The 89,511-nt window shown below is 52.7% G+C and carries 80 protein-coding genes and 3 pseudogenes; 16 read left to right on the top strand and 67 right to left on the bottom strand.

The features are described from left to right. Nucleotides 1–736 precede the first annotated feature (736 nt). From FYJ45_RS14975 to FYJ45_RS14955, 5 genes and pseudogenes are all read left to right on the top strand, one after another. Entirely contained in the window at nucleotides 737–1,132 is a 396-nt protein-coding gene (locus FYJ45_RS14975; RefSeq protein WP_154465369.1) for a fimbrial protein, read from the top strand. Nucleotides 1,133–1,167: 35 nt separating this feature from the next. Next, nucleotides 1,168–1,611 carry a hypothetical protein gene (locus FYJ45_RS14970; protein WP_195841824.1) on the top strand — a complete coding sequence of 148 codons (444 nt, stop codon included), beginning with the start codon at nucleotides 1,168–1,170 and terminating at the stop codon, nucleotides 1,609–1,611. 152 nt (nucleotides 1,612–1,763) lie between these two features. Then, nucleotides 1,764–2,135 (top strand): hypothetical protein, encoded by a 372-nt coding sequence (locus tag FYJ45_RS14965; protein WP_154465368.1) that lies wholly within the window; start codon nucleotides 1,764–1,766, stop codon nucleotides 2,133–2,135. A gap of 19 nt (nucleotides 2,136–2,154) precedes the next feature. Continuing rightward, nucleotides 2,155–3,679: pseudogene (locus FYJ45_RS32710) on the top strand (VirB4 family type IV secretion system protein); the annotation flags it as partial. A gap of 111 nt (nucleotides 3,680–3,790) precedes the next feature. Further along, entirely contained in the window at nucleotides 3,791–4,039 is a 249-nt protein-coding gene (locus tag FYJ45_RS14955) for a hypothetical protein (protein WP_154465367.1), read from the top strand. Between the two features lie 87 nt (nucleotides 4,040–4,126). Here FYJ45_RS14955 and FYJ45_RS14950 read toward each other — a convergent pair whose 3' ends face one another. Beyond that, nucleotides 4,127–4,387, bottom strand: a complete 261-nt coding sequence (locus FYJ45_RS14950; protein WP_130433416.1) for a type II toxin-antitoxin system RelB/DinJ family antitoxin — start codon at nucleotides 4,385–4,387, stop codon at nucleotides 4,127–4,129. 185 nt (nucleotides 4,388–4,572) lie between these two features. After that, nucleotides 4,573–4,956 carry a type II toxin-antitoxin system death-on-curing family toxin gene (locus FYJ45_RS14945; protein ID WP_276892468.1) on the bottom strand — a complete coding sequence of 128 codons (384 nt, stop codon included), beginning with the start codon at nucleotides 4,954–4,956 and terminating at the stop codon, nucleotides 4,573–4,575. A gap of 51 nt (nucleotides 4,957–5,007) precedes the next feature. Here FYJ45_RS14945 and FYJ45_RS14940 point away from each other — a divergent pair. Beyond that, nucleotides 5,008–5,301 (top strand): annotated as a pseudogene (locus FYJ45_RS14940) (type IV toxin-antitoxin system AbiEi family antitoxin domain-containing protein); the annotation flags it as partial. A gap of 736 nt (nucleotides 5,302–6,037) precedes the next feature. On the opposite strand, the gene FYJ45_RS33180 reads toward FYJ45_RS14940, so the two are convergent. The 7 genes from FYJ45_RS33180 to FYJ45_RS14905 all read right to left on the bottom strand — a co-directional run bounded on the left by FYJ45_RS33180 (nucleotide 6,038) and on the right by FYJ45_RS14905 (nucleotide 15,057). Next, nucleotides 6,038–6,214, bottom strand: a complete 177-nt coding sequence (locus tag FYJ45_RS33180; RefSeq protein WP_408609501.1) for a glycosyl hydrolase 2 galactose-binding domain-containing protein — start codon at nucleotides 6,212–6,214, stop codon at nucleotides 6,038–6,040. Nucleotides 6,215–6,330: 116 nt separating this feature from the next. Then, nucleotides 6,331–8,814 carry an alpha-L-rhamnosidase-related protein gene (locus FYJ45_RS14930; RefSeq protein WP_154465365.1) on the bottom strand — a complete coding sequence of 828 codons (2,484 nt, stop codon included), beginning with the start codon at nucleotides 8,812–8,814 and terminating at the stop codon, nucleotides 6,331–6,333. A gap of 1 nt (nucleotide 8,815) precedes the next feature. Beyond that, a complete protein-coding gene (locus FYJ45_RS14925) occupies nucleotides 8,816–10,555 on the bottom strand; it encodes an alpha-L-rhamnosidase-related protein (protein ID WP_207708426.1) in 1,740 nt (579 codons plus the stop codon). Between the two features lie 153 nt (nucleotides 10,556–10,708). Further along, a complete protein-coding gene (locus tag FYJ45_RS14920; protein ID WP_154465364.1) occupies nucleotides 10,709–11,398 on the bottom strand; it encodes a family 43 glycosylhydrolase in 690 nt (229 codons plus the stop codon). 37 nt (nucleotides 11,399–11,435) lie between these two features. After that, on the bottom strand, nucleotides 11,436–12,350 hold the full coding sequence (locus tag FYJ45_RS14915) for a carbohydrate ABC transporter permease (protein ID WP_154465363.1): 915 nt from the start codon (nucleotides 12,348–12,350) through the stop codon (nucleotides 11,436–11,438). Nucleotides 12,351–12,364: 14 nt separating this feature from the next. Beyond that, on the bottom strand, nucleotides 12,365–13,348 hold the full coding sequence (locus FYJ45_RS14910; RefSeq protein WP_276892454.1) for an ABC transporter permease: 984 nt from the start codon (nucleotides 13,346–13,348) through the stop codon (nucleotides 12,365–12,367). 80 nt (nucleotides 13,349–13,428) lie between these two features. Further along, nucleotides 13,429–15,057 carry a type 2 periplasmic-binding domain-containing protein gene (locus tag FYJ45_RS14905; RefSeq protein ID WP_154465362.1) on the bottom strand — a complete coding sequence of 543 codons (1,629 nt, stop codon included), beginning with the start codon at nucleotides 15,055–15,057 and terminating at the stop codon, nucleotides 13,429–13,431. A 400-nt stretch (nucleotides 15,058–15,457) separates the two neighbouring features. On the opposite strand from FYJ45_RS14905, the gene FYJ45_RS14900 reads away from it, so the two are divergent. Continuing rightward, nucleotides 15,458–17,659, top strand: a complete 2,202-nt coding sequence (locus FYJ45_RS14900; RefSeq protein ID WP_154465361.1) for a helix-turn-helix domain-containing protein — start codon at nucleotides 15,458–15,460, stop codon at nucleotides 17,657–17,659. Nucleotides 17,660–17,697: 38 nt separating this feature from the next. On the opposite strand, the gene FYJ45_RS14895 is transcribed toward FYJ45_RS14900, so the two are convergent. The 3 genes from FYJ45_RS14895 to FYJ45_RS14885 are packed head-to-tail and all read right to left on the bottom strand — an operon-like array spanning nucleotide 17,698 to nucleotide 19,679. Further along, nucleotides 17,698–19,050, bottom strand: a complete 1,353-nt coding sequence (locus FYJ45_RS14895) for a GH1 family beta-glucosidase (RefSeq protein WP_154465360.1) — start codon at nucleotides 19,048–19,050, stop codon at nucleotides 17,698–17,700. After that, the gene (locus FYJ45_RS14890) at nucleotides 19,051–19,254 is read right to left on the bottom strand and encodes a hypothetical protein (protein ID WP_154465359.1); all 204 of its coding nucleotides are present in this window, start codon (nucleotides 19,252–19,254) and stop codon (nucleotides 19,051–19,053) included. It abuts the gene before it with no gap. Next, on the bottom strand, nucleotides 19,248–19,679 hold the full coding sequence (locus tag FYJ45_RS14885) for an MGH1-like glycoside hydrolase domain-containing protein (protein WP_207708425.1): 432 nt from the start codon (nucleotides 19,677–19,679) through the stop codon (nucleotides 19,248–19,250). Before FYJ45_RS14885 ends, FYJ45_RS14890 begins: the two co-directional genes overlap by 7 nt. 495 nt (nucleotides 19,680–20,174) lie before the next feature. Here FYJ45_RS14885 and FYJ45_RS14880 point away from each other — a divergent pair, with 495 nt between their 5' ends. Next, nucleotides 20,175–23,192: a hypothetical protein gene (locus FYJ45_RS14880; protein WP_154465357.1), complete on the top strand. Its 3,018-nt coding sequence runs from the start codon at nucleotides 20,175–20,177 to the stop codon at nucleotides 23,190–23,192. Nucleotides 23,193–23,782: 590 nt separating this feature from the next. Here the strand turns inward: FYJ45_RS14880 and FYJ45_RS14875 are convergent. The 4 genes from FYJ45_RS14875 to FYJ45_RS14860 all read right to left on the bottom strand — a co-directional run bounded on the left by FYJ45_RS14875 (nucleotide 23,783) and on the right by FYJ45_RS14860 (nucleotide 27,276). After that, complete coding sequence (locus FYJ45_RS14875; RefSeq protein ID WP_154465356.1) at nucleotides 23,783–24,022, bottom strand: hypothetical protein; 240 nt, start codon at nucleotides 24,020–24,022, stop codon at nucleotides 23,783–23,785. Nucleotides 24,023–24,240: 218 nt separating this feature from the next. Continuing rightward, entirely contained in the window at nucleotides 24,241–25,542 is a 1,302-nt protein-coding gene (locus FYJ45_RS14870) for an ATP-binding protein (protein WP_154465355.1), read from the bottom strand. 1,372 nt (nucleotides 25,543–26,914) lie between these two features. Next, nucleotides 26,915–27,133 carry a hypothetical protein gene (locus FYJ45_RS14865; protein WP_154465354.1) on the bottom strand — a complete coding sequence of 73 codons (219 nt, stop codon included), beginning with the start codon at nucleotides 27,131–27,133 and terminating at the stop codon, nucleotides 26,915–26,917. After that, nucleotides 27,091–27,276 (bottom strand): hypothetical protein, encoded by a 186-nt coding sequence (locus tag FYJ45_RS14860; protein ID WP_154465353.1) that lies wholly within the window; start codon nucleotides 27,274–27,276, stop codon nucleotides 27,091–27,093. Before FYJ45_RS14860 ends, FYJ45_RS14865 begins: the two co-directional genes overlap by 43 nt. 285 nt (nucleotides 27,277–27,561) lie before the next feature. Here FYJ45_RS14860 and FYJ45_RS14855 point away from each other — a divergent pair, with 285 nt between their 5' ends. After that, nucleotides 27,562–28,140, top strand: coding sequence for a tyrosine-type recombinase/integrase (locus tag FYJ45_RS14855; protein WP_235930821.1), 579 nt, complete (start codon nucleotides 27,562–27,564; stop codon nucleotides 28,138–28,140). On the opposite strand, the gene FYJ45_RS14850 is transcribed toward FYJ45_RS14855, so the two are convergent. The 11 genes from FYJ45_RS14850 to FYJ45_RS14800 all read right to left on the bottom strand — a co-directional run bounded on the left by FYJ45_RS14850 (nucleotide 28,113) and on the right by FYJ45_RS14800 (nucleotide 39,229). Continuing rightward, on the bottom strand, nucleotides 28,113–29,405 hold the full coding sequence (locus tag FYJ45_RS14850) for a recombinase family protein (RefSeq protein ID WP_235930820.1): 1,293 nt from the start codon (nucleotides 29,403–29,405) through the stop codon (nucleotides 28,113–28,115). The two genes, FYJ45_RS14855 and FYJ45_RS14850, sit on opposite strands and share 28 nt — an antisense overlap. Before the next feature lie 101 nt (nucleotides 29,406–29,506). Further along, nucleotides 29,507–29,929: a recombinase family protein gene (locus FYJ45_RS14845; protein ID WP_074661692.1), complete on the bottom strand. Its 423-nt coding sequence runs from the start codon at nucleotides 29,927–29,929 to the stop codon at nucleotides 29,507–29,509. Continuing rightward, on the bottom strand, nucleotides 29,922–31,538 hold the full coding sequence (locus FYJ45_RS14840) for a recombinase family protein (protein ID WP_074661689.1): 1,617 nt from the start codon (nucleotides 31,536–31,538) through the stop codon (nucleotides 29,922–29,924). The genes FYJ45_RS14845 and FYJ45_RS14840 overlap by 8 nt, the downstream gene beginning before the upstream one ends. Beyond that, nucleotides 31,531–33,243 carry a recombinase family protein gene (locus FYJ45_RS14835; RefSeq protein WP_074661687.1) on the bottom strand — a complete coding sequence of 571 codons (1,713 nt, stop codon included), beginning with the start codon at nucleotides 33,241–33,243 and terminating at the stop codon, nucleotides 31,531–31,533. The genes FYJ45_RS14840 and FYJ45_RS14835 overlap by 8 nt, the downstream gene beginning before the upstream one ends. Before the next feature lie 14 nt (nucleotides 33,244–33,257). Further along, entirely contained in the window at nucleotides 33,258–35,003 is a 1,746-nt protein-coding gene (locus FYJ45_RS14830; protein WP_235930819.1) for a recombinase family protein, read from the bottom strand. Between the two features lie 34 nt (nucleotides 35,004–35,037). Continuing rightward, nucleotides 35,038–35,277: a DUF6870 family protein gene (locus FYJ45_RS14825; RefSeq protein ID WP_074661684.1), complete on the bottom strand. Its 240-nt coding sequence runs from the start codon at nucleotides 35,275–35,277 to the stop codon at nucleotides 35,038–35,040. A gap of 106 nt (nucleotides 35,278–35,383) precedes the next feature. Beyond that, a complete protein-coding gene (locus tag FYJ45_RS14820; RefSeq protein WP_074661682.1) occupies nucleotides 35,384–36,289 on the bottom strand; it encodes a radical SAM protein in 906 nt (301 codons plus the stop codon). A 67-nt stretch (nucleotides 36,290–36,356) separates the two neighbouring features. Next, entirely contained in the window at nucleotides 36,357–37,136 is a 780-nt protein-coding gene (locus FYJ45_RS14815) for a DUF6551 family protein (RefSeq protein ID WP_074661679.1), read from the bottom strand. Beyond that, nucleotides 37,133–38,056, bottom strand: coding sequence for a ParB N-terminal domain-containing protein (locus FYJ45_RS14810; RefSeq protein WP_074661677.1), 924 nt, complete (start codon nucleotides 38,054–38,056; stop codon nucleotides 37,133–37,135). The genes FYJ45_RS14815 and FYJ45_RS14810 overlap by 4 nt, the downstream gene beginning before the upstream one ends. Continuing rightward, entirely contained in the window at nucleotides 38,056–38,448 is a 393-nt protein-coding gene (locus FYJ45_RS14805; protein WP_074661674.1) for a type II toxin-antitoxin system PemK/MazF family toxin, read from the bottom strand. The genes FYJ45_RS14810 and FYJ45_RS14805 overlap by 1 nt, the downstream gene beginning before the upstream one ends. A 496-nt stretch (nucleotides 38,449–38,944) precedes the next feature. Next, nucleotides 38,945–39,229: a helix-turn-helix domain-containing protein gene (locus tag FYJ45_RS14800; RefSeq protein WP_074661671.1), complete on the bottom strand. Its 285-nt coding sequence runs from the start codon at nucleotides 39,227–39,229 to the stop codon at nucleotides 38,945–38,947. A gap of 498 nt (nucleotides 39,230–39,727) precedes the next feature. On the opposite strand from FYJ45_RS14800, the gene FYJ45_RS14795 reads away from it, so the two are divergent. Beyond that, the gene (locus FYJ45_RS14795) at nucleotides 39,728–40,087 is read left to right on the top strand and encodes a helix-turn-helix domain-containing protein (protein WP_154465352.1); all 360 of its coding nucleotides are present in this window, start codon (nucleotides 39,728–39,730) and stop codon (nucleotides 40,085–40,087) included. A 64-nt stretch (nucleotides 40,088–40,151) separates the two neighbouring features. Here FYJ45_RS14795 and FYJ45_RS14790 read toward each other — a convergent pair whose 3' ends face one another. The 19 genes from FYJ45_RS14790 to FYJ45_RS31795 form a co-directional block, all read right to left on the bottom strand. Then, the gene (locus tag FYJ45_RS14790) at nucleotides 40,152–40,328 is read right to left on the bottom strand and encodes a cysteine-rich KTR domain-containing protein (RefSeq protein ID WP_154465351.1); all 177 of its coding nucleotides are present in this window, start codon (nucleotides 40,326–40,328) and stop codon (nucleotides 40,152–40,154) included. A gap of 80 nt (nucleotides 40,329–40,408) precedes the next feature. Next, a complete protein-coding gene (locus FYJ45_RS14785) occupies nucleotides 40,409–41,332 on the bottom strand; it encodes a hypothetical protein (RefSeq protein ID WP_074661661.1) in 924 nt (307 codons plus the stop codon). Nucleotides 41,333–41,336: 4 nt separating this feature from the next. Beyond that, nucleotides 41,337–41,825 carry a DUF6935 domain-containing protein gene (locus tag FYJ45_RS14780; protein ID WP_074661658.1) on the bottom strand — a complete coding sequence of 163 codons (489 nt, stop codon included), beginning with the start codon at nucleotides 41,823–41,825 and terminating at the stop codon, nucleotides 41,337–41,339. A gap of 18 nt (nucleotides 41,826–41,843) precedes the next feature. Beyond that, the gene (locus FYJ45_RS14775) at nucleotides 41,844–42,833 is read right to left on the bottom strand and encodes a hypothetical protein (RefSeq protein ID WP_154465350.1); all 990 of its coding nucleotides are present in this window, start codon (nucleotides 42,831–42,833) and stop codon (nucleotides 41,844–41,846) included. An 81-nt stretch (nucleotides 42,834–42,914) separates the two neighbouring features. Continuing rightward, entirely contained in the window at nucleotides 42,915–44,513 is a 1,599-nt protein-coding gene (locus FYJ45_RS14770) for a hypothetical protein (protein WP_074661653.1), read from the bottom strand. Between the two features lie 23 nt (nucleotides 44,514–44,536). Next, nucleotides 44,537–45,703 (bottom strand): hypothetical protein, encoded by a 1,167-nt coding sequence (locus FYJ45_RS14765; RefSeq protein WP_074661651.1) that lies wholly within the window; start codon nucleotides 45,701–45,703, stop codon nucleotides 44,537–44,539. Nucleotides 45,704–45,717: 14 nt separating this feature from the next. After that, nucleotides 45,718–47,055, bottom strand: coding sequence for a TPM domain-containing protein (locus FYJ45_RS14760; RefSeq protein WP_074661648.1), 1,338 nt, complete (start codon nucleotides 47,053–47,055; stop codon nucleotides 45,718–45,720). 16 nt (nucleotides 47,056–47,071) lie between these two features. Next, nucleotides 47,072–48,184, bottom strand: coding sequence for a Trm112 family protein (locus FYJ45_RS14755; RefSeq protein WP_074661645.1), 1,113 nt, complete (start codon nucleotides 48,182–48,184; stop codon nucleotides 47,072–47,074). A gap of 32 nt (nucleotides 48,185–48,216) precedes the next feature. After that, the gene (locus tag FYJ45_RS14750; RefSeq protein WP_074661642.1) at nucleotides 48,217–48,747 is read right to left on the bottom strand and encodes a hypothetical protein; all 531 of its coding nucleotides are present in this window, start codon (nucleotides 48,745–48,747) and stop codon (nucleotides 48,217–48,219) included. 24 nt (nucleotides 48,748–48,771) lie between these two features. Further along, entirely contained in the window at nucleotides 48,772–49,737 is a 966-nt protein-coding gene (locus FYJ45_RS14745) for a DHH family phosphoesterase (RefSeq protein WP_074661639.1), read from the bottom strand. Between the two features lie 83 nt (nucleotides 49,738–49,820). Then, entirely contained in the window at nucleotides 49,821–50,702 is an 882-nt protein-coding gene (locus FYJ45_RS14740; protein ID WP_074661635.1) for a hypothetical protein, read from the bottom strand. Further along, nucleotides 50,699–51,298 (bottom strand): hypothetical protein, encoded by a 600-nt coding sequence (locus FYJ45_RS14735; RefSeq protein WP_074661632.1) that lies wholly within the window; start codon nucleotides 51,296–51,298, stop codon nucleotides 50,699–50,701. The genes FYJ45_RS14740 and FYJ45_RS14735 overlap by 4 nt, the downstream gene beginning before the upstream one ends. Nucleotides 51,299–51,441: 143 nt before the next feature. Further along, nucleotides 51,442–53,298 carry a DUF5067 domain-containing protein gene (locus tag FYJ45_RS14730; RefSeq protein WP_074661630.1) on the bottom strand — a complete coding sequence of 619 codons (1,857 nt, stop codon included), beginning with the start codon at nucleotides 53,296–53,298 and terminating at the stop codon, nucleotides 51,442–51,444. Between the two features lie 33 nt (nucleotides 53,299–53,331). Next, nucleotides 53,332–53,673, bottom strand: a complete 342-nt coding sequence (locus FYJ45_RS14725) for a DUF5640 domain-containing protein (RefSeq protein WP_074661627.1) — start codon at nucleotides 53,671–53,673, stop codon at nucleotides 53,332–53,334. Nucleotides 53,674–53,703: 30 nt separating this feature from the next. Beyond that, nucleotides 53,704–54,603: a DUF4428 domain-containing protein gene (locus tag FYJ45_RS14720; RefSeq protein WP_074661624.1), complete on the bottom strand. Its 900-nt coding sequence runs from the start codon at nucleotides 54,601–54,603 to the stop codon at nucleotides 53,704–53,706. 46 nt (nucleotides 54,604–54,649) lie between these two features. Next, nucleotides 54,650–55,057: a hypothetical protein gene (locus FYJ45_RS14715; protein ID WP_074661621.1), complete on the bottom strand. Its 408-nt coding sequence runs from the start codon at nucleotides 55,055–55,057 to the stop codon at nucleotides 54,650–54,652. Nucleotides 55,058–55,156: 99 nt separating this feature from the next. Then, nucleotides 55,157–56,572: an SPFH domain-containing protein gene (locus FYJ45_RS14710; protein ID WP_154465349.1), complete on the bottom strand. Its 1,416-nt coding sequence runs from the start codon at nucleotides 56,570–56,572 to the stop codon at nucleotides 55,157–55,159. Between the two features lie 43 nt (nucleotides 56,573–56,615). Beyond that, the gene (locus tag FYJ45_RS14705) at nucleotides 56,616–56,915 is read right to left on the bottom strand and encodes a zinc ribbon domain-containing protein (RefSeq protein ID WP_074661616.1); all 300 of its coding nucleotides are present in this window, start codon (nucleotides 56,913–56,915) and stop codon (nucleotides 56,616–56,618) included. A 1-nt stretch (nucleotide 56,916) separates the two neighbouring features. Continuing rightward, entirely contained in the window at nucleotides 56,917–57,471 is a 555-nt protein-coding gene (locus tag FYJ45_RS31795; protein WP_081352012.1) for a zinc-ribbon domain-containing protein, read from the bottom strand. 185 nt (nucleotides 57,472–57,656) lie between these two features. Here FYJ45_RS31795 and FYJ45_RS14695 point away from each other — a divergent pair, with 185 nt between their 5' ends. The 6 genes from FYJ45_RS14695 to FYJ45_RS14670 all read left to right on the top strand — a co-directional run bounded on the left by FYJ45_RS14695 (nucleotide 57,657) and on the right by FYJ45_RS14670 (nucleotide 64,862). Further along, entirely contained in the window at nucleotides 57,657–59,291 is a 1,635-nt protein-coding gene (locus FYJ45_RS14695; RefSeq protein WP_139196737.1) for a histidine kinase N-terminal 7TM domain-containing protein, read from the top strand. Continuing rightward, the gene (locus FYJ45_RS14690) at nucleotides 59,288–60,580 is read left to right on the top strand and encodes a sensor histidine kinase (RefSeq protein WP_207708424.1); all 1,293 of its coding nucleotides are present in this window, start codon (nucleotides 59,288–59,290) and stop codon (nucleotides 60,578–60,580) included. Before FYJ45_RS14695 ends, FYJ45_RS14690 begins: the two co-directional genes overlap by 4 nt. Further along, nucleotides 60,577–61,230: a response regulator transcription factor gene (locus FYJ45_RS31790; protein WP_074661609.1), complete on the top strand. Its 654-nt coding sequence runs from the start codon at nucleotides 60,577–60,579 to the stop codon at nucleotides 61,228–61,230. The genes FYJ45_RS14690 and FYJ45_RS31790 overlap by 4 nt, the downstream gene beginning before the upstream one ends. A gap of 155 nt (nucleotides 61,231–61,385) precedes the next feature. Further along, nucleotides 61,386–61,769, top strand: a complete 384-nt coding sequence (locus FYJ45_RS14680; RefSeq protein ID WP_154465347.1) for a hypothetical protein — start codon at nucleotides 61,386–61,388, stop codon at nucleotides 61,767–61,769. 45 nt (nucleotides 61,770–61,814) lie between these two features. Further along, on the top strand, nucleotides 61,815–63,164 hold the full coding sequence (locus FYJ45_RS14675; RefSeq protein WP_074661605.1) for an ABC transporter substrate-binding protein: 1,350 nt from the start codon (nucleotides 61,815–61,817) through the stop codon (nucleotides 63,162–63,164). Between the two features lie 18 nt (nucleotides 63,165–63,182). After that, nucleotides 63,183–64,862: a helix-turn-helix transcriptional regulator gene (locus FYJ45_RS14670; protein ID WP_074661602.1), complete on the top strand. Its 1,680-nt coding sequence runs from the start codon at nucleotides 63,183–63,185 to the stop codon at nucleotides 64,860–64,862. Between the two features lie 306 nt (nucleotides 64,863–65,168). On the opposite strand, the gene FYJ45_RS14665 is transcribed toward FYJ45_RS14670, so the two are convergent. From FYJ45_RS14665 to FYJ45_RS14560, 21 genes and pseudogenes are all read right to left on the bottom strand, one after another. Continuing rightward, nucleotides 65,169–66,584, bottom strand: coding sequence for a relaxase/mobilization nuclease domain-containing protein (locus FYJ45_RS14665; RefSeq protein WP_074661600.1), 1,416 nt, complete (start codon nucleotides 66,582–66,584; stop codon nucleotides 65,169–65,171). 24 nt (nucleotides 66,585–66,608) lie between these two features. Then, a complete protein-coding gene (locus FYJ45_RS14660; RefSeq protein ID WP_074661598.1) occupies nucleotides 66,609–67,277 on the bottom strand; it encodes a CHC2 zinc finger domain-containing protein in 669 nt (222 codons plus the stop codon). 88 nt (nucleotides 67,278–67,365) lie between these two features. Next, complete coding sequence (locus tag FYJ45_RS14655) at nucleotides 67,366–67,542, bottom strand: hypothetical protein (RefSeq protein WP_154465346.1); 177 nt, start codon at nucleotides 67,540–67,542, stop codon at nucleotides 67,366–67,368. A 22-nt stretch (nucleotides 67,543–67,564) separates the two neighbouring features. Beyond that, nucleotides 67,565–67,858, bottom strand: coding sequence for a hypothetical protein (locus FYJ45_RS14650; protein WP_074661596.1), 294 nt, complete (start codon nucleotides 67,856–67,858; stop codon nucleotides 67,565–67,567). Nucleotides 67,859–67,991: 133 nt separating this feature from the next. Further along, complete coding sequence (locus FYJ45_RS14645) at nucleotides 67,992–68,321, bottom strand: plasmid mobilization protein (protein ID WP_074661594.1); 330 nt, start codon at nucleotides 68,319–68,321, stop codon at nucleotides 67,992–67,994. Then, on the bottom strand, nucleotides 68,318–75,649 hold the full coding sequence (locus FYJ45_RS32705; protein WP_334292736.1) for a DEAD/DEAH box helicase family protein: 7,332 nt from the start codon (nucleotides 75,647–75,649) through the stop codon (nucleotides 68,318–68,320). Before FYJ45_RS32705 ends, FYJ45_RS14645 begins: the two co-directional genes overlap by 4 nt. An 11-nt stretch (nucleotides 75,650–75,660) precedes the next feature. Beyond that, nucleotides 75,661–75,945: a TnpV protein gene (locus tag FYJ45_RS14635; protein ID WP_321170243.1), complete on the bottom strand. Its 285-nt coding sequence runs from the start codon at nucleotides 75,943–75,945 to the stop codon at nucleotides 75,661–75,663. 935 nt (nucleotides 75,946–76,880) lie between these two features. Further along, on the bottom strand, nucleotides 76,881–77,090 hold the full coding sequence (locus FYJ45_RS14630; protein WP_074661589.1) for a transposon-transfer assisting family protein: 210 nt from the start codon (nucleotides 77,088–77,090) through the stop codon (nucleotides 76,881–76,883). Continuing rightward, complete coding sequence (locus FYJ45_RS14625) at nucleotides 77,087–77,701, bottom strand: YodL domain-containing protein (protein WP_074661587.1); 615 nt, start codon at nucleotides 77,699–77,701, stop codon at nucleotides 77,087–77,089. The genes FYJ45_RS14630 and FYJ45_RS14625 overlap by 4 nt, the downstream gene beginning before the upstream one ends. Next, the gene (locus FYJ45_RS14620) at nucleotides 77,694–77,999 is read right to left on the bottom strand and encodes an immunoglobulin (RefSeq protein ID WP_074661585.1); all 306 of its coding nucleotides are present in this window, start codon (nucleotides 77,997–77,999) and stop codon (nucleotides 77,694–77,696) included. Before FYJ45_RS14620 ends, FYJ45_RS14625 begins: the two co-directional genes overlap by 8 nt. Next, nucleotides 77,996–79,261: a DUF3848 domain-containing protein gene (locus FYJ45_RS14615; RefSeq protein ID WP_081352010.1), complete on the bottom strand. Its 1,266-nt coding sequence runs from the start codon at nucleotides 79,259–79,261 to the stop codon at nucleotides 77,996–77,998. Before FYJ45_RS14615 ends, FYJ45_RS14620 begins: the two co-directional genes overlap by 4 nt. A gap of 4 nt (nucleotides 79,262–79,265) precedes the next feature. Further along, complete coding sequence (locus FYJ45_RS14610; protein WP_074661582.1) at nucleotides 79,266–79,721, bottom strand: XF1762 family protein; 456 nt, start codon at nucleotides 79,719–79,721, stop codon at nucleotides 79,266–79,268. Between the two features lies 1 nt (nucleotide 79,722). Then, the gene (locus FYJ45_RS30725) at nucleotides 79,723–81,801 is read right to left on the bottom strand and encodes a DNA cytosine methyltransferase (RefSeq protein ID WP_235919751.1); all 2,079 of its coding nucleotides are present in this window, start codon (nucleotides 81,799–81,801) and stop codon (nucleotides 79,723–79,725) included. Next, the gene (locus FYJ45_RS14595; RefSeq protein ID WP_074661580.1) at nucleotides 81,798–84,002 is read right to left on the bottom strand and encodes a DNA topoisomerase 3; all 2,205 of its coding nucleotides are present in this window, start codon (nucleotides 84,000–84,002) and stop codon (nucleotides 81,798–81,800) included. The genes FYJ45_RS30725 and FYJ45_RS14595 overlap by 4 nt, the downstream gene beginning before the upstream one ends. Nucleotides 84,003–84,128: 126 nt before the next feature. Next, nucleotides 84,129–84,944 (bottom strand): hypothetical protein, encoded by an 816-nt coding sequence (locus FYJ45_RS14590; RefSeq protein WP_074661577.1) that lies wholly within the window; start codon nucleotides 84,942–84,944, stop codon nucleotides 84,129–84,131. Nucleotides 84,945–84,955: 11 nt separating this feature from the next. Then, nucleotides 84,956–85,432 (bottom strand): hypothetical protein, encoded by a 477-nt coding sequence (locus FYJ45_RS30720; protein WP_235388155.1) that lies wholly within the window; start codon nucleotides 85,430–85,432, stop codon nucleotides 84,956–84,958. Nucleotides 85,433–85,450: 18 nt separating this feature from the next. Next, on the bottom strand, nucleotides 85,451–85,588 hold the full coding sequence (locus tag FYJ45_RS14580) for a hypothetical protein (protein WP_154465345.1): 138 nt from the start codon (nucleotides 85,586–85,588) through the stop codon (nucleotides 85,451–85,453). An 86-nt stretch (nucleotides 85,589–85,674) separates the two neighbouring features. Continuing rightward, the gene (locus FYJ45_RS33175; RefSeq protein ID WP_195841821.1) at nucleotides 85,675–86,931 is read right to left on the bottom strand and encodes a CD1107 family mobile element protein; all 1,257 of its coding nucleotides are present in this window, start codon (nucleotides 86,929–86,931) and stop codon (nucleotides 85,675–85,677) included. Next, on the bottom strand, nucleotides 86,921–87,238 hold the full coding sequence (locus FYJ45_RS14570) for a DUF4315 family protein (RefSeq protein ID WP_235388154.1): 318 nt from the start codon (nucleotides 87,236–87,238) through the stop codon (nucleotides 86,921–86,923). Before FYJ45_RS14570 ends, FYJ45_RS33175 begins: the two co-directional genes overlap by 11 nt. Next, entirely contained in the window at nucleotides 87,235–88,722 is a 1,488-nt protein-coding gene (locus tag FYJ45_RS31775; RefSeq protein WP_321170242.1) for a C40 family peptidase, read from the bottom strand. Before FYJ45_RS31775 ends, FYJ45_RS14570 begins: the two co-directional genes overlap by 4 nt. Before the next feature lie 418 nt (nucleotides 88,723–89,140). Beyond that, a pseudogene (locus tag FYJ45_RS14560) lies at nucleotides 89,141–89,383 on the bottom strand (conjugal transfer protein TraE); the annotation flags it as partial. Nucleotides 89,384–89,511: the final 128 nt, after the last annotated feature.

Here is an 89,511-nt window from a genome sequence, read left to right as displayed (position 1 = left end):
AAGCACTCATCCGTAGGGTTTTTCCTTTCATAAGGATAAGGCTATTGTAAAAGAAAAAGAGCACCGTGGCAACGGTGCAGAGAAAAGATAAGAAAGGCTATTGCACAGCATGTGCGATTTGGTTCAAGTAAAATAGGAAAAAAGAGTCCCTTTTTCCTATTTATACTGTCAACCGGCCTTGAACCGGTACAGGATTGTTTCTGAAGAATTTTAAATCCTTCCTATTGGACAAAAGCTTAAATTATGTATGCTTTCTGCCTTGCCCAAAGATTTTTTACCAGATCTTAATCCGGTCCACCAGCATGAAATACATGTCACCGCCAGGGTGGATACCGAAGGTGTCTAAGAACTCCTGAAATTTGGAGAGTACCCGATTGGTACGCAGATTACCGTGGCCGTGCTTATCATACTCTGCCAGCGAATGTCATCTGCCGCCCCTGTGACGGTCTGTTGTATTCGTTGTAGGCGTTTGTTCCGGTAGGAAAAACCGAATGATAGCAAAATGGCATGAAAAGTGAAATAACTGGCACTGTAATGCGATTTACAGGTCATTTTCCCTATGCTATAATGGTCATGCTTAAAGCTGTACCCACAAAAGAATCCCCTTTTACCATAACATCTGCCGTCTGCAGGTGTTATTTTTTTATCATTCCCCATATTTTCTGTAACAGCCGGTAGTCCTCCGTGATTACCGGCTTATTTTAAATCTTATTTCACAGTTCACAGGAGGTATACATTGAAACGAAGAACAAAAAGCAATAATCCACAGGAGGCCCGCTCCCACAGAAAAAAGCGTTCTATTCCCTATGCCCAGCTTATCATAGGCACCGCCGCAATCCTCTATTTCTTTGCCCTGCAAACCAACCAAATCCTTGCTGCCGATATGTGGACCAAGGCCGAAGATATTATGAAGGACATCTACGGAAAAATTGTAGGAATATCCACCATCGCCGCTATTGTCACAGCATCCGTGGCATTGCTCCTGATGAACTTCTCTAAAACCGGCAGGACCGTAGATGAGTCAAGGGCATGGCTCAAGCGTATCATCATTACCTGGGTGATTTTAAACGGCCTGGGATTCATCCTCGCTTACGTCACTCCCTTCTTCAATGATGGTAAATGGAATGGGTAATGATTCGCTGAAGCAAAGAAAAGAAGGTGTCATGCATGGGAATTCTTGACGGCATCGTGGAATGGATCGCCGAACAGATTATGAACGGGCTGGTTGCCCAGGGAAGCATTAATTATACGGGCACCATGCAGGGTTCCCAGGCTGCCTTCGCTTTAACCTCATATATGGGACAGGCCGGTGTCGCTGATGCCCCGGTCTTTAGCAGCGTGGAAATCGGCGGCGGACGGATTATGGGTACAGAAACTTCTGCCCGATACCCTAATGGAACGGCATTTGGCATGTATCATACTGAGCAGTATATGCCTCCGGATGGAAATTACGAAACCATCCAGACAGCCGATCAGGCGACCTGGTACCGGCGGTATGCTGCTGATACTGTAGAACGTACCCCTTATATGACCGGAGAAGGGAAAATTGCTTATCACGAAAATATCGTACAAAAGCTGCCCAATCCACCGAAAAGAATGGACCGCATATAAATGTCTGAAGAACAGGATAACAGACACAGTCCCCTTTCCCAGGCTGCATCAGCTGCAAATGCAGTAAAAGGGGCAGTAAAAACAGGAAGGACCATTGCCAATGCTGCACGAGGGGCATCGGCCGGACCATATGGTATGATTGTGGTTGGATTATGGGAAAAACGCAGGCTATTCTTATGATTGCTGTGTGCCTGTTTCTTTTTATTCTCCCTATCCTTTTACTTCCATCATTGATATTCAGTAATCAGGGACTCGATAATGCATCTTCAAAAGTAATGAATGACAATACCCTGATTACTGAAAACATAAAAGAAACAGAAATCGAAATAGAAACAATTCTGCGTAACAAACACGATGCGCTTATTGATGAAATTGAGCTGGAAGCGCAGAGACTTGGAGAAAATGAAGAATACAGTATTACAGACAGCTTCATAGATAAGATTATTATTGAAAGTACTCTGATCATCTCTCAGTTCTGCGCTTCTCGTTTATACCAGGGACCGCCGTTATGTAAAAATTATTGAGGTAATCCCGATTAACTTCCTGCTGCGCAGCGCCCGTGAACAAAGGAGCATTATCTATTCCTTTGTAAGCTACCTGAAAATCAGCCCGGTAAAGCTGCAGTTTAAGGTGCTGACCAGACGTGCTGATATTAACAGGCACCTGGAAACCATCCGAGAAGAAATGCGGTCGGAAAAAGACGAACGCTGTTTGGCCCTGCAGAAAGACTATGAAGACCTGATACGCCGTATTGGCTCAAAGGAAGCCATTACCAGGCGTTTTTTTATTATCTTTGAATACGACCCATTTAACCCTGCCAGGGGAAAGGAGGAAAAGGAAGCCCTCTCTGTGCTGACAACCGCAGTTCAGACCGCTAAGACCTATCTCCAGCAATGCGGAAATGAACTTGTAATTCCGGATAACGATAATGAGATGACGGTTGAAGTATTCTATACGATCCTAAATCGGAAAAGCAGTGCATTAAAGCCGTTAAGCATTCGCATTAATGAGGTGACCGGACAGTATCTCAATGCCGGCAGAAAAGAGGGCACGAATTCCATCGGGCCTGCAGCAATATCGGCGGAGAGTTTATTCAGATTTCTCCCGCTTCCAAAACTGTATCAATGTTATGGAAATCCGCAAGGCAGATTCCGCCGCCAATGACCTGTTAGACGGCCCCCAGACAGAAAAATCCGAGCTGGCAGCTAAAATACAGCGGCTGCACATCTTCTTTTCTCTCCTGATTCCGGATATGAACCATGAAGAAAGACAGCTTTTAGACGAGGCACTGATCCAAACCTATAACCAGAAGGGAATTACCCATAACAATGAAAGCCTCATTGATTCCAAACACCCTGACAGGTATCGGGAAATGCCTATCCTGGAGGATGTCTACCATATTTTAAAGGAAAATCCCGATACCCGCCGGCTTGCCAACATCATGAACCGGCTGGTGCATGGCTCCGCTTCCACCTTCAATCAGCAGACAAATGTAAACCTGGATAACAAATACACGGTTCTGGACATTTCGGAACTGACCGGTGACCTGCTGACCGTAGGGATGTTTGTTGCCCTGGATTATGTATGGGACAAAGCCAAAGAAGACCGTACCGTGGAAAAAGCGATATTTATTGATGAAACCTGGCAGCTAATCGGCGCTTCCTCCAACCGATTAGCCGCTGAGTTTGTGCTGGAAATATTCAAAATAATCCGCGGCTATGGAGGTTCCGCTATCTGCGCCACACAGGACCTCAATGATTTCTTCTCGCTGGAAGATGGGAAATACGGAAAAGGAATCATCAATAACTCCAAAACTAAGATAATCCTGAACCTGGAGGATGAAGAGGCCATGCGTGTGCAGTCCATCCTGCATCTGTCGGAAGCAGAAACCATGGCGATTACACATTTCGAACGGGGAAATGGTTTGATATCCACAAACAACAATAACGTAACCGTGGAATTTAAAGCCTCCGACCTGGAAAAAGAATTAATTACCACTGACCGCCTGGAATTAAAGAAAATCCTGGAACGGGAAAAACAGCGGCAGACGGCATCGGAGGTGGTTTAATACTTATAGAATACGCAGTATTACGTATTGGATTCTGTAAGAAAAAACGCTACGTAATCTTATGTATTTTTTATAAACAACATAGTTTCTTCTATTACAAAGGAGGTTTCCATGCAGTTAAAAAAACAGCAGCATAACCACCTGGCGGAAATCAACCGCATTATCTCTATGTATCAGGCACTCTCCTGCCGTCAGCTTTCCCGTCTTTTTCCGGAGCTTCCCTGCGAAAAAGTAATGGCTCTGCTTGAGCGGCTGCATAAGACGGGCCCTGGTTCTACTACGGGAGGAGTGACTGGTCCTTTTAACAAAGGATTGTTCTCCAAATCAGGATATCCTGTCAGCCTTCTGGGTATTGCTTGACTTTCTGCCGGAAATCACCTACCACACGGTAAGTGACACTTACAATATTCATTCCATGCTTTTTCTTCCCAAAGTAGTCTCATCCGCTCATTCCTCTATCAAATCGTGCTCTACCAGTTTGGCTTTCCCAGATTCAATATCAGCGACAATTGAACGCAAATAATTCATATTGCTCTCAGAATAGAACGGATCAACTGAAACCTCAAATGGTATTCTTTTTTCCCTGCTAACTTTGGTAGCAAACATGGTGAAGGCAGTTGTCATTGAAAGTCCCATTTCTTTACAAGCCTGTTCCATACCTTTTTTCAAATCTTCGTCCATGCGGAAATTGACCATTGTCTGTGCCATAAAGGTCACCGCCTTCTTTGTTCTTTTAGTTTATCATGTTGTAAAGCAAAAGTAAACGCATCGCTTTACAATAATATATGCACTTATTATTAAATCATGCACAATTCCTAATCTTCACCTTAGCAAATTATGCCAAATTAAATATTTTTGCAAATTTTATCATCTCGATACTTGACAACCTTATGTCAAGGCCACGACAAAATTATATACATCTGCTGTACTATTATCCACTTTAAAATCACCCCATATCCATTGCTTCTATCTGCTACTGATAAACCCAGACAAATCAATTCTTGTTGGGTATATTCTATTTCTATATGATTTAGTTTTAATGTCATAAGCATAACCGACATCCCTGTACGTTTATTTCCGTCCATAAATAGATGATTCGTTATAACATAATACGCTAATCTAGCAGCTCTTTCTATAGGGATTGGGTAAACCTCTTCATCACCAAAAGACTGCTTAGCACTATAAACTGCCGATTCTAACATTCCTATGTCCCTTATACCAGATATATCTCCAGTCTTTTGAATCAATTTTTCATGTAAATAAGTGATTTCATCTATCGTAAGATTTATTATTTTGCTAACTCCTGAAATGCTTCCAGATTTTCCTCAAGGACGGGATATAATCCATCCAAATTAAAAAAAGATGGGATTCAAGTTTATATTGTAAAACTGGAGTTGCATGGTATTGGAATTACTACCGCCCAGACTCCATTTGGACATTCTGTACCTGTTTATGATATGGAGCGTACAATTTGCGATCTCATCCGAAGCATAAACATCATTGAAATTCAAACATTCCAAAGTGCCCTTAAACAATATGTCCATCGTAAAGATAAGAATTTGAGGACATTGATGCAGTATGCAGCTATGTTTCATGTGGAAAAAATTTTAAGGCAACAGTAATGGAGTATGGTGACGGCTCACGGTCTGTCAAATCATGAAAATACAGAGCAGACTCATGAGAAAACACTGCCTGTTCACAACGAAGATGGATTAAAAACATCGCGTCTGTCCATGTATCCGCTGTAGCATAAACTTCGTGTGAAATTTTCTCCAAATTATTTTTTTTCGTCCATAATATAATCCCATTTTGCACCGAATATATTTGTATAAAAATCTGAGTACGAACTTTTTATTACTTCAGGCATTGTAAATGGAATGACGGACGAGCAATTTGAGATTATACGGCTATTGTATGACTAAATGACGGAGCGCGAAAGTTGTAAAGAGATGAATAATCGTGCGTTGCTTGTGTGTAGAAAATGAGCATTACGAGCACAATTCACCTTCAGATTCTAATATAGGTCATAAAATTGTATCGTGATAAATTATAAACATCCCAAAAACGCAGGTAGAAATTCTATCCTGCGTTTTTTTATTACCATTACGGAGGTGAAAAATCAAATGGAAAAATAAAACGGCTGCTTACGTCATTAAAAGGAGAATCCTCATATTGCCAAAACTTTATCTTTTCATACCTGTTGAAATTTGGGGTTTTGTGGCAGAGCAGAGCAAACTCTTCCATTTCTTAAGTCAGCTGTATCTTGTATATCATCTGCTCTTATTTTGGATTCCACCAGTAAATTTCATCGTCATTGATGCAAAACCCATTTCTGCATATATAATCTAACCTCCGTTCTTACTCAGAAGTGTGCTTCGAGCTGATCCAGTATCTCCCCTCTGCCGTTGGTATACTGCGCACTACAGATATCACTGGCCGCCAGCTTCCGGCTGTCACAAACCGATTACCCCAATCCCAGTAAAAGATACAGGTCATCCTCCGGATAAACAGCCGTTCCGGCTGGTCAAAGATTATTTCGTATTTCTTATAGGGCTTGGCACACTCCCCTTCAGGCTCAGACTTTTCCTATCCTCTCCTCCTGAAGTTTCTACCAGCCGTTTAAATCCATTTGTTTCCTCAATATATGCTCTCTACGAGGTATATCCAAGTTCCACCGACACGATATTCCCTTCCGTAAAGTACCTGCGGAGGCTCTCCGTCCTGCCATTCACCCGCATTTCTTCATAAAAACAGTATTCCTTCGGTATTTCCACCTCTATCCGGTATCCTTCCGGCGCGCTCATGCAAAGTCTAAGCTTGTCCTCTTCCCGGCTGAAGGAAGCGCATATGCGGCCATCCGCCGTTAAAATACTGCCCTTTGCCCATTTCAGGCTCCCAATTCCGGGCGCAAACCGGATTTTCCTTTCCGTACGGTCCGGGATACCTAATCCAAGAAAATCCCGTACCGCAAATACGCCATAATAAGAGCCAAAACCATGATTACGGCTATCCGTCCCGCTTAAGGTTTCCCAAAAGGTTCCTGGATCTCTATCCAGCATATAACTGCAAAGTTCCTTCAGCTCCTTTTCAAGCAGTCTTATTTCCCCATACCGGGCAAGCAGCTCAAACCGCATCATATAACCAAAGAACACACCGCAGCTGCCTATGCGCAAATGGGCCGTTCCCCGATATTTTTCAGGCACCGGGCCGAACTGTTCCTTCAGTATAGTAAAAAGTGCCTCCGCATCATTTTTTGTCAGCAGATTTGTCCAAAAATAATAATACTGGGCCGCTTCGCTGTAAACACCGTTTTTGCAAAGCTCTCCCTCCCTAAGTGACAAAGAATCCGCCAAAAAAGGATACATAGTAAAAAGCTCCTGCTTACTTCCCTTTACCTTTTCATATACACTGCGAAGCTGAACGCGTATCCGGATGCTGCTCTCAGAAAAATCCTTTCTGTCATACAGTTTCCCCAGTCGCTCCGCGGCCAAGGCATAAAGCGCATTTGCCGCCGTACAAATAGGCTGCGTATGGTCAGGGTCATTGGAAGAAGACCAATCAACAAACATGGAACCTGGTATATTTTCCAACAGCCCCAATTCATTTTTTAAAGCCTCGGAAGCCTCCATAAACAGGTTCACCCGCTCCCGATAGGCCTCCTTCATTTCCTCGTCGCAGGTTCTTCCATAATAATCCGTCAGCTCCAGAAGTACGAAAAGATTCCAGGAATACATCATCACCGGATCGTTTTTTGGTCCGCCGCTGCAGCAGGCGGGAAAGGAGCCTTCAAGCATGGGCGAATAATCCGCCGCAAGGAAATCTTTCAGCATGGCTTTTTCCAGTGTCGTATCCGATAGCAGCATAGCCGCTGCGCGGCCCGTCCAATAGCTGTCACCTGCCCAGCCTCCCCTCTCACGCTCCGGAGAATCCAGGAAAAAGGCCAGGGAATTGGTGAGCAAGGTCCTTTTCGCGCCTTCATAAATACGGTTGATGTCCATGTCGCTGCACACAAATTCCGCTTCTCCCATATCCGGGAAACGGTATACCCGTACATAAAGCTCCTCCAGTGCCACGCTTCCGCCGCCATGGAAAATCACCTTAATATATTTTATATAATGAGGCTCTATCGATTCAAAGGAAAAACTGCCTCCTTCCGTATGCAGACGGATCACCCTGTTCACGCTGTCTGCCTTTACCGGAAGCTGCCCCGATTCATCCAGATAGTCGTTCCACATAATGTCCACAGTTACCGGCTCTGTAGATGAAAAGGAAATTCCGATCAAACCGGTTTCAGCATCACGCATAACAAATTCCAAAGCTGCTGCTCCTGCAAATTCCGAAAGCTCATAGCAGTGTTTCCCGTCTTTTTTCCTTGTTTCCCGGATCCGGCCTTCATAGACCCCATCCTCCAGCAACGCACATTCATAGGCCGGACGGCACATCTTCTTCCCGCCGCTGCGCTCAATATAGGCCGGGGTTTCCCACCAGCTTTCCGGCCTGATATCCACTTTCTTTTCCTTCATGCCGAAAATCCCTGTCATTTTCAGATCCGTTATAAGGTCGAAGTCCGGCATCAGAACCTCCCGTTCCCGGATTAACCTTTTTTCACCGATCAACTCGCAGGGCAAAGCGTTCTCCAGCGTCCCCGTGCGCCATGCCGTATAATTCTCATCCAGGATATAGGATTCTACCGGTACACGCCGCCCGAAGGACAGTGTCTCCATCTGATTATTTTTATAAGAAAGTGCACCGCAGCTGAAGCTCCCGTCTCCGGTCGAGCACAGCACGCCGCCTTCACATACCACCTCAGCCAGCAAACAGGAATTTTCATGTGTCAGGAAATTGTTTTCTTCCGGGACATAGCCGATAATCTCTATGGCAATCCGGTTAATCCCTTCGGCAGTCTCAAGAAAATACCGATCGGCCTTCAGCTGTCCGAACGGCGCAGGTGCCGGACCAAATCCCAGGAAAGAACCATTCAGGAAAACCCGGTAAAAAGAATGCGCTGCCAGGATAAGCTGATAATGTTTTCCTTCCTCAGCAACAAAGTCACAACGGAAAGCTGCAAACGTATTCTTTCGGTCTGAAAGCCCCGGAACAAACACTGCTCTTGCCTTCTGGAAAATTTCTTCCATCTCACTTATCCTCCCCGGTGATTACAGCCACACCTGCAGGTGCTGTTACCTTGGTTTCAATGCTTCCATCCTTTTTTTTCTTATGAGAAATACGGACGATACCCAGCGGGGTGGGAAAAGTTCCCTTTGCCCAGGATAAGCTGCCCAGATGAGGTGTAATGCTCAGTTTCCGGCAGCCCGGCTCCAATATTTTCACGCCCAGCACATTTTCCGTCAGCCACGGCGTTACCCCGGAAGCCCAGCCATGGCACAGGCTATGCCGGTATCCCTGGTAACAGTAACCGCCGTAATTACCGTGGACATCAACCTCTCCTTCCCCTGCAAGCCTGTCAATAGGCGCTGCATTCTTCATCCAGTCAATGTCAAAATCCTCCCAGAAGGTGGTGGCTCCCAGCGCAAGCATTCCGCCCCAGTAATCCCTGATATCGGACAGGCAGCCTTCATAGTCCCCAGCCATGGCCTTTGCTGTCAGGATATAATACCCCATAAATGTGGACATTCCTTTCGCACCGCCTTTCCCAAGCAGCCTTTCATTGACCTCCCCAGCATCCTTCAGCCCTGCCAGCACCAAAAGAGCCGCCGCCTGTTTAGAGTCCTGATAATCCGTATCGTATTTTTCCAGGCGCTTCATATCTTCCTCACATTTTTCCGCAAGCAGCTCCTCCCCCAGCAGCCTGAAAATTTCCCGGAGACTTTTCACTGCAAGATAATGGATAGCCTGTACCCCCGCATCAATCACCACCGGCTTATCGTTGGACGGCCAATCCAGAAAACGGCCCTGCGTTACCGTATCCTTTCCATTTTCATCAATATGCTCAGAAAGCTGCACAAAAATCCCTTTCAGGTATGCCTTCTGCTTTTCCAGAAACTCTCTCTTTCCGGTATACAGGAACCAGTCGTACACAATAATGGCATACCACATGGAATAGCTTGCCATACCGTTAATCCATCCGGGAAGCGGGGTTTCCTTCCTAATAAAATCAAGGCTTTTTTCCACAGAAGAATCCTCTCCGAAAACAGTCCGGACTGTGGCTGTTTCAGGATGCATATCGCCAATCCAGACCAGTCGATCCCTCTTAATCCCATCCCAGAGATATTCCTGCATATTCAGATGGACCGTATAAGCGCCCACATCCCAAATCCGGCTAAGCAGCGCATCGCTGCACGAAAAACTGCCCAGATAAGGGACATCCTTATAAACTGCCGCCGCCATAACGGATTTTAAGGACAACTCCGCCTCCGGTTCCTCCAAATCAATCCGAACGAAGCGGAAGCCGGTTTCTCCGATCTGGTTCATGCTCATCATGCCGATTTCCGTCATGATATCCCGTCTGGCATGATCGTTGGTTGCATTCAGCATACCGCCCGGTTCACTCATCGCCTCCATAACGGATTCCCCGAATCTTATTCTTACTTTTGCGCCTCTTCCGGTACTGTCTCCCCATGCCAGAATCCGGATCCCTCCATGAAGCTCACAACCGAAATCCAGCAGTACAGCCGCCTTTTCCCTGCCGCTTCTCAAAATACAGGGCCTGGCTGCTTCCAGGGAAATCTGAAGTTCCCTCTCTTCAAGCAATACCTGCTCATTTTCCACATTTCCCTGCTTCCACACAATTCTCTGCGGAAGCAGATAGGCCCGGCTCCTGCAGTCCTTCCTAATCGACTCCGCCATTTCCGGAGACATAATACGGAAGATATCCTTACATACTGTCTGCTTTTTATCTGTCTTTTTTTTGTTCATCCTGAACGCCCCTCCTTTTCTGCCGCCGATTTTTATGAAAAGCTTATGTCTTTTACATCCATCACCCGACTCCCCGGAATATCCGATGCAAATACAAGAAACAGTGTCTTCACTCCCGTCACCGGTTTCACAGGACAGCTGAAGCTTCTGAATTCATCCCAGCCGGGAGCAGGTATCGGTCCCGTACATGCCTCCCTTTCTATAGGGGCCCAGCGGTCTGTCTGAAACCGCATAGGAAAGGCAAGTGGCTCTTCCTCTGGAGGTATCCGTATAAAGCAAATAGTATTTGCCCCGGCATTTCCTGATGCAGGCGCCTTCATGGAAGCCATGGTTCTTTTCATCCAGAACACAGGATCGGCAGGTTTCCATATCCAGGGTTCTCATATCTTTCTTCATCCTGGCTCCTCTCAGATGAAACTGTCCCCAGAAATAATAAACCTGCCCGTCGTCATCCACAAGCACCGCAGGATCAATGCTGTCACCGTTCGCATACATTACGGGAACCGGATCCTGAAAAGGCCCACAAGGCGTATCAGACACCGCTACCCCTTCCTGTGCGTTATTCATACAAAAATACAGATAATATTTTCCGTCTTTATACACACAGTCAGGTGCATACAACATACTTCCCTTTGCGGCCCACGGGATATCCTCAATACACAGCACCACCCCATGATCCTTCCATTCCATCATATCCCCGGTAGAAAATACGTGGAGCCTGTCACTGCAATAGGCCGTCTCTCCGCTGATATCATATGAGCCATACCGATACAGCCTGCCATCCGGCATCTGTCTCGCTTCCCCGTCCGGCACAAAATGCTTTAATGGTAAAATCGGATTCATTTTATATCCTCCCGTTTTCTAACAAATAAAAAAACGCTTAACCCTTTACAGATCCAATCATAACACCTTTTACGAAATATTTCTGAATAAAAGGATAAATACACAGCACCGGGACTGTTGATACAATAATTGCACTGTATTTTAAGGTCTGGGAAAGCTGCATCTTGGCTTCCGCCTGTGCCGCATCCAGTCCCTGCATGTTGGTCAGGCTCATTTTATTGGTCATCAGCAGATCCCGCAGAAAGGACTGCAGCGGCATCAGTTCCTTGTCATTCAGGTAAATCAGGGCATTAAAGAAGTCATTCCAGTGACCTACGGCGTAGTACAGTCCAATGACGGCCAGTATCGGCTTGGACAGAGGCAGCACAATTTTGACCAGGAACTGGAAGGTATTGGCCCCGTCCAACTCGGCGGCCTCCTGGAGACTGGAAGGGATGCTGTTTACAAAATAGGTTCTCATAATGATTACATTATATATAGAAACCGCACCCGGTATCATCATGGCCCAGGGCGTATTCAAAAGGTGCATTTTACCGACCACCAGGTAGGTGGGAATCAGTCCTCCGCTGAAATACATGGTGAGCATAAACGCAAACATAAAGAAGTTGCGTGGTACAAAATCCTTTCTTGACAGCGGATAGGCAGCGCATATTGTCATTATAAGATTGATAAGCGTACCTACAACTGTATATATTATAGTATTTTTATAGCCCGACCAGATCATTTTATATTCCGCTACGGCCTCATACGCCATCAGGGTAAAACCTTTCGGAAAAAGGATAACATTCCCGTTCCATACCTCATTGGGATTGCTAAGAGAGGCTATCACTACAAACCAAAGGGGCCATAGGAAAATTACAACAAGGACTATCATGACCAAAACGTTAACCAGATCAAAAATCTTATCCGAATAGGAACGTTTTTCTTTCACACTCTTTACTTTCTTTCCCATATCATTTTTCCTTTCTAAAACAGGCTTTCTTCGGTAACTTTTTTACAGATTTGATTGGCAGAGACAAGCAGAATCACATTGATTACAGAATTAAAAAGGTTAATCGCAGTAGAATAACCATAATCGCTGTTTATCAGGCCAACCTCATATACATAAGTAGAAATAACCGATGCGGCCTGCTTATTCAGGGTATTTTGCAGAAGGAACACCTTTTCAAAGCCTACACTCATCAGAGAGCCCATCTGGAGAATCAAAAGCATAATAATTGTCGGCTTAATGGATGGAAGATCCACATGAATGATTCTCTGCAGTTTGCTTGCCCCATCCACAATTGCGGCTTCATGAAGCTGATAATCAACACCAGACAGTGCCGATATATAGATGATGGAGCTCCAGCCCATCGACTGCCAGACACCAGTCCACACAAAAATTGTTTTAAACAATTCCGGTTTCCCCAGAAAATCTATACTTTCCAATCCGAAAAAGCTTCTGATCGTATTAAAAATTCCTGTATCGGGATTCAGAAAAATAACAATCATACCACACATAACAACGGTTGAAATAAAATAAGGCGCATAAGAAACCATCTGCACCGTTTTTTTCAGGTGTTTATTCTTCAGATAATTAAGCATCAAAGCAAAAACGATAGGAATAGGAAACCCTACCAGAATAGTGTAAATACTAATTCCAAGTGTATTTTTCATAAGCAGGCCAAAATTATAACTGCTGAAAAATCTCGTAAAATTCTCCATACCGATCCAGGGACTTCCCCAGATCCCTTTTTTAACCACATAATCCTTAAATGCCAGCTGAACACCGTAAATCGGCGTATATGCAAAAATAATATAGTATATAACCACAGGCAGTATCATGACATAGAGAATCCAGTTTTTCTTCATATCCTTCAGCAGACGTACGGGCAGGCTTTCTGTCTTTCTCAATGCCGTTCCCGTTTTTTTCTGACGTGCAGACACTTCTTTTTCTGTTTTTACCGCCACTTCAATTCCTCCTTCTCCTGTTATTTACAGGGCCGCTACAGCATCCCGCAGCGGCCCTCGCTTTTTCATATATGTTATATTTACTTACCGACAGCTTCGTTGTATGCGTTCTTATAAATTTCTGCCAGCTGAGCGCCGCCCATATTTTCAACGGTGGCAACAAATTCATCCCAGCTGTCTTCAAGCACCAGTTCACCGGTAGCTACCTGTGCCACATACTGATCTATATAAGCATCAATATCCGTTTTAAGAGTTGCTATTGTCTTTGCATCTGAATCACTGTAACGCATCATCGGCAGCGGTACGCTCCCCTTTGCCGCAACCTTGGCTCTTTCCCCATTCAGATAAACTTCATCGGGATCCACCTCTGCAGACATATTGTCAAACCAGAAATCCGGCTGGATGGAAGGATGATAAGCTGCTCCCTGAATGGTACTGCTCGAACGGACTGTTGCAATATCATCGCCGTAGCCTTGACCCACGATCCATTCCCAGTTCCCATCCGCACCCTTCTGCCAGGTCTTTCCTTCGATACCCAGCCATGTCAGGATACCGCCTTCCTCCGTATAGAACTGATCCGCCCAGGCAATCAGAATTTCCGGATTCGGGCATTTATCTGTAAGCACCATAGCACCTGGTATAATTCCTGTGGAAAGAGGATATTTGCCATCTTCAAAAGGGGTCAGCGCGATATAATCATCATCATTGTCTCTGCCTACCGTCAGGAATGCACCTGCATCAAAGAAGGTTCCCAGTACATCGGCGGACTGGCCGATAGCTCCTTGCTGCTCGTGTTTCTGGGTAAAGGCATTTTTGTCCAGCAGCCCTTCCTGATACAACTTGGCTATGTAGGCCACATATTCCTTAAAGATATCCGTTACCGGCACATAGGCCAATTCACCGTCAATCACCGCAGTTTTTGTGGTATAGTCATAATTAATACTAAAATAGGGCAGCAGCAGATCGGGCTTAACAACATCTGTTGCAGTTAAAGGAATCTCATCATTGGGATCCCCGTTGCCGTTAGCATCCTGTTCCTTAAAGGCTTTTAATACGTTATACAGTTCATCCAAACTCTTCGGTTCCTGAAGACCCAGATTATCCATCCACTTTTTATTAACCCAATAAGTAGTAACAGCGCCGTTCTGTCTTTCAATGCCCGGCAGGGAATAAATATGTCCGTCGCCGGAGGTAATATAGTCCCATCCGTTCATCTCATCCATCTTTGCGGTAAGATTCGGGGCATACTGCTTTATCAAATCTTCTAAAGGAAGAAAAAGTCCCTGTTTTCCATATTTGTCCAAATCAGTGGATGCAAAACCACATTTAAAAAACATATCCGGATATTCCCCGGAAGCCAAGACAAGATTTCTCTTTTCCTGCAGATCCGCTCCCATAACAGACTGGAAATCAAATTGCAGATTGGCATTCTCAAGTACGGTCTGCATTGTAATATTATCTTTTAAGTCATAATCCTGATTCATTATGGCAAATACACTATATTCCTTTGTCTCTGCCAGCGGGAAAGTAATCCTCTCACCGGAAGCTTCCGCGGAAGTCTGTGTCCCATCCCCCTCCACCGTTGTCTCATCTTTGCTGCTCCCTGATGTATCGGTGTTTGCCGCCGTATCCTTTGTTCCTCCGCATGCTGCAAGCGAAACCGTCATGGCTGCCACACACAGCAGCGCTGTAAGCTTTTTCATTTTCATACTGTAACCTCCTACTTTCAATTTTGATATACAAAATTACATACCGTCCTGTACCTCTCATCCTACTGCATATCTGATATCTGATGTGCATTTTTTATGTACAAATCACGGACTTACTAAAGAGGCGCCTCTCCTCCGTAAGCATGGCTTAATTATAAATATCTTCAATTGTATTCTACAAGAAACAAGATTCCTTTGCTGCCTTTTGAATTTTGCACGCAGGCCTTATTTCCAGAATTTCCACATTCACGGCTTTTTTATGGATAGAATACAATAATTAAATATCTTTTTTTGATATTTGTATCTCGCCATCCCCTCACAGATATGGCTAAACAGATTGCTTTCCCTGCTGATTTATTATACAATAGCCATATGTTTCCTGTTGAGTAAAGGAGAAATTATGAAAAGGTATACCAGGCTATATACAGATAAAAATATTACGCTCATCAAGTATTTTTTATCTTATTTTATTATTTTAAGTATGCTGTTCCTGGGTTTCTTTTTTGCTGTGCGCATTCAGCTGAACAATATTTACTTTAAGAATTTGAATGAGCAGACTGATAAGCGTCTCAATACTATAATGGAACAGCTTGAAAATAATCTGATTGGTGTCAATCAGGTTCAGTCTATGCTGACCAGGGATATCAATCTTGTTCTTTTCCGCTATAAAAATGAGGACTGGTACGGTTATCAAGCGGCGCAGCGAATGAGTGAATATACAGTGAGCAACAGCTTTATTGATACCATTGTTTATGCGGATTATAGAAGGGGATCTATTTTTTCTTCCGGAAAGCACGTTTATGAAAAGGAGGGAATTTATTATATCTACACAGGCACCCATTATCTTCCTTTCCCTATACATGAATACACCGACTCCAACAGCGGTCAGCTTGTCTATCTGTCCGACAAGACATCTGGTCTTCTGATTTATCTTCCTTATAACAGCAATAATGAAAACTACTCTATTTTTTACGTTATCAGCGCTAATGAGCTTATGTCCGTACTCGAATCCAGTGTCTTTACCGGAATTGAATCTATATGCCTTATGACACCGGAACATCAGCTTGTGTCCGGGATAAATAAAGAAGCGCTTCTTCCTTATCTGGATTCTATGGAAACAGAACCGGGACCCCACAAGCTAAACGGGGAAGAAACCATGTTCCTGTATTCCGGGATTCCCGGTGGGCTGAGTCTTGTAGCACTATCCTCAAACAAAGCTATACTGGCTCAGGTAAATCTTGCTTTCCGCAATACCTACCTGATTCTGGTGCTGCTCGCCTCCTTTGGGGTAATTCTTATACTGTTTTCCATGCGCCTGACCTACTGGCCGCTCCACCAGCTGCTGACACGGATGGTTGACAAGCCTCAGCCCGGCCGCAGCTATGTGGAACAAATTGATGATGCATTTAACACTGCAATATCTGAAAACAAGGTATTACAGAACAAACTGGACAAATACAGGGTTTCCATGCAGAAATCCATTCTGGATTCCATTGTGTCAGACAACAATAATGCGGAAATTAACAGGTTTTTAAATATTGACCAGTTTTTCAGCGACGAGCCTGATAATAAAATTTTTATACTTAAAATTACCTCCCCCCAGAAAAAAATATTCGTTCCCGAAGAGGTTATGGATTTTCTGGACAATTCGCTGCCGGATGAAAATTCCTGCGCACTTCTGGAGGCAGGCAGGGGATTTGGTGTATTTATGATTAATTACCCAGGTATCGAAAGGAACAAAGACGAGGTTGTCTGCCTTCTGATGTCCGATTACTGCCAGGATACAGGCTGCCGCGCCGCAGTCAGCAATGCAGCCTCCTCTCCTCTTGAGATACCATCTCTTTATGAAAATGTCATGCTGGCGGACAAATACAGCACAGATGATCCTGTCATTTATTACCCGGATATCGCCGATTCGATACCCTCAGGTCCCAGCATGGCTTATCCCTACAGAAATCTGGATGCTCTTGCGTTCTCCCTGAAAACCTGTGATTTCCTTACGGCCCACAAATTGAAGGAGGAGCTTTTCGAACAGATAAACGGAGCGGCTGATAACGGAAGCCTTTTTCCTGATTTTTTTATCCATTGTGTACTAATTGATATTCTTACCGTCATCATTAACTCTATGAACCGGATGAATATCCGCTTTAAGAACTACAATGAGCTATATTTTGAAACGCTTTACCTGTGCCGAAGCTGTCCTTATGAGGAAAAAAAGGAAGAAATATCACGGAATATGGATGAGTTACTGATAATTTTTGAATCAGAGTATGAAAATTCCGCCATACATGCTTGCCGGATACAGGAGATACTGCAAGAAGAGTTCGCCTCTCCTGATTTTTCCATCTCAACACTGGCGGACAAATTTCAGATCAGCATTGCTTATATGAGTTATCTTTTCAAGAAAAAATTTAACCGAAATTTTTCCGATTATCTTTGGGATATGCGCCTTAAAAAGGCAGAGGATCTGTTGCTTCACACGGATATGTCCATTGAGCAAATCAGCGCAAGTGTGGGATATATCAATGTATCCAGTTTCCGCAGGAAGTTCAAGCAGGAAATCGGAATGACTCCCTCTGCTTTCCGTGAGGGAAAAGAATAGGAAGGAGAGGGAGATTTTTAACTATCCCCCTCTCCTTCCTATTCGTTCCAGTCCATTTCCTTCGTACCTGCAACAGCCGCATACCATTTTGCACTGTCCTTGGGAATCCGTTTCTGTGTATCAAAATCCACGTGTACTAAGCCATATCGCATATTATGCCCGGCACACCATTCCCAGTTATCAAGCAGAGACCACACATAATAGCCTCTGATATCTGCGCCTTCCTGGATGGCCTTTGAAATCCAGTACAGAAAACCTCTGATATACTCCGTTCTCTGTGTATCGTGGATTCTGTTATCCGCAGTAACTGCCTCATTACAGTTATAGGTACCGTTCTCAGTAATATAAATCGGAATATCTACTTCATATTCCTTACGCAGCATTTCTATGGCTTCATAAACTGCTCTGGGATAATATTCGGTTCCATTCTCCATGAAATTACCGCCGTTCTGCTTTCTTTCCGGCATAACTCCCTGTTCTGAACAGTCCAGTACCCGGTTATAGCAGTTAAGTCCAAAAAAATCTATTGGCTGATGTATTTTCTCCATATCCCCGGACATTATAATTGGCATACAGTTACCCGCTTCCATATAAGATAGCAATTCACTTCGATAGCAGCCTTTAAATATGGGATTCAAATAAGAGTGGAAAGTTTTTTCATTTTCCATACATGCTTTTTCACAATCAGCCTGATTATCGGGCCGAAGTGGAAAATGCTGCCATATGTCAATTACAATTCCCACCATGCTATCCTTCAGATTTTCCTGCCGGAACCTGCTGACGCCTTCTCCATGCGCCAGAAGAATATGGTGATTGGCCTGTCTGCCATACTTCTCAAGCTTATAGCCAGGAGCAAAGCCGCCCTGTGCATAACCCACATATGTGGCAATGGGTTCATTTATGGTAGCCCAAAACGGTACCGAATCCCCAAATTCCCTAAACAACAATGTTGCATATTCCCCATACCAGTCCACTATCTCCCTGTTCAGCCAGCCGCCCTGACGCTCCAGCTCATAGGGTAAATCCCAATGATATATGGAAGCATTCGGTACAATATCTCTTTTCCACATAGCATCGATCAATCTTTTGTAATAATCAATCCCCTTCTGATTAACTTTACCTTTTCCCTCCGGCAGTATCCTTGACCAGGAAAAAGAAAAGCGAAAGGTATCCAGGTTCATCCGACGGGCCAGATCCAAATCTTCTTCGTATCTGTGATACATATCACAGGCGATCTCCGGCGTGGAGCCATCCCCGATATTTCCGGGAATTGTGGAGAACGCATCCCAGATTGATAAACCTCTACCATCTTCCCTTGCCGCGCCCTCCAGCTGTGCCGCACTGGTTGCGACACCAAACATAAAATCTTTTGGAAACCTGATTTTGCCCATTCATATACCTCCCTGTATAATTTCCTGAACCATGAAATAGGCCAGCAGCGTCCAGCCCCAGAATACCTTTTCGCCGCAGCCATCACCGCTTTCAGTCACATAATATTCTCTGTTGCCGGATTTTTCCACCAGCTTTGCGGAATTTTCCGCAATGGCAAGCCCTTCTTTTTTATAGCCATACCTTTCCATTCCCTGCATTACCACATAGGAAACCCTCTCCAAAATTCGGATGGATTCATGACATGCTCCTTCATAAGTCTTCGCACCTGATTAGTGGAGGCAATTCCCGCCCACATCGGCAGAAGTCCGCTCACTGACTTTACCCGAATAATACTATCATCTCGTTCATCCCGATCATAAAAGAAACCATCCTCCTGATCCCACATTGACAAAACTGCTTCTTTACGCATTTCCGCCATTTTTTTATATTCCTTTGCTCTTGCGGAATCTTTCCGATATTCACAGATTGTTGAATACGCCAGACATTCCTGATAAAGATAAGTATTAAGATCCATCCCTTCATCATAATCTGATCGCCAGACTAAGGTAGTATAAGAATAACCGGTAAAATATGGAATTCCTGTATGTTCATTTTTCTGAATTCCTTTCTGCATAAGTTCGTTTACCACTTTCCTTTTTCCCATGTTAAAGATGCCGCTGCAATCTGCTCCATTTTTAGTACCAACTTTGTTTTCTTTTCCATCTGATTTCCTTCCCTCTCAATTTATGCCGCAGCTCTTCATGTTCGGCTATTTGGTTCCTTTACAGTGACTGCTTTGCTCTGACTAAATAATTACACATCCCCCAGCCGTCAGGCATACAACAAATCACATTCACAACCATTATTTTAAATAGTTTCCCGAAAGTCCACAAGCAACAATTTTTTATATGTCCTGCGGAAAAACTGTACCCTGTCCATTCCCTTGATTTTTACCGTACATTTTTCATATTTTATTGCTGAGATTTGTTCCTTGTGTACTACCCTCATTATTTTTATAATAACAGTAACAAACGTTCTGACTTCAGCCAGGCTCCGATAAGCGTCAGAGCGAAATCTATATGGAGTAAAATTATCTGTACGTATAGAGTTTGCATTTTACTCTGCAAAATAAGGAGGAGACAGCATGAAGCTCGCACAACGACAAAAATTATTTCAAAAACCATCCCGGGAATTCCGTGGAAAACCATTCTGGTCCTGGAATGGGAAATTAGAAGAAAAAGAACTGAAACGTCAGATCGATATTATGAAGGAAATGGGCTTCGGCGGTTTTTTCATGCATTCCCGGACCGGACTGGAAACAGAATACCTGGGAGAGGACTGGTTTCATCTGATAAACAGCTGTGCGGAATACGGCAGCAAAAAAGGGATGGAAACCTGGCTTTACGACGAAGACCGCTGGCCCTCTGGAAGCGCCGGCGGTATGGTGACTAAGGAGCCGCAGTACCGGGCCATGTTCCTGGAAATGAATCAGTTTTCCTCCGGGGAATGGAATGATTTCCTACGCACCACCGATACGGCCGCCGTCTTCGCCTGCCGCATCAGAGACGGTATTTTTACCGGTAAACGGAGGCTTTATGAAGGAGATGTCCCACAGGAGGAAGAAACTGTACTGGAATTTCGCACCCGTTATTCCGCCTGCAATGACAATTATAATGGCTTCTGCTACGTGAATACCATGAACCGGGAAGCCATTGACAAATACATCGAAAGTACCCATGAAAAATATCGGAAAAACTGCGGTGACAGGCTGGGTACAGAAATTCAGGGAATTTTTACGGATGAACCCCACCGCGGAGGCGTTTTCACCAATTTTGCGGAAGGAGAGGAAAATGCAGTTCCCTATACCCCCGGCCTTTTTGAAGAGTTTGAAAAGCGCTTCGGCTACAGCCTGTCCGACAATCTCCCCGAACTATTCCTGCGCAGAAAAGAAAAGGAACTTTCCAAAGTCACAAGAGACTATTTCGAACTCACACAGCAGCTGTTTCTGGAATGCTTCGCCAAGCCGATTTCCGACTGGTGCAGAGAGAACCAATTTATTTTCACCGGTCACGTACTACATGAGGATTCCCTCTGCTGCCAGGCTATCATGCAGGGCTCACTTATGCGTTTCTATGAATATATGGACTATCCTGGTATGGATTTGCTTGCCGAGGGCAACAAATGCTACTGGATAGCCAAACAGGTGGATTCCGTTGCAAGACAACTGGATAAAACAAAGGTGCTTTCCGAGCTTTATGGCTGTACCGGCTGGCAGATGAATTTTGAGTCCTATAAAAATATTGGAGACTGGCAGGCGCTGTTCGGCGTTAATCTCCGCTGCCCTCATCTGTCCTGGTACACTATGAAGGGCGAGGGAAAACGGGATTATCCCGCCAGCATCCTGCATCAGTCAGCCTGGTATCCCGAATATCATTATGTGGAGGACTATTTTTCCAGAATCAATGCCGCTCTGTACGGAGCAAAAGCAGATGCTGAGCTCCTTGTAATCAGTCCTATTGAAAGCGTATGGGCACGAGCTTACAGCGGTGCTTTTGAAGGCCTGACCGGAACAGATCCTGAAATCCAGCGCCTGGAAGAGCAATACGCCGCGGTCTTCCATATGCTCACCGAAAATCACATTGACTTTGACTATGGTGAAGAGGATATTATGGCCCGTCATGGCCGGACGGATAACGGAACTCTCCTCATAGGAAGCTGTGCCTACAAAAAAGTACTGATAGCCGGTTTGGATACACTGCGAAGCAGCACACTGCAGCTTCTGCGCGATTTCAAAGCACAGGGCGGTACTGTGATATTTGCAGGCAGCCCCCCTGCCTGTTTGGACGTACTGCCCTCCCAAGACATTAAACGCTTCGCCCCCCTTTGCACAGCAATTCCACTGGAAGAAAAAGCCCTGGTCAAAGCCTGTGCAAACGGCCGGGAGATCCATATCGAAGCACAGGATGCCAATTTGATATTTGCCCGATCCTTTCAGTCAGAAGGAGAACGGATGGTCATGATCCTGAATACAGATCGGGAAAAAGGCTACAACAACGCCGCTATTTGCCTGGGACAGGGAAAATACCTGGAGCAATGGGATCCCCGGACCGGAGAAATAATGTCACCTGATTATCGTCTGGAAGATGGCAAAATACATCTTACCATTGACCTTGAAGCCGGCGGAGAACGTCTCTACCGCATCCCCTCCAGGAAACGGGTTCTTCCTAAACAGGAAGTTTTCCGGGAAACCAGAACCTTTTCTCTCCCTGATACCTTCCGTTATATCCTGTCCGAGCCAAACATCTGCGTCCTGGATATGGTAACGGTCTCTGACACAGGCGGTCTCCATCTGCCCGCCATGGAAGTCCTTAAAGCGGATCGGGCTCTGCGTGATCATCTGCAGCTTCCTTACCGCGGGGGAGAAATGCTCCAGCCCTGGTACCAGATAAAATACAAAGGAGGAAACTCCCGCCTTTGTGATACCATCACCCTGACCTATCAGTTTAGAATTTCAGCCCTGCCTGAAGGAATCTCCCTTGCCCTGGAGGATCTAGAGCATATCCGTCAAATCCTCATAAACGGCCGGGAAATTTCCCTTAAAAGCAACGGTAAATGGATAGATATCTGTTTTGACACCCTTGCCATACCGGATGAATACCTGATCCCCGGTGCCAACACTATCACCCTATCGATGGACTACTACAGCACCTGCGGAATAGAATCAGTCTACCTTCTGGGGACCTTCGGCGTACAGCTCCAAAACAGCGGTCCCGACCTCACTGCGCTGCCTGAGACCATCTCCATCGGTGACATCACCCCCCAAGGCTTTCCTTTCTACTCCGGCAGCCTTACCTACCGCTTAGAGGGCTTGGAAAACACCCCCTGCACCGTAACCGCTGCAGACTTTGGAGGCGCCCTTCTGAAGCTGACCGGAGACAAGGAGGCCATTATCGCCTTTCCGCCTCATAGAGCCTGCGTACCCGGCCTGTACGGCATTCAGGTTGTCCTCACCCGCCGCAATACCTTCGGCCCCCTGCACCAAACAGAAAAGTACGCCTATGCCTACTCACCAATGAACTTCCTCACGGAAGGAAATGATTGGAATCCCGGCTTCACATTATATGAACAGGGTCTACTTCAAAAACCCGAAATCCTTTTCTGAGACATTTTTGTTCCTTCTCCTTCTTACATAATACACCTGCCGCGTTTTCAGGGGAAAAAGTTTTCTATCTTAGTTTTTCTTGAAATTCGGCAGGTGGACACAGAAGCAAGAATATATAATAACCGCCGAATTTCAAGTGGAGTGTAAACCAATATTAGTCACCAGCCACCAGTCTAACTGGTGAATGGCTGGTCAATATAACCACTCGCCCATATGATAAAGTAAAATAACCTTTTCAGAGTTAAAAAATTGATATTTCCGTCAGGGCACAGATTATCTTCTGCGAGAATAAATAGTCCTTCGAAATAATAAAGATAGTGGTCATCAAACAATCTTTATTTTTAAAGATCTGCCATTGCTTCTAATATGTCATCCTCCATACGGGAAAAAAACTTTTTGTTTCTTCTATATACTGGAATGCCAACCCGATGATTGCCACCGGCTGTATAGTATACAAAAGCTTCGCATTCGTGTTCTTTTACATCTTTTTCATTCCTTTACCAACTCCTTTCCGGAGCCGGTTTCGCTCCTGCTCATAAACGCACAAACAGACACCCTCCTCCCGCAACGGAGAGGGCAATCGTCTGTTTTCATTGTTTTATTCTATGCACATAAAAAATGATCAGCATTGGAAATACAATTCTAAAAAAATTATGGTATAATCCTGCTCCATCAATATATGCCGCCATTGACGCAGTAACAAGAAGTCCCCCAACTACTACCACTACAATAACAGCCAAATTCATACCGGAACGAAAATAATTTATTTTACCAAAGGCTATGTTAAAATATTCGAATGTTAATTCTCTGAGCAGTCCAGAAAGATTCACTCCCATTTCCTTTTTTGTCTTTACGGAAGATAAAAATATTAAAAGTATGGGATATAAATAGTGTCTGCTGAACAGCTCTTAACCGCTGTTCAGCAGACACTATTTATTTGTTAAAGCACCATTATTTTAATCATTCCAGGCAGGAAGTGTGATTGACCTGATAATAACAGAAAAATCCTTTTCAACATGCATAAGTATACAAGAATAGCACCTTACTTTCAGCATTCCAGACTATTCGCATCCAACAGAAACTCCTTTACGCCCATCATGACATAACCATTCTCGTCTCTTCTCGGCTTCATACTCTTTTCAACAAGAATTATTTTTTTAAAAGAATCATTTACTTTATCAAAGGACTTCGTCTCCTGTTTATATTTATCTTTATCCGGAATTGCATAAGCTGACTGAATGTAATACTTTTTGCTCCCCATGGTGGCTATAAAATCAATTTCCAGCTGTTTCCTTACTTCCTTACCGTCCTCATTTCTTTCTCTGGATTCTACAACTCCCACATCTACCTTAAATCCGCGGAAACGCAACTCATTATATATAATATTTTCCATGATATGGGTGCTTTCAATTTGTCTAAAATTCAATCTTGCATTGCGAAGTCCCACATCTTCAAAATATATTTTATATGGAGTTCCGATATACTTTCTGCCCTTTACATCATACCGTTTTACGCGATTTATCATAAAAGCATCTTCCATATGCTCAATGTATTTATCTACCGTAACCTCACTGATGGTTGTTTGTTTCACTGATGCAAAGGTGGCAGATAGCTTTCTTGGATTTGTTAAAGTGGATATCCCTGATGAAATAACATCCAGCAACTCACCAATTGCACAATCATCCTGCAAATGATATCGATTGATAACATCCCGCAAATACAAATTCTGCATTTGTGTTGTAAGATAAGCAGCTTTCTGTTCTTCCGTTGCCATAAGTGCTGCCGCCGGAAGCCCTCCATATACGGAATAATCATCAAATGCCTCTTCCTTGCTTCCATCATACACACTGAAATACTCGGAAAAAGATAAAGGCAGCACATGTATCTCATCCCCACGTCCCTCAAACTCTGTCAAAATATCCTTTGACAGAAACTTGGAATTACTTCCGGTTACATACACATCCAAATTCTTTTTCCGCAGAAAACCATTTAGCACAGACTCAAATGCTCCAAGATTCTGCACCTCATCCAACAAAAGATAATACATCTCCTTATCTGTAATCTGCTGATTCAGATATTCTAAAAATCTCTTAGGATCTACCTTTCGTTCTGAATTCGCATTGTCCAATAATAGCGGATCCTCACCAATCTTTATCAAATCATCCGCTGAATCAAATGCAAATAGAATCACATGGTCTTCCGGTATTTCACAATCCATCAAATGATTATAGAATAATGTATTCAGCAAATATGATTTCCCGCATCTTCTAATTCCGGTAATCACTTTAACAAATCCATTATATTTTCGATTAATTAATCTCTCCAAATACACATCTCTTTTTATTTCCATATTTCTACCTCACTAAATATTTTTGACGCAAATGTCACTTTTATTAAGTGTATTATACTTCTTTTGTTTTTATAAGTAAACTAAGCACTAAATAATTTTGCCATTTACGGCAAAATTATATATGAAAAGTAGGAATAACTCGGTCAGCCTCATAATCCGTCATACTTTCAGATATTTTACGAAACTGGAGTGAGTACGAACTCTCTAAAATAGCAAATATCAGACAGTCTACCATATCCTTCTAGTCAACAAAAGATTCGATACCCAGTATTCCAAATCTCCAGAAAATATGTGACGCTTTCGGGATAACTCTTGCCCAGTTCTTTGCAGAAACGAATGAGTCCTATCCGATTACAGAAAAGCAGCATGAATTACTTCAATATTTTGACCGTTTGTCACCCCAGCAACAAAACAGCTTACTTAGTTTTCTTAAGTCATTGCAGAAGCTTGATCTAGGGTCAACGTAAACTTTTATCATAGTTTGTAGTATCACATAATATCTGTATTTCACTAAAAAACATTGAATAAAAATAACTCTGCACTTTTTTATTTATGCTGATAGAAAATAAATATTTTATACGACCGAAAAACCTATATTTTTAGGATTTCCGGTCTCTCTTTTACAATTTCAGTATTATAAAGCTGTATTTAACTTATAGTACCACCTTCCCTTTCTGTTGCTGTATTAGCTGTTCTCCATACAGCAATCATATCCTAAACTTCACTCCAGTTCCTTGTACCACCAAATGGATATCAGCGTGCTTCTGGATTTCGTTCTGGTTCATACTTCCGCGGTGAGGTCTGTAGTTTTCTCCAAGCAGTAGCCCATTATTGACTGAAGGAAAAGCTTCTAATAAAAAACCATTCTTTCCGGCTGCTTATTGCAAGCGATATAGAACAGTACGGCGGAACGGACAGGTACCCGGAGACGGAACAATATTTTGAGAAAAAACAGTGGAATTTGAATTATCCGCTTTTTCGGGCAGGCTGTATTTATTATCATAACTCCAACCCTAACCCGCCCGATGTCACTACATCCAAAGCCTGCACGCTCTGCCCTACGCCGGGGAATCAGGAAAATGATAAATTATTAAAAAAACTGCCATGCTGGAAATATAGGAAAACTTAATTTTCAGCGTGGCAGTTCTTTTCTCAAAGCACAATAAGCCGTTTATTTACAATTTATTTACGAATTCTTGGTCCAGAAATGTACGTCTATCATCCTTTTTTCATACCCAAGCTTCCTGACCAGTGCGATGAACTCCATCTTCTTATCCTCTTCTCTCTGCCATATATCGATTCTGGCCCAGGGAACCAAACCGGGTAAAACTGCAGATTCCGGGAGAAAAAGGATTTAGCAGGCACGTCCTTACTATATGGATCCCACAGGAGTTATTCCACAATCACCCGCACCCGGTCCAGATTTCTCAAACGGTATAAATTCACTGAAATCATCCGTTTTCTCATAATCCCATGCGGCCGCAGTCACCTTTCCGGCACCGGGCAGCGTCTCAATATCCGCGGTGAATACAACAGCCTCTCCCGCCTTTACGGTAACACATTTTTTTCCATTGGCATAAGCATCCGCCACAGGCTGCAGCCCGCTGCGCCTGCCGGGATCTCGATCTGTCCGTCGTTTACCCGGTAATTGGTGGAGGGCACGGGCGCAATCCCCTTTTCACACCAGTCGGCCATATCCAGCAGGGCCTGATGCCGGATGCCCAGATAATCCACCTGATGCTGCCTGTCATCCAGATATCCTGCCTGTCGTCATGGATACAGTGATTGTTATAATACAGACGGAACCAGTAAAAATCCCATATATATTCAGGAGTACTACACCTATGAGCTTAAAGAACGCAAGGTTTCCACAAATACAGTAATTCACAGACATGCAAATATACGCTCTGCTCTGGAGTACACTTTTCAGTAGGGTTAATTTTATCAAATCCGGCAGACAGAGTGATTCGTCCAAAGAAAAACAATTTCGTTTCAGCCATCTATCACTCAGAGGAATTGATGAATTTATTCAAGATATTCCATGGCGATCCGCTTGAACTTGCCGTTCTGCTCGGCAGCTATTATGGACTTCGCCGAAGTGAAATCGTAGGGCTGAAATGGGAAGCAATCGATTTTGTGCAGAAGACGATTACAATCAGACATACTGTAACCCAGGCCATGGTAGACGGCAAATACAAAATGATTTACAAAGACAGGCCTAAATCTAAAAAAAGCCTTCGAACGCTGCCCCTTTTAGGACCATTCGAGGCCATTTTGTCCAAGCTTTGGAAGCTGCAGGCCGAAAATCAAAAATTATGCAGCAGTTCCTACTGTATGGATTATCTGGATTATATTTATGTCGATCATATGGGAGTACTGATAAAACCGAATTACATAACACAGCACTTTCAGATTGTTCTCAGAAAAAACGGTTTAAAATCAGTCCGCTTCCATGATCTCAGACACCCGTATGTCAAGCACACGACAAAAAAATATAATTCTGAAAAGCAGAAAACCCAAGCTACCAAGATGGATTTGATAGCCTGGGTTTTCCGTTTTTGTATCTTCAATTATTCAAAGAGGTCATGGATTTTGTAAACAATCTCAATGCGGTTGTCGGGGAATACATACACCTTTTCAATCAGCAGATCGGTCAGTTCGGAGGTTAGCACATCTGCTTCCGCAATCGAGTGAGCAATCTCTTGTCGGCTGCTTTGGCGGGCCTGTTCTTCTTGCTTCAGCTTTACCTGGGCGGTGACAGCTGCATAGGTATTTTTGACTTTTAATATTTCTGCGTCATAAACAGCTTTCTCCGATTTATAAGTGTCCAGCTCGATCTGCCCCAGGAGATACCGCTCAAAGAGAGCTTGCTTCTGGTCCTTTAGAGCTTCCAACTGCTTCTCATACTCAGAGCATTTGGCAGCGGTGGACTCCAGGTGAATGGTGCCGTCCTCATGTACGGGCAACAGGATTTCCAGCTGCTTTTTCAAAGTGAGGAGGACTGCTTCTTCCAGACTGGCAGCATCTGCCCGGACATCGCGGCAACGGCTGCTCACCTCGGCAGTAGAATGGCGGCACATATAAAACGGTACCTTTTGAGCGATGCGGGAGAGTGCATGGTCGCAGCAGCCGCAATAGACCTTGCCTTTCAGTGGGTACTCCCTGGTTTTCCTGGTCGGCAAGGAAAACCGGCGCTGCACAGCCTGCACCTTTTCAAATAGTTCTTTATCAACGATTGCCGGATGATGGTCGGGAATAATGAACCATTTGTCCCGGTCCTTCCTGCGGCTCCGTGTGCCGCCTACTTCAATGACTGCACGACGCCCGATGACATAGGAGCCGATATAGCGTTCATCCTCCAGGATACGGAGAACCGTAGAACTGCTCCAGCGTCCACGGGAGCGTGAGACATCGTGGTACTGCTGCCCATGAGCTGCTTTGTATTCTCCTGGGGTCGGTATGCCTCGCTTAAACAGTTCCCTGGTAACGGCTGCCGCTCCAATTCCGGTTGCGGCAAGTTGGAAAATGAGCTGTACCACAGCAGCGGTTTCCGGGTTCGGTTCCATTCTGCCATCGGCGCTTTTGCGATACCCGTAAGGGCAAACTTTGCTCTGGTATTCACCGCGCTGCATTTTGGCGTACTTGGCGCTTTTGGTCTTGATGGACATATCCCGGCTGTAATACTCGCTGATTAGATACTTGAAAGCCACATCCATACCGCCGGTATCGCCCTTGTGCTGATCGCTGTCAAAATCATCGTTGATGGAAATGAACCGGGTGTGAAACAGCGGAAACACACGCTCAATGAAATAGCCAGTCTCAATGCTGTTTCGCCCAAACCGGGAAAAGTCTCCTTGTGTCAACTAAACACCAAATTTTTTACGGATGCCGGAGGTGATTGTTGGTCCTTCTTCTGAAAGACCGCCTCCGGCATCCGCTTCATGCGAAAGGGGAAACTCACTTGTCAAATTGCCCCGCCCTGCATAGCCTGCTTTGTCCGCAGGAGTCGCCCCACTTCCCGGTTGGAAAGCTCACCGTTCAGGCAGACGACCTCCACATTATGTTCTCCCAGCCAGCCAACATATTCGAGCGTTCTCCAGATGTCGCGCCCCAGCCTTGTGGCGTTCAGGACAAGCAGAATATCCATCTCACCCCGGAGGGCGGCATTGGTGATCTCCGCCAGCCCAGAGCGGACCATTGTTGTGCCGGTTTCCTGTTTGGCGGTGCAGCCCATGACCTCATAGTGATTTTCCTTGGCAAAGGCCATAAGTTCTTCCTGCTGGGTCCTCAGCGCAAAGGCGTCCGGCGCTGCCACCCGGCAGTATATCCACACCCTGGGCGCTCTTGCGACCCGCATATAGACCGCAACATTTCTCGGTTTATCCATTATGTCCTTCCTCCTCTTTGGTATCAGAATGGCCTCCAAACACATCCCGGAACTTCCAGACGATCTCGATCTCGGTGGGAGAGGATACCAGCACTTCCTTAATGAATGTCTGCGCCAGCTCCGCCGTCAGTTCCGTAGCCCCGGCAAAGGAAGTGAACACATCATCCTCCTGCGCCTTATCCTGAAAGGCCAGATGCTCCAGTTCAGACAAAAGCTGTTCCTGCGCCTCCTGTTCGGCTTTGGCGGCGGCGAGTTTGCCGTCAATGTCCGCCCGCTGTCTCAGGTAGGCGTCCTTTGCCAGCGCCCCGCCGCTGTAATCCTCGTAGGCCCGGAACTTCTCCTGCCTGTACCGTTCCTGCTGCTGTTCCAGCTTTTGAAGCTCCGCAACACAGGCGGCGATACGCTCCTTGCGGGTCAGCATCAGGGAGGACTTCTGCTTTTTCCGCTCCTGACACATCGCCAGCATCTGCATGACCGCCCGGAAGATGATGCCCTCGATCTCCTTCTCGGAGAACAGCTTTCCCTTCGGGCAATCGCTGTTCTCATCCGCCTTACTCTTTGTGCATCGGTAGTAGTATCCGGCAGAACTGTGGATACGGCTCAGTGTCCTATGGCAGTTGCCGCATTTGAGAAGCCCTTTCAGCGGATACTCCTGTGGTATCCCCTTTGCCCGCCTCGGCCTCTGCCGGATGATCTCCTGCACCCGGTCAAAGTCCGCCCTGCTGATGATGGCGTCATGCGCCCCCTCATAGATGATCCAGTCGGACTTATCCTGCGGGACGGTCCGCTTTTCATGGAGGCTGGCCTTGTACCGCTTGCGCCCCACCAGCGCCCCGGTGTACTCATACTGGTGGAGGATGTTCAGCACCGAGGCCGCCGTCCAGCCGTTCTTTTCGGAGGCTTTGCGGAACCGTCCGCTCCCCGGATTTTTCAGCCGGAAGTAGGCGCCGGGGGTCAGGACGCCCTCGCTGTTCAGCCTGCGGGCGATGGCGGTGCTGCCCATCCCCTGCAAGGTCATATCGAAGATACGCCGCACCACCGCCGCCGAGTCCCCGTCTATCACCAGCTTGTTCCGGACCGTGGGATGGAACTGAAAGCCATAGGGAGCGAAGCTGCCTATGTATTTGCCCTGCTTCATCATGATGATCTTCGCCGTGGTGGTCTTGACGGACAGGTCCTTGCTGTACGCCTCATAGATGATGTTCCGCAGGACCACATCCATGCCGGAGGTCATGCCCTTGTAATCATCGCTGTCATAGCTGTCATTGACGGAGAGATAGCGGACGCCGAGGAAGGGAAAGACGCACTCCAGATAGTTGCCCATCTGGGTATAGTCCCGGTGGCATCTGGAAAAATCCTTCGTCACCATCACATTGATGGCCCCGGCGCGAAGCTCCTTCATCAGCGCCTGGAACTGCGGGCGATCCGTGTTGGTCCCGGTGTACCCATCGTCCACGAACTCCGTCCGGGGCGCATTTTTCAGTTGGGGATGGCGGTCTAAAAACTGATGGATCAGCTCCCGCTGGTTGCCGATGCTGTCGCTCTCGGCCTTCCCGTCCCCGTCCGCCAGGGAAAGGCGGATATAAATGCCCACCCGGTAGTCAGTCATCGCCGCCCGCCTCCTTTATCTGCTCCACGCACTCCAGCATGGCGTAAAATACATCGTTGTAGTTGAACACGACCTCGATACGGCCCCCGCCGTAGACAAGCACCTTCTCGATTATCGCGTCCACAAGCTCCTGCGTCAATCCTGTCATCCCGGCAGCGCCCCGCATCATGGTGAGCCATTTGTTGTCTGGGGAGATGGACGCCAGGAACCGCTCCCGGCGCTCCACGGCCTCGTCCAAAAGCCGGTTCAGGGCTTCGTACTGCTCCTCATAGGTCTGTTTGGCAAAGGCGTATTCCTCCTCGTTCAGGATGCCCTCGACATAGCTCTCATACAGCCCCGCCCGTTTCTTTTTCAGGGCGTTCAGCCGGAGCTTTACGCTCGCCACCGCCGCCTTGTGCTTCTCCCGGACGCTGGCCTCGCCGGAGCCGCCCCGCATGGCAAGCAGGAGCTTCTCATAGTCCAGCGCCACCTGAAGCTGGTCCCGGATGGCGTTGAACACCTTTTCATTGAGTGCGTCCTGCCGCATGGCGTGTTTGAAGCAGGTCCCATGCCCCCGCCTCAAGTGGGTGCTGCAATCGTAGACCCCACGGAACACAACGCCCTTGCACTGGATACGCTGCCGCTTGTAGTACATCCGCTTTCCGCAGTCGGCGCAGAATATCTTCCCGGCAAAGAGGTCGATCATGCCCGCCCGGATGTCCGCCGACCACTCCATAGCGGTCTCCCGGTGGGCGCTGTCCTCCCGCATCTGCCGCTCCACCGCCTCAAAGTCCGAAATAGATACGATGGGCGGGTGTGCGTCAGGGACTACGATCCACTTGTCCGTTTCGGTGACGTGCTTTTTCAGCCCCTTGTAGAGCGCCGTCTCGGACTTCCCGCAGATCATCTCTCCGATATACGCCCGGTTTTGCAGGATGCCCCGGATGGTGGAGGGACACCAGCCTTCACCCTGGATGTTGTCGCCGTTCCGGGTGCCGGCCCTGCGCTTGTGGCGCTCCGGGCTTTCGATGTCCCCGGCTTTCAACCGCTCAACGATGGTGTAGACCGATACCTCCTGCCGTTTCCACTCAAATATCTGCCGGACAACAGCGGCGGCTTCTTCATCCACCACATAGGCGGTCTTATCCCCGTTCCAGAGGTAGCCGTAGGGGAGGTTGCGGTTGCGGAACCTCCCCGTCTCCATCTGCGCCCGGAGCGCCGTGGAGACCTTCTTGGAGATGTCCCGCGAGTACATGGCGTTCACCAGGTTTTGCAGGCTCACCGACAGGGACTCCATCGCGTTGCCGCAGGTGAAGTTGTCGAAGTTCTCCTTCACGGAGATGAACCGTGTCCCCAGCGCCGGGAAAATCTTCTCCAGATAACTGCCGGTCTCCACATAGTCGCGCCCGAACCTGCTGAGATCGCGGACCACGATGCACTGTATCTTCCCCGTCCGCACATCGTCCATCAGGCGGTTCCACGCCGGACGGTCGAACACGGTCCCCGTCCTGCCGTTGTCCGAGTAGACCTCCGTGAGCCGGAGGTGGGGGCATCCGTCCAGATAGTCCTCGCAGACGGCGATCTGGTTTTGCAGGGAGTTCCCGTCATCGTCCTTGCCGCTGTTCTCCACCGACAGGCGGGCATAGATGGCGGTGGGGAGCGCCGCTGCCTCCTTTTTGACTTCTGCCACAGGCTGGGCCTGTGCTTTTCTGCTCTTTCGTGCCATTTTCTCTCTCCCTCTCAGCCCACTGCCGGAAGCGGACAGTCCTTGTAGTTTTTCGCTGCCTCCATCGCCCTGGCGAACTCATCCCGATACCGAAAGACAATCTCCACCTTTTTGTCCTCATAGATGAGTATCCTGTCCACCAGAGCCAGCAGGAGGCGGCGGTCAAGCTCCTGCACGTTCTCATACTGTGCAAAGACCTGTACCCATGCCCGGTTCTGGCTGCCCATCGCGGCGGCGTCCTCCTGTTCCCGTTTCAGCCGCTTCAAAGCCTCCTGCTTCTCCTCGATCAGCCCCCGGTAGTTCTCCCGGAAGTCGGTGTACTCCGCCTTGTTGATGATGCCCTCCACGAAGTTCTCATAGAGGCCCAGCTCCAGCTTTTTGTACCGCTGTATCTCCTCCTCCAGACGGGTCATCTGCGCCTCATAGCTGAACACCCTGCGGTCCCGCTGGGGGAGGCTGTCGATGAAGCACAGCACCTTATCCAGGTGAAGCACTACCTCAATCTGGTCGTGGATGGCGTGGAACACGATGTCCGCCAGCTTCGCCTCGCTGAAGGAGTGGGGGCTGCACTGGTGGGTGCGCTTGTTGTTGCCGCAGTTGTAGTAGACATACGCCTTGCCCTTTGCCTTATGGGTCTTGCGGATCATGGCCCCCTCGCAGTCCCCGCAGAACAGGTAGCCGGAGAACAGGTCGTGCTTGTCGCTGTCCCCGGCACAGCGCATATCCCGGCGCATCAGCTCCGCCACCGCCTCGAAGTCGGTGCAGGAGATGATCGGCTCATGGGCGTTCTCTATCCGCACCCAGTCCGCCTCATCCTTGGGGCGCGTCACCCGTACCTTGTGGTTCGGCGTCCCCCGCCGCCCCTGGATGAGTACCCCGGTGTAGACGATGTTGGAGAGTATCCGCTTCACGGTCACATACTCCCACTCCGGCCGTTCCTTTGTGCGGAAAGCTGTCTCAAAGCGGACGCCCTGCATCCGTTTGTACTCCATCGGCGTGGGGATGCCGCTGGTGTTGAGCCTCCGGGCAATTTTCAGGATGGGGAAACCGTCCTTATACATCCCGAAGATCATGGACACGACCTCTGCGGCGTCATCGTCCACCAGCAGGCGGTTCTTGTCCTGCGGGGCTTTCCGATACCCGAAGGGGACGAAGCTGCCCACATACTCGCCCTTCTTGCGCTTGACCTCCAGGCTGGTGCGTATCTTGATGGATATGTCCCGGCAGTAGATGTCATTTGCCAGGTTCTTGAAAGGAAGGGTGATGACATCGGTGCTGCTCCCGGGCGCCATGCTGTCGTAGTTGTCGTTGATGGCGATATAGCGGATGCCCATCGCCGGGAATATCTTCTCCAGGTAGTTCCCGGCATCGATATAGTTCCGTGAGAACCTGCTCAGGTCCTTGCTGACGGCGCAGTCGATGCGCCCGGAACGCATATCCTGGATCATCCTCTGAAAGCCGGGACGGTCCGTGTTGCTGCCGGTCTCACCATCGTCGATGTAGGTGTCCACCAGCTCAAGGTCGTCGTGGCCCTCTATGTAAGCCAGACAGATGGCCCGCTGGCTTTGGATGCTGTTGGACTCCAGCCGGTCAGCATCCTCTCTGGATAACCGGGCATAGATGCCGGTCTTATAGATTTTGTTGGACATTTTGAACCTCCTTGTCGTCTGTGTTTCAGAAAACCGAAGGCCCTGTCCCGTATGGGAACGGAATACAAAGCCGCTGGCCTTGTGATGCTGTCCCTTTTTTGACCCAGGCATATTGTAGCGCCGGGCCGCCTGTTTGTTAAGGATGTCAGGCCCCGGCAAGGTAGAGGGAGTTGATACGCTCCTCAATGGTCTCGCCCCTGTCCGCGAAGCTCAGCTTCACCACCACCCCGCCGTCCAGATAGACATAGGGATTGCCGAGCTGCTCGATCCACGCCCGGATGCGCTCCTCGGTGGGAGCCTCCGGGTCGATATGGACCGTACTGCGGTCGCGGAGCGCCGCCTTATCCACCTTGCGGAGGTCGATATTCTTCATCGCCTCTGTCATGGCAACACCTCCAGTTCCCTGAAAGAACTTTTCAGCCTTTCAACATCTTATGGGAGGGACAGGCCCGAAAATGACAACGATCTGCCCCGATATGGAGCAGGCCGCCCTATCTGTCACCACCCAGCTTCTTCACCGGCTCATAGTCCGCGAAACGCTCCACGGTGCGGAATATCCGCTTGTTGTTCACCCACCGCTGGAGATGCCTTGTGACGGGCGGCGCCGTTGGCCGCTCATAGACCATCACATAGGGGTCGTACCCCATGCGGCGCAGGGTGTCCACCCGGTAAAGGTCCTGCTCGTGGGTGCTGTTGTAGTTCGTCAGCACATAGACCCGCTTGCGGCGGAAGTCCCTGATCTTGGACAATTCGGAGAACCGCTGGAAACAGCCGGTCAGGTCAACATTGGGGTTATCCCATGCGAAATGGATGGTTTTCGTGCGGACCCTGTTCAGGAGCGCCGCGTTGTCCGGCGTGATGAGGCGGATGTCCAGCCCCTGGGAGAAGTCCACCAGGGCGCGGCTTTCGGCAAGCTGCCCGATCAGCCGCTCATGGTCGGGGCAGGCCAGCAGGTTGGCGTCCATCAGTTTGATCTCCTTCTGCCCGTCCCAGAACTCGGAGAGGTCGGCCACATGGACGCTCTCTGCGCCCTCCTTCCCGGACACCACGCAGAAGCCGCAGCGGTTCGGGCAGCCCCTTGTCAAAAAACCGTAGGCCGTATCCGGGAACTGCGGATAGAGGCCGTAGTCAGGGCGGGTATGCTCCACGGCGTCCGGCAGGTTCGGCCCCGGACCGTAGCCGGTGCCACCGCAGACCAGCTTGTCGGCGTTGGTGACGGTGATCCTGTCCTTGGAGTAGGTGTCCGTGAACACCCGGCTCTTGTAAACGAGGTCGTACCGTCCCTCCGGCATCCACCACTCCACATCGTCCCCCTGGGCCTTGTGGCAGGCGGACAGCTTCATCAGGCACAGGTTCGGCCACCGATGGCTGTCCACATCAATAAGCCCGATCTTCAAAAGTCCACCTCCTTGTGGAATAGCAGAGAGCGCCCGCCCCGGAGGGCAGACGCTCCCGTCAACTGTCTCAGAACTTCATGGGCAGGGCGGTCTTTGCGCTGGAGCCGTTGTAGATGCGGTACACCTGGTAGAGATACCGCTTGTACCCCGGCAGGCTCGTCATGGCCCGGCCCTCCCGGAAGATCACCACCGGGTCCATCTGGCGCAGTCGCGTCACCAGCCGTTTGCGGCTGTACTCCCCACGGTAGAGGTCCACGAACTCCACCACGCCCTGCACCGTCTCCGCCCGGAGAGAGTCCGGGTCGCCCTTCCAGGCGTCCACGATGGCCTGCATCGCCTCCCGGTACACCCCATCCCCGACCTTCTGGAACAGGCCGAAAGCGGTACTGATGCAGGCCAGCCGCTTCGCGCCCCTGGTCTGTTTATAGTCCACGCAGAGGCCCACGGCCTCCGTTGCTTTCAGGAACGCCATAGCGTCCTCATCCCCGCCGAAAATGAGCGCCCGGAACCTCGCCCCGGCGGTCAGGCTGGCGGAGGCTCCCGTCTGCTGGGCGAACAGCAGCGCCTCATCGCTCTCGGTCAGGCCGTAGAACACCTTGCAGCGGATGGGCAGGTCCTTCCCGCCGTTCAGGAACTTCCGGGCGGCGATGGTATGCTGGCCGTCAAAGACATAGTAGCGCCCGCCCCGGCTGCTGACCTTCGGCTCGTTGGCGATGCGCTCATCGAACTCGGCGGCGATCCTGCGGACCCGGTCCTCGTTCAAGGTGCGCTGGTAAGTAGTGCGGGGGATCACCAGCTCCCGGCTGTCCAGCACGATTTCCCGGCAAAAGAGATTTTTCGTGTTCATTCTGTGTATCCTCCCTCGATCTTTGAGATATACTGTTTCATTGTCTGCATGATACGGATGACCTCCTGCTTATAGCGGCCATCCGATAAGAGCCTTGGGTACTCTTGGAAGAAGTGGTCACATAGCTCGGTGAACGAGACAATCTCCGCTTCGATAGAGCGGAGTATGGAATCCTCTGCGACCAGCTCCTTGGGGTGTTCCATTTCTGCCGATATTTCCCGTATCTGCTTCAGCGTGGATTGCCTGGGGCTTGCCGGTGCGGATTTGTGATAAATGGGCTGGGGCTTCTCGGATGCGGACTTTCCGCTTTCCCTAGGCTTTTTCAGTGCGGCGGCAAGTTTGGGGCGCTCCTCCGGACCAGCCCTGGCAACAGCGGCTACCGCTGTCTCTGTGGGCTTAATCGCGCCTGTGAGTATCTCCTGTTTGATGCCGGGAAGGGCTTCTTCGGCGGCATCCACACCCTGGGCATACCAGCCAGCCCGCATGACATAACTCTCGCTGGTGCTGGTATCATTCGCTATCTGAGCGCGGGTTTTGTGGGAGGAGGGCAACGGTTCATTTTGAACCGTTGCTACCCGTTCACCGCCATGCGCCATCTTCTCCGCTTCATACCTCTGCCCGATCAGGTATTTCTTCTGCTGGGGCGTCAGGTTTCGCCTGCCGAGTTGGTTCTTGCATATCCACGAAAGTGCTTCATAGCGGTTGGCGAAAGACAGCCTGTGGACTGCGTAGGTCAGCTCCGGGTGCTTCTGGATGATCTCATAGCGGTTGTGGCCGTCCAGGATCGTGCCGTCCCAGACGATGAGCGGTGAAAAGACCGCCCCGTCAGACAGGATATTCTCCTCCAAAAGGGAGAACTCGTCCTCCGTCAGCGGCGGTATCTTGTCCCGGAACTCCGGGTCGATGATGAGCCTGTCCATCAGGACACCTCCGTTCCCGTAATGGGCGCGTAGTCCTTATCAAGCCCGACACTCACCAAGAGGGCGGCGTTGACCCGCCTCATCTGCTCTTTGGTGAGTCTGCCCACATAACTCTGCACCCGCCGCTTGTCGATGGTGCGGACGACCTCCGACATAAACAGGGACGGCGCAAGCCCCTGGGCATCATCCAGCACCACATGGGTCGGCTGCTTGGGTTTCTTAAAGGTCCTTCTGGTCACGGCGATCACAATGATGGTCGGAGAGTGGTAATTGCCCGTGTCGTTCTGGATGACCAGCACTGGGCGGATGCCGCCCTGCTCGTGGCCGATTACTGGGTCCAGGTCGGCGTAGTAGACCTCGCCGCGGTGGAAATCGTGAAAATTACGGTCCATATGGATACCTCCTTCTACTGGTATGTAAAGGAGCGACCCAGCGCGGCAAATGCCGTCTCCAGACCGCCCCTCAAATTTCATAAAGCGTGTTTTTGATCCCTATTTGTCCCCGACACCCCGGAATCACGGGAATCATCAGGCTCGTCAGCTTGCGAAGCTGCTCTCATAGGCGTCTAACCTCCCCGCCTTCTTTGTGGCCGGGCCGCGAGTTACGGAAGTATCATGATCGCTGTCCGTTGTCATCGCCAAACCAAGAGCAACTTGGCATTTTCAGTCGGATGGATCGCTCCTCCCGGAACCGGGGATCGTGGCGCTCCGCTGTGCAGGCTATTCCAGACAGTAACGTGGTCTTGTCTCCAAGACTTCCTGATGACTGCATATTCAGTTTTCAAAGTCCACATCAGCGGGTCGCCCCGGCTGATGGTTTAAGTTTAGTGGAAAACGGGCGGTATTCTTATGGCGCAGGAGTACCACTCGCTGATACTCTTTGTATCAGTTAAAGACTATCCCGTAGGCTCTCCAGAGTGTGGATAGCAACTTCAAGCTCTCCCCGCAGTTCTTTTTCCGTGATTTTTCCAAGTACCAGATAATCCAAGCTGGCGTTAAAAAACATCGCAAACTCGGTCAGGACATCCAAAGAGCAACTGCGCTGTCCAGTCTCAATCTTGGCCATATGGACTGTGCTGAGGTTCAGCCTTTCAGCTAACTGTTCCTGTGTAAGTCCTTTATCCTTACGGAGTTTCTGAATCCTTTTCCCGGTATTAAGCGCGTTGTAATGCATAGCATAAATCTCCATTTCATTTGTGAGTTTCAGAACGGATAGCCGTTTCAAATTGTCTGATTTCCAAGATTTGGAGATTATGGAAAGCGGGCATAATACCAGCAGTGCTTGCCCACAAAAACACCTCCATTCGTTTCGGAGAATGGAGGTGTTTTCTGAGAACAGCTAAAAATGGCAGTATACTCCACCCCGCAGTCCTGGAAAATTGGTCTCCATTCCAGATTGCAACTGTCCTGCTCATTGGAAAGCTGTTCGATATTCAATTAGCTGTCATAAGGGATGAGCCACCGTGATCAAATGGTGCGCCAAACAACAGCAGGAATGAGTTAGTATTTATAAGTCAAATTTGTTGCAATAAAATTCTGATATATCTGCGTGGTTCATTCTAATGAACCACCACACTTCAAGAATGGTGCTTTGTAATGTATCATTTAATGGCTATACAATGAATTTCACTCAAAGATGGTATATTGTAAAATACCTTTGAGGTGACATACAATGTATGAATTTTCCCGCCCTCTTGGCGATACCATTAAGAAAGCCCGAAAAAGCAAGGGGCTTTCCCAACGCAAAGTAGCTGATATGGCAGATATTGAAGTCCGAACGGTTATGCATATCGAAAACCATGAAGACAACCCCAAAATGGTGGCGCTCTATGCGTTGATCCGTGCCCTTGAAATTGACCCGCGGGAGACTTTTTACCCAGAGCAAAACTGTGATGCGCCCACTGTGGAGCAACTGGGTTTGCTGATCGCCCAGTGCAGTGAGCAGGAAGCTCAAATCCTTCTTCCCGCAGTCAGAGCCATCTTATCGGCCATTCGGAATCAAAGTGATCTTCTGGTCGGTGCGATTACATAAAATAAAAACGGAGAGACTGCGCCCCTATAAAGAGGAAGCAGGCTCTCCGCTTAAAGCGTCTGGCTCATTTGCTCATAACCATTTTCAATTGTACAATATCAACACGAAATTCTTTTTTGCACTGCGGACAATAAAGAGGAAATCTGATAAGGATCGTATCCTCATTTACCTTGGTTTTTGTTTTAGCCCCGCAGATTGGACAATGCACCCAATGGGAGCTTTGTTGTTCCTGCTCTTTCATGGACAACACCGCCTATTCATAGGAATGCTTTCGATATGTTTTTTTGCTGCCATCCCAATTTTTTAGACATCAGGGCGGTCTCATATCCGCCTGTAGTAAGCAAGAGAAGCCCCTGAATTGCCGTTCTTTTCAAAAGAGAAGTATAATTCCAGCGTATCAGGATCGGTGATGGCAACGAAATACGAGACCCCTTCCTCCTCACATAGTAGCTGAACAGACCAGGCCTCGTTGGGACAGCCGTAGTACAACAGTTCATCCAAGAATTTGACCTCCATATTCCGCTCATGCGCCTCGTTTCCATTTTCATCCATTCTGTCAAAATCCGCAGTGAGATCCGTGGTTGGAATATTGCTGTCGTAGATGCGGGTAAAGCACAGCGTCGAGACAATGCCCTCATCCGCCGCACTGTACCGCCACCCCTCGACTTCTCCCTCGACCATCTGCCAGCTGCCCTCCAGATCGGACATGGCAAATTCCGCGCCCGGAATGGAAGGCTCACTACCCAACTCCAGCCATTCATCGTTGATCTGGTCATAGGTATAGATTGTGTCGCAGCTGACAGCGTAGTAAATTTCCTGCACAAAATGAGTTTCATGGTCAGTACCCAGGGAGATGATCCGGCAGTTCTGCCCGTTGACAGTCTCCTGAAGCCCTGTGTCCAGCATAACCATGCCAAGTTCGAGGTAATACCGGACAATCTCGGTTTCCCGCAGACGCTCAAATGCCTGCTCGGAGGCCGGATACTCCGCGCCCGAACCACTAACGGAAACTGCGGCAGCTTCCTTGTCAGATGGAGGAATCATATCTGGCTTACCATCCGGAACCGCACTGCTTTCGGAACTGTCTCGGTTCATATCACCCGTCTCCGTCTTGGATATTTCCGGCAGCTTCCCGCCGCTTCCGGCTGTTGGAAGCGGCTGTGCGGCATTATTTGCATCTTTGCAGGCAGTCAGACTAAAAATCAGGAGAAGCGCCAGCAGGATGCCTATCCAGCATTGTTTCATATTCTCACCCCCAAGGATCGCATTCCGCGAGGGACCGTATCCCGCTGAGGATGCTGGAATACTCCCAGAGATACCACAGGCTGCCCTTTTGCCGGAGCTTGACCGGCCTGGGAGAATCCGCCCCCGCTGTTTTCAGGAATACCCGGATATACCCGGCTTCTATGTCCTGGGGACGTGGATCCGGAAGCACATTCAGTACATAGGGCTGTGCCGGGGTATAGTTGTTTTTAGGCGCCGCTCCCTCAAAGTAGGCCAGGGGCAGATAAGGCTTATCCCGCAGGCGGTCCCGGAGAAACTGGCTGTCGTAGGGAGTCATGGGTCTGGGACCCCGCAGCATATTCATTGCCTTCACCCCGGCATCCCTGTCCTTTATGTATAGCTGTAATGCACACAGGAACATGGCGCAGGTGTTTTCCGGCTTGGAAAGATCCATCTGCGGACACGTTTGGAATTCCTGCAAAGTAGCGGGGATCATGTTTAATGTGACTGGCATTTTTCTGTCTCCTTTCTTTCAAAAACGGCTAAAAATCTGCGTACTGGTGGTGTGGACTCCGTCTGTATCTTTGAGACGCACTTGAAGCAGCAGGGTATCCGCATCCAATACTGTGACGTAAAATTCTTCTTCTGCGTAATTCTGGTATATCGTCTCAACGCTGAACAGCTGGAGACGCCATGCCTCGTTCCCGCATCCCTCATAAATTGGGGTCTCCTGGTATTCCACCGCCATGGCCTGTGCCTCCCTGAGATAACCGGGATGCCACTCGTCATAATAGTCCACACCGTCCGGCTCAGTCTCGTCCCAAGAACTGTGAAAAGTCAATCTGCGGTCAATCTCCATTTCGCTGGCCGTGAAATTCCAGACCTCCGGATCCCCTTCTGTGACAGTCTCGCCGGAAACCATGCGCCATTGGCCGAACAGGTCCGCCATGCAGTATTCCCCGCCCTTGGCCGGCATGGGCTGCCGCTCCATCCAGAACTGGTCGCCCAAGAAATCCAGCATCAACTGGCCATCCGCCATATGGCCTTGGGCAAAAACCGTGTCTTCGTTTGTCCCGTCAGCTTCCGTACTCAGAAAAAAGCCACCGCTGCCATCCGAATACCAGAAGCAGTCCGGGCCGATTCCGAGCAGAAGGTGGTACACACCGATATAGTCAAAGCTCCGGGGCTTCCATTCCCGATACCGGGCACCGCCGCCCTCCAACAGGTACAGTTCTATAACCCAATCATCCTCCGGCAAAGTCCCTTCCATCGTCTGGCCTTCCTTTGCCATTATGTACCGTACAGCCTGCCAGCAGGTATTCGTCCACGGATCTTCAGTATCTTCCGGTTCCGAAGTGTTTTCGGGCAAGGCATCCGAATATGTGCTGCTCTCTTTATTGATAGGCGGCAGCGCACTGGATGGGCCGTTCTCACCCATTTTTCTCCCGTTTCTCCCACACGATGCCAGTACCAGCGGCAACAGCAGACAAAGCAACGCTGCCGCAAATCTACTGCTTCTCATATCTATCCTCCACGTCTTTTCATCCACTCGTTATACATTTAAGTTGCAAATGTTTTCGTTCGTGCGTATAACATCGGGCGGTTACATCTCAAGGAAGAACAGCTGTCCGAAAACATCATCTATGACATCCTCCATATCTGCGTAGACCTCGTGCCACACGTCAAAGGCATAGAGATAGGTATAGCCATCCGCCTCCGTCATAAAGATTTTCCAGTGAAATGTGTGATCATTTTCACTTGTCGTATACGTCAAAATATAGACGGGGTGTCCCAATGCCTCACTGTAGCCGCTGTTCTTTTCGACAGAGAGATCTTCTGCCTCATACATCGTCAGATGCTCGATACTTTTTACTGCGTATTCTTCCATGGACACTCCATTCCTGCGGCCGCCTGGATAAGCGCAGTTTATGATCAATATGGAACCGTCCTGTGTCATATCCTCATAGTAATAGCCCCCATCAGGATAGTTTTCCGTTTGAAGGACAGTCATGTGGGTAAATGCGGGTCCTCCTGTGGTAAGCACATGAGGGTTGACGTTTGCTCCCTGTTCCATACCTCCATTGTTTCCGCCCTGGTCTTCGCCCTCAAATACAATGGCCCATCCTCCACATCCATCAATAAAAGGATCCCCTTGAACATGGGTCAATCTGAGTGAGGATGTGCCTGGCCCGTCCCCCCGCTCACAGATCCAAACGCCGCATATCTCATCATGGAGTTCTCCCGGACCATATTGTCCCCACAGATCGTTATCCTCAATGCCCTCTACAAGGCACAGCTCGAAAACCACGCACTCCGGCCCGAACTGGACCATCGCCTCATCCGGCCTGCTCCAGGTGCCTTCGTACAGAGCAATCGGTTCGCTGTTACCGCGGCCATAGCTGTAGGTAAGATTTCCCCCGCGCCCGATATTCAGGTTCAGGGAGATACCGCCTCCTAATTCCGCCGGAATCACGGCGGACCATATACCAATAAGGTCAGGATTATGATACATGGTAAAATCAAAAATTTCAGACGGGCCTGACAGCGAACCATCGTAGAGCCACAGAGAGGGCTGGTAACTCAGGCTTCTCCCTGTACTGTCCACAATCTCCACATCCAGGCTGGGCATAATATCGCTGAGGTTGCCCAAAAGGAGGATAGGATCCCCGCAGTCGCTGCGGTAGAGTACCTGGTCGCTTTCGCCAAGAAAATCGTTGTCCTCGTTGATGTCCCATGTATTGACCGCTGTGGAAGCTTTTGGGTCTGTAGGAACGATACAGTAGACCTCATATCCACCCTCCGGGTGGGCAATCCACCGTTCAGGCGGTATCTCCTTGATGAATGGATACGCATCCAGATATTGCTCCGCCTCCTCTGATGCCAGAAAGGCCGCAATATCTTCCCCAGGCTCTAGGGCGGCGCCCAAAAAAGCTACGGAACAGATACAGCCGTCCGCCTGCGCCCCTTCACGCAGGTCATCCAATACTTTCCCTCCTTCGACAGAAAGCCAGGCGGCTGCCCCTTCACTGGCGGCGGAACCGGATGCTCCGCCATCCTCTGTGGGGGTATTGATAGCTCCTTTACCGGGTATTTTCTTGTCCTGATCCAGGGGGCCGTTCCCTGGCGGAACCTGCTCCCTGCCGCAGGCGGTAAGGGACAGAATCAAAACGAATAAAAGTGCAAATATGCGTCTATATTTCATGCCATTGTTCCTTTCCGGTTTATTTATCCATAGGAGCGTATCAGCTCCATGGAACTCATGTCATTATCAAAGAAAGGCGGACGCATTCCGTTGTCCCTGTCCTGCTGGATATGCAGGTAGTCCCCGGACGGGTCAATCAGGACAGGAAAGACGCCGCTGGCATCGCTGGGAAGATTTCCTGCTCCCGTGGAGACAATTAGCTGTAGACAGTCATCCACCATCCGCCAGACGCCGGAATAGAGCAGTTGATATTCCTGCCCATCCTCGAACTGGCAATACAGTTCGGCAATGCCCGCGCAGTTCGGATCACCGCCTCCACCAAGCAGGTTCAGAGACCATCCATCGCACACCCAGCAGGTATCCGCCAGTCCTTCCTCCGTGGGCGGCACCCACCAGTCATCCCCTGTCGGTTCCCAGCTGTCCGGATCGCCCCAATAATCCAGACCCGTGATATCGCCAAAGAGGGTGAAGTCCATGACCAGGGGGGCATAGTCCTCGCCTGTGGGAACGATCATATCACCCCCAACCTCTACGTCCCATACCGGATACCATGTTACCAGACCTCCTGCGCCACCGCTGTCACTGGCAATGATCTCTATATCCGGCTCATCGCGAAATTCCTCATAACCTACAAATACCAGCACCGGCTGGGCATACTCTTCCCGGTAGAGGACTTCATCCGGCTCGGGCCAGACTCCGTTGCCTGTGGATTTCCATGTGACATGATTCACTGAAAGGGTGGTCCTGTCATCTCTTGGCACGATGCAGTAAAGGTCCCCATAGCCGGGACCCAGAATACGCACGGGCGGGATCGTCCGGATAAAAGGCATCTCATCCATCAATCCGGGCGAGTTGTCCCACAGCCATTCTGTCAGAGAAGTGGTGTCATCCGCCCCCCTACAGCCAAGGTATGCTGCAGCTATGGCTGCCTGCGGTGCGTATTCCGCCATAAATTCCCGCAGCCAGGCCAGTGCCTCTTGCTCCGTTCCCTCGTCTGGTGCAGCAGACATATCCTTATCCGGCTGTCTGCCGTCAGCCAGCACTCCTTTGCCGGTACTTCCATCGGCTGGTATGGACGCTGCATCGCCGCTGCCGGTGCCGTCCTGCGACTTACTGCCGCAGGCGGCGAGGCCAAACAGGAGCAGAAACGCCAGAAGGGCGGACGCGGTCCGCATTATCATTCTCCTCATGAATTTGTTCCTCCTTAGAATTTCCCGCTACGGCCCGAACCGCCGCCACCGCTGCAGCTGCTACTGCTGCTACTGCTGCTACTGCTGCTCGAACTCTTCTGTTCGATCTTGGTACGGGTTTTGGTGGTGTGCGTGTAGCGGTCATAACTGTCTGCTAGGCGCAGCCCGCCAGGAACAATGTATTCGTTGGCCTGCGCGTTCTGCCGGACATTGTTCATCTTCCGTTTCAGCACCATGCAGACCGCCAGCGCCGCCAGACAGGACAAAAACGTCATCAATCCAATTCCCCACAAGGGGTTGGCCCGCACCGGATGCCCCGCATCCGCTTTGGCAAGATACTCATCGCAGGAGTCCAGGTAATGGGAAATGCCGCCATACCAGTCATCATTGCCAAAGTCGCCTAAAAAGCTCTCTTCCAGCTGTTCCTGTCCGTATTCGTTAAAGGCGTATCCGGCACTTTTACCGTAGACAAACATGGCGTAATCACGTTCCGCCATGCTCAGAAGGATCATGATGCCATCCCGCCCATCGCCCATTCCGAAGCCGTTTTGTTCGGAGTGATAGATCTGTGTGGTCACATCATAGACATCCCCGGAGCCAAAATCCTCATAGTCGTCCACAAGAACCACATAGACGCCACAGCCGTGCCGCCGGGAAATGTCCCCGGCCCACTGCTCCAGTTCCTCCCACTGGTCAAAAGGGAGCAGGTCGCTGATGTCAAAAATATAGTACATCGAGGTGCTGTCCGGTTCCTCCGCATCCTGACCGGACGGCCCTCCAGTCATTTCATAGCCGCTGTCTCCCGGTGCGAAAAAGTCCGCCACGAATTCCGCCATAGCGCCCACCGCCTGGGAAAGCGCCACGGCGCTCATATCCATATTGCCGGACCATGCCCCAGACTCCATGCCGGATTCCACTGACAAATAAGGCTCCACTGCCTTGGTAAGATCGTAAAGCCAATCCCCATAAAGCAGATTTTCATCCGTACCGCCCAGATAGACACACCAGTCATCCGCGGCCATTGTATAGGCGTCTTCGCAGGGCGTAAGCAGCAGGGTCAGCGTAATACCGGAGTGGTATTTTCCATAGCCATATTCATACTCTTCGTAAATACCTTCCGCTGCGTCAAGCACGGTATCATAATCACTTTCCGTCAGAATATCTACCCGCAGGTCAACACCATACCGCTCTGTGAGCGCGGGAAGCGTGACCTCTCCTGCATACCGCAGCGGTTCCGACCCTAACTGCCCTGTCTCATCGTAGATCACGCCGTAATCTTCCGCTGCCGCAGCCGGGATACAGAAGGTCAGTGCCAGTAGCACCGACAGCACAAAACTCGCAAATTTCTTCATATCCGATCCCCCTTATCTACAAAAGCGTGAACAAGACTGAGCTCAGCACCGACAGCGGCACAGCGATGGCGGCGAACAGCGCCCAGAATCTGCCGCGGCTCACGGGCAGCTCACCCACCAGCCTGCCAGTCTGGCCGTTCATGGCAAACAGAAAATCTTTTCCGTTCCACTTGGTATTAAGCATCCAGACCGGCATGAGCGCATAGTGGACTTTGCCGCGCTTGAGGGAAGTACTGCCCCCCTTGGACGTGCAGGTATTGTAGCCCTTCACGGTATCCCGCAGTGCGGCGGCCAGCGTGTTCTCGCAGCGTTTGTCAGCCCGCTCCCGGCTCTGTTCTACCGTCACATCAAACTTGTCAGCGAGAAAACCGGGCAGATATGCCGTGGAAAAGGGTTTCAGTTCTGTATAGTCATAGGGTTCAATGGAATCCATGTAGTCGTCCGGCATCTTGCTGGACGCATCCACCGGAACCTTTTCAAACGCGACGGAACCGGAACGGAAAACGTCATAATGTTCTGTCTCGGTGACCTCATAATCGCCGGAGCGGTAGGTACGGGAACGTGTGGCTGCATACCGGGCATCGCCCTCCGCCTCGCCGTCAAACATCCAGAAAGGGACGTAAACCCCCTTGATCTCCTGGATGTGGTTCCCGGCGGTAAAGGATTTTGGCAGAAAAACCTTGCCCTTATAGTGCTTTTTAAGGGCCGCGACCGCATCCTCCTTGCTCAGCTTGAATGGAAGCACAAAATCGGGCCGCAGTGTACCGCCGAACTGCCCTGGCACTACGGTGGGGTTCCCGCAATAAGGACAGGATGTGGCGGCGGTACTTTCATCACAGATCAGCTCCGCTCCGCAGGAAGGGCAGTTATAGGCTTTCATCCCTGCGGCATCCGCGCCCCAGTCACCGCTCAGGCCGGAGGTGTCCCAGCCGTCATCTTCCGCGCCTTTGGTCTGAGCGTCCTCGTGGGCTTTCACGGCCTGTTCTTCTTTCTGCTGGTACAGCGCCTCTATCTCGGAGATCTCGTAGGCGCTCCCGCAGTAATCGCACTCCAGTTTCCCGGAGTCCCCGGCAAAGTGCAGCGGGCCTGTGCAGGCCGGACACTGGTAATTTGTTACTTGTGAAGGCATCTTTTATCTCTCCTCCTACTGGTTTATCTTCTTCAGATCAGCTTGGATCCGCAGTATTGGCAGGACGAAGCCCATCCGGGCCGTATGACGTTCTCTCCGCCGCAATGGGGGCAGGTAACCGTTTCGTACTGCTCTTTCTGGGCAACTTTGTTAAAGGCTGTCAGCATGATACGCTTGTTAGGCGTATCAAGACTGATGTTTTCTAAGTATCCTTTTTGGATCATATGGCGTACCTTACGTTCCACGTTCTTTCCGCCAATGGCTCTGGAAAGCTGGTCAAAGGAAATCTCTGGCTCAGGGCTGGCGAAGAAGCATTCCGCAAGCCGATGGGCAAGCCGGCTGGCGCTCTGGCGGCGGACCGGGCCAAGCGTACCCTTCCAGATACATAGGACACCCATTGAAAGCATGAACAGCTCCGCAAGCACACTGCCCAGGTCAAACTCCAGATCCACCTCGAAAACCGATGCCGCAATAATCACGCCCAAAAGTGCGAATGCCGCCATACGGATAAGTTCCCCCGTCCTGTAGCCCAGCCGAACTTTTTCAGTCAGGTAAAGCTCCATATCAAACCTCCTCAATCAAACTGTTCACGACAGGACCCGTAAAAACGAGTCCCGGATGGTGTCTTTTGGATACCGCCCCAGCAGACACTCCTTTTCTTTCCGGATCATCCCGCCAGCCATCTCCGCATGGCCGCCGCCATCTCCATAACCGTGGAGCGCATCACGGACTAAATGCCCCGCATGGACAGCCGGATCCTCCGAGCGGACAGAAAACTTGATCCCATCCTCCCGTTTGGAGAATACCACGGCGACCTCCACCTCCTGCAGCGCCAGGATGAAATCGGAGAGGATCGCAATCAAAGCGTCCGGGCAGGGAAAGGGGACATTGGATATGCCTACCTTGTCGTAGACCTCAATGCTCTCGATGGCCGCGCCATATGCTTTCAGATCGTTGAACTCCATATTGTTGCGCTCCAGCCGCGCCAGCATTTCCTGGTCACACAGAGGGAACAGGAATGCGAACATTTCAATATCCAGTTCCGTCACGCCCCGCGTAAACTGCAGCGTGTCCATTTTCAGGCCATAGAGCAGGGCAGTCGCCGTGTGCCTGTCCGGCAGGCACGGAAGCTGTTTATAATACTGGGCGATGATCGTGGCGCAGGCCCCAGTGGGGCGGATGTCCTGGTAGCGGTATTCAATTGGCACAAAAATGGGGTGGTGGTCGATGCAGGCCACCTCATCCCCAACAAAATCCGTGATATTCCCACTGTGCTTCTGCGCGTCCACACAGATCACATAGTCTTCCTCGGCCATGTCCGGACGCAGCTGCTCATAGGGGAACATCTGGATCTGGAACGCCTCCAGCATCTTGGACGCGCTCAACTTGTCGATCCTTCCATCGTAGCAGAGGGTAGAGGGGATTTCATGCTGGGCCAGAAGGCGCTGTAAGCCGAAGGCGGAGGCAATGGCGTCCGGGTCTGGGAAATTATGGGTCTGTATGTAGATATGCTTGCCGTGGCATAACGCCGCAAGCTGGTTAAAGTCGTTCATTTTCGTATTCACTCCTATCTATTCAACGGTTGCCGCCGGCCTGTCAGCCCTGACCGTTTTTCCTTTCGTGCGGCAGTGTCAGCTTATCTTTGATAGATTCTCACTCCCGCAAGACGATAGAACGCATCAATCAGTTCATTACCCGCATTGATCGGGGCATATATAGAGTTGCCGTCCGCGAACTCAAATGACGTCTGGTATGTGGTTTCATCAAGGGCGAATATGTCATTGTCCGGCGGCTCTTCATACTCTTTCACTCTTGTAACGAGCTGCTGCTCCTTTACGATGCGGAGTATCTCCTCCGCATCGCTCTCTCCAATCCGCTGGTTTTCCACTTCCGTGTGAGCGCCACTGCGGTTGAGTGCAGCATCAAATGAAAAGAACCAATCATCTCCTTCTTTTTCGATGGTAAACGAATAGGAAGAGGAATGATCCATACAGCTGCTGTGGACGGAAACAGCCCTGATCTCAATTTTCTCAGCTGCCTCATAGTGCCTGTCGGCAAGCGCATAGAGATAATCGAGCGTCTTATCACCGAACGCGGTTTCTTTGTCTATACTGCTTCCATCAGTGAATGTCATTCCAGAGATGCGCATCGGCGCATCGGATATGTGAAAAAAGTGTATCGGCTCACGGTATTTTCTGAGCCGTTTTATCTCGCCTTCCTCAAGAATGATCTCAAGGAATCCTTCTGCATCTTCAGGCGGGATCTGGACGGAACTGAACGATGCGTAATGCTCCTTCCGGCTTCCCACATAGCAGCTTGCAGAAAAGAGCCAGTTCTCGTCTTCCTTTCGCAGTGCAAAAGAATACACTGGGTATCTTTCCATGCCAGAATAAGAGGTATAGAACGAAACAACCTCATCGGCAGTATATTTTTTGCTTCCGCTACATCCGAAAAGTCCGGAGAACATCGAGAGGGCTGACACGATAATCATCACTTTACATACATTTTTCTTTTTCATAGTTCACCCCTGAGAGATTGAAACGGTCTGCCGCACTCGGTGCAGAACTTTCCCCTGTTCTCCGCTCCGCAGGAGCAGGTCCAGCTTTCACGAGCGGATTTCGGAGCGGGAACAGGCTGCTGTCCCACCTCCAATTCCTCCTCGCTATAATACCGCTCTACATCGCCCAGTTCCATCCAGCCATAGTCATACCAAAATGTATCCGCCAGCCACGCAAACTGGGAGGAATCCAGATAGCGCAAACAGTAAATCGTATCGTCGCCTCTTCTGTCACCGATCGTCAGGCCGCTGACCTTCTCCGCAAAATCCGCCTTTATGGTCAGAACGCCGTCTTCGAACATATGCTCAAATTCGCCACTCAGCTTCGTGAAATCCGCATCGTAGCACTCGATCTGACACCCGTCCAGATTCATGCCGCGGTAATAGAGTTTCATTTCGCCCGAGGTGTATACAGTTTTCAGGATATGAAAATTATCAAACAGGACTGCGGTTTCCGGATATTGATACACGACCTGATTGCTGTTCTGTCCGCAGGCAGCAAGCCCCAGCATACCCATCAGAATACTTATCGCGGCAAAACCCGGGGTTAATTTCACGGTAGTACCTCCTCATCTAAAATAGCCATACGGCTCCCGCCCCAATTGGGACGGGAGCCGATCCCATACGATTGTTACCCGCTTTTTCCTGCCGCTTTTTGGAGTGACGCAGGACACATACCGCCGTCCGCCGAAGACCCGCGCTACTGGAACTTCATGTTGGTGAGAATGATGTCGGGCATCGTTCCCTGGACGCAGTCCATATTCCGCAGGCCGATGGAAAGGGCGCGGGTGTCGTCAATCTGCGCGATATACTCAATCCATTCGTAGCCGATGTACTTATAGGTGCGGCCGTGGAAGGTGATGCCGCCGATCACGCGGTCTTCTATATCCTGATAGTTTTCGAACTTCTCCTTGTAGAAGTCGAAGTCCTCCAGCTTTTTCCTGACCTCAAACCGGATGCTGCCTGCGCCGAACGCGGTGGGATCGTCGTTTTCCACCAGACAGCACTTCCCCTCGTCATACGACCACCCGCTATCCGGAACGGTCGTCTTGATTGTTATGTTGATCTCATCGTGGGCAAACATGGCAACCTTCGCGGAGAAGTCCTTCATCGCAGCGTTCGCAGAGGCGGCCTTGTTCTCTTCGGCGGCCTCTGCCTTCACGATGTCGAGATACTTCGCGATGGCTTCCTTGCCGGAGAAGCCGCTGGTGTTGAAACCGCTTACCTCATAAACGCCCGTCTCCTCTTCCTTGAAATTGACGTAGATGAAATGCGAGTCATTGTCCGCAGAGATCCACTTATAGTAGCGGTAGTTTGCCTTCATGTGGTCGCTGTACTCTTCCTTGACAAACTCACCTTCCACGCCGAAGTAAGCGACAACCTCCTCGTAGGTGGTGTCGAAAATATTTTTATTGACATCGTTCATCCAGACATAGCCCTTTTGCACCTGTTCTTCTGTCACGATGCCGTCCCCTCCGGCTGTGTTTCCACCCAAATTCGATTCCGGAGCGTCTGAATCAAGGCTGTCCGGCATTGGCTTGCCCGCCTCAATCAGAGGCAGATACCAGGTATCATAAAGATCAGGCAAATCCTCCTCGTCCACATCGACCCAATAGGTTCCCCATGGGCGCAGATAGATATCATAGTGGAATTCATCCCCGCTGTTTTCATAATCACCGTCAATGTGGATCATGTCTCCGTAGTCCGCCAGCCCCGGATCAACAATCCAGTCCGCGTGCTCAAGCGCAATATCCGTGAAGGAGCCGCCCTCGGACATCATAGTGCCATATATACTGGTCCCATTGCCACTGAGGCTGACCGATGCGGAAACCATAGGCTCCGATTTTGTGTAGTCCCCATCCCAGAGGATGACGGTGCCCATGCCGTCTGCACCGATGTCAACGGCGCCACAGATATCCCACCAAGCGCCCTCCATACCCTTATCCTCGTAGTAGCCCGAACAGCCCGTCATAATCCACCAGCCGTACCAGTCGCCATTCCACCAGTCGAGCAGCGCGTCTCCGGTCCCGGCAGACTGTGCCGTACCGCTCCCAGCTGATTCCCGGCTGAGTGTGGACGGATCGATGGTGATTTTACCGTTTTTGTCGCCGAACGCCTCCTCAAATGTCACTTCGACCTTGCTGGTCGTATTCGCCAGCACAAAGGCTGTGCGGATCTCAAGGGTCACACCCGGCGCGACATCCGTAAATTGATCTTCGATCACCGTAGCATCATAGGAGTCCGGATTGGAATAGACGATGGCAACCGCCAGCTCCACACCGTTCTGCATGGCTGTTTCGGAGATCGACCAGAGATAAGAATGACTGTCCTCGCCGTTGTTCGTAAAATCCAGCGTCAGAACGACCGCGTCGTTTCCATCCGAATCCTCCATGATGCACGCGCCCTTATAGAGCAGCTCATAATCGCCGAGCTTGAGCAAATTGGAGTCTGCCAATGCCTTATCTGTCGATTCCTTATTTTTACCACAGGCGGTGAGACTGAGCAGCATCAGCGCCGCAAGCAGCAGGCACAAAAGTTTGGTCTTTGTTTTTTTCATAGTTCCCTCCAAAATTTACGGAACACAAAGCTGCTATTTTTTTGCGAAAGTTCCGCTGATACCGTAACCGGAATTTTCGTTCATGGTAAGGCTGCTGCCATCCACAGAGAACGTGTAGGTAGACGGATCGCTCCAGCTTTCCAGCGTTACCGTAAGCTGGTCTTCGTCAATGGTATAGGTGCCCTTTTGTTTCATGTAGGAATTCTCCATGGTGCATTTGCCTTTCCCATCGAACGTCCATGTGATAACGCCGTCATCACCCAGGTCGGCCGACCATGTGCCGGAGAGGGCGTCCTTGCTGCCTCCACAGGCGGCCAAACACAGAACCATCGTGAGCGCTAAAAGAAGCGCCAAAGTCTTGCTTAATTTTTTCATTATCATGCTCCTTTGTGTTGTGTATTTGTTCTATCCATTGACAGCGCCGCCGCAAAATTCACAGCAGCCGCTGGCATCTGGTGTGGTGGTGGCTCCACAGAACGGACAGGTCAGCGCCGTCTTAGGAGCTGCGGCTGCGACCGCTTCATTCCTTACCTGCTCCCGAACCTGGAGCAATGCATCCCGGATCTCGCGTCCCATCTCCTCATACTGCCGGTACTCCATACTGGAACGGACCTCATCCGCATTGGATGTCCGGGAACCGCCCATGAAGGGCCGTGCGCCAGGGCGGGAGCCTCCAGGCATACCGGGGCGGATTGGCCCCGCGCCTCCGGTGCGGAGACCGCCGCCCTTGACGCTGGGCTGTGCATCCGGCCCGTCCAAAAGGGTTTCCTCATCATTGTCAACAGAAGAACCGTTCAGCTTGAAGCGAATTTCATTAAAGTATGGGTTGTTGACATTGATTACAATGTAGAAATCATAAGAAAAGGCGTAGCGTCTGGGGGAAAAGCTCTGCCGTTTCCCCTCCGCATCCTTATACTGGATCTCTGTCTTGCTCTCGTCAATGTCCAGCTTGCAGCCAGTCACATCGGAGAAGGACAGTACATCCGGATTGGCCTCCTGCCAGTTCCGGGCGGATGTGACCATGAATCTCCCGTCATCCTCGTCCAGCAGGACTTTCATGCCCTCGCCCAATGTGCGGGTCACCCGGAACGCTGCCACTTTCTCCTGGTTGGTTTCCCGGTAAGCCAGCTGCTCTTTGATCTCCTCCACGGTGCTCTGCCTCCGGTCACTGAACCAGGGGGAGAGCTTTGCCGCGCAGTTCTTACAGCAGTTCCCATCCTCCAGCTTCCGATTGCCCAACAGCCCGATCTCGCCGCCGCAGATGGCGCATTCCTTTTTCTCAAACAGTTTTCCGAACAGTGCCATAATAATCTACCTCCTCGGTGTACGCCACCTCTTTCCTTTATGGTGTTTACTCCAGGGGGCCATTCTTCGTCTGGATGGCGCCATAGATATACAGGCCGGGCACAAGCAAATTCAGGATCAGGCTGGTAAAGCTGAACTCTCCCCCTGCGACAAGACCGATGATCATAGAGATGATGCTCAAAACGGCAATGATGATGCCCCACTTGATGCAGGCTGCCGCTTTCTGCGGCGCATTGCAGGCACCGATGCCCTTAATGCCCGCGATAAACTGAATGACAGATGCCAGCGTTACAATAATGGAACTGGCATAGAGCAGGCCGGTACCTTCGCCAGTCTCCATAAGCGCCGCCAAGGCGCTGATGCCGAGAATGGCGATGATGCCCGCGATGACACCGATGACGCCGCCGATAATCATGAGAATGGAAGTGACCTTCAAAAATTTTTGACCTTTCATGTGTATAATCCTCCTGTTTTATGTTTTGTTAATCGTTTTAGGTGTTATGTCTGTTCGTCCAGCAATCGTAGGGTCAGACTATAGCTTTTCGGCCTCGTTTCATCCCTGGATGTCTCCGTCATCAAAGGGATCTCCGCACTCCGGGCAGAACTTGGGCGGATGGGCGGGGTCGTCCGGCTCCCAGCCGCACTTGTCGCACTTGTACTGCGGTACGCCGGCAGGCTTAGGCTTGCCACACTCGGCACAGAACTTTCCTTTGTTCACCGCTCCGCAGGAACAGGTCCAGCCGTTTGTATCCGCAGGCTTGGGCTTCCCGCACTCCGGGCAGAATTTTCCGGTGGCTGTGGCCCCGCAGGAGCAGGTCCAGCTATCCCCTGCGGGTTTAGGGACGGGCTTGGGTGCGCCGCATCCCGCACAGAACTTGCCGGTATTTCCGGTCTGCCCGCAGGAACACGCCCATCCCTCCATGGCAGGAGCCGCCGGAACGGGTTGCTGTACCGATTGCTGCTGACCCATCTGGAAGAGGCTTTGGGCGTTCATGCCGCCGGCCTGACCGGCCATCCCCATGCCCATGAAAGCCATAGCGGGACCGGCATTGGGGTTGGCGGCTGCCGCCTGCATGGCGCCGGCCTGTGCGCCGACAAGATGCGCCGCCGCGCGGGTGGGGTCCATAAAGGCCGTATTGCGCTGCAGCTCCTTGATCATCTTTTCGTCTTCCTCGTTGGCCTTGACGCTGGAAACGCCGAAGGATACGATCTCAAGACCCCGAAGATCCCGCCACTTTGCGGACAGTTCCTGGTTCAAAGCATCTGCCAGCTCTGTGGTGTGGCCTGGAAGGGCAGAGTATCGAATGCCCATATCGCTGATCTTTGCGAAGGCGGGCTGCAGCGCGGTCAGCAACTCGGTTTTCAGCTGGCCGTCAATGGCTCTGCGGTCAAAATCCGCTTCCACATTGCCGCAGACATTGGTATAGAACAGCAGAGGGTTTGCCACCCGATAGGAATACTCCCCAAAACAGCGGATGGCGATATCAATGTCGATCCCCGCCCGCTGGTCCACGACACGGAAGGGGACGGGAGAGGGCGTGCCGTACTTGTTGCCGATCAGTTCCTTGGTGTTGAAGTAGTAGACGCGCTGATCCTTGGGCGCTTCGCCGCCGAAGGTGAACCGCTTGCCGATGTTCTGGAACACCTGCCCGATACTCTCCCCCAGGTCGCCCGAAAAGATGCTGGGTTCCGTGGAGGCGTCGAAGGTGAATTCGCCGGGTTCAGCGCATACCTCCACCACCTTGCCCTGCTCCACGATCATCATGCACTGGCCGTCGGCCACGGCGATCACGGAGCCGCTGGTGATAATGTTGTCGCTGCCTTTGGTGTTGCTGGAGCGCCCAGAGGCCCGTTTCCGCCCCTTGACCGCCAGCACGGTAGCGGGGATTGCCTCACAGTAGAAATACTCCTTCCACTGATCGGCCATCACGCCGCCTGCAGAGCCTAATGCCGCTTTAATAAGTCCCATAGTTACATCCTTCCTTTCGTGATTTATTTCTCTTTACTGACGATTAAAATCCTTCATTTCTTTCTTTGCGCTTTGCTGTGAGCATTGCCCCACAATTAGGACAAAAGATTGCGTTGTCCGAAAGCGCTGTTTCACATACTGGACAGCGATGGTGTAAATTAAGGTAGAACTGATAAAGAGTTTCCTGGGGAAGTCCACTGCCGCATTCTCCACAAGTTTGCTGCTCCGCAGAGACGGTTGCACCGCAATTAGCGCAGACTTTAAGCAGCTTCATAGCTTCTGGCCCAAATCCATATTGCTTCATGCTTTCCAGACGGATCTGCTCAATTTGCTGCCGTGTCATCTTATAACCCTTCTCCTCCATATTGAAGCCGTTTGCCGCAGCGTGGACAAAATATTTCTGCGGAGGTAATCTCTTTGCCGCAGTGGGAGCAGTAACGAGGCGGATCTTCCCACGGCGCACATTCCACACATTCCGCCACATCAGCGTTATACATGGCATTCGATACCCATTTGCCGCACTTGTGACATCGGTTAAAATATTTCCGTGCGTCTTCCCATGCGGTCTCCAATTCCTGCTCCTGTGTCTCTGCTTGGATAGGATCGGTCGTATGTAACAAAGCACCTGTGATGTCACAAAAGAAGCTGTACCGATTTCCTCCCGAGTCGGCGATCACCTTGTAGCGTGCTGTTTTATGGGTAAGCGCCATCAAATCCCTCCTTTCTTTTCTTTGACCCTCGATTAAGTCATGGTTATATGGTATAATAGGAATCAAAGGAGAGCGGCCTCTGTTTGTTGGCAACGTAGTCAGAGGCTTTTCATTGGAGACAAAGCCCATACCCTCCTTCGGCATTGCCTGCACCCATAATTTAAGCGATTTCCACACTTTTGTCCCCACCCCAAACCCCCGAAAGGGTAGGGTTGAAAAGAAAAAATCTGATTTTCTTGCCACCCCGAACCGAAAAATGGGTAGGGGAAACAAAAAATCAGGTTTCTTTCAAGGCTAAGACTGGAAATGCTGTAAATGAGATACCAAGGAAGATACGGTGATGAGAGTTGTATTTCGCGGGGAGGTGTCCACGCATGACTAAGCAGAATCAAAGAACGGGAGTCCTGGTAGCTGTGCTGATCGTCTGTGCTATCTCTGCCCGCGTTTTGGGAAAGTTTGATGTTTTTCCCGTACCGCTGGGTTTGGTCCGCACGATCCTTTATATCAGTCTGTACATTGGCTGGGGTCTCTCTGTCAGCCATCGCATTTTACAAACACAGGTGCGCCGCTATATGGTCGGCGTTTCATGTCTGACCGTCTTCTGGTTTGTTATACGGTCAATAAAATATTTTTTTGTGGTCGCTCCTGATGCGATCCGGCATCTATGGTACTGGTACTATTGTCCTATGCTGTTCATACCTCTGCTTTCCGTGTTTGTTTCCATGTCGCTGGGTAAGCCGGAAAGCTACCATCTGCCGAAATGGACAAGACTGCTCTATCTTCCCACCCTGTTCTTTCTGCTGCTGGTACTGACAAACGATCTCCATCAGCTTGTTTTCTCCTTCCCGACCGGAACGGTTTGGAGCGATACGGATAACGGATACGAGTACGGATATTATTTTGTTATCGGGTGGGAGATCATCTGTGCGCTGGCCGCCTTTGTGATCATGCTCATCAAATGCCGTTTGGCGCAAAGGAGAAAATACTTACCGGCGCTTCTGCTGTCCTGCTCCATTCTATATGCCTTTATCTACGCCAGCGGAGCCAGGTGGATGCAAGTGATAGGCGGAGATATTACAGCGGTGCAGTGCCTGATGTTTACCGCCATACTGGAAAGCTGTATCCAGTGCGGATTGATTCAGACCAATACTGGCTATGATGAGCTGTTTAAGGCCGGGACCTTCGGCGCCCAGATTGCTGATCACGACCATAAGGTCCGCTACGCCTCCGCAAATTCGCCTGTGCTTTCTGAACAGATCATGTGTACGGCAGAGGCGGGCGCTGTTAACCTTGATAAACATACCCTGCTAAAAAGTTACCCTATCGAAGGCGGTCATGTGTATTGGCAGGAAGATATAACAGATATTACCATACTGCTCAAAAAGTTAGAAGAGAACAAGGAAACCATTGCAGAAAGCAACCATCTGGAACAGGAAAATTATCGTATCAAGCTGGAGATCCACACCTTGCGGGAAAAGAATCGGCTCTATGACCTTTTACAGGAAGAAACCGCTCATCAGATCGATTTATTGAATGACCTGTTTTATCTATATGACGAAGAAGAAAATCCGGAAAAGCGCCGCAGTCTGCTTGCGAAGATCACTGTAATCGGCGCTTACATAAAACGCAGAGGCAACCTGATCTTTATCCGTGAAAAAACGGAAACCATCGATACCACAGAACTGGCCCTTTGCATGGAGGAATCCTTTTCAAATTTGAAACTGATGGGGGTCGAATGTGAAGCAGACATTCCGAAGGGCAGCAAAATCTTTACCCAGGACACAATCCTGGTCTACGACTTTTTTGAGAAGGTGATGGAGACCGCTATAGATGATATGAGCTTTGTTTGGTTGAAAGCGCGTATTCTTGCAGATTCGATCATCCTCCGTCTGGAGGTGGAATGCGAAAGCTCCCTTGCAGATTTTCGGGATACCTGTGAAAGCTGCTCCTTTGAGGATGGCGTATGGCGCTTTATCCTCCGCATCGGAAAGGCAGGTGGACAAACGTGACAACATTCTATTTATCCTCCGAAATGGAACAGTCCGTATGGATGATTTGCCTGTTCTTTTCTTTGATATTGGATGTGTTTCTTTTTCTTGCATCCCCTGACCGAGGTGGGAGCAGACGGTGCAGGCTTCTGAACGCCGGGGTATTTATCGCTTTGCTGATCCTGCTGTGCATTGCCGGGGATGCCTTTGACAAAAAGGCCGATGGACTTCCTATCAATCCTTTGCTGCCATTTCCAATGTGGTCGCTGTGGTGCATCGCTGACATGGTGGGTACTTTGCTCCTTGGTCAAACCGCTGTGTTGATCCATCGGAAAGGCCGGACACTTAGCCACAATTCCGTGAAGCAGACAATCGATATGTTGCCCAACGCGATCTGCTATTTCACCCCATCGGGTGAGTTCAAACTGTGCAATCTACAAATGCACCGCTTGTTCCACATACTGGCGCAAAGCGATCTCCAGCACTTCGATGAATTGCGGCAGGCACTTACAGAGTGTGATAAGAAAAGCGGTGTTGTAAGGCTACCGGATGAAGAGCAAACCTATCTGTTCCCCGATGGTAAGGCTTGGCGCTACTCCCAGACGGAGATAACGGTACCAGACGGCACAGTTTACACAGAGGCGATCTTCTCAGATGTGACTGAACTTTACGAAAAGGGACTGAGACTCAAGGAACAGACTGAGCAGCTCAAAAAATTCTCCCGTGACTTAAAGATTCTTTCGGATAATGTACTGACATTGACAAAGGAAACGGAAGTCCTGTCGGCAAAAACCAAACTGCATGACCAGATGGGGGCGGGGATCATTGCTATGCGGCAGATTTTGCAGCAAGAGCAGGTATCCCAGGAGGCCGCAGACAGCCTTCTATTGTTTCAAAAAGCAATCAGGACCATTAAAAATGACAATGAATACCCCCAGGAGCGCGGGGAGCTTGCGGAATTTTTGCGGGATGCCAGTACCATCGGCGTAAAGGTAGAAATGGCTGGCGAATTACCAAAGCAGGAGGAAATATATCGCATATTTGTGATCGCCATGCGGGAATGTCTCACCAACGGCGTCCGCCATGCGGATGCAACGGCCCTTTATGTCACCGCCCGGCAGGACGGAAACAACATTTCCCTGCGTATCACAAATAACGGAAAGCCCCCTGAAAGCGTCATTGTGCCGAGAGGCGGGTTACTCAACCTTCACCGCCATGTTACGAACTTAGGAGGTACGATGGAAATACAGTGGTCACCAGCCTCTACGCTGATAATCGTCATGCCCGTAGAAAAGGAGGCGGCAGAGTGAAACAGGTGTTAATTGTAGAGGATCAGCGGATGCCCCGCAAATATATGGAGAGAATGATCTCCGACAGTGAAAAATATGCCCTGGCAGCCAGTATAAGCGGCGCGGATGTTGCACTTGCCTATTGCAAGCGTCAGATGATCGACCTGATCTTGATGGATGTCTGTACTGCTGGAAACAAGGATGGCATCGAAGCTGCCGCCGAGATCAAAGTGGCGTTCCCAAACATAAAGATCATCGTTGTCACATCAATGGTCGAGGTCGGTTTTTTAGAAAGAGCCAAAGCCGCAAAGGTAGACAGCTTTTGGTACAAAGATTTAAGTCCCGAAGACCTGATCGATGTCATTGATCGCACAATGGCAGGAGAACATCTCTTTCCCCATGAAACGCCACAAGTGAAATTAGGTCTTGTAAGCAGCACCGATCTGACTGCAAAAGAAATCCAGGTACTGCGCCTTGTATGTGATGGTCTGGAATACAGCGAGATCGCCCAGACTCTTTCTATCACAGAGAGGACCGTGAAATATCATGTTTCCAACATCCTGCAAAAAACAGGCTATGCCAACAAGACCCGCCTTGCCATAGCAGTTACAGGCAAAAAATTTATTATTCCGAGCCTCCCGGAGGATCTGGACTTTGACATAACCAAATAACAGAGCACACAGCTTTATTTCCCGGTTTCAATGAAGCCGGGAAATTTTTTTGAGAAAACTTCAAAAAACTGTACTCAGGGACAGTGCGAGAAAATGGCTTCTTCGCTATACTGGTATCATCAAAGGATTCAAAATGATTGATAGGAGGCCGCCTTATGCGAAGAATCGTGATTGATATGCAGAATGTCCTGTTTGCGGACGCAGTAGCCGAAGCCTTACGCAACTTTGATTCCAATCTGGAACCAGTCATGAGCGAGAGCCCGGACAAAACTCTGTCGCTATGTGATGCTGTGCTTGCAAATGTTCTGATTATGGAAGTTACCGTATACACATCCTGGACACTGGAGGAGCGGCTAAAAATCCGAAACGCTCTGAAAAAGGCTCAGCCAGATTGCAAGATCGTGCTGGTGGTGGATGAAAACACAGAGAAAAAGCTGGCGGACAGGGTGCGGCAGGCCAAGAAGGATGGTCTGGTAGACAATTTTATTTACGGTTCCGTTTCTTCCAGCTATCTCTCCGCTGTCATTGACGCACTTTAGGACAGAGGCTGGTGAGGACCATGCAGGGTATAGGAGGACACCAAAATGAAAAAATTATGTATTTTCTTTCTCACCATCATACTGCTGGTGGGCATGACCGGCTGTGGAAATAAGGTTACAAACGATCCCATCACATTGACGATGTGGCACGTCTATGGAAGTCAGACAGAATCGCCGCTCAATGTAATGATCGATGAGTTTAACCAAACGAAGGGGAAAGAAAGCGGTATTGTTATTTCTGTTGTCTCCGTCACAAATTCTACCGCTATTGACGATGCGCTGATTGCCTCTGCCAATAACGAACCGGGGGCGGTTCCCATGCCGGATCTGTTCACGGCCTATCCGAGGGTGGCGGAAGAGATTGGGCTTGACCGGCTCTTGGATTGGAGTGGTTATCTTTCAGAGGAAGAACGCTCTGCTTATGTGGATGAGTTTCTGGCAGAAGGCGTTATAGATGGACGGCTGGTTATGCTGCCCATCGCCAAATCAACAGAACTGTTATTCTTAAACAAGACGATATTTGACCGCTTTGCCGCTGACACAGGAGTATCGGAAGAAGAGCTTCTCCATTTTGAATCTCTCTTTGCTCTGTGCTGCCAATACTACGATTGGTCAGGCGGCGCAGAGATGTTCCAAATTAACGACTTCTATCACTACTTCCTGGTCAATGTCTCCGGGCTGGGCGGACAGTTCATTCGGAATGGAAAGCCGGACCTGTGCAGTGCAGAATTTGAACAAGCCTATCTGCCAATGGCCCGTGCGGCGATCCATGGAGGACTTTGTACTGGTGACGGTTATGCTTCCGACCGCTGGAAAACAGCCGAGGTTATCAGCAATATCGGTTCCACAGCAGGGATGTTGTATCTGAGGGACTATGTAACCTACCAGGACAATACCACCGAAGAAATTGAAACAGCGGTATATCCCTACCCCACCTTTTCTGATGCCTCGCCAGTGGTTATACAAAGGGGAACTGGTTTGTTTTCCATGAAAAGTGAGGACGAGCGAAAAAATAGAGCCGCCGCCATTTTTGGAAAATGGATCACACAGAAAGAACACAATCTGGACTTTGTGATTGCTTCCGGCTATTTGCCGGTTACGGAAAATGCCTTTTCTGCTCTGTTTTCAAATATAGATATGATTGAGAATGAGAAATCCCATATGCTCTATGGTGCGGTGGACCAAATGTATGGCTCCTACTCCTTTTGCCCTTTGCCGCTGTATGACGCTTCCGGCGAAGCGCAATCCAGGTTTGAGGAGACCGCAAAGAGCATATTGTCTGCTGCCCACCGGGACTATATCAGCCGCATAGAGCGCGGGGATGACCCGGAGACAGTGATGTCAGAACTCCTTGACTCTTCGCTTTCGGAAATTCAGGAGGCCGTAGAGCGGTGACACAAAAGGGGGAAAACCATGATACTACGCCTAAAAGAAATCAGATCCGTACTGGAGGCGGCTCAGACGCAGAGCGTTTCCATGCGCCGCCGCCTGATGTTCTATCTTTTTACCATAATGCTCTTTTTTGCGTTCTTGATTGCTATGCTATTGTTCCTTTTCGGTGCAATCGATCCTATTGGATATGAAATTGAGCGGGCTTTAAGCAATCAACTTGAGAACTCTGTAAACTCCATAGAGCATCAAAGCAATGATCAGGCAGCCTATGTGCTTGCCTTTTCCCAACAGATAACAGCGGCAGTCAAAGACGAACTTTCAGATGCTGGGATTACCTTCAACGAACTTCGCAATACTCCTGACGCACTGGAGTCCATGCAAAACAGGCTCTTTGATATCGTCAGCAGCAATATGAAACTTGCACCTTGCAGCGGAGCATTTTGCTTTTTGAAAACAACGGTCAACGATGCACTGCCTGATAAAAGCTATAATGGGCTGTATCTAAAGTTTGCAAATCTTTATGCGGAAAACACAATCCATAATGATGTTTGTCTTTTTCGTGGATTTTCTACTGTCGCACGAGAAAAAAACATCAATCTCCATAGTACATGGCAGTTGGAAACACAAGAGGGGTTATTCCCGGAAATCGACGGAGAGATGTCCGGCAAAAGCGAGAACATCTCCGGCGCCTTCTTTCTTACATCCGTTTATAAACTGCCTGACACATGGGAAAGTGTGCGCTTTCTCTGTATACCTGTTTTAGATTCTGGTGGCAACACGATTGGTGTGTGCGGCTTTGAGATCAGCAGTCTGTATTTTTCGCTTTCCCATAAGACGATGGGAAGCAGCCAAGCACATATCTTTTGCGCTTTGCTGACGGAAGATTCGGATTGTTATGTAGGGCAGATCGCCGGGAATCAATCTGGTTATTTCCCACCAATTGAAAATTCTTTTTCTGTTGAGAACGGATCAAGCCTGACTACCTTCCATAGCGGAGACACTGAATTTGTTGGTAAGACCCAGGAACTAACAATAGGGACTACTGCCCATATGGTTGCTGCCATGCTCCCTGCCACAGAATATCAGGCGCTTGTGCAGACGGTGCGGCTCAAAATTGCCGCATTCTTGTTTATCGCTTCTTTTGCCATTTTGGCCTCCATTCTTTGGGGCAGCAAAAAATATGTTGCACCCATAATAAAAGACTTGGAACAGATTAAAACTAACACAGACCGGACGCAGAGCGAGTCTCATGTTTTGGAGATTGAGGACCTCTTTGCTTTCCTCGCAGAACAGGACCGAGAACACGAGGCAGCTTTATCCGCTTTGAACCAGGAGCGACTGGAAGCTGAGAGCAGACAAGAACGGCTACAAAGCAAACTGGAACAGACCAGCAGTGATCTTGGGTCCGCGCAGGCAGAAATTGCCCGACTTGCCTATTCCAGAAAACAAGAGATCGATCCCGACGATTTTCAATATTTTTTGGAAGGGATTAGTCAACTTACTCCAACAGAAAGAAAGGTCTTTGATCTGTATCTTGAGGGAAAAAACGCAAAAGAGATCATTGCGATCTTAGGAGTTACAGAAAATACATTAAAGTTTCACAACAAGAATATCTACAACAAACTGGGAGTTTCGTCCCGGAAACAACTCCTTCGTTATGCCACTTTGATGAAACAGCAGGAGGAAAATGATCAGCAATAACGCTTGAGAATCAGCAGTTGCGCTACTTGGCGAGCAGTGCATTTGTTCCCACAAATGCTCAAAATGGACTTCCAGCGTGACCGCTGGAAGTCCATTTTTGCTCGTTGGGGCCGTACCCCAAACCCCGTGAACAGCCCCGTAGCCGGGGCTGGCTACGCGTTCGGTTCCCGAACGCTGTTGTCCCTGCTTTGCAGGGACAGGCGGGGCTTGCGCCCCGCGTGGAGCCGGAAACGACCGCCTCGGTGTTTCCGGGAAAAAGAAAAAAGCGGGGCTGGCCTACATTCCTGTAAGCCAGCCCCGCCAAGATCATCTGTGCGGATCGGTGCGCTGTTCCTCCTTGCGCCGCTCCTCCATAGCCGCCTGTTCCTTCTCCTTTTCCAGAAGGACAGCCACCACTTTCTGCGCCACAAGGTACTCCTGCATCTCCGTCCTTGCCTTTCGGTACGCCGGGTACGCCGCCCGTTTCTGTTCCAGAAGCTGGGCATACTCGGCGTTCAATTCCTTGACACGGGGGAGCTTTTTCAAGCCAAGCTGTTCAAAAGCCTCCTTCGCCGCCTTGTGGAGCGTGATGGCCTCCCGATGCCCTTCAAGGAATTTTTTACTGTACCCTGCCTTGCGGTAGGCCACATAGACCTCCCTGGTCTTGGAGTAGTTTATGATGTGTTTTTTCAATGCGGCGATCTCCTGCATCCGCTGTTCCGCCGCCTTGATGGAGTCCCCCAGACCATTGAATTGGGTGACTGCCGCATCCGCCCTCGCCGCCAGTTCGTCAAAGCTGTCGATCTCGTTCTCCTGCAAAAAGCACATGACCTGTGCCATCTGTTTCAGGTTAAAGAGGGTCGCCCACCGCTGGTATCCGGCGCCCTTTCCCTCGTTCAGCTTCGCTTGAATGTCAATGAGAAGGGAGAACTTCTTGTCGTGGACCTGCTGGCTTTTCCCCGCAGACCGCTCTCTGCGTTTTCCGGCAATAGCGTCTTTCAGATCGTCCACCGTATAGCCATCACCCAACGAACTGAACCGGGCAAAACGGTCCTGCCCCCTGCATCGGATAGATGGCCGCTTGCCCGGTTTATACTCGCACCCGGCCTCCTTCAGGAAAGAGATCAGTTCTTCAAAGTCCTTTGGTTTTCTCTGTAATGCCGCATCAATGATGGCCCGCAGGTCATCACGGTTGGAAGGCCGCTTGGGGTACTCGGTGCGCTTTTTCCGTTCCCGGTAGGGGCGCGGCTCTATGACAGAAAGCCCATGCTCCAAACACAGACGGTCACTGACCCGTTGTAGGGCCAGCCCGGACAAAAAGAAATCCCTGAACTTCCGGGTGCAGTCCAGGGCGGTGGAATTGAAGATGATGTGGTTGTGGATGTGCGCCCGGTCGGTGTGGGTGGCAACGATAAAAGCGTGTTTCCCCTTGGTGAAGCGCATCCCCAGCTCATAGCCGATACGGTTGGCCTCCTCCGGCGTGACCTCGCCCGGTTTGAAGGACTGCCGTATCTGATAGGCGATGACATCATGCTCCTGGCGGCGGCCCGTCATGTGTTCGTACTGCCGCTTTGACAGAAGGAACTGCTCATCCGCTGTGCGGGCGTCGCACTCATAACTGGAGATATATTTTCCGCCCTCGGTCTTTTCCTCATTTTTGGAATAGTCCGTCCTGTCCGCCAGCGTCTGGGCGATAGTCTTGCCCTTATTGATGTGGAGCGCGATCAGCCGTGTCGCCGCCATAGCCCACCTCCCTCGTTCAAAAACTTACATTGCCAGTTCCTCCGGGAACCGTGTACTCCTCATCTTTCCGGGGAAGCTGTCCCTCTGCGGGTCGGCTGTCTCCCTGCGGTCGAAAGCGGCGATCTTCTTTTCAAGGCCGGACAGTTCCTTCTCCTTTTCCTTCACGATGGCGGTGCGCTCCTCCAGAGTGCCGGAAATCAGCTCGTCCAGCAGATACTCCACATAGTCCATTTTCTGCAAGGCTTCACAGAACAGGGGATGCCAGTCCTCGTCCTCCGGCTGCGGCGCGTATTGCTCCTTCCAGTCACGGAGCAGATGGAGGTACTCGCACAGCACACGGTAACAGCGGTTCTCCTTTTTGCGGTACTCCTGCGCCGCCGCCAGCTTGGAAATGACGGACGGCCTCCTCTGGGGCTGCCATGTTTGCAGGCCCTCATACCGCACCCCGAAATCCGCCGCCAGCTTCTCGGCGGCCCTCTTGGGGGAGAGGTCGAACAGCTTGCCCACAAAGTCGATCACATCCCCGTCCTCCTGACAGCCGAAGCAGTGGAACCGCTTATCCACCTTCATGCTGGGCGTTCGGTCATCGTGGAACGGACAGCAGGCCATGCCGTTGCGCTTGACCTCGATCCCGTAATGCTCCGCCGCTGTCCTTGTTGGTATGGCGTCCTTGACCGCTTCAAATAAATTCATTGTCATGCCCCCTTTCCTCGGTATGTAAAGGGGCAAAAAAGAAGGAGCGGCAAGCCGTTCCTTCCTGCGCGTTGGTTATGGAATTGTCTTATTCGTAAATCTCTGTATCGCCGCCCTCCCGTGAAAGCAGACCGCCCAGAAAATCCGCCGCTCCGCTCATGCGGTCATGCTCGTTCCCATAGGTCCACTCGGTCACGGTATCGCCGTACATCTGCTCCCTCATCCAGTCAAGCAAGGTTTGAGCCTCGTTCTTCGGAAAATCCATCTTCGCACATCCTTTCAAAGATTTATGAGTGGAGGAAAGCCCCAAGGCTGCCGGCCCACTCGCCGGCCAGTTCCACCAGGAGCATGGCGGAAAACTGGAGTGCCACACAGACCGCCTCCACGCCGAACAGGATCGCCACATTCAGCCAGTCCCGGACGCACACCTGATAGATGCCGCAGGCCAGGATCACCAGCATGAACAGCCCGACAACATAGGCGGAGAGGTTGGATGCCAGCCTGCCTACAACATGGAATGTATAGAGTACCAGCATCAAGGGGAGCGCCAGCAGTTTCAAAGGGAGTTTCAGAAGCCTCATATTTTGTCCCGTCCTTTCCTGTTTCCTGAGTACAGTTTACCGCGCTGGCCCGCTGTCCGGCAAGGATGCCGTCTATGTAAAGGACGCGGAACCGCTCCGCGCCCTTTTGCAAAACTTTTTAAGCCCCCAGCCGCTATCGGATATTGGCAAGGCGGGCAAGGGACTGTCTGGAAAGCTCCCATATCTCGTCCAGCCGGGAGCGCAGGTCCTCGATGTCCGCCGCATAGACGCTCCCAGTCTCGTTCGCCCGTTTTGCGTACTGGTTCAGGTTGGTGCTGCACCGCTGGAGCAGGACAATGAGCTGGCGCACATCTACCAGGTCCAGCCTCACGCAGATACCGTCCAGAGCCATCTTGCGGACATAGGCGCTCATGTTCAGGATGCCGGCCTCCTCCATCTTGGAGCGGATGCGCTCCTTATCTTCGGGGGAGATACGCACCTTCAGTTCTTCCTCTTTCTTCATTCGCGCTCCAGCTCCTTTCCGGGCTTTTTGTCCGGGGGTATCTCCGCCGCCCGTTTTTTCAGGTCCTCCAGAACAGAGGGCCGTTCGCCCTCACCGACCTCCTCACTGACCTCCGCCTCATCCTGGGAGATGCTCTCGTCCATACTGAGGGCGGCGTCCAGCTCCGCAAGTCTCGCACTCTTTTCGGCAAGCTCCGCCTCCTGGGGGAAGGGCTTTGTCAATTCCACCTGTGCGGCGGCCTGCTGGTTCCGCAGGTTCTCCAACTGCTCCTGTCCCCGCTCCAGCCGTCCGGGGATACCGGCGAGGGCGTTGTCCAGCCGGGTCAGGTTGCCCCTTGCGTCCGTACCCAGGCTGACGTGGTGGCTCATTTCACCCTTCATCGTGATCTGGAACTGCTTCTCAAAGGTGTTGTAGGAAAGCTCCATCTGAAAGCCCCGGTAGCTGCCGATGGGGATGCCCTCGGTGCTTTTGATCTCCTTGCACAGGGCAAGGATGGCGTCCCCGGCGTCCGCCTTTTCCGTGTAGTGTTTGCCGCCGACCTCCATCCCCACAAAGCCCTCCTCCGGGAGCGGGTGGGCCTCCACCGTTTTCATATCCGCCTCAAAGCCCCGGTTGCGGCTCTGCTGGGCCTCGATCTCGGCGGGGAAGTATTTCAGGAGCTGGTCCTCCAGCCGGAAGTGCTTGCTCTGGTAGTCGGCCCGGAGGACTTTCAGCTTCGCCACATCCACGTCAAGGTCCATCTTTTCCCGGATCAGCGGATTGCCGGCGCACAGGGCCTTGATCTCCGCATAGGAGAGCGCCTGCTCGTCCACATCGTCACAGCTTCGGACGGGCGATTTGCTCGTCATGATCTGCGAGATGAATTTCTGTTTGTTTTCCAGCGTCTGATAGAGGTAGGCGTCAAAGGTCCCCTCGGTCACATACTGGAAAATCTGCACCTGTTTGTTGCGGTTGCCCTGCCGGATAATGCGCCCGTTGCGCTGGGTCATGTCAGCGGGACGCCAGCCCACATCCAGGTGGTGGACCGCCACAAGACGGTCCTGCACATTGGTCCCGGCGCCCATCTTCTGGGTGGAGCCGAGCAGGACGCGCACCTCCCCGGTCCGCACCTTGCCGAACAGCTCCTTCTTCTTCGCCTCGGTGTCGGCGTCATGGATAAAGGCGATCTCCTCACGGGGGACGCCAGCCGCTACCAGTTTGTCCCGGATGTCCTCATAGACATTGAACGTGCCGTCCCCCTTGGGCGTGGAGAGGTCGCAGAACAATAACTGGGTCAGCTTGTCCGCCTGCCCCTCCTCCCAGATGCGGAGGACATTCTGGACGCAGGCGTTCAGCTTGCTGCTGGGGTCATCGGGCAGGAGCGGGTTCATCAGCCGCTGGTCGAGGCCGATCTTACGTCCGTCCGAGGTGATCTTGAGCATATTGTCAACCGAGGGGTCTATATTCCCACTGTGGACAGCGGCGGCCCGTTCGGACAGGTCCGCCACCATCTCCTTCTGTATCTCCGAGGGCTGCACCACTACGGTCTCAAACTTTGCCTCCGGCACAGGGAGGCGGAGCTGGTCGGCGGTCTTGATGTCGGCCACCTCTTTGAACATATTCATCAGCTCCGGGAGGTTGAAGAACTTGGCAAACCTTGTCCGGGCGCGGTAGCCGGTCCCCTCCGGGGCCAGCTCAATGGCCGTAGTGGTCTCGCCAAAGGTGGAGGCCCACTGGTCGAAATGGGTCAGCCCCTTCTGCCGGAGCGTACCATGCTGCAGATAGCGCATCATGGTATAAAGCTCTGTCATACTGTTCGACACGGGCGTTCCCGTGGCAAAGACCGTACCCTTCCCGCCGGTCAGCTCGTCCATATACTGGCACTTCATGAACATATCCGAGGACTTCTGCGCCTCGGAGGTGGAAAGCCCCGCCACATTCCGCATTTTCGTGTAAAGGAACAAATTCTTAAAAGCGTGTGCCTCGTCCACAAAGAGCCGATCCACGCCAAGCTGCTCAAAGGTTATCACATCGTCCTTGCGTTCGGCGGCTTGCAGCTTCTCCATCCTCGCCTCCAGAGAGCGGCGGGTCTTTTCCAACTGCTTGATGGTGAAGCTCTCGCCCCGCATGGCCTTCATCTCGGAAATGGCGTCGGTGATCTCGTCTATCTGCTCCTGCAAGATGCGCTCCTGCCGCTCGGCGGATATGGGTATCTTCTCGAACTGGCTGTGGCCGATGATAACGCCGTCATAGTCCCCGGTCGCTATCCTCGCACAGAATTTCTTGCGGTTGGCCGTCTCAAAATCCTTTTTAGTAGCCACCAGTATCTTCGCGCTGGGATAGAGCCGCAGGAACTCGCTGGCCCACTGGAGGGTCAGGTGGTTCGGCACAACAAAGAGGGACTTCTGGCACAGCCCCAGCCGCTTCGCCTCCATAGCGGAGGCCGCCATCTCAAAGGTCTTGCCCGCGCCCACTTCGTGCGCCAGCAGGGTGTTCCCGCCGTAAAGCACATGGGCGATGGCCCCCCGCTGGTGTTCCCGCAGGGTGATGTCCGGGTTCATGCCGCCCAGGACGATGTGGCTGCCGTCATACTCACGGGGGCGGGTGCTATTAAACAGCTCGTTGTAGGTCCTGACTAAATCTTCCCGCCGCCTGGGGTCACGCCACACCCAATCCCGGAAAGCGTCCTTGATGGCCTGCTGCTTCTGCTGGGCGAGGGTGGTCTCCTTCTTGTTCAGCACCCGCTTCTGTTTCCCGTCCGCGTCCTCAATGGTGTCGTAGATGCGGACATCCCGGAGGTTCAGGGTGTCCTCCAAAATGCGGTAGGCGCTGGCCCGGTCTGTGCCGTAGGTCATATACGCCATGACATCGTGCCGCCCTGTGGCGTTCTTGCCCGTGACCTGCCACTCCGCGGTGGAGGGTGAATATTTCACCTGTACCGCGTTCCGAAGCCGCCACGGGGTATCAAAGGTCTCCTCCATGAACTGCTGGATATAGTCCTTGTCGATCCAGGTGGCGCCCAGACGCACATCGATCTCAGAAGCATCCAGGTCTTTGGGCTGCGCCTGTTCCAGCGCCGCCACATTGACTGCGTAGGCTGGATCGGTGGCCGCCGCCATCCTCGCCACCATCAGCTTGTCCCGGACATTGCCGGAGAGGTAATCGTCCGCGGTATGCCAGCCCCGGAGGGGGTCGTCCGCCACAGCCTCACGGGGGTCACGGAAGATCACGCCTTGCAGCTCCTCGGCGATGCGCCCGTACTCACCGGGCGTCCCCAGCAGCTCGGACATGAACCGCAGATCGACCCTGCCCCGTTCCCCGATGGAGACCGCCAGCGCCTCGCTGGGCGTGTCCACGCTGGTGATATGGCGTTCCGGGCGGATGGTCCTTTTTGTGAACATATCCGCCTTGCTCTCCAGCCGCCCGTCCTCGTCGATGTTCTCCAGGGAGCAGAGCAGATAGTAGGAGGAGTCCTCGTCAAAGACCCTCGCGTTGGCGCTGGAATTGATGGTCCCGAACTTTGCGTAAAAGGCGTCATAGGCGGCGTTCAGCTCCGCCTGCTTCGCCTGGATGTCCCCGTCCGGGTAGTCCTCAAGCTGGTACTGGATCAGGTCGTTCACGAGCTGCCGCAGGCCGATCATCCCGGCCACGCGCCCCTTTGCCGTGTCGCTCAGCTCCACAGGCTTCATGACGCTGTTCTCCCGGAAATAGACCTCCCCGTCCACCAGGGCATAGGAGAAGTTCTTCACATCCGGGTCGGCAGGGATAGCGCCCCGTTCGGCGGCCTCGTCCGCGATGTCCGCCTCGTCCCGCTCCACCGCCTGATAGCTGCCGTGGATATGGGAGACAGCCTCCCGGAGCTGTTCCGCAAGGTCGGCGCCGGGGGTGGGGGCAACGGTACATTCCTCCCGCCCGTACTGTGTGCTTTCGGTGGTCAGCTCGCCCAGCACCATCTCAGGATGGTATACAAAATAGCTGTTGAGGGTAAGGCCCTCCGGGGTCTGCCCCAGGTGTACCCAGTCCGGCTCGATGTCGATGGGGCGGTCCCGCTTTTGCAGGAACAGGATGTCCGAGACTACCTCCGTCCCGGCATTGGCCTTGAATGCGTTGTTGGGCAGGCGCACCGCCCCCAGCAACTCCGCCCGCTGTGCGATATACTTCCGGGCATCAGGGCTTTTGGCGTCCATCGTGTAGCGGCTGGTGACAAGGGCCACCACGCCGCCCGGACGCACCTGGTCGATGGCCTTGGCAAAGAAATAGTTGTGGATGGAGAAGCCCAGCCTGTTGTAGGGCTTGTCGTTCACTTTATAGTCACCAAAGGGGACATTCCCGACACAGAGGTCGAAGAAGTCCCGCCTGTCGGTGGTCTGGAAACCGGCCACCTTGATGTCCGCCTCCGGGTACAGCTTCTGGGCGATGCGCCCGGTGATGGAGTCCAGTTCCACACCGTAGAGGCGGCTGCCCTGCATGGACTCCGGGAGCAGTCCGAAGAAATTGCCCACGCCCATCGAAGGTTCCAAGATGTTGCCCGTCTGGAAGCCCATCCGCTCCACAGCGTCATAGATGGACTTGATGACGGTGGGGCTGGTGTAGTGGGCGTTGAGGGTGGACGCTCTGGCGGCAGCGTATTCCTCCGGGGAGAGGGCGGCATACAGTTCCCTGAACTCGCCTGCCCAGCTATCTTTTTTCTCGTCAAAGGCATCCGCCAGACCGCCCCAGCCCACATAGCGGGATAGGACCTCCTGCTCCTCTGGCGTGGCGTCCCTGCCGTCGAACTCCAGCTCATGCAGGAGGTTGATGGCGTCCATGTTGGCCCGGAACTTCGCTTTGGGTCCGCCCTCGCCCAGATGGTCGTCCGTAATGCGGAAATTGCGGGCGGCGGGCTGTTGGGTCTGCTCCGGCTGTCCGTGTTCCGGCTCCCCGAAATGCAGCCGTTCAACGACCACATCAAAGGGCAGGCCGTTCTTATCGCCGGGATAGATGGTCTCGGCGGTGGCGGTGACTTCCGGCTTCGGGCCAACCTGGTCTGAAGCTGGCCTTACATCTAACTTGTGCGCGTTTTGCGCCCAAGTTGGGTCTGGGTGGAGAACTGATTGGACCTGTTCCCGCAGTCCGGGGGTATCTTTCAGTTCGGCCCCGTCAATGAACGCATACGCCTCGTCCCATGTCTTGAAGGAGGTAGGATACCCGCCTGTCAGGTCTCCAGCGCGGAAGATAAGGGGGTCCAGGGCGGTATTGGAAAGCGGGTCATAGAAAAATCCTGCCGTCTGCATGGCATCCACGATACGCCGCTGTCCAGGCTCCAATGCGGCAATGGCCGTTTGCGTCTGACGCTGGTAGTCCGCCGCCCATTTTTCAACATCCGCAAAAGAATCTTCTTCCCTCTGTGCGGAAAGGATATGCTCGACCGCATCCCGGTCGGCCTCCGCAAAGCTGAATGTGACATCGCCGTTCTCATGGACGAACCGCGCCGTGGAGATGCCGGCCTCGCCCATCTGCTCCTCCAGGACGGGGGCCTCCTCCGCCGTGATCTTCACCCGGTAATTGGGGGTCGTGACCTCGATCTTCGCACCGGGCAGGAATGCGTTGTTCCTGACATCCGCCCAGAGCATCCGCTCCAGCCTCTCCTTGCTCTCAGCGCGGAGGACGGGATAGGCCAGCGTCGGGTCACGGAGCTGGACATCGAACAGGCCGATCTCCTCCACGATATAAGCCGTGTCCTCCAGATAGACGGTATCGCCCACCTGATAGGTCGGCTCCTGCGGTGCGGCAGTGCTTTTTGCATCGGTCCCAGGTGCGGCAGGGGTAATATCCTTCCCGGCTCCTTCATGGGCCATGCCCTCCGGCGTTTGCCCCGCTTCTGTGCCGGGAATAGGCTCCTCCATGACCCTCTCGGCCTTGGGGCGGTGTGAGCGGAGCGCCGTCTCCGCCTCCTCAAAGGTAGCGAAACCGCCAGCCGTAGCTATAGCAAAACGGCGCTGTTCATCGTAGCCGTAGTGGTTGTAGAACTGCCCGTTGGGGTACTGCTGGATGACGATAGCCTCATCGCCGCTGCGGTAGCTGGCGGCAGTCTGCACTGCTTCTTTCGGCTGGGCGTCCCGGATGTGTCCAGTCCGCAGGCTATGCTCGAACATCTCCCGGTCCATGAACACCTGGTCCCGCCCCGGCTCGTCAGGGTAGACATAGAACACATCCCCATCCGTGATGCTCGTCAGGACGATCTCCTTTGTACCGTCCTCGGAATAGATGGTGAACGGGTCCCCGATGCCATATTTCAGGGGCGGCAGCTTTGCCTCCTCCGTTTTGAGCCAGTCGGCGGCCTCCCGCCTTGCGACATCCTCCTTGACCTGGAGCAGATAGTCCTCGGCCTGCCACTCGCTGGTGAACTCCTCGGAGACGCCCTCCGGGTCAACATATATCTCATCCCGGATGTCATCCCAGACGGCATAGCCGCCCTCGGTCTCGATCAGGAAGAACCGCTCCGGGGCGGCATAGTTGCTGCCGTCCGCCATCCGCGCCGCCTGTGTCAGCATCTCGCTTGTGCGGTCGGGCGGGTCCGGCAGTTCCGGGGCGGCGGTCATGGCCTCATAGGTCTCGTCCAGCAGGGACTGGTGGAGACGACTGCGGTACTCCGGCACATCGAAATACAGCCGCATGAAGCCCGTGTCCTGGATGGTGAGCGCCGCCTGTTCGATGGCCTTGCCGCCCTCCACATAGGCGGTCTCTTTGTCGTTGTTGTCACAAGCGTTCCGATACGCCGTGTCCCGCAGGAGGGCGTCCCGGATGACAGGGTAATACCGCTCATAGATGTCTGCCGGGGTAGGGGGAAAACCGTGTCCGGGAGCAGGGAGAGGGACGGCGCCGAACTCGGCGTAATTCTTCTCAAGGGCGGCATACCGCTGTTTGTCCGGGCCGCTCAGATACTGGCCGTTCTGGATGAGCGCGCCGAGCCGCTTCTCGACCTCGGACCAGCGCAGGCGCACCTCTGCGTTGTGGCTGGCGTCACGGATCACCAGTCCCTGAGGGCGGGTCTGCACACCGCCCCGGCTGCCATCGGAAAATTGCCAGCTCTGCCCACTGTTGGTCCCATACTCGCCTTTCAGATACTCCACACGCTCATCTGGCGTGTTCTCCTGCGAATAAAGGGCAGCGATACGCAGTTTGCCGCCGTCATAGGGGGAACCGTGGCGGAGGATGCGCTCGATCTCCGCGTCAGGAATAGAAAAAGCGGGGGCGGGAGCCTCTGCCGGGGCCTGTTCCTCTTTTTTGGGCATAGCAAAGGCGGAGGGCTTTTCGCTCTCCGCCTGTCGGTCTATCATTGAGATCTGTTCCATCTCGGAGGGGAACAGCCCCTCCAGCGTCAGTTGTTGATAAGTTCCGCCATCACGATCTCCTCCGCCTGCGCTTTCAGTGCGTTCATGTGCCGCACCCAGTCCATCTGCCGGGTCTTTTTGTCCGGCGCCGGGTCCGCCGCCAGCAGTTCCTCCATCAACTGCTTCATCCGGGCGGTGGCCGTCTCCTGCACCTCCCACAGGTGCGGGAACAGCTTCCCGGTCAGCGTCAGGTGGTTGTAGAGGAGCTTGTTGTTCTCCTCCAGGTACGCCCTCCGCATCCTGCCGTACTTGCCCAGCAGACGGTCCTCCATTTCCTCCAACTGGATGTCCGGGATCAGGTAATCCCCGGCCTTCGTGTAAGTCAGTTCTGTCATTTTTCCGGCTCCTTTCCTCCGCTTGTTCGATCTGTTTCGTCCTCTCGTAGGTTCGGATGGCCCGTTCCACTTCACGGAAAACCTGGGAGGATGCCTCGCTGACCGCCGCACCCAGCACATTGGACGCCGCCTGGGTATTGAAGTCGAACACGTCCATGAAATCTTCCGGCTCAAAACAGCTCTCCGGGTCCTCCACACAGCGGGAGCAGAGCATATACTTGATGCTGGTCTCCGCCGCCCTCCGAAAGGACACCCCTACGTTGAACTCATCATACCCGTAGAGGAAGGAATCGTCAACGATGCCGAGGATGCTGTCCTTGTTCTCCTCCCAATATTCAGCGGCGAGGCGGGAGGCGATGCCCCCGATCTGCTCCTCCAGCCCCGCGCCGGCCCCCACGCCGTAGGCCCGTTCCAGCACATCCTGCACAGCGGGGACATATTCCTCACGCATGGACCAGAGGTTGACCGGGCGGGAGTTCTCCCTCTCCCCGGTGTCCGACACATCGAACACATAGCGCAGCTTCGGGCGGCTGCCCGTGTTGTCCACCAGGGCGATGCCCTTGGAGCCGCGGCGCACATAGCGGCGCATGGTCTTGTTCCAGAGGTCATACTCGGCGCAGGCCGTGGCGTCCGGGCGCTGCTTGTAGATCATGAGCTGCTCATTGTAGGGGTATTTGTAGAGCCGGGCCGCAGTGGTAAGGAAGGCTGTCCACTGCTCCCGGCTCCCGGTCACTTGTCTGGCGGCTTCTTCCGCCATCTGGGTGTAGTAGGCGGCTTTCGAGGGGAACGGTACGACCGCCGCCCCGTCCGCCTGTAAGGGTTCATTCAATGCCATAGGTTGCCTCCGTTTCTTTCAGATTTGTGTGCTTGGGTCAGATGTCCGGGTACAGGTCCAGGCTGTCAAATTCCGTGTCCGTCATGCCCTCTAGCTTTTCCAGGACACTTTTGGAGAGACGGCCCAGCCGCCGCTCCGAGGGCGTAAGCTGGAGGCGCATGGCCTCCAGCTCCGCCACCAGCCCCGCCCGCGTGCCGGGGTTGTAGAGCATCATCATAATACGCTCATCCCGTGTAAAGTCCTTCATCTCTCGTCCCGTCCGGCCTGCTTCTGGGGCGGCCTGCGCTTTGTCTGCTCCGCGCCGGAAAGGGCTTTCAGCGCGTCCAGGACAGAGTGCCGCTCCGTTTCAGGCTCATCCTTTCTCCCGTTGTTGATGATCCCATCAATGGAGTTGTAGTCGTCCTCCATCGCCATCTCAGCGTTCTTCAGGTAGTTCTCCCGCAGGGCGAAGTTTTCCAGCTCCTTAAAGCCGATGGAATCCACATAGTGGCAGGATACCACGCCGCCCACCTTCAAGGCCACGATGTCGCTGACCGACAGGCTGTGTCCCCGGAAATCCTCCGGGCGGGCGGTGTTGAACTGCACATAGAACGCCTCCAGCTGCGCCATCACCGCCTCCGGCGTATCGGGCACCTTGGGCAGCTCCCCGTGGTAGACCACCTCGTAGTGGTCGATGTCCGGCTCCTTGCCCTGTCGCTGGAGGCTGGCATAGGACTCGAACCGCTCATAGAGGGTGTCGTCTGTCCGCCGCAGCTGTAAGATGGCGTAGGAGTCGGTGGCGCTCTCCAGAAACGCCGCCAGGTGGCCGGGGGCCTCGTCCACGCCGTTCACCTCGTCCCATTTCCTGATGTCAGACATTCTGTTCCTCCTTCCTCAAAAAAGGCAGGCCGTTCTCCTTTGCGTCCTGCCTCTGCCGCTGTCTGCGTTCCTCGCTGTACGGTGGGCGGATGCCCACGCACCGCTTGGGGACCTGATAGGTCACGGACCGCCCCGGCCCGGAACGCTCCAGAACATAGTCCTCCGGGAATCGCTGGGAAAGCTCCCGGAGCTTATTGATGAGCCTTGCGTCATGGGTGTAGACCTCCGCCGTGTCCAGCTCATTGTCCCACAGGATGATGGTCTCCTGCTCCGCAAGGGTCAGCTTCTGGCGGCTCATAAGCTGGCCTCGTCCCGCTTCTTCGCCGGGGCGGGGGCGGGGTGTTCCTTTGCGCTGGACTTCAGGGCGGAAAGCTGGCCCAGGACGGACTCCCGCTTCTCGTCCTGCGCCTCCTGTTCCTGCATAGCCGCCTTGTCCATGAGCATCCCGTAATCGGTGGGCGTCATGGAGCGGCGCTCCAGTTTGTTATCAAAAAGGACCATATCCCGCACCTCGTTGATGGAGCAGCCCACGACCTCCAGTTCGCCGCTCTTGGTCTCGTTGAATTTCTCATCGTACAGATGGTAGTCCCAATGGCCCGCCCCACACTCCACGGCGAGATAGGCGTTCCAGCCGATCTTCCACGCCGCCTGCTCCGCATCCAGCTCTGGCTCCGGGCGGCAGACGCCCCCGCCACGCTCCAGCACCTCGGCGAACTGGCAGATATGGTAGACCTCGCTCCCGACATAGGTGTGGTAGTCGTCGATATACTCGCACTTGGCGGAGAAGGTCCTGTCCGGGTACTCCACCTGGATCGTACCGCCGTCCGGGATGCGGAACTGCTCCTCATAGCCGCTGTTGATGAAGCGGATGTCATCCTTCGGCAGTGTCTCCGGCTCCCAGACGGAGCGGCGGCGGATGTCCGAATCGCGGAAATCTTTCAGGGAGGTCAGGCCCACCTGCGCCACATCGCTGCCACCCAGCGGCCCGCTTTGCAGCCCCGCCTCTCCGATAGCGGCTGCCCGCGCCGCCGCAAGATGGTCGTGGGTGGGGTCGATACCGTCCAGCACATCGTCCAGGCTGATCTTGCCCTCGGCGGTCTTTTCTTTGGTCTGCTTGTCGAACACAGTGTACTCAAAGTCCCCGCCCTGGACCTCTTTCAGGTGGAGCAGGGAGGAACGGTCAACAAGGTACACGCCTTCCTGTTTTCCCTGCGACTCCATTTCCATCTGGACAGCCTCCTGCACAGCCTGTTCCATACTTAAAGTGGCCGCCCGGTCCTCGATGCTCTCCCGGACTACATCCATATGCCCGGTATCGACCATCTTGGAGAAGGTCTTGTAGATGTCCGCCATCGTGTCCGGGGAGGCCAGCAGCGCCCTCGCCTGATCGTCAGGCAGTTCCAGCGCCCCGATCTCCATCAGGATGTCCTCCCGCACCGCATACTCGACAGCGTGGTTCAAGATATCGGCGGGCGGCTGGTCCACCAGCCATGCCCTGAACTTGTCCTGCTCCGCCGACGCTTTCTCATACAGTTTGCTGCTCAGTTCCGTATCAGCCATTCTATCAGTCCTCCTGTCTCAAAATTTTGACCCATCTTGTTTTCATCTGGCGGGGATACTGCCCGCTGTCCCTGGGCCTACGCCTGCCCGTCCACTCCAAGCCCCCGGCAGGCCCCTCACACACGAAGCCGGAGGCTTTCAGGGACGCGCCGCACTCGCTGTCCAGGATATAGGTGATGATCCTCTTGTAGCCCATCGCCCGCGCCGCCCGGACCGCTGCGCCATAGAGCATACTGCAAGCGTTCCTCGCCCCATCGGTGCAGAGGCGGTTGACCTCCAGCGTGTAGCCATCGTCCAGGAAACGGCTCACCGGGCGGCCGCAGATGGCAACGCCGGCGAGCCGCCCGTCCTCCTGGACGCCGATGGAGAACTTGTGTCCCACCGTGGGCTTGTGGTGGCGGTGGTGCCGGCGCGCGAACTCGTTCGCCTCCCGCAGGGAGACGGGGACCAGCGACAGCATATCACTCACCGCCCACGGCGTCACGGATGCCCTGCATGATATACGCCACACAGGGTACGGCCACGCTGTTGCCGAGCATCTGGTAACGCTTCGTGTCGCTGATGGCCCTGCCGTCCGCGCCGGCCTCCGTCCAGCCGTCCGGGTAGCCCTGCAAACGCTCCGCCTCGGTGGGGGTGAGCCTCCTCACGCAAAGCCCGGTGCGGACGGGGTTCTGGTAGTTCAGCGAGTAGCCGCCTGATGCCGCCTTTGCCAGCAGTGTGCCGCTGACCTCATCCGTCTCCCGGAGGTTGCGGCAGTCCACGGCGGCGGCCTCCGGCCCGTCAGCGCCCTCCACCACGGCCATGCCGCCCTGATTGCAGCAGGGGTTCCCGCCGTTCAGGTCCAGCGTCCGGGAGGTATCTGCCTCATAGAAGCCACTTTGGGGATTGTCCGAGAGCATCCCGCCAGAGTGGTAGGCGCCGATGACATAGGCTTTCATCACGGCGCTCTGCTGGCCCGCCAGAAGGGTGGGGGCGGTCTCCTCCTGGAAGCCGATGCTCCCGGACTGGCTGCCGGCCTTGTGCTTGAAGCCCGCGCTCACCACGCAGAAGTCCAGCTCGTTCCCCTGTCCGGCAGGGCGGGAAAGCCCCGCGCCGGAGGCACAGAGCGTCCCGGCGATCTGGGGGTGGGTCACAATGGGCTGTTCATGCCCCGCCACCAGCGTGGGCGACTTCTCCTCCATAATCTCGGCGTTAGACTGCCCGGTCGCCATGCACAGCGGAGCCGTGACAACATGGGGGCTGCCCGCCCCGCAGAGGGTGGGCTGGACGGGCTTCAGGGTGGAGCGGTTCGTCTTGCTGGTGATCTGCTGGAGGTCGAAGCCAGCGGCCACAGTGGGCGGCTGCTCATCCTGCCCGGTCGCCATGCAGACGGCGTGGCGGTCGATGGTGTTGAGGGTGAAGGACACATTCTCGTTGATACCATCCCCCTGCGGCCCGTTCCCGTCCGCCCTGCCGATCATGGAGCCTTGGATGGCGTATGCGGTGATGGGCAGATTGCCGTGGGTCTGGCTGCGGAGGGTGGGCGATACGCCGCCCTTCTCCACACTGAGGGAATCTCCGCCCTGGTCGTTCAGTATCTCCACCGCATTTTTCGGCGCAAAGAGGTATTGGTCGTTCCCGGTCGCCAGAGTGCCGCTCTTTTCTATCTGGAGCAGAGGCCCCTTGCCGCCGCCCTCACAGCCGCAGCGGATACGCATGGAGATGGCGGGGACCGCCGCTCCCATGCCATCCGGCATCTCGATCACGCCGTTGCGCCCGGTGGACATCCCGCAGTTCGTCCCCAGCGTGGCCGCCACATGGCCGGTCATCTGGGCATTGTAGCCGTCTATCCCCGCGCCTGCTGTTCCAGCGCCGCTTTGAGCATAGGCGGCAGGTCCTTGCCGCGGCGTTCCGCCCGCCGCAAAATACCCTGACAGGCTTTTGGGGACAAAGAGTATTTCTCCGCTGCGTTCGCCTCTAAAATCTGCGACAAGAAAGATACGCCTGCGCCGCTGTGCTGTTCCGAAATATTGGGCGTCGTACACGCACCAAGCGAGGTCAACGCCTCGGCCTCGTACCATCCCGGCGTTCGCCCACTGTCCAGAACGAGGCATTGGAACTTCGGTTTCTGCGAACGCTTCAAGCACAGCCTTAAAGTCACGCCGTCCAGAGGACGACAGAGCGCCGGGGACGTTTTCCCACAGCGCGAATCTCGGGTATTCTCCATTGGTAGCCTCCTGCATCTCTCTGATGATCCTGATGGCCTCCAGAAAGAGGCCGCTCCGCTCCCCCGCAAGTCCGAGCCGCTTGCCCGATGCCACGCTCAGGTCCTGGCAGGGGGAGCCGAAGGTGATGATGTCCACGGGCGGCAGCTTGCCGCCGTCGAGTTTCGTGATGTCCCCCATGTGTTCCATCTCCGGGAAGTGCTTCTTCGTCACGGAGACGCACTCAGGGACGATCTCGCTGGCCCAGAGGGCGCGAATCCCATAAAAAGAGGCGGCATAGGGGAAACCTCCTATGCCGTCGAACAGGGAACCGAGTGTAAGCTGCCCTCTATTCAATTCTTCTTTCCTCCGCTTTTCTTCCCGCTGTTGTCGAACTCCATCTGGAACTTCGCCCGGCCGTCCTCCTCGGTGGTGAGCAGGACATCGGCGTTGTAGGTCTTGCCCGTCCGCTGGCTCTTGCAGTCCTTCAGCTTGATGCGCCCCTCCTTCACCAGCTTCTCGGCCATGCCAGCGGTCAGGTGCTTGCCGATCTTCTTGAAGTAGGCGTTGTCCTTCCAGAGGACGAAGCGGCACTGCGTCGTCACAAACTCCACTCCGCTGCGCCCGCCTTGCGGCGAGCATCCGCTCCGTTCCGTTGCTCCTCCTTCTCCCACAAAATCTGACGATTTTGTGGGAACCCTATGAGTGCAAAACCAGCCCTTGTCACGCTCCGCCACGTCCGCCCCGCAGTGGGGGCAGCTCCCGATCACCTTGCTGTTACCCGGCATCTTGATCTCCACTCCTTTCACTGTCTCATAGTTCTTCACGAGGTCCGTCACCATCCCGGCGATCTCCCGCATGAAATCGTCAGGCGCATAGCCGCCCTTCTCAATGCCCAGCAGCTTCTCCTCCCACTCCGCCGTCATGGAGGGGGACTGTATCTGTTCCGGCACTACGGCGGCCAGGGCGCGGCCCTTGTCCGTAGGGACCAGCGCCTTGGCCTTCTTGTCCCCCTTGCGCTCCACAAAGCCCTTCTGCACCAGCTTCTCGATGATGGCGGCGCGGGTAGCAGGGGTTCCGATGCCCTTGCGCTCCACATCTTCGGGCATCTCCTCGGCCCCGGCTGTCTCCATGCTCTGGAGGAGGGTGTCCTCCGTGAACCGTTTGGGGGGCGTTGTCTTGCCCTCTTTCAACTCCACCCTGGCGAGGGGCAGCTCCGCATTCTCCGAAAGGGCGGGGATGGGCGGCGCATCGTCCCCGTCCTTCTCCCCGTCAGCGGCGGAGACATACGCCCGCCAGCCGGGGTCCGCGACCGTCTTGCCCTTGGACTTGAACTGGTGTCCGGCGCACTCCAGTGTGACGGTGGTCTCCGAGTAGCGGCAGGGGTCGCCCACGGCGCAGACGAGGCGCAGGGCGATCAGGTCCAGCACCGCCAGCTCCCCGGAGGGCAGGGCGGCGAGGTCGGCGGACTCCAGCGTTTTCGTGGGGATGATGGCGTGGTGGTCGCTGACCTTTTTCCCGTTGATGACCTGAGCGGCGTTCACGGGGACGGGGGCGTCCGGGGAGATGTCCCGCTTTTTCTGCACCATTTCCACCAGCCCCGGCAGCATCCCCGCCATGTCCTCCGTGAGGTAGCGGCTGTCCGTCCGGGGGTAGGTGACGAGTTTCTTCTCATAGAGGCTCTGGGTGTAGTCCAGGGTCTGCTGCGCCGTATATCCCAACTGGCGGTTGGCGTCCCGCTGAAGGGAGGTCAGGTCATAAAGCGCCGGGGGCTTCTCCGTCCGGTCCTTACGCTCCGACTTTACCACGGTGGCTGTACCAGCCCTGCGGCACTCCTCCGCCACCTTCTCCGCCTCGGTCTTTTCCTTCATACGCTCTCCGTTCGCCGCAAAGCCCTCCGGCACAAGCTGGACCGTGTAGAACGGCTCGGACTGAAAGCCGCTGATCGCCGCCTCCCGTCCGCAGACCATCGCCAGCGTGGGCGTCATCACCCGGCCCACATTGAGGGTGGGGCCGTACTTGCATGAGAAAAGCCGGGTGGCGTTGATGCCGACGATCCAGTCGGCGCGCTCCCGGCACAGGGCAGCCTCATACAAGGCGTCGTATTCCGTTCCCGGTCTCAGGCGGGCGAAGCCCTCCCGGATGGCAGCGTCCTCCATAGAGGAGATCCAGAGCCGCTCAAAGGGCTTTTTGCACTTGCACTGGTGGTAGACCAGCCGAAAGATCAGCTCGCCCTCCCGTCCGGCGTCGGTGGCCTCCACGATGGAGGCGACATCCTCCCGGCCCATCAGCCCCTTCAAAATCTGGAACTGCTTCTTGGTGGACGGGGACACCTGGTACCGCCACTTCTCCGGCAGGATGGGCAGGTCCTCCAGCCGCCACTTGGCGTAGGTCTCACCGTAAGCCTCCGGCTGGGCCAGCTCCACCAGATGGCCCACGCACCAGCTCACGATATACCCGCCGCCCTCCAGATAGCCGTCACACCGCTTCGAGGCGCCCAGCACCTTGCCGATGCTCTGCGCCACTGAGGGCTTCTCGCAGATCACTAACTTGCTCATAGGCAGTTGCTCCTTTCTGAAAAAATCAACTGTTTTCGCCCGATTTTGGGCATCAAAAAAAGCGGGCAAAGATGTGTGATCCTTGTCCGCTTTACGGTTTTTATAAAGTTTTGCCCGCCGCCTGTTTCAGGAAAGGTTCTCCCGGAGGAATTTGTGCGACAGGAGGGAGAGGTAGGCTTCGCCCAGTTCCATGATAAAGTCCGGGGTGATGGACCAGAACGGGGAGCGGTGCAGATTGTCAAAGGCCATCTTGAGGACGGCATACAATGCCGGGTCTTCCAGCCCAAGACGCTGTTTCAGCCCCGCCTCCGCATCGGCCCACTCCGTCACGCCGCCGACCTCCCTTGTAGCCATGACATACACGAGGATCAGCGACATACATTTCTTCGAGTCCGGGTCTGCCGGGGACAGCATACGGTAGAGCCGCCCGACCTCCTCCCGGACATCCGCCAGCGTCAGGGACGTGTACTCGCTCAGGATGGAATCGGCCATGATGTCAGCCACAGCCTCCCGCCAGACCGCGTACCCGGCGTTCATCATGCCATCCTCCGCCCCGCTGCCCATGCAGTAGCGGTCAAAAAAGCCGCCGCCCTCGATCTCGTTCTCACAGCAGAACAGGTGGGATATTTCATGGAGGAAAACACGGTGCAGCTCCGGCAGGGGGAAGTCGATGTCTGCGCGTATCATCACGCCGTACTGCCCCTTGCCCCAAAAAGCCTGTGCCGCAAAGGTCTGGAAATAGCCCTCCGCCTTGTAGTCCTCGTCCAGGTTCTTCGGAAAATGCTCCCGGCAGAACTGCTCATAGACATCCAGCCCGTTTTCCGGGGTGAAGAACGCAAGGACGGTGTTGTCCCTTGTGATGCCGGAGTCAAGGGCTTCGTTGAAGAAGTCCAGGGCGTCATAAAAGATGTCCCTCAGTTCCTGCTCCGTGTAGCGGCCCATATCCGCACCTCCTACTCCAGTTCTTCCCAGGGTTCCAGTCCCATCTCCTCCCAGGTGACGCCATAGGGGGCGCCCCCGGAGGTGTACCCGGCGATATAAAAGAAGCGGCCGTCCTGCTCCGGCAAGCTCTGCTGCTCCTGCGCCGCCAGCCTCGCCTTTTTCCGTTTCCGGGCGGCCCGCTTGATCGCCAGCTTCTCCGCCTCGGTTTTCTTCACCCTGGGCTTCGGCGGCTCCGGGAGGCCGTTCTTCTCGATCCGCTCCGTAAATCTGGCCTGTTTTTTCAGGAAAACATCATGGACGGTCTCATAGGACAGCCCCAGCCCACGGCCTTGTATCTTGGTAAAGGCCGCCTTTGCCAGCTTCTCCAGTTCCGCACCGGCGGGCATCTGCCCATGCTCCTTGTAATGGGCGCAGACCACGCCGAACATGACCTCGGATAATTTCTGTTTCTGTTTTGCTTTCAGGTCTTTCCATTCCCTTGCGCCCACGCCATCACCTCCCGGACATTACTGCACCCATTGTAACATGGATGCGGCATATCCGCCATAGGCATTTGGGAAGCCGGCCAGATAAATGACCATCAGCCACAGGCAGATCATCAGGAGGACCAGAAGTTCAAGAAACCTTCGGGGGTCAATACGCATAGCCGCACCTCCTGTTCTACAAAAGGGTTTGCGGCTGGTCTCAGCCGCCAGCCGCAGACTGTTCCATCAGATACAGATGGCTCCGCTTAGACCGGCTCATCGTCCGACCCGTCAAAGCCATCCTCGTCCTCATCGTCAAGCCCAATGTCCTCCGGGAGGCCGTAGTCCTCGTCATCATCCAGATAATCCGCGTCCGGGTCGGGCTTTGCCTGTTCCTTCTTCCCGCCGCCCTTGAAGAACTTCGTGTAGGCGAAGAAGCCGCCTCCGCCCAGCAGTGCCAGCACAAGAAGCAGGGCGGGCAGGGGGTTCGCTTTGGGCGCGGGCTTTTCCTCGTCCGGCTTGTCCTCCCCATCCTCCGGCTCCTGGGTCTCGGCGGGCGGCTGGACCTCCGGCTCAGGCTTGGTGTACTTTGCCGCTTCCTCCTCGTCCATCAGGGCCAGCAGGTCCGCCTCGTCCACCAGGTTCAGGAAGTGGACGGTCTGCTCCCCCTCGTCATCCCGGTCGATGATGAGGTAGAAGGTATTCCCGGCCTTTGTCACCAGCGTGATGAACTGCTTGCCGGAGCCGTCCGCATGGGCCTCGTCATAATCGTCCACCAGCTTCAGGTTGCCGTCCGGGGTGAGGGCGGTGGAGGGAGGCTCTGCCGTGTCGGTATTGCCCATGCTCATCATCAGCAGGAGCATCATCAGGGTGTCCTCGTCAAAGCCGCTGCCGGGGTCAGGCGCATCCTGCCCGTCCTCCTCAGACGGGGCGGCGGGGGCCTCCTGTTCCGTCACATCCAGATAGTCCTTGTAGACATACCCGGTGGCCTCCGGGATCACGACCTGATACCAGTCGCCGTCCTCGCCAACGACTTCCACCTCGGTCCCCCGGAGCAGATGCCCGATCACGGAATGCTCCAGGCCGGAGCCGGAGCGGAGGTTCAGGTAGGTGTCGCTGCGGACATTAACTGTGCCAACGGTGACGGCCTCCGGCTCAGTCTCCGGCTCGGTATCGGGGGCGGTATCGGTGTCCCCACCGGCCTCGCCGCCCATCAGGGCGGCCATGATCTGCTCCATGCCCTGGGCGGAAAAGGTGATCTTCCCATCCTCACCGATGCTCACGCCCTCCGGCAGGACGACCTTTGTGCCAAGGGTAACGCCGTCAGGCAGGGCGGGGCTGCCGTCCTCCGAAGCGACCCCGGCAGTCTCATCCGTTTCAGCGGGGGCAGTCTCCACGGCCTCCGTCTCTGTGGCCCCGCTGGTGGGGGCCGGGGCGCCCTCCGTCGCAAAGCAGACGGCGGAGAGGTTCCCCATCATCAGAACGCCAGCCAGAAGGCCGGCGATCATGCTCTTAAATTTCATCCTGTTCATCCTCCTTGATCTCAGAAGTGTTGTTGTCACGGCCAGCCTGCATCCCCGGCGCGCCCGCACCCGGCATGGCAGCCGGGGCGGGGAACAGCCCGCCTTGCAGGGCTTTCAGGACCTCCGCAAGCTGGTCCGGGGTCAGGTTCTGCGCCCGCACCATCTCATGGATCTCCGTGTTCTCCTGCTGGATATACTTCTGGCAAAGTTCCTTGTAGCGGGCGTCCCACTGGTCGCGCTTCTCCTTTGCGCGGTCCCGGTCGGCCCCGATCCTGTCCAGTTTCTCGCTCATTTTTGCTCCTTTCACCTGATGCGCCCGAAGCATAGGAAGTGGTTCTGCCAATAGTTACTCTCGGTGCTGGCGTAGGAGATGGGATTTCCGCAGTGGATCATCATCCCATCGCCCACATAGATGCCCACATGGGTGGCGTCGCTGGGGTCCGGGGCGTCGTAGGTGTGGTGGAAGAAGATCAGGTCTCCCGGTTTCGCCTGGTCGGGCGGGATGATGTCGCATATCCCTTTCAGTCCCTTGGCCCCCAGCCTCCCCACGCTCCAGCCGTTGCCGCTGTGGTTGATGACCCACGACACGAAGCCGGAACAGTCAAAGGAAGTGGACGGGTTGGAACCACCCCACACATAGGGGTAGCCCAGATACTTCTCCGCCTCGGTTATCATCCTGCGGAATCTCTCATCGGTCAGCGCCTCGCCGGGGATGTCATAGTCCGTGTACTCACCCCCGGACACGCCGTACACATCCTCCCCGAACAGCTCCGAACGGTTGCCGCTGGTGGTCATCAGCACATCATAGCGGTCAGCCTGCTCCGTCGTCAGCCCGGAGGCCCGGATCACCGCCCCCAGCCCCTTGTTGGTCAGCTTCACATTGAGGATATGATAGTTGTACGGCACTTCCACGTCGTAGTCGTTGCCCTCGCTGTCCGTCCGGGTCTCTGTGCGGTAGCGCACCTCCACCTCCGGCGTGAGGGTGAGGGTGTACTGCTGGGCGAACAGGCTTTGCAGGGTGCTTTGGACCTCCGCCCTGGTGTAGTCCTCGAACAGGACGGTCAGGTAGGAGGCCAGCTCATAGGGGTTGTGGCCGATCTCCGCCAGGTCGTAGCGGTACTCGTCATAGCCGGGGTGGGTGCTTTCGATATTGCTTATCTGGTGATTGAGGGCAGTCTCCAGAGCGGAATAGTCCGCATCTGCTCCGATGATGTCAGCGTCCTCTGCCGTGTAGGAGGTCCCCAGCACCGCGTTCCCGCTCCCGGCGAACATGGCGGTGCAGGATGAGAACATCCCGGCGATGAGCATGATGAGCAGCCCCAGGACACCAGCGATAAGGATGGCTTTGGGATGCTCCTTTACAAACTCAATCCCTTTATCCACCAGTGACTTCGTTCCCTCGGTGGCCTTTTTTCCGCCCTTCGCCGCCCCGGAAGCCCCGGCTTTGCCGCTGGCCTTGGCCTCCATATACCGCTTTTTCAGTTCCTGCTTCTGCCGCCACTTGGAGATGGGATTGGAGGAATGGTTGGGGGAATTGTGGCGCTCCCGCTGGTACAGGGCCTCCACATTGGCGCTGTCCGACTTCCGCTCCAGCCTCGCCGCCTTGTCGTACTGTTTCAGCTTGTGGCTGTAATGGCGGTTGTTCACGACGTTCCCGGCGTTCCGCACCGTGGACTCCCCGCTTTGCAGGGCGTCCGCGCCGGAGTTGCCCTCACCGTCATCGTCCGACCGGCCCACGGCATCCCGGACGGTGTTCCTTGCCGCGTAGAGGGCAGCGGCGGGGGCGTTCACCGCCGCCCGGCCACCCGCCCCCGGCTTCTGGGCGGTGACTTCTGTCACCTCGATACGGAGCTTGCCCCTTGCGGCTATGGTGGACTGCGGCGACCGGCGCAGCTTGTCCGAGAGCCGCTCCGCGGTGGCCTCCACCTTGCCGCTTCTGGCGGTGGTGCGGGGTTTCCTTTTGGATGGGGCTTTCTCCTTTTCCCGGTCCGCCTTGGAGGACTGCCGGGACTGGTGGAGCTTATCCGAGAGCCGCTCGTCCACGGCCTCCGCCCTGCCACTGTCACGGATGATACGCACACGCCTCTTGGTCGGGAGCTTCTCATTCGCCCGGTCCGCTTTATCGGCGGCCTTGTCCGCCTTTTTCGCCGCCCTGCGGATGTCCCGGTCAGAAAGCTCATCCTCCGTAAAATGGAGGCGGCGCGCCTTATCAGCCATTGTCCACCTCCCGCTTCCTGACCTCCGTCAGCTTGGTCGTCATGATCTTGTAGAGTTCCAGGTCGGTGGGGAAACGGTCCACGAAGGGCAGGATGACATTGCCGAAAAACAGCAGCCCCTCACCCTCGCCGGAGTGGGTCACATAGGAGAGCTGGTGGGGCGAAATGTTGAGCTGCTTCGCCAGGATGGCGCGGTCCCCCGCCGCCTGGTTGAGCATGATGATGAAGTCGCTGTTCTATAGTGATAGGTAAGCCCCTGATATCATCTCAGGCTTTTCCCCCACTTCACACCGTGCATGCGACTTTCACCGCACACGGCGTTCCATCGGTTAGTAGATTTCGTTGTCTAAACAATCAAACCTGT

The sequence above is a fragment of the Eisenbergiella porci genome (assembly GCF_009696275.1).
GTDB lineage: Bacteria > Bacillota > Clostridia > Lachnospirales > Lachnospiraceae > Eisenbergiella > Eisenbergiella porci.
Note: the sequence above shows the minus strand (reverse complement) of the source record. Positions and strands in the feature narration are given on the sequence as shown.

Excerpts from the sequence above, each read along its gene's own strand:
- FYJ45_RS14970 (WP_195841824.1), top strand. The coding sequence starts at position 1,168 with ATGGGAATTCTTGACGGCATCGTGGAATGGATCGCCGAACAGATTATG.
- FYJ45_RS14965 (WP_154465368.1), top strand. The coding sequence starts at position 1,764 with ATGGGAAAAACGCAGGCTATTCTTATGATTGCTGTGTGCCTGTTTCTT.
- FYJ45_RS14955 (WP_154465367.1), top strand. The coding sequence starts at position 3,791 with ATGCAGTTAAAAAAACAGCAGCATAACCACCTGGCGGAAATCAACCGC.
- FYJ45_RS14950 (WP_130433416.1), bottom strand. The coding sequence starts at position 4,387 with ATGGCACAGACAATGGTCAATTTCCGCATGGACGAAGATTTGAAAAAA.
- FYJ45_RS14930 (WP_154465365.1), bottom strand. The coding sequence starts at position 8,814 with ATGGAAGAAATTTTCCAGAAGGCAAGAGCAGTGTTTGTTCCGGGGCTT.
- FYJ45_RS14925 (WP_207708426.1), bottom strand. The coding sequence starts at position 10,555 with ATGAACAAAAAAAAGACAGATAAAAAGCAGACAGTATGTAAGGATATC.
- FYJ45_RS14920 (WP_154465364.1), bottom strand. The coding sequence starts at position 11,398 with ATGAATCCGATTTTACCATTAAAGCATTTTGTGCCGGACGGGGAAGCG.
- FYJ45_RS14915 (WP_154465363.1), bottom strand. The coding sequence starts at position 12,350 with ATGGGAAAGAAAGTAAAGAGTGTGAAAGAAAAACGTTCCTATTCGGAT.
- FYJ45_RS14905 (WP_154465362.1), bottom strand. The coding sequence starts at position 15,057 with ATGAAAATGAAAAAGCTTACAGCGCTGCTGTGTGTGGCAGCCATGACG.
- FYJ45_RS14900 (WP_154465361.1), top strand. The coding sequence starts at position 15,458 with ATGAAAAGGTATACCAGGCTATATACAGATAAAAATATTACGCTCATC.
- FYJ45_RS14895 (WP_154465360.1), bottom strand. The coding sequence starts at position 19,050 with ATGGGCAAAATCAGGTTTCCAAAAGATTTTATGTTTGGTGTCGCAACC.
- FYJ45_RS14880 (WP_154465357.1), top strand. The coding sequence starts at position 20,175 with ATGAAGCTCGCACAACGACAAAAATTATTTCAAAAACCATCCCGGGAA.
- FYJ45_RS14870 (WP_154465355.1), bottom strand. The coding sequence starts at position 25,542 with ATGGAAATAAAAAGAGATGTGTATTTGGAGAGATTAATTAATCGAAAA.
- FYJ45_RS14855 (WP_235930821.1), top strand. The coding sequence starts at position 27,562 with ATGAATTTATTCAAGATATTCCATGGCGATCCGCTTGAACTTGCCGTT.
- FYJ45_RS14845 (WP_074661692.1), bottom strand. The coding sequence starts at position 29,929 with ATGGATAAACCGAGAAATGTTGCGGTCTATATGCGGGTCGCAAGAGCG.
- FYJ45_RS14840 (WP_074661689.1), bottom strand. The coding sequence starts at position 31,538 with ATGACTGACTACCGGGTGGGCATTTATATCCGCCTTTCCCTGGCGGAC.
- FYJ45_RS14835 (WP_074661687.1), bottom strand. The coding sequence starts at position 33,243 with ATGGCACGAAAGAGCAGAAAAGCACAGGCCCAGCCTGTGGCAGAAGTC.
- FYJ45_RS14830 (WP_235930819.1), bottom strand. The coding sequence starts at position 35,003 with ATGCCTGGGTCAAAAAAGGGACAGCATCACAAGGCCAGCGGCTTTGTA.
- FYJ45_RS14825 (WP_074661684.1), bottom strand. The coding sequence starts at position 35,277 with ATGACAGAGGCGATGAAGAATATCGACCTCCGCAAGGTGGATAAGGCG.
- FYJ45_RS14815 (WP_074661679.1), bottom strand. The coding sequence starts at position 37,136 with ATGAACACGAAAAATCTCTTTTGCCGGGAAATCGTGCTGGACAGCCGG.
- FYJ45_RS14810 (WP_074661677.1), bottom strand. The coding sequence starts at position 38,056 with ATGGACAGGCTCATCATCGACCCGGAGTTCCGGGACAAGATACCGCCG.
- FYJ45_RS14805 (WP_074661674.1), bottom strand. The coding sequence starts at position 38,448 with ATGGACCGTAATTTTCACGATTTCCACCGCGGCGAGGTCTACTACGCC.
- FYJ45_RS14800 (WP_074661671.1), bottom strand. The coding sequence starts at position 39,229 with ATGCATTACAACGCGCTTAATACCGGGAAAAGGATTCAGAAACTCCGT.
- FYJ45_RS14795 (WP_154465352.1), top strand. The coding sequence starts at position 39,728 with ATGTATGAATTTTCCCGCCCTCTTGGCGATACCATTAAGAAAGCCCGA.
- FYJ45_RS14790 (WP_154465351.1), bottom strand. The coding sequence starts at position 40,328 with ATGAAAGAGCAGGAACAACAAAGCTCCCATTGGGTGCATTGTCCAATC.
- FYJ45_RS14785 (WP_074661661.1), bottom strand. The coding sequence starts at position 41,332 with ATGAAACAATGCTGGATAGGCATCCTGCTGGCGCTTCTCCTGATTTTT.
- FYJ45_RS14780 (WP_074661658.1), bottom strand. The coding sequence starts at position 41,825 with ATGCCAGTCACATTAAACATGATCCCCGCTACTTTGCAGGAATTCCAA.
- FYJ45_RS14775 (WP_154465350.1), bottom strand. The coding sequence starts at position 42,833 with ATGAGAAGCAGTAGATTTGCGGCAGCGTTGCTTTGTCTGCTGTTGCCG.
- FYJ45_RS14770 (WP_074661653.1), bottom strand. The coding sequence starts at position 44,513 with ATGAAATATAGACGCATATTTGCACTTTTATTCGTTTTGATTCTGTCC.
- FYJ45_RS14765 (WP_074661651.1), bottom strand. The coding sequence starts at position 45,703 with ATGAGGAGAATGATAATGCGGACCGCGTCCGCCCTTCTGGCGTTTCTG.
- FYJ45_RS14760 (WP_074661648.1), bottom strand. The coding sequence starts at position 47,055 with ATGAAGAAATTTGCGAGTTTTGTGCTGTCGGTGCTACTGGCACTGACC.
- FYJ45_RS14755 (WP_074661645.1), bottom strand. The coding sequence starts at position 48,184 with ATGCCTTCACAAGTAACAAATTACCAGTGTCCGGCCTGCACAGGCCCG.
- FYJ45_RS14750 (WP_074661642.1), bottom strand. The coding sequence starts at position 48,747 with ATGGAGCTTTACCTGACTGAAAAAGTTCGGCTGGGCTACAGGACGGGG.
- FYJ45_RS14745 (WP_074661639.1), bottom strand. The coding sequence starts at position 49,737 with ATGAACGACTTTAACCAGCTTGCGGCGTTATGCCACGGCAAGCATATC.
- FYJ45_RS14740 (WP_074661635.1), bottom strand. The coding sequence starts at position 50,702 with ATGAAAAAGAAAAATGTATGTAAAGTGATGATTATCGTGTCAGCCCTC.
- FYJ45_RS14730 (WP_074661630.1), bottom strand. The coding sequence starts at position 53,298 with ATGAAAAAAACAAAGACCAAACTTTTGTGCCTGCTGCTTGCGGCGCTG.
- FYJ45_RS14725 (WP_074661627.1), bottom strand. The coding sequence starts at position 53,673 with ATGAAAAAATTAAGCAAGACTTTGGCGCTTCTTTTAGCGCTCACGATG.
- FYJ45_RS14720 (WP_074661624.1), bottom strand. The coding sequence starts at position 54,603 with ATGGCACTGTTCGGAAAACTGTTTGAGAAAAAGGAATGCGCCATCTGC.
- FYJ45_RS14715 (WP_074661621.1), bottom strand. The coding sequence starts at position 55,057 with ATGAAAGGTCAAAAATTTTTGAAGGTCACTTCCATTCTCATGATTATC.
- FYJ45_RS14710 (WP_154465349.1), bottom strand. The coding sequence starts at position 56,572 with ATGGGACTTATTAAAGCGGCATTAGGCTCTGCAGGCGGCGTGATGGCC.
- FYJ45_RS14705 (WP_074661616.1), bottom strand. The coding sequence starts at position 56,915 with ATGACACGGCAGCAAATTGAGCAGATCCGTCTGGAAAGCATGAAGCAA.
- FYJ45_RS14695 (WP_139196737.1), top strand. The coding sequence starts at position 57,657 with ATGACTAAGCAGAATCAAAGAACGGGAGTCCTGGTAGCTGTGCTGATC.
- FYJ45_RS14680 (WP_154465347.1), top strand. The coding sequence starts at position 61,386 with ATGCGAAGAATCGTGATTGATATGCAGAATGTCCTGTTTGCGGACGCA.
- FYJ45_RS14675 (WP_074661605.1), top strand. The coding sequence starts at position 61,815 with ATGAAAAAATTATGTATTTTCTTTCTCACCATCATACTGCTGGTGGGC.
- FYJ45_RS14670 (WP_074661602.1), top strand. The coding sequence starts at position 63,183 with ATGATACTACGCCTAAAAGAAATCAGATCCGTACTGGAGGCGGCTCAG.
- FYJ45_RS14665 (WP_074661600.1), bottom strand. The coding sequence starts at position 66,584 with ATGGCGGCGACACGGCTGATCGCGCTCCACATCAATAAGGGCAAGACT.
- FYJ45_RS14660 (WP_074661598.1), bottom strand. The coding sequence starts at position 67,277 with ATGAATTTATTTGAAGCGGTCAAGGACGCCATACCAACAAGGACAGCG.
- FYJ45_RS14655 (WP_154465346.1), bottom strand. The coding sequence starts at position 67,542 with ATGGATTTTCCGAAGAACGAGGCTCAAACCTTGCTTGACTGGATGAGG.
- FYJ45_RS14650 (WP_074661596.1), bottom strand. The coding sequence starts at position 67,858 with ATGAGGCTTCTGAAACTCCCTTTGAAACTGCTGGCGCTCCCCTTGATG.
- FYJ45_RS14645 (WP_074661594.1), bottom strand. The coding sequence starts at position 68,321 with ATGAAGAAAGAGGAAGAACTGAAGGTGCGTATCTCCCCCGAAGATAAG.
- FYJ45_RS14635 (WP_321170243.1), bottom strand. The coding sequence starts at position 75,945 with ATGGAGGACCGTCTGCTGGGCAAGTACGGCAGGATGCGGAGGGCGTAC.
- FYJ45_RS14630 (WP_074661589.1), bottom strand. The coding sequence starts at position 77,090 with ATGAAGGACTTTACACGGGATGAGCGTATTATGATGATGCTCTACAAC.
- FYJ45_RS14625 (WP_074661587.1), bottom strand. The coding sequence starts at position 77,701 with ATGTCTGACATCAGGAAATGGGACGAGGTGAACGGCGTGGACGAGGCC.
- FYJ45_RS14620 (WP_074661585.1), bottom strand. The coding sequence starts at position 77,999 with ATGAGCCGCCAGAAGCTGACCCTTGCGGAGCAGGAGACCATCATCCTG.
- FYJ45_RS14615 (WP_081352010.1), bottom strand. The coding sequence starts at position 79,261 with ATGGCTGATACGGAACTGAGCAGCAAACTGTATGAGAAAGCGTCGGCG.
- FYJ45_RS14610 (WP_074661582.1), bottom strand. The coding sequence starts at position 79,721 with ATGCTGTCGCTGGTCCCCGTCTCCCTGCGGGAGGCGAACGAGTTCGCG.
- FYJ45_RS14595 (WP_074661580.1), bottom strand. The coding sequence starts at position 84,002 with ATGAGCAAGTTAGTGATCTGCGAGAAGCCCTCAGTGGCGCAGAGCATC.
- FYJ45_RS14590 (WP_074661577.1), bottom strand. The coding sequence starts at position 84,944 with ATGGGCCGCTACACGGAGCAGGAACTGAGGGACATCTTTTATGACGCC.
- FYJ45_RS14580 (WP_154465345.1), bottom strand. The coding sequence starts at position 85,588 with ATGCGTATTGACCCCCGAAGGTTTCTTGAACTTCTGGTCCTCCTGATG.
- FYJ45_RS33175 (WP_195841821.1), bottom strand. The coding sequence starts at position 86,931 with ATGAAATTTAAGAGCATGATCGCCGGCCTTCTGGCTGGCGTTCTGATG.